103 protein-coding genes and 1 tRNA gene (1 of these 104 only partly in view) are annotated in these 111861 nt (G+C 68.1%); 52 read left to right on the top strand and 52 right to left on the bottom strand.

The annotated features are described in order from the left end of the window. Nucleotides 1-280: the 5' portion of a hypothetical protein gene (locus ACXJKJ_RS11985; RefSeq protein ID WP_457349509.1), read on the bottom strand. 275 nt of this gene lie to the left of the window's left edge; the window shows 280 of its 555 coding nt (coding positions 1-280); the start codon lies at nt 278-280; its stop codon lies beyond the left edge, outside the window. 171 nt (nt 281-451) lie between these two features. Next, nucleotides 452-874: a PaaI family thioesterase gene (locus ACXJKJ_RS11980; protein WP_457390261.1), complete on the bottom strand. Its 423-nt coding sequence runs from the start codon at nt 872-874 to the stop codon at nt 452-454. Nucleotides 875-939: 65 nt separating this feature from the next. Between ACXJKJ_RS11980 and ACXJKJ_RS11975 the strand changes: the two genes are divergently transcribed. After that, on the top strand, nt 940-1752 hold the full coding sequence (locus tag ACXJKJ_RS11975) for a class I SAM-dependent methyltransferase (RefSeq protein WP_457326250.1): 813 nt from the start codon (nt 940-942) through the stop codon (nt 1750-1752). Nucleotides 1753-1896: 144 nt separating this feature from the next. Here ACXJKJ_RS11975 and ACXJKJ_RS11970 read toward each other — a convergent pair whose 3' ends face one another. Beyond that, nucleotides 1897-4284: a UvrD-helicase domain-containing protein gene (locus tag ACXJKJ_RS11970; RefSeq protein ID WP_457390260.1), complete on the bottom strand. Its 2388-nt coding sequence runs from the start codon at nt 4282-4284 to the stop codon at nt 1897-1899. 105 nt (nt 4285-4389) lie between these two features. Here ACXJKJ_RS11970 and ACXJKJ_RS11965 point away from each other — a divergent pair, with 105 nt between their 5' ends. Further along, nucleotides 4390-5127 (top strand): DUF481 domain-containing protein, encoded by a 738-nt coding sequence (locus ACXJKJ_RS11965; RefSeq protein ID WP_457390259.1) that lies wholly within the window; start codon nt 4390-4392, stop codon nt 5125-5127. A 21-nt stretch (nt 5128-5148) separates the two neighbouring features. Here ACXJKJ_RS11965 and ACXJKJ_RS11960 read toward each other — a convergent pair whose 3' ends face one another. Further along, a complete protein-coding gene (locus ACXJKJ_RS11960) occupies nt 5149-5409 on the bottom strand; it encodes a hypothetical protein (RefSeq protein ID WP_369820586.1) in 261 nt (86 codons plus the stop codon). Nucleotides 5410-5502: 93 nt separating this feature from the next. On the opposite strand from ACXJKJ_RS11960, the gene ACXJKJ_RS11955 reads away from it, so the two are divergent. The 5 genes from ACXJKJ_RS11955 to ACXJKJ_RS11935 all read left to right on the top strand — a co-directional run bounded on the left by ACXJKJ_RS11955 (nt 5503) and on the right by ACXJKJ_RS11935 (nt 11070). Next, a complete protein-coding gene (locus ACXJKJ_RS11955; protein WP_457390258.1) occupies nt 5503-6447 on the top strand; it encodes a bifunctional helix-turn-helix transcriptional regulator/GNAT family N-acetyltransferase in 945 nt (314 codons plus the stop codon). A gap of 156 nt (nt 6448-6603) precedes the next feature. Further along, complete coding sequence (locus ACXJKJ_RS11950) at nt 6604-8973, top strand: putative bifunctional diguanylate cyclase/phosphodiesterase (RefSeq protein WP_457390257.1); 2370 nt, start codon at nt 6604-6606, stop codon at nt 8971-8973. Continuing rightward, a complete protein-coding gene (locus ACXJKJ_RS11945; protein ID WP_457390256.1) occupies nt 8877-9290 on the top strand; it encodes a YchJ family protein in 414 nt (137 codons plus the stop codon). Before ACXJKJ_RS11950 ends, ACXJKJ_RS11945 begins: the two co-directional genes overlap by 97 nt. Beyond that, the gene (locus tag ACXJKJ_RS11940) at nt 9287-9991 is read left to right on the top strand and encodes a pseudouridine synthase (protein WP_457390255.1); all 705 of its coding nucleotides are present in this window, start codon (nt 9287-9289) and stop codon (nt 9989-9991) included. Before ACXJKJ_RS11945 ends, ACXJKJ_RS11940 begins: the two co-directional genes overlap by 4 nt. Nucleotides 9992-10071: 80 nt before the next feature. Next, nucleotides 10072-11070 (top strand): zinc-dependent alcohol dehydrogenase family protein, encoded by a 999-nt coding sequence (locus tag ACXJKJ_RS11935; RefSeq protein ID WP_457390254.1) that lies wholly within the window; start codon nt 10072-10074, stop codon nt 11068-11070. Between the two features lie 31 nt (nt 11071-11101). Here the strand turns inward: ACXJKJ_RS11935 and ACXJKJ_RS11930 are convergent, their stop codons facing one another. Continuing rightward, nucleotides 11102-11848, bottom strand: coding sequence for a substrate-binding periplasmic protein (locus tag ACXJKJ_RS11930; RefSeq protein WP_457390253.1), 747 nt, complete (start codon nt 11846-11848; stop codon nt 11102-11104). A gap of 53 nt (nt 11849-11901) precedes the next feature. Beyond that, nucleotides 11902-13833, bottom strand: a complete 1932-nt coding sequence (locus tag ACXJKJ_RS11925) for a CocE/NonD family hydrolase (RefSeq protein ID WP_457390252.1) — start codon at nt 13831-13833, stop codon at nt 11902-11904. Between the two features lie 98 nt (nt 13834-13931). Here ACXJKJ_RS11925 and ACXJKJ_RS11920 point away from each other — a divergent pair, with 98 nt between their 5' ends. Beyond that, nucleotides 13932-14798 (top strand): ADP-polyphosphate phosphotransferase, encoded by an 867-nt coding sequence (locus tag ACXJKJ_RS11920; protein WP_457390251.1) that lies wholly within the window; start codon nt 13932-13934, stop codon nt 14796-14798. On the opposite strand, the gene ACXJKJ_RS11915 is transcribed toward ACXJKJ_RS11920, so the two are convergent. Then, nucleotides 14799-15872, bottom strand: a complete 1074-nt coding sequence (locus ACXJKJ_RS11915; RefSeq protein WP_457390250.1) for a WD40/YVTN/BNR-like repeat-containing protein — start codon at nt 15870-15872, stop codon at nt 14799-14801. A gap of 3 nt (nt 15873-15875) precedes the next feature. Further along, entirely contained in the window at nt 15876-16145 is a 270-nt protein-coding gene (locus tag ACXJKJ_RS11910; protein ID WP_457390248.1) for a MoaD/ThiS family protein, read from the bottom strand. An 86-nt stretch (nt 16146-16231) separates the two neighbouring features. Between ACXJKJ_RS11910 and rarD the strand changes: the two genes are divergently transcribed. Continuing rightward, complete coding sequence (gene rarD / locus ACXJKJ_RS11905; protein WP_457390247.1) at nt 16232-17113, top strand: EamA family transporter RarD; 882 nt, start codon at nt 16232-16234, stop codon at nt 17111-17113. Here rarD and ACXJKJ_RS11900 read toward each other — a convergent pair. The 5 genes from ACXJKJ_RS11900 to lysA form a co-directional block, all read right to left on the bottom strand. Further along, nucleotides 17028-18101, bottom strand: a complete 1074-nt coding sequence (locus ACXJKJ_RS11900; RefSeq protein WP_457390245.1) for a hypothetical protein — start codon at nt 18099-18101, stop codon at nt 17028-17030. The two genes, rarD and ACXJKJ_RS11900, sit on opposite strands and share 86 nt — an antisense overlap. A gap of 58 nt (nt 18102-18159) precedes the next feature. Continuing rightward, a complete protein-coding gene (ahpF, locus tag ACXJKJ_RS11895) occupies nt 18160-19716 on the bottom strand; it encodes an alkyl hydroperoxide reductase subunit F (RefSeq protein ID WP_457390244.1) in 1557 nt (518 codons plus the stop codon). A gap of 140 nt (nt 19717-19856) precedes the next feature. Next, nucleotides 19857-20420 (bottom strand): alkyl hydroperoxide reductase subunit C, encoded by a 564-nt coding sequence (ahpC, locus tag ACXJKJ_RS11890; protein ID WP_056198538.1) that lies wholly within the window; start codon nt 20418-20420, stop codon nt 19857-19859. 113 nt (nt 20421-20533) lie between these two features. Beyond that, nucleotides 20534-21664, bottom strand: coding sequence for an HD domain-containing phosphohydrolase (locus tag ACXJKJ_RS11885; RefSeq protein ID WP_457390242.1), 1131 nt, complete (start codon nt 21662-21664; stop codon nt 20534-20536). Nucleotides 21665-21712: 48 nt separating this feature from the next. Continuing rightward, nucleotides 21713-22948: a diaminopimelate decarboxylase gene (gene lysA / locus ACXJKJ_RS11880; protein WP_457390241.1), complete on the bottom strand. Its 1236-nt coding sequence runs from the start codon at nt 22946-22948 to the stop codon at nt 21713-21715. A 70-nt stretch (nt 22949-23018) separates the two neighbouring features. Here lysA and ACXJKJ_RS11875 point away from each other — a divergent pair, with 70 nt between their 5' ends. After that, on the top strand, nt 23019-23924 hold the full coding sequence (locus ACXJKJ_RS11875) for a LysR family transcriptional regulator (protein WP_457390240.1): 906 nt from the start codon (nt 23019-23021) through the stop codon (nt 23922-23924). On the opposite strand, the gene dxs is transcribed toward ACXJKJ_RS11875, so the two are convergent. From dxs to xseB, 3 genes are read right to left on the bottom strand one after another with little or no spacing between them, the layout of a single operon-like run. Then, on the bottom strand, nt 23875-25767 hold the full coding sequence (gene dxs / locus ACXJKJ_RS11870) for a 1-deoxy-D-xylulose-5-phosphate synthase (protein ID WP_457390239.1): 1893 nt from the start codon (nt 25765-25767) through the stop codon (nt 23875-23877). The genes ACXJKJ_RS11875 and dxs overlap by 50 nt on opposite strands. A gap of 11 nt (nt 25768-25778) precedes the next feature. Next, nucleotides 25779-26666 carry a polyprenyl synthetase family protein gene (locus ACXJKJ_RS11865; protein WP_457390238.1) on the bottom strand — a complete coding sequence of 296 codons (888 nt, stop codon included), beginning with the start codon at nt 26664-26666 and terminating at the stop codon, nt 25779-25781. Beyond that, a complete protein-coding gene (gene xseB / locus ACXJKJ_RS11860; protein WP_056198557.1) occupies nt 26663-26923 on the bottom strand; it encodes an exodeoxyribonuclease VII small subunit in 261 nt (86 codons plus the stop codon). The genes ACXJKJ_RS11865 and xseB overlap by 4 nt, the downstream gene beginning before the upstream one ends. A 235-nt stretch (nt 26924-27158) precedes the next feature. On the opposite strand from xseB, the gene ACXJKJ_RS11855 reads away from it, so the two are divergent. From ACXJKJ_RS11855 to trxC, 5 genes are all read left to right on the top strand, one after another. Then, nucleotides 27159-28271 (top strand): aromatic ring-hydroxylating oxygenase subunit alpha, encoded by a 1113-nt coding sequence (locus ACXJKJ_RS11855; protein ID WP_056198561.1) that lies wholly within the window; start codon nt 27159-27161, stop codon nt 28269-28271. Beyond that, entirely contained in the window at nt 28271-29173 is a 903-nt protein-coding gene (locus tag ACXJKJ_RS11850) for a DMT family transporter (RefSeq protein ID WP_235532005.1), read from the top strand. Before ACXJKJ_RS11855 ends, ACXJKJ_RS11850 begins: the two co-directional genes overlap by 1 nt. Further along, the gene (locus ACXJKJ_RS11845) at nt 29170-30006 is read left to right on the top strand and encodes a sulfurtransferase (RefSeq protein ID WP_457390237.1); all 837 of its coding nucleotides are present in this window, start codon (nt 29170-29172) and stop codon (nt 30004-30006) included. The genes ACXJKJ_RS11850 and ACXJKJ_RS11845 overlap by 4 nt, the downstream gene beginning before the upstream one ends. A gap of 90 nt (nt 30007-30096) precedes the next feature. Continuing rightward, on the top strand, nt 30097-30531 hold the full coding sequence (locus tag ACXJKJ_RS11840; RefSeq protein WP_457390236.1) for a universal stress protein: 435 nt from the start codon (nt 30097-30099) through the stop codon (nt 30529-30531). A gap of 111 nt (nt 30532-30642) precedes the next feature. Continuing rightward, nucleotides 30643-31065, top strand: a complete 423-nt coding sequence (gene trxC, locus ACXJKJ_RS11835; RefSeq protein WP_457390235.1) for a thioredoxin TrxC — start codon at nt 30643-30645, stop codon at nt 31063-31065. A 126-nt stretch (nt 31066-31191) separates the two neighbouring features. On the opposite strand, the gene ACXJKJ_RS11830 is transcribed toward trxC, so the two are convergent. The 6 genes from ACXJKJ_RS11830 to ACXJKJ_RS11805 form a co-directional block, all read right to left on the bottom strand. After that, nucleotides 31192-31566, bottom strand: a complete 375-nt coding sequence (locus ACXJKJ_RS11830) for a hypothetical protein (protein ID WP_457390234.1) — start codon at nt 31564-31566, stop codon at nt 31192-31194. Beyond that, on the bottom strand, nt 31563-45677 hold the full coding sequence (locus ACXJKJ_RS11825; protein ID WP_457390233.1) for a hypothetical protein: 14115 nt from the start codon (nt 45675-45677) through the stop codon (nt 31563-31565). Before ACXJKJ_RS11825 ends, ACXJKJ_RS11830 begins: the two co-directional genes overlap by 4 nt. Before the next feature lie 75 nt (nt 45678-45752). Further along, a complete protein-coding gene (locus ACXJKJ_RS11820) occupies nt 45753-46787 on the bottom strand; it encodes an alpha/beta hydrolase family protein (protein WP_457390232.1) in 1035 nt (344 codons plus the stop codon). A 96-nt stretch (nt 46788-46883) separates the two neighbouring features. Beyond that, nucleotides 46884-47930, bottom strand: a complete 1047-nt coding sequence (locus ACXJKJ_RS11815) for a helix-turn-helix domain-containing protein (RefSeq protein ID WP_457390231.1) — start codon at nt 47928-47930, stop codon at nt 46884-46886. Next, nucleotides 47917-48699: a ZIP family metal transporter gene (locus ACXJKJ_RS11810; RefSeq protein ID WP_056198584.1), complete on the bottom strand. Its 783-nt coding sequence runs from the start codon at nt 48697-48699 to the stop codon at nt 47917-47919. The genes ACXJKJ_RS11815 and ACXJKJ_RS11810 overlap by 14 nt, the downstream gene beginning before the upstream one ends. A gap of 69 nt (nt 48700-48768) precedes the next feature. Further along, nucleotides 48769-49629 (bottom strand): dienelactone hydrolase family protein, encoded by an 861-nt coding sequence (locus tag ACXJKJ_RS11805; RefSeq protein ID WP_457390230.1) that lies wholly within the window; start codon nt 49627-49629, stop codon nt 48769-48771. A 62-nt stretch (nt 49630-49691) separates the two neighbouring features. Here ACXJKJ_RS11805 and ACXJKJ_RS11800 point away from each other — a divergent pair, with 62 nt between their 5' ends. From ACXJKJ_RS11800 to ACXJKJ_RS11790, 3 genes are read left to right on the top strand one after another with little or no spacing between them, the layout of a single operon-like run. Next, nucleotides 49692-51182, top strand: a complete 1491-nt coding sequence (locus ACXJKJ_RS11800; RefSeq protein ID WP_056198589.1) for a Ppx/GppA phosphatase family protein — start codon at nt 49692-49694, stop codon at nt 51180-51182. Then, the gene (locus ACXJKJ_RS11795) at nt 51179-51703 is read left to right on the top strand and encodes a hypothetical protein (protein ID WP_457349456.1); all 525 of its coding nucleotides are present in this window, start codon (nt 51179-51181) and stop codon (nt 51701-51703) included. The genes ACXJKJ_RS11800 and ACXJKJ_RS11795 overlap by 4 nt, the downstream gene beginning before the upstream one ends. Nucleotides 51704-51748: 45 nt before the next feature. Beyond that, nucleotides 51749-52153 carry a GFA family protein gene (locus ACXJKJ_RS11790; RefSeq protein WP_056198595.1) on the top strand — a complete coding sequence of 135 codons (405 nt, stop codon included), beginning with the start codon at nt 51749-51751 and terminating at the stop codon, nt 52151-52153. Here the strand turns inward: ACXJKJ_RS11790 and sixA are convergent. Together sixA and ppk1 are read right to left on the bottom strand one after the other, a co-directional pair. Next, nucleotides 52150-52611, bottom strand: a complete 462-nt coding sequence (gene sixA, locus ACXJKJ_RS11785) for a phosphohistidine phosphatase SixA (RefSeq protein ID WP_457390228.1) — start codon at nt 52609-52611, stop codon at nt 52150-52152. The two genes, ACXJKJ_RS11790 and sixA, sit on opposite strands and share 4 nt — an antisense overlap. 7 nt (nt 52612-52618) lie before the next feature. Next, nucleotides 52619-54679 (bottom strand): polyphosphate kinase 1, encoded by a 2061-nt coding sequence (ppk1, locus tag ACXJKJ_RS11780; protein WP_457390227.1) that lies wholly within the window; start codon nt 54677-54679, stop codon nt 52619-52621. A 63-nt stretch (nt 54680-54742) separates the two neighbouring features. Between ppk1 and ACXJKJ_RS11775 the strand changes: the two genes are divergently transcribed. From ACXJKJ_RS11775 to ACXJKJ_RS11735, 9 genes are all read left to right on the top strand, one after another. Further along, nucleotides 54743-55618: a hypothetical protein gene (locus ACXJKJ_RS11775; RefSeq protein WP_457390226.1), complete on the top strand. Its 876-nt coding sequence runs from the start codon at nt 54743-54745 to the stop codon at nt 55616-55618. Continuing rightward, nucleotides 55615-57342, top strand: a complete 1728-nt coding sequence (gene recJ / locus ACXJKJ_RS11770) for a single-stranded-DNA-specific exonuclease RecJ (protein WP_457390225.1) — start codon at nt 55615-55617, stop codon at nt 57340-57342. Before ACXJKJ_RS11775 ends, recJ begins: the two co-directional genes overlap by 4 nt. Before the next feature lie 104 nt (nt 57343-57446). Further along, nucleotides 57447-59261 carry a bifunctional diguanylate cyclase/phosphodiesterase gene (locus ACXJKJ_RS11765; RefSeq protein ID WP_457390224.1) on the top strand — a complete coding sequence of 605 codons (1815 nt, stop codon included), beginning with the start codon at nt 57447-57449 and terminating at the stop codon, nt 59259-59261. 105 nt (nt 59262-59366) lie between these two features. Continuing rightward, nucleotides 59367-60230, top strand: coding sequence for a 3',5'-nucleoside bisphosphate phosphatase (locus ACXJKJ_RS11760; protein ID WP_457390222.1), 864 nt, complete (start codon nt 59367-59369; stop codon nt 60228-60230). A 90-nt stretch (nt 60231-60320) separates the two neighbouring features. After that, nucleotides 60321-60692, top strand: coding sequence for a BlaI/MecI/CopY family transcriptional regulator (locus ACXJKJ_RS11755; RefSeq protein ID WP_457390220.1), 372 nt, complete (start codon nt 60321-60323; stop codon nt 60690-60692). Beyond that, on the top strand, nt 60679-61884 hold the full coding sequence (locus ACXJKJ_RS11750) for a M56 family metallopeptidase (protein ID WP_457390219.1): 1206 nt from the start codon (nt 60679-60681) through the stop codon (nt 61882-61884). The genes ACXJKJ_RS11755 and ACXJKJ_RS11750 overlap by 14 nt, the downstream gene beginning before the upstream one ends. Nucleotides 61885-61932: 48 nt before the next feature. Further along, on the top strand, nt 61933-63294 hold the full coding sequence (locus ACXJKJ_RS11745) for a S41 family peptidase (protein ID WP_457390218.1): 1362 nt from the start codon (nt 61933-61935) through the stop codon (nt 63292-63294). Nucleotides 63295-63370: 76 nt separating this feature from the next. Then, nucleotides 63371-64006, top strand: a complete 636-nt coding sequence (locus ACXJKJ_RS11740) for an L-threonylcarbamoyladenylate synthase (RefSeq protein WP_056198614.1) — start codon at nt 63371-63373, stop codon at nt 64004-64006. Nucleotides 64007-64171: 165 nt separating this feature from the next. Next, on the top strand, nt 64172-64453 hold the full coding sequence (locus tag ACXJKJ_RS11735) for a hypothetical protein (protein ID WP_457390217.1): 282 nt from the start codon (nt 64172-64174) through the stop codon (nt 64451-64453). 97 nt (nt 64454-64550) lie between these two features. Here the strand turns inward: ACXJKJ_RS11735 and ACXJKJ_RS11730 are convergent, their stop codons facing one another. Both ACXJKJ_RS11730 and ppk2 read right to left on the bottom strand, forming a co-directional pair. Continuing rightward, on the bottom strand, nt 64551-64895 hold the full coding sequence (locus ACXJKJ_RS11730; RefSeq protein ID WP_056198630.1) for a glutaredoxin family protein: 345 nt from the start codon (nt 64893-64895) through the stop codon (nt 64551-64553). A 19-nt stretch (nt 64896-64914) separates the two neighbouring features. Continuing rightward, nucleotides 64915-65820: a polyphosphate kinase 2 gene (gene ppk2, locus ACXJKJ_RS11725; RefSeq protein ID WP_457390216.1), complete on the bottom strand. Its 906-nt coding sequence runs from the start codon at nt 65818-65820 to the stop codon at nt 64915-64917. A gap of 129 nt (nt 65821-65949) precedes the next feature. Between ppk2 and ACXJKJ_RS11720 the strand changes: the two genes are divergently transcribed. From ACXJKJ_RS11720 to ACXJKJ_RS11710, 3 genes are read left to right on the top strand one after another with little or no spacing between them, the layout of a single operon-like run. Further along, nucleotides 65950-66330 carry a BlaI/MecI/CopY family transcriptional regulator gene (locus ACXJKJ_RS11720; RefSeq protein WP_457390214.1) on the top strand — a complete coding sequence of 127 codons (381 nt, stop codon included), beginning with the start codon at nt 65950-65952 and terminating at the stop codon, nt 66328-66330. After that, nucleotides 66323-67564 (top strand): M56 family metallopeptidase, encoded by a 1242-nt coding sequence (locus ACXJKJ_RS11715; protein ID WP_457390213.1) that lies wholly within the window; start codon nt 66323-66325, stop codon nt 67562-67564. The genes ACXJKJ_RS11720 and ACXJKJ_RS11715 overlap by 8 nt, the downstream gene beginning before the upstream one ends. A gap of 47 nt (nt 67565-67611) precedes the next feature. Beyond that, nucleotides 67612-69627, top strand: a complete 2016-nt coding sequence (locus ACXJKJ_RS11710; RefSeq protein WP_457390212.1) for a DEAD/DEAH box helicase — start codon at nt 67612-67614, stop codon at nt 69625-69627. A 4-nt stretch (nt 69628-69631) separates the two neighbouring features. Here the strand turns inward: ACXJKJ_RS11710 and ACXJKJ_RS11705 are convergent, their stop codons facing one another. The 5 genes from ACXJKJ_RS11705 to ACXJKJ_RS11685 all read right to left on the bottom strand — a co-directional run bounded on the left by ACXJKJ_RS11705 (nt 69632) and on the right by ACXJKJ_RS11685 (nt 72074). Further along, complete coding sequence (locus ACXJKJ_RS11705) at nt 69632-69991, bottom strand: RidA family protein (RefSeq protein ID WP_056198641.1); 360 nt, start codon at nt 69989-69991, stop codon at nt 69632-69634. After that, nucleotides 69988-70656, bottom strand: coding sequence for a glycerol-3-phosphate 1-O-acyltransferase PlsY (plsY, locus tag ACXJKJ_RS11700; protein ID WP_457390211.1), 669 nt, complete (start codon nt 70654-70656; stop codon nt 69988-69990). Before plsY ends, ACXJKJ_RS11705 begins: the two co-directional genes overlap by 4 nt. Nucleotides 70657-70686: 30 nt before the next feature. Next, complete coding sequence (locus ACXJKJ_RS11695; protein WP_082532724.1) at nt 70687-70998, bottom strand: hypothetical protein; 312 nt, start codon at nt 70996-70998, stop codon at nt 70687-70689. A 77-nt stretch (nt 70999-71075) separates the two neighbouring features. Further along, the gene (locus tag ACXJKJ_RS11690; RefSeq protein ID WP_457354353.1) at nt 71076-71549 is read right to left on the bottom strand and encodes an MgtC/SapB family protein; all 474 of its coding nucleotides are present in this window, start codon (nt 71547-71549) and stop codon (nt 71076-71078) included. Between the two features lie 36 nt (nt 71550-71585). Beyond that, a complete protein-coding gene (locus ACXJKJ_RS11685; RefSeq protein WP_457390210.1) occupies nt 71586-72074 on the bottom strand; it encodes an aminoacyl-tRNA deacylase in 489 nt (162 codons plus the stop codon). A gap of 91 nt (nt 72075-72165) precedes the next feature. Here ACXJKJ_RS11685 and ACXJKJ_RS11680 point away from each other — a divergent pair, with 91 nt between their 5' ends. From ACXJKJ_RS11680 to ACXJKJ_RS11665, 4 genes are read left to right on the top strand one after another with little or no spacing between them, the layout of a single operon-like run. After that, nucleotides 72166-72714 carry a DUF2975 domain-containing protein gene (locus tag ACXJKJ_RS11680; RefSeq protein ID WP_457390209.1) on the top strand — a complete coding sequence of 183 codons (549 nt, stop codon included), beginning with the start codon at nt 72166-72168 and terminating at the stop codon, nt 72712-72714. Continuing rightward, a complete protein-coding gene (locus tag ACXJKJ_RS11675; RefSeq protein WP_056198653.1) occupies nt 72714-72941 on the top strand; it encodes a helix-turn-helix domain-containing protein in 228 nt (75 codons plus the stop codon). The genes ACXJKJ_RS11680 and ACXJKJ_RS11675 overlap by 1 nt, the downstream gene beginning before the upstream one ends. A 14-nt stretch (nt 72942-72955) precedes the next feature. Continuing rightward, nucleotides 72956-73675 (top strand): hypothetical protein, encoded by a 720-nt coding sequence (locus ACXJKJ_RS11670; protein ID WP_056198656.1) that lies wholly within the window; start codon nt 72956-72958, stop codon nt 73673-73675. 3 nt (nt 73676-73678) lie between these two features. Further along, nucleotides 73679-74335: a hypothetical protein gene (locus ACXJKJ_RS11665; protein WP_457390208.1), complete on the top strand. Its 657-nt coding sequence runs from the start codon at nt 73679-73681 to the stop codon at nt 74333-74335. Here the strand turns inward: ACXJKJ_RS11665 and ACXJKJ_RS11660 are convergent. From ACXJKJ_RS11660 to ACXJKJ_RS11650, 3 genes are all read right to left on the bottom strand, one after another. Next, nucleotides 74320-75285 (bottom strand): helix-turn-helix domain-containing protein, encoded by a 966-nt coding sequence (locus ACXJKJ_RS11660; protein WP_457390207.1) that lies wholly within the window; start codon nt 75283-75285, stop codon nt 74320-74322. The two genes, ACXJKJ_RS11665 and ACXJKJ_RS11660, sit on opposite strands and share 16 nt — an antisense overlap. A gap of 28 nt (nt 75286-75313) precedes the next feature. Then, nucleotides 75314-75607, bottom strand: a complete 294-nt coding sequence (locus ACXJKJ_RS11655; RefSeq protein ID WP_457390206.1) for a hypothetical protein — start codon at nt 75605-75607, stop codon at nt 75314-75316. A 65-nt stretch (nt 75608-75672) separates the two neighbouring features. Continuing rightward, nucleotides 75673-76137, bottom strand: a complete 465-nt coding sequence (locus ACXJKJ_RS11650; RefSeq protein WP_457390205.1) for a GyrI-like domain-containing protein — start codon at nt 76135-76137, stop codon at nt 75673-75675. A 163-nt stretch (nt 76138-76300) separates the two neighbouring features. Between ACXJKJ_RS11650 and ACXJKJ_RS11645 the strand changes: the two genes are divergently transcribed. From ACXJKJ_RS11645 to ACXJKJ_RS11635, 3 genes are all read left to right on the top strand, one after another. Then, nucleotides 76301-76801 (top strand): hypothetical protein, encoded by a 501-nt coding sequence (locus tag ACXJKJ_RS11645; protein WP_457390204.1) that lies wholly within the window; start codon nt 76301-76303, stop codon nt 76799-76801. Nucleotides 76802-76846: 45 nt separating this feature from the next. Further along, nucleotides 76847-77479 (top strand): LysE family translocator, encoded by a 633-nt coding sequence (locus tag ACXJKJ_RS11640; protein ID WP_457390203.1) that lies wholly within the window; start codon nt 76847-76849, stop codon nt 77477-77479. Between the two features lie 133 nt (nt 77480-77612). Next, nucleotides 77613-78776, top strand: a complete 1164-nt coding sequence (locus ACXJKJ_RS11635; RefSeq protein ID WP_457390202.1) for an ABC transporter substrate-binding protein — start codon at nt 77613-77615, stop codon at nt 78774-78776. Between the two features lie 21 nt (nt 78777-78797). Here ACXJKJ_RS11635 and ACXJKJ_RS11630 read toward each other — a convergent pair whose 3' ends face one another. Both ACXJKJ_RS11630 and ACXJKJ_RS11625 read right to left on the bottom strand, forming a co-directional pair. Then, nucleotides 78798-80573, bottom strand: coding sequence for an acyl-CoA synthetase (locus ACXJKJ_RS11630; RefSeq protein WP_457323664.1), 1776 nt, complete (start codon nt 80571-80573; stop codon nt 78798-78800). Nucleotides 80574-80813: 240 nt separating this feature from the next. Further along, complete coding sequence (locus ACXJKJ_RS11625) at nt 80814-81353, bottom strand: GNAT family N-acetyltransferase (protein WP_200955294.1); 540 nt, start codon at nt 81351-81353, stop codon at nt 80814-80816. A gap of 15 nt (nt 81354-81368) precedes the next feature. On the opposite strand from ACXJKJ_RS11625, the gene ACXJKJ_RS11620 reads away from it, so the two are divergent. Together ACXJKJ_RS11620 and ACXJKJ_RS11615 are read left to right on the top strand one after the other, a co-directional pair. Continuing rightward, the gene (locus ACXJKJ_RS11620; RefSeq protein WP_457390201.1) at nt 81369-82289 is read left to right on the top strand and encodes an alpha/beta fold hydrolase; all 921 of its coding nucleotides are present in this window, start codon (nt 81369-81371) and stop codon (nt 82287-82289) included. Further along, entirely contained in the window at nt 82286-83074 is a 789-nt protein-coding gene (locus ACXJKJ_RS11615; RefSeq protein ID WP_457390199.1) for a substrate-binding periplasmic protein, read from the top strand. The genes ACXJKJ_RS11620 and ACXJKJ_RS11615 overlap by 4 nt, the downstream gene beginning before the upstream one ends. Here the strand turns inward: ACXJKJ_RS11615 and ACXJKJ_RS11610 are convergent. Further along, nucleotides 83055-83306 (bottom strand): DUF4212 domain-containing protein, encoded by a 252-nt coding sequence (locus tag ACXJKJ_RS11610; RefSeq protein WP_457323661.1) that lies wholly within the window; start codon nt 83304-83306, stop codon nt 83055-83057. The two genes, ACXJKJ_RS11615 and ACXJKJ_RS11610, sit on opposite strands and share 20 nt — an antisense overlap. A 57-nt stretch (nt 83307-83363) precedes the next feature. Between ACXJKJ_RS11610 and prfB the strand changes: the two genes are divergently transcribed. From prfB to ACXJKJ_RS11595, 3 genes are all read left to right on the top strand, one after another. Next, nucleotides 83364-84468, top strand: a protein-coding gene (gene prfB, locus ACXJKJ_RS11605) for a peptide chain release factor 2 (protein ID WP_157281678.1) whose coding sequence is annotated in 2 segments (ribosomal slippage) — nt 83364-83444 and nt 83446-84468 — 1104 coding nt in all. Because the reading frame shifts where the segments join, the coding sequence is not laid out codon by codon here. 84 nt (nt 84469-84552) lie between these two features. After that, nucleotides 84553-87216 carry an aminopeptidase N gene (gene pepN, locus ACXJKJ_RS11600; protein WP_457390198.1) on the top strand — a complete coding sequence of 888 codons (2664 nt, stop codon included), beginning with the start codon at nt 84553-84555 and terminating at the stop codon, nt 87214-87216. A 3-nt stretch (nt 87217-87219) separates the two neighbouring features. Continuing rightward, the gene (locus tag ACXJKJ_RS11595) at nt 87220-88230 is read left to right on the top strand and encodes a class 1 fructose-bisphosphatase (RefSeq protein ID WP_457390197.1); all 1011 of its coding nucleotides are present in this window, start codon (nt 87220-87222) and stop codon (nt 88228-88230) included. 19 nt (nt 88231-88249) lie between these two features. Here ACXJKJ_RS11595 and ACXJKJ_RS11590 read toward each other — a convergent pair whose 3' ends face one another. Continuing rightward, complete coding sequence (locus tag ACXJKJ_RS11590; RefSeq protein WP_457390196.1) at nt 88250-89026, bottom strand: alpha/beta hydrolase; 777 nt, start codon at nt 89024-89026, stop codon at nt 88250-88252. A gap of 108 nt (nt 89027-89134) precedes the next feature. Here ACXJKJ_RS11590 and ACXJKJ_RS11585 point away from each other — a divergent pair. Beyond that, nucleotides 89135-89210: transfer RNA gene (locus tag ACXJKJ_RS11585), tRNA-Thr, on the top strand. Between the two features lie 182 nt (nt 89211-89392). Next, the gene (locus ACXJKJ_RS11580; RefSeq protein ID WP_457390195.1) at nt 89393-91288 is read left to right on the top strand and encodes an AAA family ATPase; all 1896 of its coding nucleotides are present in this window, start codon (nt 89393-89395) and stop codon (nt 91286-91288) included. Here ACXJKJ_RS11580 and ligD read toward each other — a convergent pair. Then, nucleotides 91275-93791 (bottom strand): DNA ligase D, encoded by a 2517-nt coding sequence (gene ligD, locus ACXJKJ_RS11575; protein ID WP_457390194.1) that lies wholly within the window; start codon nt 93789-93791, stop codon nt 91275-91277. The genes ACXJKJ_RS11580 and ligD overlap by 14 nt on opposite strands. Nucleotides 93792-93801: 10 nt before the next feature. Beyond that, nucleotides 93802-94725 (bottom strand): non-homologous end joining protein Ku, encoded by a 924-nt coding sequence (gene ku / locus ACXJKJ_RS11570; RefSeq protein WP_457390193.1) that lies wholly within the window; start codon nt 94723-94725, stop codon nt 93802-93804. Between the two features lie 267 nt (nt 94726-94992). Here ku and ACXJKJ_RS11565 point away from each other — a divergent pair, with 267 nt between their 5' ends. After that, nucleotides 94993-95706: a D-glycero-alpha-D-manno-heptose-1,7-bisphosphate 7-phosphatase gene (locus ACXJKJ_RS11565; protein WP_457390192.1), complete on the top strand. Its 714-nt coding sequence runs from the start codon at nt 94993-94995 to the stop codon at nt 95704-95706. A gap of 20 nt (nt 95707-95726) precedes the next feature. On the opposite strand, the gene ACXJKJ_RS11560 is transcribed toward ACXJKJ_RS11565, so the two are convergent. The 3 genes from ACXJKJ_RS11560 to ACXJKJ_RS11550 all read right to left on the bottom strand — a co-directional run bounded on the left by ACXJKJ_RS11560 (nt 95727) and on the right by ACXJKJ_RS11550 (nt 97227). Then, nucleotides 95727-96188: a hypothetical protein gene (locus tag ACXJKJ_RS11560; protein WP_457390190.1), complete on the bottom strand. Its 462-nt coding sequence runs from the start codon at nt 96186-96188 to the stop codon at nt 95727-95729. Between the two features lie 118 nt (nt 96189-96306). Continuing rightward, entirely contained in the window at nt 96307-96963 is a 657-nt protein-coding gene (locus ACXJKJ_RS11555) for an OmpA family protein (protein WP_457390189.1), read from the bottom strand. Between the two features lie 72 nt (nt 96964-97035). Continuing rightward, nucleotides 97036-97227: a CsbD family protein gene (locus tag ACXJKJ_RS11550; RefSeq protein ID WP_056198702.1), complete on the bottom strand. Its 192-nt coding sequence runs from the start codon at nt 97225-97227 to the stop codon at nt 97036-97038. Nucleotides 97228-97667: 440 nt separating this feature from the next. Between ACXJKJ_RS11550 and ACXJKJ_RS11545 the strand changes: the two genes are divergently transcribed. Continuing rightward, nucleotides 97668-98102, top strand: a complete 435-nt coding sequence (locus ACXJKJ_RS11545) for a CBS domain-containing protein (RefSeq protein ID WP_056198705.1) — start codon at nt 97668-97670, stop codon at nt 98100-98102. A gap of 89 nt (nt 98103-98191) precedes the next feature. Then, the gene (locus ACXJKJ_RS11540; protein WP_457390188.1) at nt 98192-99514 is read left to right on the top strand and encodes a PQQ-dependent sugar dehydrogenase; all 1323 of its coding nucleotides are present in this window, start codon (nt 98192-98194) and stop codon (nt 99512-99514) included. Nucleotides 99515-99674: 160 nt separating this feature from the next. On the opposite strand, the gene rpoN is transcribed toward ACXJKJ_RS11540, so the two are convergent. After that, complete coding sequence (rpoN, locus tag ACXJKJ_RS11535; protein WP_457390187.1) at nt 99675-101183, bottom strand: RNA polymerase factor sigma-54; 1509 nt, start codon at nt 101181-101183, stop codon at nt 99675-99677. A 361-nt stretch (nt 101184-101544) separates the two neighbouring features. On the opposite strand from rpoN, the gene ACXJKJ_RS11530 reads away from it, so the two are divergent. The 4 genes from ACXJKJ_RS11530 to ACXJKJ_RS11515 all read left to right on the top strand — a co-directional run bounded on the left by ACXJKJ_RS11530 (nt 101545) and on the right by ACXJKJ_RS11515 (nt 106049). Then, entirely contained in the window at nt 101545-101862 is a 318-nt protein-coding gene (locus ACXJKJ_RS11530) for a BON domain-containing protein (RefSeq protein WP_457390186.1), read from the top strand. A gap of 62 nt (nt 101863-101924) precedes the next feature. After that, nucleotides 101925-103088 carry an AI-2E family transporter gene (locus ACXJKJ_RS11525; protein WP_457390185.1) on the top strand — a complete coding sequence of 388 codons (1164 nt, stop codon included), beginning with the start codon at nt 101925-101927 and terminating at the stop codon, nt 103086-103088. A 136-nt stretch (nt 103089-103224) separates the two neighbouring features. Continuing rightward, a complete protein-coding gene (locus ACXJKJ_RS11520) occupies nt 103225-105480 on the top strand; it encodes an ATP-binding protein (protein ID WP_457390184.1) in 2256 nt (751 codons plus the stop codon). A gap of 116 nt (nt 105481-105596) precedes the next feature. Continuing rightward, nucleotides 105597-106049 (top strand): PA2169 family four-helix-bundle protein, encoded by a 453-nt coding sequence (locus ACXJKJ_RS11515; protein WP_457320671.1) that lies wholly within the window; start codon nt 105597-105599, stop codon nt 106047-106049. A gap of 13 nt (nt 106050-106062) precedes the next feature. Here ACXJKJ_RS11515 and ACXJKJ_RS11510 read toward each other — a convergent pair whose 3' ends face one another. The 7 genes from ACXJKJ_RS11510 to ACXJKJ_RS11480 all read right to left on the bottom strand — a co-directional run bounded on the left by ACXJKJ_RS11510 (nt 106063) and on the right by ACXJKJ_RS11480 (nt 110204). Continuing rightward, complete coding sequence (locus tag ACXJKJ_RS11510) at nt 106063-106575, bottom strand: hypothetical protein (protein WP_457390183.1); 513 nt, start codon at nt 106573-106575, stop codon at nt 106063-106065. A gap of 75 nt (nt 106576-106650) precedes the next feature. Beyond that, complete coding sequence (locus tag ACXJKJ_RS11505; RefSeq protein WP_457390182.1) at nt 106651-107511, bottom strand: lipocalin family protein; 861 nt, start codon at nt 107509-107511, stop codon at nt 106651-106653. Continuing rightward, nucleotides 107492-107905 carry a phage holin family protein gene (locus tag ACXJKJ_RS11500; protein ID WP_457354418.1) on the bottom strand — a complete coding sequence of 138 codons (414 nt, stop codon included), beginning with the start codon at nt 107903-107905 and terminating at the stop codon, nt 107492-107494. The genes ACXJKJ_RS11505 and ACXJKJ_RS11500 overlap by 20 nt, the downstream gene beginning before the upstream one ends. 7 nt (nt 107906-107912) lie before the next feature. Then, nucleotides 107913-108305, bottom strand: a complete 393-nt coding sequence (locus tag ACXJKJ_RS11495) for a DUF883 family protein (protein ID WP_457390181.1) — start codon at nt 108303-108305, stop codon at nt 107913-107915. Nucleotides 108306-108338: 33 nt separating this feature from the next. Then, on the bottom strand, nt 108339-108608 hold the full coding sequence (locus ACXJKJ_RS11490) for a GlsB/YeaQ/YmgE family stress response membrane protein (RefSeq protein ID WP_056198742.1): 270 nt from the start codon (nt 108606-108608) through the stop codon (nt 108339-108341). 106 nt (nt 108609-108714) lie between these two features. Next, the gene (locus tag ACXJKJ_RS11485) at nt 108715-109695 is read right to left on the bottom strand and encodes an SDR family oxidoreductase (protein ID WP_457390180.1); all 981 of its coding nucleotides are present in this window, start codon (nt 109693-109695) and stop codon (nt 108715-108717) included. Continuing rightward, nucleotides 109692-110204, bottom strand: a complete 513-nt coding sequence (locus ACXJKJ_RS11480) for a hypothetical protein (RefSeq protein WP_457390179.1) — start codon at nt 110202-110204, stop codon at nt 109692-109694. The genes ACXJKJ_RS11485 and ACXJKJ_RS11480 overlap by 4 nt, the downstream gene beginning before the upstream one ends. A 113-nt stretch (nt 110205-110317) precedes the next feature. Between ACXJKJ_RS11480 and ACXJKJ_RS11475 the strand changes: the two genes are divergently transcribed. After that, on the top strand, nt 110318-110764 hold the full coding sequence (locus ACXJKJ_RS11475) for a response regulator (protein ID WP_056198749.1): 447 nt from the start codon (nt 110318-110320) through the stop codon (nt 110762-110764). A 164-nt stretch (nt 110765-110928) separates the two neighbouring features. On the opposite strand, the gene ACXJKJ_RS11470 is transcribed toward ACXJKJ_RS11475, so the two are convergent. Continuing rightward, nucleotides 110929-111861: zinc-binding metallopeptidase family protein (locus ACXJKJ_RS11470; protein ID WP_457390178.1), on the bottom strand; the 933-nt coding region annotated here is incomplete at its 5' end.

Genomic DNA, 111861 nt, shown 5'->3' with positions numbered 1-111861 from the left:
CGTGCCAGCCAATCTTGTTCTCGCTGGCAGATGCCGCATCTAGTTCGAGAAGGAGTTGCTTGGCAACGTGCCCAGCAAGGCGATCCTCATAGCTGACATGGAGCACTCTTCGCAACGTCTCGGGCGGCGTTTTCTCTGAACTGCTGGCCCGTGCAATGAGCTTGTCAATGTCTGGGCGATAGGGCTGAAACACAAACAGATCGTATGAAGCCAGCGCCAACAGCGGTACCCCAACAAGCGCTGCCAAGGCGTAAAGGATGCGCTGGTGGAGACGGATCATGGGTTCAATGCGCCATAACGCGTTCTTGAGAGACCGCCCGCGCCGCTTAGACAGGCAAGCTGCGCCACAACACAACCTTTGTCGGTCGCTGCAAGTGCTTGGTCCATCGGAAATCTTCTCGAAAAGTTGACGCGCGAAACGGTCATTGCATTTCCAACAAAAACGGCGCTCTCAACGCTCCCGCGGGATAGCGTAGGTGCCCGTCGCATGAGCCACCGGCTCGTCCTCGCCCTCCGAGAAGATCCACACCTCGCCCACCGCGAGCGTCTTGCCCAGCTTCATCAGCCGGCAGCGCGCCACCACCCGCCGGTCGGCGCGCGGCTTGCGCAGGAAGTTGATGGACAGGTTGGTCGTCACCGCCAACGGCACGATGCCGATGCGCGCCAGGATGCCCAGATACAGGGCCACGTCGGCCAAGGTCATCATGACCGGGCCCGACACCGTGTTGCCGGGGCGCAGCTCGCGCTCGCCCACCGGATGGGCGACGACGACGCTGCCGTCCTCGTCCACCTCCTCCAGCGTGCAGCGGTTCTGCGGGAATTCGGCTTTCAGGAAGGCCACCAGCTGCGCATGTGAGGGGCGGTGTTCAGACATGGCGTTTTGCAAGCAATTGCGAGGAAACCGGCCGCCAGCCTAGCACCGCCATCAGAATGACTCGCATGAACCTCGCCGACCGGGGCTTCACTGGCTCCATCCCCCAACTCCATGAGCACTATCTGGTGCCCATGCTCTTCGATCCCTATGCCGAGGACCTGGCCGCGCGGGCAGCTGCGTTGCGCCCGGGGCGGTTGCTGGAGATCTCTGCAGGCACCGGCGTGCTGACGCGCCATCTCGTCGGCGAGCTGCCCGACAACGTCGACATTGTGGCCAGCGAACTCAACGCCACCATGCTGGACATGGCCGCCACCCGGGGCACCGAAAGGCCCGTCGAGTGGCGGTTGGCGGATGCGGCGCAGTTGCCCTTTGCCGACGAGAGCTTCGACCTCGTCGCCTGCCAGTTCGGCGTCAGCCTCTTCGCTGACCGGCCACGTGCCTTTGCCGAGATCCGCCGCGTACTCAGGGCCGACGGCGTGTTCCTCTTCAACGTCTGGGACCATCTCGACAGCAATGAGCTGGCCGAGACGATCACGCAGGCCCTGGCCCAGGCCTTCCCGGACGACCCGCCGCGCTTCCTCGCGCGCGCGCCACACGGCTGCCACGACATCCACGCGCTGCGCCAGGAGCTCAGCGACGCTGGCTTCGAGCACGAGGCGGACTTCGTCACGCTGCCGCTGCGCGCCTGCGCGGAGTCACCTTCCCAGCCCGCCCTGGGCTTCTGCCAGGGCACGCCGTTGCGCGCCGAGATCGAGAAGCGCGCGCCGGGCCGCCTGCCCGAGATGACGGCCCTCGCGGCCCGCGCCATCGCCGACCGCTTCGGCGTCGGCGCCATCGACTCGCGCATGCAGGCCCACGTGGTCATCGTGGGGCATTGAACACTTTCGGGCCGAGCGCCGGGCCGCTCCCAAGCCGGCCCGCACTGGCGATGTGGTCGCGGCTCGATGCCGCGAGCATCGCCGCCCCCTCGGGGGGCCGGTCAGCCGCACCCGCGTTCAGCGGGGTGCGGCTGGACGAGGGGCCTACTCAATCGGGGTGAGCTTCGCAACTGAAAGAGCCAGCCATTTCGTGCCATGCCGGCCGAAGTTGACCTGCGCCCGCGCATCCGTGCCCGAACCTTCCAGCGTCAGCAGCACGCCTTCGCCGAACTTGTTGTGGAAGACGCCCTTGCCCACGCGCAGGCCGCCATGCTCCTCGGACACCTTCTGCTTCATGCTGGCCGGCACAGGCGGCTCCACCCAAGCGGCCCTTTCTCCACGATTGGGCACATTGCCCGCGCCCACCATGCCCTTGAGCCCCGAGCCCCGCTGCCAGGCCTGCTGGTACTCGCGCGCAAAGCCCGAGCCGAAGCCCTGGTTGCGCGGCGTCAGCCACTTCAGCGCCTCCTCGGGCAGCTCGTCGAAGAAKCGGCTCTTGATGTGATAACGCGTCTGTCCGTGCAGCATGCGGGTCTGGCAGAAGCTCAATGACAGCTTCTTGCGCGCCCGCGTGATGGCCACGTACATGAGGCGGCGCTCTTCCTCCAACCCGTCATGGTCGGACATCGAGTTCTCGTGCGGGAACAGCCCTTCTTCCAGGCCCGTGATGAAGACCGCATCGAACTCCAGGCCCTTGGCCGAATGCASSGTCATCAGCTGCACCGCGTCTTGGCCGGCCTGGGCCTGGTTGTCACCGGCCTCCAGCGAGGCATGCGTCAGGAAGGCCACCAGCGGCGACATGATCTCGCCCGTCTCCGCGTCGGGCACCGAGCCCGGCGTGCCCGTGGACTGCACGCTCGGAGCCACTTCGTCCACCGGCAGGCCGACGGCGTTCTTGCCGAAGCCCTCCTGCATGACGAAGGCCTCGGCGGCGTTGATCAATTCATCCAGGTTCTCCAGCCGCTCGGCGCCGTCCTTGTCGGTGCGGTAGAAGTCCAGCAGGCCCGAGGTCTCCAGCACCTGCTCGATGATCTCGCGCAGCGTCATGCCTTGCGTCAGGTTGCGCGTCGAGTCGATCAGGTTGGTGAAGGCGACCAGATTGGCGCCGCCCTTGCCGGTGATGGCGCCCACGCTCTGGTAGAGGCTGCGGCCTGAGGCCTTGGCGGCGTCCTGCAGGTTCTCCAGCGTCTTGGCGCCGATGCCGCGTGTCGGGAAGTTGACGACACGCAGGAAGCTGGTGTCGTCACTCGGGTTCTCCAACAGGCGCAGATAAGCCAGCGCATGCTTGACCTCGGCGCGCTCGAAGAAGCGCAGGCCGCCGTAGACGCGGTAAGGGATGCCCGAGTTGAACAGCGCCGACTCGATGACCCGCGACTGCGCGTTGCTGCGGTAGAGGATGGCAATCTCCTGCCGGTCCATGCCGCCGCGGTGCAGGCTCTGGATCTCCTCGATGACCCACTGCGCCTCGGCGAAGTCGCTCGGCGACTCCTGCACGCGAATCGGGTCGCCCAGGCCGGCGTCGGTGCGCAGCGTCTTGCCCAGGCGCTGGCTGTTGCGGCTGATCAGCTCGTTGGCGGCGTCCAGGATGTGGCCGAAGCTGCGGTAGTTCTGCTCCAGCTTGATGACTCGTCTGACGCGGTACTCGCGTTCGAAATCGGCCATGTTGCCGACGCGGGCACCGCGAAAGGCATAGATGCTCTGGTCGTCGTCGCCCACCGCCAGGATGCTCTGGCCGTTGTCCAAGCCCGGCGGCGCGAACATCTTCAGCCAGGCGTACTGCAGCTTGTTGGTGTCCTGGAACTCGTCGACCAGGATGTGGCGAAAGCGGTGCTGATAGTGCTCGCGCACCGAGGCGTTGTCGCGCAGCAGTTCATAGCTGCGCAGCATCAGCTCGGCGAAGTCAACCACGCCCTCGCGCTGGCACTGGTCCTCGTAGTTGGCGTAGATCTCGACGAGGGTCTTGGTCTGCTCGTCACGTTGCTCCACGTCGCCGGGGCGCTGGGCCTCTTCCTTGCGGCCGGCAATGAACCAGCCGACCTGCTTGGGCACAAAGCGCTCTTCGTCGAGCTTCATCGCCTTGATGACGCGCTTCACGGCCGAGGTCGTGTCGCTGGCGTCCAGGATCTGGAAGGCCTGGGGCAGGTTGGCCAGCTTCCAGTGCGCACGCAGGAAGCGGTTGCACAGGCCGTGGAAGGTGCCTATCCACATGCCACGCACATTGAAGGGCAGCATGGTCGAGAGACGCGTCAGCATCTCCTTGGCGGCCTTGTTCGTGAAGGTCACGGCCATGATGCCGCCCGGACTGACCTGGCCGGTCTGCAGCAGCCAGGCGATGCGGGTCGTCAGCACACGGGTCTTGCCCGAGCCGGCACCGGCCAGGATCAGCGCGGGTTCCGGCGCCGCGGTCACTGCGGCGAGTTGTTCGGGGTTGAGGTTGCGCAGCAGGGGGCTGGAAGCAGCGTCGACCACGGCGTCGACAGGGGAAGAAGTCATCCCGGCATTCTAGGGAAGCCCCTCGTTACAGCCTGGCCGGCGCCCGCCGCTGACCGTGCGGGGTCGTTGGGGATACTTCTGGTTTTCCCCTAAAGCACTTTCGGAATGCCACGTCTCACTCTCGCCCTCGGCACCATCGCCCTCACCCTCGCCTCGCAGGCCACGCTGGCCCAAGACACGCCCGACGGCAAATGGCACGGCGGGCTCAGCGTCTCCGGCGCAATGGCCAGCGGCAACAGCAGCAGCCGCACATTGGCCGCCAATGCGGATGCCAGCGTCGCGACGGCCGAAGACAAGCTCAGCCTCTACGGCATCGCCAACTACGGCCGCAACAAGAACGCGGGCGTCGACACCACCACCGCCGACCTGTTGCGCCTGGGCGGCCGCTACGACTTCAACCTCGGCCCGCAGTGGTTCTCCTTTGGCGGCGCGGAAGGCGAAACCAACAAGGCCGGCGGCGTGCGCGACCGCTACAGCCTCAACGGCGGCGCGGGCTACCACCTGGTGAAGGACGATGCCAACAGCTGGGACGTCTTCAGCGGTCTCGGCTACACCGCCACCCGCCTGACGGACGGCAGCGAGGCCAATGGCGCGCAAGTGCTGTTCGGCGAAGAGTCCAGCCACAAGGTCAGCGAGACGACGACGTTGAAGCAGCGCCTCGTCTACTACCCCGGCGGCGGCGACCTCGGCAACCGCGCCACCTTCGACGCCGGGCTGGCCACGCAGATCATCGCCGGCTGGACGCTCAACGCCGGCCTGTCCAGCCGCTACACCGGCCACGTGCCCGCGGGCACCAAGAAGACGGACAACCTGCTGACGGTGGGCTTCGGCTACAAGTTCTGAACGGCGCAGCAAGCGCCGGTCTCAACGGCCTTTGCGCACCTTGCCGGCCCTGCCCGCCTTGGACCACTCGTAGGCTTCGCCGTCCGGTGTGCGCCCGCCCTCGACCGAGGACACCCCGGGCCGTCCCACGCTCTCGTCCAGCTCCGTGGAGATGCTGACGTGGCGATGCCCTGCCCTGCGCCGGTCCTCGGCCCAGGCCAGGGCCTGGGTCAGCTCCTTGCTGCTGAAGAACTGGCAGACCGGGGTCGCCTCTTCGCCCTCACCTTCCAGCCAATACACCACGATGCCCAAGCGCGTCTCCGTCTGCGTTGAAGGCCGCAGCGTAGCGGCTCGGCAATTGATTGCCAAAAGCAAGTATTTTGAAGATGATGGCCCATGACCGCCGATCAAGCCCTGGACGTCCGCGCCTTCAATCGCTTCTATACGCGCCGCATCGGCGTGCTGGCGCCGAAGCTGGACAGCGACTTCACGCTGCCGGAGGCCCGGCTGATGTGGGAACTGGCGCATCACGCGCCGATCAGCGCCTCGGCGCTCAGCAAGAGCCTGCAGCTGGACGCTGGCTATATGAGCCGGCTGCTGCGCGGATTGAAGAACCGCGGCCTGCTGGCCAGCCAGGCCCATCCCAGCGACGGCCGCCAGACGCTGCTCAAGCTCAGCCCCGCCGGCAAGCGCGCCTTCGTGCCGCTGGACCRCGAGGGCACGGCCAAGGCCCAGGCCATGCTCGCGCCGCTGTCGGCAACACAACGCCACGCGCTGCTGGGCTCGATGTCGCGCATCCAGGCCGTGCTGGAGCCCGACGCCACGGCAGCCGTTGAGCTGCGCTCCCCCCAACCAGGCGACCTGGGCTGGATCGTCGAGCGGCATGGCGCTTTCTACGCCGCCGAGTACGGCCTGGACGTGCGCTTCGAGGCGCTGGTGGCGCGCATCTGCGCCGACTTCGTCGACCGCTTCCAGCCCCAACGCGAGGCCTGCTGGATCGCCGCGCGCGGCACCGAGCGCCTGGGCTGCGTGATGCTCGTGCAGGCACGCGATGAATCTCAAGATGGGGCCACCGGCAAGCCGCGCCCCGGCGTCGCCAAGCTGCGCCTGCTGCTGCTGGAGCCCCATGCGCGGGGCCTCGGCCTGGGCAAGCTCCTGGTTCGCCAGTGCAGCGACTTCGCCCGCGCCGCCCGCTACAAGCACATCGAGTTGTGGACGCAGAGCGCATTGACCGCCGCCCGCGCCATCTACGCGGCCGAGGGCTACCGGCTGGTGCACAGCGAGCCCTTGAACAGCTTTGGCCAGGACGTCATCAGCGAGAGCTGGGAGCTGACCCTCTAGCGCCTCGCACCAGCCCTGTGCGGGCCGTTGCACACTTGCGGGGCTCCCGACCGCGGCCTCCGCCGCCGCTGTGCGGTTCTGCGCATTCCGGACCGGTCCCGTGCTGGCATGCGATTTGCGCTGTGACCGCCCATGACAAGCAATCGGGAAGTCAGCATGCCGGCCGCATCCACGCAGTTCGGGCCGCCGCGACAACTTCCCGCACCCGTTGCCGCCTGCCCTCAGCACCTGGAACAGGCCGCCGGCTTCGGCCAATGGTGGTACGACCCGCAAACCGGCGTCACCCATCTGTCACCCACGGCTGCCGAATACCTGGAGATGCCGACCCGTTCGGCCAGCGGCCTGGGCGTCTGCCTGGGCCATGTCGTCGAGGACGATCTGCCGGAATTGATCCGGCTCTGGACCGGCGCCCAGCCCCAGCACCCACTGGACATCCGCGTCATCGGCCTGGCCCGTGGCCTGCGCTGGCTGCGCGTGACGCCACTGCCCCCCGACCCGGCGCACCCTCGCTGGCGCCACGGCCTGCTGCAGGACGTGACCGCCCTCACCCACGCGGCCGTGCGCGAGCGCCTGGGCTATGCGTTGACGGAATACCTGATCGGCACCCACACGCTGGAGGATGCGATCAGCAACGTCATCCAGCTGATCTGCCGCAACCTCGGCTGGGAATGGGGCGCCTACTGGAACATGGAGGACGGCGGCGGCCGCCTGCATTGCCGGCACTTCTGGCACCAACCCGACGCCCGGCTCGAACAATTCAGCGCGGTGAGCTCGACACTGAAGATGGCGCCCGGCGAGGGCCTGGTCGGCCGTGTCTGGGCCACGGGCAGCGCCGAGTGGGTGGAGGACATGAGCACCGACCCGCGCTTCCTGCGCCGTGGCAGCGCGCAGATGTGCGGGCTGTGGTCGGGCTATGTGTTCCCGGTCACCTATGTGTCGGACAACGGCGAACGCCACCGCCCCGGCGTGCTGGAGTTCTACAGCAGCCTGGCCCGCCAGCCCGAGGCGCAGCTGCCCAAGGTCTCGGCCACCATCGGCGCGCTGATCGCCCAGACCGCCCAACGCCTGGAGACCGAGGCCGTCATCCACCGCCTGGCCCAGATCGACGAGATGACCGAGCTGGACAACCGCGCCCACTTTTACGCCCAGCTGAATCGCCATTGCGCGTTGAGCCACCGACAGGGTCGCCGCTTTGCGCTGATGTTCATCGATCTGGACCGTTTCAAGCCCATCAACGACGCCTTCGGGCACGAGGCCGGCAATGCGGTGCTGCAGGAGTTCGCGAACCGGTTGCGCACGCTCGCACCGTCGCCGGCCCGCGTCGGCCGCCTGGGCGGCGACGAGTTTGCGGTGCTGGTGCCTGACAGCGGTGACGAGCAGGCGCTGGCGGCCCTGGCCGATGCCGTGCTTGCCGCCGCCAGCCGCCCCATCAGCTACGAGGGTGTGGCGCTGACCGTGTCCGCCAGCATTGGCGTCAGCCGCTTTCCCGAGAACGGCCAGACCGGCCCCGAGCTGCTGCGCAGCGCCGACGCGGCCATGTACCGCGTCAAGCAGAACGGCCGCAACGGCAGCAATGTCTTCTCGACCAGCAGCCCCGACACCCTGGCCCAGCAGCGCGCCAAGCTGGCGCAGCGCCTGTCCATCGAGACCGAGCTGCACGAGGCGCTGCAGACCGGGCAGTTGCGCCTGGTCTACCAGCCCATCGTCGACATCGCCACCGGCGCGCTGCATGGCGTGGAGGCGCTGATCCGCTGGCACAAGCCCGATGGCACAACGGTGCCGCCGGACGTGTTCATTCCGATCGCCGAGCAGAGCGATCTCATCGTCGACATCGGCCGCTGGGTGCTGGGCCAGGCCCTGCGCGACCTGGCCTCTCTCAAGGGCACCGCACTGCAGAAGCTCAAGGTCCACGTCAACATGGCGGCGTCCGAGTTCACGAGCAGCGCCCTGCCCGAGATGCTTGGCGCCATGTCGACCGGGCTCGAAGTGCCGGCCTCGCAGGTGGTGCTGGAGCTCACCGAGGGCATGCTGATGCGCCAGCCCGAGCAGGTCAGGCGCGTCATGCACCAGCTGCGCGAGATCGGCTTCGAGATCTCGCTGGACGACTTCGGCATGGGCCATTCGTCGCTGGCCATGCTGAAAAGCCTGCCCATCAGCTCGCTGAAGATCGACCGCAGCTTCGTGCGCGACCTGGCCACGGGCGAGCGTGACCGCGCCATTGCCCAGACCATCGTCGACCTCGGCCGGCACCTGCAGCTGGAGGTCATTGCCGAGGGCATCGAGAACGCAGACCAGCTCGAAGTGCTGGGCCAATGCGGCTGCGCCTTTGGCCAGGGCTATCTGCTCGGCCGGCCCCTGCCTTTGTCAAGGCTCATCGAGTCTTTTCCCGACGGCCGCTCGGCCGCTGATACCGCCGCTAGAGTGCCGGCATGGACACCTCCATGCCCTGCCCCTGCGGTCGCCGTGCCGCCTATGCCGACTGCTGCGGCGCCCTGCACGAGGCCTTTGCGGCTGGCCAGGGCCTGACCGCAGCCACGCCCGAGGCGCTGATGCGCTCGCGCTACTCGGCCTTCGTGCTGGACTTGCGCGACTATCTGCTGGCGAGCTGGCATGCGAGCACGCGGCCTGCCGATCTGGAGGCGCCCGAGCCGGGGCTGAAATGGCTGGGCCTGGACGTGAAGCGCACCGCGATGCAGGACGCCGACCACGGCAGCGTCGAGTTCGTCGCCCGCAGCAAGCTCGGCGGCCGGGCGCATCGGCTGCATGAAGTCAGCCGCTTCGTGCGCGAGAACGGCGCATGGTTCTATCTGGACGGTGAACTGAGCGGCGACCTTAAAAATTGACTCTGACCCTGCTTTATCAGGACGAGCACCTGGTCGCCATCGACAAGCCGCCCGGCCTGCTCGTGCACCGGACCCAGCTCGCGGCCCACGAGGATGAGGCCGCGCTGCAGCTGCTGCGCGACCAGCTCGGCCGCACCGTCTGGCCCGTGCATCGCCTGGACCGCGGCACCTCGGGCGTGCTGCTATTTGCGCTGTCAACAGAGGTTGCTTCGCTGCTCGGCGCGATGTTCGAGCAGGGGCTGATGCAAAAGAGCTACCTCGCGCTTGCGCGTGGCTGGCCGCAGGAAGATGCTGGCCTCATCGATCACCCGCTGGCCCGCGACCCCGAGCTGCCCTCCACCGGGCAGACGATGCTGGCGGCGCAGACCCGCTGGCGCGTGCTGGAGCGCATCGAGTGGGCACTGGCCACCGACCCGCGCTTCCCCACCACCCGCGTCGCCCTGCTCGAAGCCGAACCGTTGCAAGGCCGCCGCCATCAGATCCGCCGCCATCTGAAGCACATCGCCCATCCCATCCTCGGCGATGCGACGCATGGCAAGGGGCCGCTCAATCGAGCTGTCGCAGCATTCCTGGGCACACAGCGGCTGTGGCTGCATGCGCGCGAGCTGACTCTGGTTCACCCGGTCACTGGATCGCCTCTGCAACTGTTGGCGCAGCCGGGCGCCACCTGGCCCGGCATTGACAGGGACTGGACAGGTTGAAGCCCCTGTCGCGTCGGCGATGCCACGACGCCCCGGGCGGGCTGAGAATCGACCGTTCCATCCAATAGCAGGAGACCGGCATGACGATCCAGGGCATCAAGGCGCAATACGAACAACGCGGGCCGGTGCCGCAGGACGTCATCGGGGCCCTGCCCTTCGAGCCGCCCGCGCCCGGCGCGGGCCAGGCTCTGGTTGCCGTGCTGGCCGCACCCATCAACCCGTCGGACGTGCTGATGCTGACCGGTGGCTACGGCATCCTGCCGCCGCTGCCGGCTGTGGGCGGCAGCGAGGGCGTGGGCCGCGTCGTGGCCGTCGGCGAGGGTGTGACTCATCTGACTGCAGGCCAGACGGTTCTGCTGCCCGCCGGCAGCGGCACCTGGGCCAGCCATCTCGTCGCCGACGCCAAGCGCCTGGTGCCCCTGCCCGCTGGCGCCGATGCGCAGCAGTTGTCCATGCTGACCGTCAACCCGGCCACGGCCTCGCTGATGCTGTCGGAGTTCGTCACGCTGCAGCCCGGCGACTGGGTCATCCAGAACGTCGCCAACTCGGGCGTGGGCGGCTATCTCACACAGCTCGCCAAGCTGCGCGGCCTGCGCACCGTCAACATCGTGCGGCGCGAGGGCGCGGCAGCGGTCGTGAAGGCGGACGGCGGCGATGTGGTGCTGGTGGATGGCGACGACCTGGCCAAGCGCGTCAAAGAGGCCGTGTCGGGCGCGCCGATCCGCCTGGGCATCGACGCCGTCGGCGGCAAGGCGACCAACCGGCTGGCAAGCTGCGTCGCCGAGGGTGGCACCGTCGTCAACTACGGGCTGATGAGCGGCGAGCCCTGCGTCGTGTCACCGCAATCCTTTGTCTTCAACGACCTGACGCTGCGCGGATTCTGGCTGGCCAAGTGGTTCCGTATTGCGTCACGCGAGGCGCAGATGGCGCTTTATGGCGAGCTGACCAAGCTGATCGCCACCGGCCAGCTGAAGGCGCGCATCCACGCGACCTATCCCGTCGAGCAGATCAAGGAGGCCATCGCTGCTGCCGCGACCGGCGAGCGCGACGGCAAGATCCTTGTCGTGCCCAGGCATTGAGTCCCCACTGAGCCACGGCGGACACCGTCCTCTAGCGCCTGGGCACCGAGCCCAGCCAGCGCGCGCGGATGCGCTGCAGCTCACCACGCGACTCCAGGCGTTGGATGGCCTGGTTGAAGGCGCGCAGATCGGCCTCGGTCAGCGACCTGCGGCTGAGCTTGTAGGTGACGGGGTCGCGCAGCAGGTGGATGGGCAGCTCGATGAGAGGCACGTCGGCGGCGCGCGCGGCAAAGGCGATGGCGACGCTGTCACCGAGCAGCACGTCGCCGCGGCCGATCTGCATCAGCTGCACGCCCTTGGCGTACTCCTCGAACCAGGTCAGCAGGCCATGGGCCTTGAAGTCGTTGATGATGGGCACCAGGGCCGGCCCGCGGTGGGTAACGAGGCGCAGGTTGGCGCGCAGCAGTTCATCCAGCGAATGCACGTCCATGCGGGCCTCGTCGGCACGCATGAACACGCCCAGCACCTCGTCGCGATAGGCGCGCGTGTACCAGGCGGCGTCAGAGCGCGGCGTCGCAGCGATCAGCACATCGAGTTCCCCCGCGAGCAGCATGGGCAGGCGGCGGTTGCGCGGCACTTCGCGCACATAGCTGACGCGGCAGCCGGCCTCCTTGGCCACGGCGGCCAGCAACTCGGTCTCCAGGCCGGTGTGATGGCCGTCGGCCATGAAGGAATAGGGCCGCCAGTCCTCAAAGGGCACGCGCAACGGCCGCGTGCAGGCCGCCTGGGCCAGCAGCGGCGTGAACAGCATCAGCGCAAGCAGCAGTCGTCGGAACATCTCGGCTCTGGTCCTTGGCGGCTAGCGACTGAGGATAGTCCCGCACGGTGGCATCAGTGCGGCTCCAGCACCCTGATGTCCAGCCCCGAGGCCTGGCCGCGCCAGCGGTAGAGCTTCTGCGTCGCGGCCTGGAAGTCCTCGGGCTTCGCGCTGCGGATGGGCACGAAGGTCTGCGGGTTGCGATCGATGAGCGGGAACCAGCTGCTCTGAACCTGCACCATGATGCGGTGGCCGCGGCGAAAGCTGTGGTTGATGTCCTGCAGCCCAACGCGCAGCTCTTCGACGCGGCCCGGCACCATGGCCTCGGGCGCCTCGAAGCTGTTACGAAAGCGCCCGCGCAATGGGTCGCCGCGCACCAGCTGCTGGTAGCCACCGAGCGGTGCCTCGGGCGGTTCGACGTCCTCGGTGCGCGGCTTGCGCTTCTTCGCGGCCTCCTCCTCCAGTTCGGCGGGGTAGACGTCGATGAGCTTGACGACCCAGTCGGCGTCGCTGCCCGTCGTCGAGGCGAACAGGCGCGCGACGATGGGGCCGACGATGGTGATGTCCTCCTCCAGCACGTCGCTGCGGAAGGTCAGCACGTCCGGCCGGGTGGCCGCAAAGCGCTGGTCGCTGACCATGTATTCCTGCGGCACGCCCAAGCTCGCATAGCCGATGTAGGGCACGGGCTTGTTGGGGTCACTGACCCAGGCATCGAAAGCGGGCTCGGTCGCGTCGGGCGGCGCAAAGCTGAGCTTGCCGCCGGGTGCGAAGTAGAGGGTGCGGGCCTGCGCCTGCCTGGGCGGCCAGGCGTCGTAGCGGCGCCAGACGTTGGTGCCGGTCTCGAAGACGGTGGCCTTCGCGATGGGTGCCTTGGGTGCGACCTCTCGCAGATGCTGCTCGAAGAAGGGCAGCAGCACCTCCTTCTGGAACTGCTCGGCGGTGGGCTGCTGGAACTGCACGCGGCCCAGCTGCCGCCCCGGCGCGCCAACCCAGCCGCCATGCACCCAGGGGCCCATGACGAGGCGGTTGTCGGTGGCGGGGCTCTGCCCAGCGATCGCGCGGAAGGTGGCCAGGGGGCCGGCCAGGTCCTCGGCGTCGAACCAGCCGCCCACCGTCAACACGGCGGCGCGGATGTTCTTCAGATGGGGTGTGATGGCGCGGGACTTCCAGAACTCGTCGTAGCGGTCATGCTCGATCTGCACGTCGAAGTAGGGGTTGGGGCCGCCATCCTTGGCCAGCCGCTGCGCCAGCGCGTCGAGGTTGCCGTGCTGCAGGTAGAACTCGTAGCCGTCCAGCGTGCCCCAGTCGAACTGCGGCCATTGCTTGGGCGGCGGCACCGGTGCCTGCTGCGGCTTGAAGCCGGTGTAGAAGCCGAAGTTGGCCGCCAGCATGAAGGCCCCACCGTGATAGCTGTCGTCGCCCTTGAAGAGGTCGGCAATGGGCGCCTGCGGCGACGCGGCCTTGATCGCCGGATGAGAGTCGATGATGGATGCCGAGGTGTAGAAGCCCGGGTAGGACACGCCCCAGAGGCCGACGCGGCCGTTGTGGCCGGGGATGCGGTCCAGCAGCCACTGCACGCTGTCGTGGGTGTCAGAGCTTTCATCGACATCAGCCACGGTCTTCTTGACGGGCTTGTGCGGCGTCATCTCGATGAACTCGCCTTCCGACATGTTGCGGCCGCGCACGTCCTGGCAGACAAAGATGTAGCCGGCCTTCAGGAACTCCTCGTTCGGCGCGAGGCCCTTGACGCCATCGCGGTCCACGCCGTAGGGCCCGCAGCCATAAGGCGTTCGCACCATCAGGAAGGGGTAGCGCCGGCTCTGGTCCTTGGGCACATAGACGGCGGTGAAGAGCTTCCTGCCGTCGCGCACCGGCACGCGGTACTCGTACTTGGTGTAGTGCTCGCGCGGCTCGTAAGCCGGCGGCTTGTTCTCCTCGTCGGCGGCTTGGACCGCCAGGCCGGTCAGGCCCAGCAGCAACAGGAAGGAGGCGCGCAACAGCAGCATCGTCGGCAACGGCGGGTTGAAGGAGGGGCGAAGTCTGACACCGACCGGATGGACGGCGGCGTTAGGCTGGCGGATCGCCAGCTGCGGGAGGCTCCGCCATGAAGATTGACACGAACACCTACCGGGTCGCGTCGGGCCAGAAGGTCAAGCTCAAGCACTGGGCCACGGCCGTCGACCCGCTGTACAGCGACAAACGCGACTACGAGCAGCGGCTTGAGGCCCAGGTCGCGCGGCTCAGCGAGTTGCAGAACCTGCTCTATGCGCACAACCGCTACTCGCTGCTGCTGATCTTCCAGGCCATGGACGCGGCGGGCAAAGACGGCGTCATCAAGCATGTGATGTCGGGCGTGAACCCGCAGGGCTGCCAGGTATTCAGCTTCAAGCACCCCAGCGCCCAGGAGCTGGATCACGACTTCCTTTGGCGCACCACGCAGTGCCTGCCCGAGCGCGGGCGCATCGGCATCTTCAACCGCTCCTATTACGAGGAGGTGTTGATCGTGCGCGTGCACCCGGAGATCCTGAAGGCCCAGTCCCTGCCCAAGGAGACGACGCGTGCGCCGGCGATCTGGTCGGATCGTTATGCCTCCATCAACAACCTGGAGCAGCACCTGCACCGCAACGGCACGCGGGTGCTGAAGTTCTTCCTGCACTTGTCCAAGGAGGAGCAGCGCCAGCGCTTCCTGGCGCGGCTGGAGGACCCGGCCAAGAACTGGAAGTTCACCGCCGACGACATGGCCGAGCGCGAGCTCTGGCCCAAATACATGCAGGCCTACGGCGAAGCGTTGGGCGCGACCAGCAGCGAAGAGGCGCCCTGGCATGTCGTGCCGGCGGACGACAAGCGCAACGCACGCCTGATCGTGTCCCAGGTCATTGTCGACACGCTCACGGCGCTGAAGATGAGCTACCCCGAGCCCACCCTCGACGCCGTCGAGCTGGCGGCGATCCGCAAGCGGCTGAAGGCGTGATCAGCCGAACTTGACGGCGTAGACGGGCGGCAGGTGGGCCGACACGGCCTGCCAGCTGTCGCCCGCATCGCCGCTGGCCCACAGGCCGCCGGTCGTCGAGCCCATCATCAGCTGTTCACCGGCGTCGTCCACGGCCAGGCCGTGGCGGAAGATCAGGTCGTAGCAGTGCTGCTGCGGCAGGCCGGCACGCAACACGTCAAAGCTCTTGCCGCCGTCGCGCGTGCGGGTCACGCACAGGGCGCCGTCGACAGGGATGCGGCGTTCGTCCTTGACGGCGGGCACGAACCAGGCCGTCTGCGGGTCGCCTGGATGCGCGGCGACGGCGAAACCGAAGCTGGACGGCTGGGCCTGCAGCTCTTCCCAGGTCGCGCCGTTGTCGCTGCTGCGGAAGATGCCGCAGTGGTGCTGGCACCAGAGCACATCAGGCTCGGCACGGCAGCGGACGATCAGGTGCGGGTCCTGCGAGTTCTCGTCGCCGGCCAGCTCGGGCGGCATGAAGTCGGCCCGCATGCCCTTGGCGCGCAGGCCCCAGCTGCTCCCGCCATCGGTGGTGCGCCAGGCGCCGCCGCAGGACACGCCCACCAGCAACTCCTCCGGCTTGGCCGGGTGGGGGCAGATGGAATGCAGGGCCGGCGCCGGGTTGCCGCCGCCCATCCACTGCAGGCGGCGCGGGTCCTGCCACAGCGCCTCGCTGAGCTGCCAGCTCTCGCCGCGGTCGCGGCTGACGAACAGGCCGCCGGGAATGCTGCCGCACCAGATGGCGTCGCCCGAGCGCTCCAGCGAGAACACCTGCTCCAGCTTCCAGGCCGGACCTTCCGCGCCTTCGGGCTGGGCCGGAAAGCTCGGCGCCGTGACCTCGCACCAGGTCTTGCCGGCGTCGTCGCTTGCCTGCAGCTTGGCGCCGAAGTGGCCCAGGTTGAGGCCGGCCAGCATGAAGCCCGAGGCGTCGGGCGGCAGCAGCATGGTGACCGGGTCGGCCACGAAGCTGAGGTTCTCGATATGCCAGGTGCCGGCACGGCGGCGCAGCTCGAAAAGGCCTTTGCGGGTCGCGGCCCAGGCGCGGTCTTGTGTCATCTCTCAACCTCCAGACAAGGCTTGCAGGACATGGACCCGACTGTTGGGCCCAAGCGGGTCGGTCAGGCCCCGCAGATCGCGGATGCGCCGGCCGTCAATGAAGATGACGACGTTGGGCCGCAGATGGCCCTGGTCGTCGAGGATGTAGCCACGCAGCCTCGGATTGATTTCGAAGGCGGCGTCCAGGCCCTCCCGCAGCACGACCGCGGGCGTGTCCACGAGAGGCGTGTCGACAAAGCGACGCAGCTGTGGCGTGAATTCGATGAGGGCCATGGGAAGACGACGAACGAGGCGGGGCCAATTCGACGTGGACACCCCCACGGCAGCACCCGGAGTAACCCTTAACGACAATGCCGGCCATGAACTCCGGCATCCTCTTCGCCCTCGGCGCCTATCTGAGCTGGGGGTTGTTCCCGCTCTACTTCCGCCAGATCGCTTCCATCCCCGCGCTGCAGATCGTGGCCCACCGCACGTTGTGGTCGCTGGCCTTCGTGGCCGTCGTGCTGCTGGTGACGCGCAATCTGTCCTGGCTGAAGGACGTCAGCGCGGCGACCTGGCGGCGCTTTGCACTGTCGGCCACGCTGATCGCCATCAACTGGCTGACCTATGTCTGGGCCGTCGGCCATGGCCATGTCATCGACGCCAGCCTGGGCTACTTCATCAACCCGCTGGTCAACGTCGCGCTGGGCTTTGCGGTGCTGCACGAACGGCCGCGGCCCATCCAGTGGCTGGCCGTGGGGTTGGCGGCCTTTGGCGTGCTGTGGCTGACGGTGGCAGGCGGCAAGCTGCCCTGGGTGGCCCTGGTGCTGGCGGTGAGCTTTGGCCTCTACGGCCTGATGCGCAAGACGGCCGCCCTGGGCGCCATCGAAGGCCTGACGCTGGAGACGCTGATCCTCGCGCCGCTGGCCGCGGCCGGGCTGATCTGGTGGTCGCAGGACGGCAGCATGGCCGGACAGACGGCGGTGGACTGGGCCTGGCTGATCGGCACCGGGCCCGTGACGGCCGGCAGCCTGCTGCTGTTCGCGGCAGGTGCACGGCGCCTGCCGCTGGCAACGCTGGGCGTCGTTCAGTATGTGTCGCCGTCGCTGCAGTTCCTGCTGGGCGTGTTCCTGTTCCATGAGCCGATGGACGCGAGCCGGCTGATCGCCTTTGGCTTCATCTGGGCGGCGTTGGCGCTGTACTCGCTGGACGGCTTGCGGCTGGCGTGGCGTCGTCCTCGCGCCGATACCACTCCCGCGTGAGTGCGTTGAGGCGGCTGCGGTCCAGCTGCCAGATGCCCAGAGGGCCGTGCACGATATCCAGTTCATGGACGGAGCCGGGCTCGAACTGGGCCCAGTACTCGCGCACATGGTTCAGCGTGACCTCGGGCGGACCGGGCTCGACGGGTTCGAGGTGAGCGCCGGAAACCAGCCGGTAGGGCGTCGCAAGGGCGCCGCCGGAGAGCCATTGATCCAGCCGCATCGCGGTACCCGGCGCAGCGATCGCCAACCCACAGACCATCAGGCCGCTGAGCGCCCAGGCCTCCCGGGCAGGCACTTTGCGCCGCGCCAGCAGCAGATAGATAAACAAGCCCAGCGGCACGGCAACCAATCCAAGGAAGAACAGACTGCGTGGCTGCAACAGTTGATGCTCCGTGATCGTGAGGTCGACGAGTGCGGCGACCATCAGCACCAGAGAGCTCAGGGTGGCGGCAAGTGCCCCCGGATGCTTTTCTAGCGCAAAGTCCGCCAAAGCCGAGGCATCGAGTGGCTGCTGAGGCAACAAGTTGCGCATGATGTCGGCAGTGGCCTCTCGGGAGGCCACCGCGTTCATGCCGGTGTCGGCCGAGGCCATGATCGAGTCGGAACCGTTGCCCAGTTCCAACCAGTGCAGGTTGGCGGACCGTATCCCGACGTTGCCCCGCCATCGGACAGCATCCGGCGTCTTGGTCACCAGTTGCTCCAGCCGCCCGCCGTCGGGTTGCACCGCCACGATGCGCAGCAAATCGCCTTGGTCAATCAGCAGGCCCTTGGCCTCGAAGCCAAATATCCGCATGCGCCGCGCGAAGTAGGCGGGGCGTGCCAGATTGACGCGAAACCAGCGCTGCTGGGGCGCGAGTTTCGGCAGCACTTCATCCAGCAACCTGTTCTGCAGGTTCTTCAGGCGCCGCTCACGAAGGAACAGCGCAAGAAGAATTCCCGGCAGCACGCAAAGCAACACCGCCTGAGCGATCAGCAGTCCTTCCTTCATCTGCACTCCCTGTGCGCCGCTTGGCGGGCGCTGGGGAGGCAGTCTAGGCGGACCGGCGTCAGCTGCGCATCAGGAAGTCGAAGGCACCCAGGGCCGCCTTCGCACCATCACCGGCCGCGATGATGATCTGCTTGAAGGGCACGGTCGTCACATCACCGGCGGCGAACACGCCGGGCAGCGAGGTGGCGCCCTTGGCGTCCACGATGATCTCGCCGTGCTTGCTGAGCTCCAGCGTGCCGCGCAGCCACTCGGTGTTGGGCACCAGGCCGATCTGCACGAAGCAGCCTTCCACGTCGACACGCTTGCTCTCGCCGCTGATGCGGTCGGTGTAGTTCAGGCCGTCGAGCTTGCCGTTGCTGCCACCCGTGAACTCGGTTGTCTGCGCGTTCACGATGATGGTGACGTTGGGCAGGCTCTGGAGCTTCTTGACCAACACCGCATCGGCGCGCAGTTCGGCGCCGAACTCGACCAGCGTCACGTGCTTGACGATGCCGGCCAGATCGATGGCCGCCTCGACGCCGGAGTTGCCGCCGCCGATGACCGCAACCGGCTTGCCCTTGAACAGCGGGCCATCGCAGTGCGGGCAATAGGCCACACCCTTGTTCTTGTACTCGGCCTCGCCGGGCACGCCGACGTTGCGCCAGCGCGCGCCGGTGGACAGGATGACGGTCTTGCCCTTGAGCTTGGCGCCGTTGGCCAGCTCGACCTCGACGAAGCCACCGGGTTGCGCAGCCGGCGTCAGCTTCTCGGCGCGCTGCAGGTTGTGGATGTCGACCTGGTAGTCCTTGACGTGGCCTTCCAGCGCGGCGGCGAACTTGGGCCCGTCGGTCACCGACACGGAGATGTAGTTCTCGATGCCCAGCGTGTCGTTGACCTGGCCGCCGAAACGCTCGGCGGCGACGCCGGTGCGGATGCCCTTGCGCGCCGCGTACACGGCCGCTGCGGCGCCTGCCGGGCCGCCGCCAATGATGAGCATGTCGTAGGGCTCCTCGGCATCCAGCTTCTTCGCGTCGCGCACGGCGGCACCGGTGTCGAGCTTGGCGACGATCTCCTCGAGCGACATGCGGCCCGAGGCAAAAGGCTGGCCGTTCAGCCACACGGCCGGCACGGCCATGATGTCGCGCGCCTCGACCTCGCTCTGGAACAGGCCACCGTCGATGACGGTGGTGCGGATGCGCGGGTTGACGATGGCCATCAGCGACAGCGCCTGCACGACGTCCGGGCAGTTGTGGCAGGTCAGGCTCATGTAGATCTCGAAGTCGAGATCCAGGTCCAGCGCCTTGACGGCGTCGATCTGCGCCTGCTCGACCTTCGGGGGATGACCGCCGGTCCAGAGCAGCGCGAGCACCAACGACGTGAACTCATGGCCCAGCGGGATGGCGGCAAAGCGCAGCGATTGCTCTGTGCCCGTGCGGCGCAGCAGGAATGACGGCGTGCGGGTGTCGACGCCATCGGTACGCAGCGTGATCTTGTCGTGCATGCCAGCGATCTCTTCGAGCAGCTCGCGCATCTCGTCGCTGGACTTGGAGTTGTCCAGCGAGGCAATGATCTCGAAGGGAACCTTGACGTGGTCCAGGTAGCCCTGGAGCTGGGTCTTGAGTGCGGCGTCCAACATGGTGGTGTCCTTTCAGTGAGGCGTGGCGGGGCGGGCCACTGCTGAAAGGGTCCCCGATGCCGGAGGCCCTTTCAGCAGAACCTGTCTGGTTCTGCAGAAGGCAGGAACCCTCCCGGGTTCCTGACGAACAGCATGGCTGTTTAGATCTTGCCGACGAGATCCAGGCTCGGGGCGATCGTGGCAGCGCCTTCCTTCCACTTGGCCGGGCAGACCTGGCCGGGGTGGGCGGCGGTGTACTGGGCAGCCTTCAGCTTGCGCAGCGTTTCCGACACGTCACGGGCGATCTCGTTGGAGTGGATCTCSGCGGTCTTGATGACGCCGTCCGGGTTGATGACGAAGGTGCCGCGCAGTGCCAGGCCTTCTTCGGGGATGTGCACGCCGAAGGCATTGGTCAGCGTGTGGGTCGGGTCGCCSACCAGCGGGAACTTGGCCTTGCCGACGGCCGGCGAGGTCTCGTGCCACACCTTGTGCGAGAAGTGGGTGTCGGTCGTGACGATGTAGACCTCGGCGCCCATCTTCTGGAACTCGGCGTAGCTGTCGGCCGCGTCTTCGACTTCGGTCGGGCAGTTGAACGTGAAAGCGGCCGGCATGAAGATCAGCACGGACCACTTGCCCTTCAGGGTTTCGTCGCTAACGGTGATGAACTTGCCGTTGTGGAAGGCTTCGGTCTTGAAAGGCTGGACTTGGGTGTTGATCAGGGACATTCGAAAGCTCCGTGGGGGCTGGTTGATGGGATGGGAAGAACTATATCGGCTTAAGGTTTTCAGTTGAAAACATTAATCAAATCGGCACTATTGAGCCAGCCTATCGACTGACCTCAGGCTTCGTAGCGGCGGTCGTAGAGCTGGTGCGGGCTGAGCTTCACGCGCAGCACCTGCGCGGCCACCAGACCCGTGATCGCATGCTCGGCCACCGCCGTGTCACGCCTGACGGGAGAGCCTAAGGCATCCCCATGACGATTCATAACGGCGCTGACGATGGGAGTGTTGCCTGATGTACCGCGGCGCACCGCCACCGCGATCTCGCCGCTGGCGAGCTTGACCAGGGTGCCGGGCGGGAACATGCCGACCTCCTTGACCAGCAGCGCTGCAAAGGGATGGCCATTGCTGCCGGTGTAGAGCGACTTGGCCGCCTGCGGTGCCGGCATGCCTGCGCGGCCGCCGCGGCTGGCAAGCTTGGCCAGGAAGATGTCGACGAGGCGCAGCAGCTGGGCCGCCTCGTCGGGCTCGGCCAAGCCTTGCGGATAGCCACCGCCGCCCGGCTGCTCATGGTGCTGGGCCACCGCAGCCAGCCATTGCGCATCGTCCAGGCCGGCGTTGCRCAGCCAGGCCACGGCTTCGTCAGGATGGCGGTCGATGGCCGCGCGCTGGGGTGGTGCCAGCTTACCGCCACGCGAGGCCAGGCGCCCCTGCAGGTCGATGATGGAGAGATTCATCGTCAGCGCGGCGCCGACGAGGCTCTTCTGGCGCTCCGGCGTCCATGAGAGGCGGCGCGCCAGCAGCGCGGCGACAGCGGCCGTGTGCAGCAAATGGGCCAGGCCGTAGACCTCGTGGCGGCTGTGGTCGTGCTGGACGACGACGAAGAGCAACTGGTCCGGAAAGCGCTCGGCCCACACGATGAGCTGGGCGGCGCATTCCTTGACGCGTGGCAGGAAGAGGGTTTCCTGCGGCGTGCGCAGCAGCACGGACAACCGCGTCTGCAGCGCGTCCCAGCGCCCGAAGAAGTCCTCGCTGCCCGCACCGCCATCGCTGCTACGCGCCGAGGCGTCGCGCACTTCCTCCATGTCGACGAACACGCCGCGGTTCAGCAGCGCCTCGCGCATCTGCTCGTTGGGCACCGGCTGGCCCTTGGCCAGCAGCAGCTTGCCCTCGGCATCACGCACCCCGAAAGGCAGGGGCGCCCCGGCCTTGATGTGACCGGCAACCTGCTGGATGGGGACGAGTTTCATGGCCGGATGATCTCCGGACTTGCACGCGCCGCCGCAGCGGAGAAACGCTCAGGTTTCCAGCGCCAGCAGCTCCTCGACAGTCTGGCGACGGCGGATCAGGCGGCTGCTGTCGCCGTCGACCAGCACCTCGGCTGCCAGCGGCCGACTGTTGTAGTTGCTGGACATGGAGGCGCCATAGGCACCCGCGTCGTGGATGACGAGCAGGTCACCGACGACGGCGAGAGGCAGGTCGCGCGTCAGCACCTCGCCGCCGGGGCCTTGCGTGAACACATCGCCGGACTCGCACAGCGGGCCGGCCACGACGGTGGGCTGCTCGGGGCCGCTGGCGCCGAGCAGGCTCATGGCATGGAAGGCGCCGTACATGGCCGGGCGCATCAGCTCGTTGAAGCCCGCGTCGACAAGGACGAAGCGGTTGGCGCCCGAGTTCTTGACTGCCCTCACCTCGGCCAGAAGCACGGCGCTTTCGGCGACGAGGTAGCGGCCAGGCTCGATCTCCAGCTTCAGCGCGTGACCCACCAGCGCCTCGGCCTCGCGGCGTGCGGCGTCCCACAGGCCGAAGTAGTGAGCCACGTCGATGCGCGCATCGCCATCGCGGTAGGGAATCGACAGGCCACCGCCGGCCGAGATCGCGTGCAGGTCATGCCCGGCCGCGACCGTTTCGCGCACCAGGCCGACCATGGCCTGGCCGACCTGGGCCAGATGCTCGTAGTCCACGCCCGAACCAATGTGCATGTGCAGGCCGACCAGCTTGAGCCCATGGCGGCGGATGGCCGCCAGCGCGGCGCCCAGATCGGCATGCCAGATGCCGTGCTTGCTGTGCTCGCCGCCGGTGTTGGTCTTGTGGCTGTGGCCATGGCCGAAGCCCGGGTTGATGCGCAGCCAGACAGCATGGCCGGGCGAAGCGGCGCCGAGCTGATCGAGCATGTCGATGGAGCCGGCGTTCACAGGGATGCGGTGCTCGACAACCGTTGCCAGCGTGGCGTGGTCCAACAGGTCGGCGGTGAAGACGATCTCGTCACCACCAGCTTCGTAGCCTGCCGCCAGCGCGCGCAGGATCTCGCCGCGCGACACCGAGTCGACCTTGACGCCAGCCTCGCGCAGCAGCTTCAGGATGTGGATGTTGGAGCAGGCCTTCTGCGCAAAGCGCACGACGTCGAAGCGCTTCAGCGACGCGGCGCGCTCGCGGATGGTGGCGGCGTCATAGACCCACAGCGGCGTGCCGTGCTCGGCGGCGAGAGCTTGCAGGCGGGCGGGGTTCAGGGCGGCAGGAAGGGGCTTGGTCATGGATCGAAGCATGCCCGCGGCGACCCATTCAATCAAATTGAAATTTGTGCAGCGACAATTCAGTCCTGATATGGATATTCAGCACCGCCACATCGAAGTCTTCCGCGCTGTCATGACGGCGGGCAGCGTCACCGGCGCCGCGGCGCTGCTGCACACCTCGCAACCGACGCTGAGTCGCGATCTCGCCCGACTGGAGCAGTTGCTGGGCTACGCCCTGTTCGAGCGCGAGCGCGGCCGCCTCAAGGCCACGGCGAGGGCACGTGCACTGTTCGATGAGGTCGAACGCAGCTTCCAGGGCCTGGCGCGCGTCATCGAGCGGGCCGAGGCGCTGGGGCGCTCGGAGGATGCGGAATTGAGTCTGCTGAGTCTTCCAGCGCTGAGCCACGCGCTATTGCCGGCGGCACTTCAGCACTTGCTCGCCGCCCACCCGTCGGCACGCGTGTCCATCACGCCGGCCGAGCCGCCGCTGCTGGACGCATGGATCAGCGAACAGCGCTTCGACCTCGGTTTGGCCGAACAGGCGACACCCCTGCCTGGCGTGCGCGTCGAGCCGGTGCTGGAGGCGGACGAAGTGGCCGTGCTGCCGGCCGACCACGCGCTCGCCTCGCGCAAGCGGCTGGCGCTGAAGGATTTCGAGGGCCAGGACTTCATCAGCCTGGCCGAGGACGATCCCTACCGGCGCGAGATCGATGCACGCTTCGACGCGGCTGGCATCCAGCGCCGCTTGCGCGTGCAGACGCACAGCGCCGTGGCCGTCTGCGAACTGGTCCGAGCCGGGTTGGGTGTGGCCATCGTCAACCCGTTGACCGCAGCGGCGTGTGCAGGATCAGACCTGCTGGTGCGGCCGCTGACGGTGTCGATTCCCTACCGCGTCAGCGCCCTGATCCCATTGCACCGCCCAGCACAACCGCTGGTCGATGCCTTGCTCAGCGCGCTGCGGCGCGCACGACCGTCGGCTTCGTCCCGAAGCGCTTGACGATGCTGGCCTCGATGCCGGCGGCGTCCAGGCCACACAGGCTCATCAGCTTGGCCGGGTCGCCGTGCTCGACGAACTCGTCGGGCAGGCCGAGCTGCAGCACCGGCACGCCGAGGCCGGCGGCGTTCAACGCCTCGACGACGGCGCTTCCGGCGCCGCCCATGATGCAGCCATCCTCGACGGTGACGATGACGTCATGCGTGCGCGCCAGTTCGGCAACAAGCTCAGCATCCAGCGGCTTGACGAAGCGCATGTTGGCGACCGTCGCGTCCAGGCGCTCGGCCACTTCCAACGCGGGATAGAGCAGCGTGCCAAAGGCCAGGATCGCGATGCGCTGGCCCTGCCGACGCACTTCACCCTTGCCCCAGGCCTGGGCCGTCATGGCTTTGACAGGCACGACGCCAACGCCCGCGCCGCGCGGGTAGCGCACCGTCACCGGCCCGTTGTGCATGAAGCCGGTGTACAGCGCCTGGCGGCATTCGTCTTCATCGGCCGGCGTCAGCACGGCCATGTTCGGAATGCAGCGCGTGTAGGCAATGTCGTAGTTGCCGGCATGCGTGGCGCCGTCGGCGCCCACCAGGCCGGCGCGGTCCAGCGCGAACAGCACGGGCAGGTTCTGGATGGCGACGTCATGGATCAGCTGGTCATAGGCGCGCTGCAGGAAGGTCGAATAGATCGCGACGACCGGCTTGATACCTTCGCAGGCCAGGCCGGCGGCGAAGGTGACCGAGTGCTGCTCGGCGATGCCGACGTCGTGATAGCGCTGCGGGAAGCGCTTGTGGAACTCCACCATGCCCGAACCCTCGCGCATCGCGGGCGTGATGGCCACCAGACGCGGGTCGGCTTCGGCCATGTCGCACAGCCAGTCGCCGAAGACCTGCGTGAAGGTCGTCTTGGGCGGCGTGGCCGGCTTGACGAAGCCCACCGCCGGGTCGAACTTGCCGGAGGCCGCGTGGTACTTGACCGGGTCGTTCTCGGCCAGCTTGTAGCCGGCGCCCTTCTTGGTGACGATGTGCAGGAACTGCGGGCCCTTCTTCTCGCGCAGGTTCTCCAGCGTCGGGATCAGCGAGTCCAGGTCGTGGCCGTCGATGGGGCCGACGTAGTTGAAGCCGAACTCCTCGAAGATGGTGCCCGGCACGACCATGCCCTTGGTGTGCTCCTCGAACTTGCGCGCGAACTCGTAGAGCGGCGTGTTCTTCAACACGCTCTTGGCGCTTTCGCGGGCGGCGGCGTAGAAGCTGCCGCTCATCAGGCGCGCGAGGTATTTGTTCAGCGCACCGACCGGCGGGCTGATGGACATGTCGTTGTCGTTCAGGATGACGAGCAGGTCGCCCATCAGGCCACCATGGGCCACGCCGGCGTTGTTCAGCGCCTCGAAGGCCATGCCGGCCGTCATCGAGCCGTCGCCGATGATGGCCACGGCCCGGCGGTCCTCGCCCCTGAGCTTGAAGGCCATGGCCATGCCGTGGGCCGCGGAGATGCTGGTCGACGAATGGCCGGTGCCAAAGGTGTCGTACTCGCTCTCGTCACGGCGCGGGAAGCCGCTGATGCCACCGATCTGGCGCAGGCCCGGCATGCGGTCACGCCGGCCGGTCAGCACCTTGTGCGGATAGGTCTGGTGGCCTACGTCCCACACCAGCCGGTCGTCCGGCGTGTTGAAGACGTAGTGCAGGGCCACGGTCAGCTCGACCGTGCCAAGGTTGGAGCCGAGGTGGCCGCCGGTCTTGGAGACGCTCTCCAGCACGAAGGCGCGCACCTCGTCGGCCAGCTTGCGCAGTTCGGTGCGCGGCAGGCGGCGCAGGTCGGCCGGGCTGTCGATGCCTTTGAGCAGCGTGTATTCCATGGCGGTCCTCTTTAGTTGTCCCGCTCTACAACGGAGTCGGCCAGCAGGCTGAGGTGGCTCACATCGGCCAGGCCGCTGGCGGCCAGGGCCGCCTTGGCTTCGGCGCGCAGCGCTTGAGCCAGGGCGCGTGCCGCGTTCAGGCCGAGCACGCTGACGTAGGTCGGCTTGTTGGCATCCTGGTCCTTGCCGGCGGTCTTGCCCAGCACCTCGGAATCCTGGGTCACGTCGAGGATGTCGTCGACAACCTGGAAGGCCAGGCCCAAGGCCGCGCCATAGTTGGACAGCGACTGGGTCGCCTGCGTCGACACCGACCCGCAGGCCGCGCCCATCAGAACGCTGGCCTGCAGCAGCACACCGGTCTTGCGGCGGTGCATGTCGCGCAGCGTGGTTTCGTCCAGTCGCTTGCCGATGCTGGCCAGGTCGATGGCCTGGCCGCCGGCCATGCCGTCATGGCCGGCCGAGCGGGCCAGCAGCGAGCACAACCGCGCCTGCAGGGCGGGAGCAATGCCCGTGTCCGGCGTCAGCACCTCGAAGGCGAGGGCCTGCATCGCGTCGCCCGCCAGCATGGCCTGGGCTTCGCCGAAGGCGACGTGCGTCGTCGGCTTGCCGCGGCGCAKGRCGTCGTYGTCCATGSMSGGCAKGTCGTCATGSACCAGCGAATAGGCGTGGATGAGCTCGACCGAGCAGGCTGCGCGCATGGCCGCAAAGCTGTCGCCGCCCACGGCCGCGCAGCTCGCCAGCACCAACAGCGGGCGCAGGCGCTTGCCACCGCCCAGCACCGCATAGCGCATCGCCTCGCCGAGGCCTGCGGGCGCGGCAGCGGGCACGAGATCATCCAGCGCCGCTTCGAAGGCGTTCAAAGACGCCTGCACCCAGCGGTCAAAGTCCTGTGCATTCAAGATTCGGGGCCCTCCCAGGCCTTCAGTTCGGCGCCGTCCAGCAGCTTGACCTGCTGTTCCACCGCCTGCAGCCGCCCGCGGCACAGAGCCAGCAACTCGGCGCCCCGCTTGTAGCTGTGCAGAAGTTGGTCCAGCGGCAGCTGTTGCCCCTCCATGGCCGCCACCATGCGCTCCAGCTCGTCGAGCGCCTGCTCGTAGCTGAGGTCGGCATCGCCGTCGCTCGAGGCGGCCTTGGTGCGGGGAGAGGACTTGGTCATTTCAAAACGCGAAACAGCAATTGTAGTCAGCGGGCTTCCTCAGCTTGGTGCCTGCGGACGTAACCGTCGGACGGAGGACGCGGGCATGCGTAGAATCCCGAACCTCTCGCTCGAGCGCGCACGCGCGTGCCTTCGGGCTCCCCTTTTCACACCTAGCAACCTGGCCGACTCGGCAGCCCCGAGATGCGCCGGAGGGACGCAGCACCTCTACCCGCCTGAAAGACCCGCCTGGATCATGTCCGACCTGAGTCTTCCCGTCTCGGCGCTCAAACGCAGCCAGACCCAGCTCCCGGTGAGCGCCTATTTCGACCCCGATCTGTTCCAGCGCGAGCAGGCCAGCATCTTCCAGCGAGGGCCCCGCTACGTCGGCCATGCACTGGCCGTCCCCGAAATCGGTGACCACTACGCCCTGCCGCAGGAGGGCGAGGGCCGGGCATTGGTGCGCTCAAGCCAGGGGATAGAGCTGATCTCCAACGTCTGCCGCCACCGCCAGGCGCTGATGCTCAAGGGTCGCGGCAACACCCAGGCCAACATCGTCTGCCCGCTGCACCGCTGGACATATTCACATCAGGGCGAGTTGATCGGTGCGCCGCACTTTGCCGAAGACCCCTGCCTGAACCTGAACCGCTACCCGCTGCGGGAATGGAACGGCCTGCTGTTCGAGGACAACGGCCATGACGTCGCCGCCGAGCTGAGCAAGCTGGGCCCGCGGGCGCAACTGGACTTCAGCGGCTACGTGCTCGACAAGGTCCAGGTTCACGAGTGCAACTACAACTGGAAGACCTTCATCGAGGTCTACCTTGAGGACTACCACGTCGGCCCCTTCCACCCGGGCCTGGGCGGCTTCGTCAGCTGCGACGACCTGGCCTGGGAGTTCGGCAAGCATCACTCGGTGCAGACCGTCGGCGTGCACAAGGACCTGGAGCGCCCCGGCTCGCCCGTGTACCAGCGCTGGCACGACCAACTGCTGAAGTTCCGCGAGGGCCGCCCGCCCGAGGCCGGCGCGATCTGGCTGACCTACTACCCGCACATCATGGTGGAGTGGTACCCGCATGTGCTGGTCGTGTCGACGCTGCACCCGGTGTCGCCGCAGAAGACCGTCAACCTCGTCGAGTTCTACTACCCCGAGGAGATCGCCGCTTTCGAGCGCGATTTCGTCGAGGCCCACCAGGCCGCCTACATGGAAACCTGCGTGGAGGACGACGAGATTGCCGAGCGCATGGATGCCGGCCGCAAGGCGCTGATGATGCGCGGCGACAACGAGACCGGCCCCTATCAAAGCCCGATGGAAGACGGCATGCAGCACTTCCATGAATGGTTCCGGAACGAGATCGGCGCGCCTCTCTGATGCCCGCCTCGGTGCTCATGGTCGCGGCGACGCTGCTGTTCGCCACCATGGGCGTCTGCGTCAAGCTGGCCAGCGAGTTCTATGCGGCCAGCGAGATCGTCATGTACCGCGGCCTGGTCGGCTCCGTGATGATGGCCCTGCTGTCGCACCGCCAGGGCTTGAGCCTCAAGACCCGCCTGCCCGGCATGCATCTGTGGCGCAGCATCTCCGGCGTCACCTCGCTGTGCCTGTGGTTCTACGCCATCAGCCACCTGCCGCTGGCCACGGCCATGACGCTGAACTACATGTCCTCGGTCTGGATGGCCCTCTTCCTGCTCGGCGGCGCCGTGCTGATGGGCGCCCAGCGCCTGGACTGGCGGCTGATGGCCTCCGTGCTGCTGGGCTTCGTCGGCGTCGCGTTGATCCTGCGCCCGACGCTGGATCAGCAGCAGCTCTGGTACGGCCTGGCCGGCCTGCTGTCGGGCATGATCGCCGCGATGGCCTATCTGCAGGTCACGGCCCTGGGCCGCGTCGGCGAGCCCGAGTTGCGCATCGTCTTCTACTTCTCGGTCGGCGGCTGCGTGGCCGGCGCCGTCATCACGGCCGTCACCCAGGGCGGCCTGCAGAGCCACACGCTGTGGGGCGCCTTCCTGCTCCTCGCCGTCGGCGTGCTGGCCACCACCGCCCAGGTCTGCCTGACGCGCGCCTACTCCATCGGCCGCCCGCTGGTGAACGCCTGCCTGCAATACCTGGGCATCGTGTTCTCTTTCATCTACGGCATGCTGCTGTTCAAGGACCCACTGACCTGGCACGCCACCTTCGGCATGCTGCTCATCATCGGCGCCGGCCTTGCGGCGACGCTGCTGCGCTCCAAGGTCGCCCCGCCGCCAAAAGACAGCCAGTTCAACCCTGCTGAGTCATGAGCCACACCACGCTGATCACCCCCGCCGAGCTGCGCGCGCTGCTTCAGTCCCCCGAGCCGCCGCTGATCCTCGAAAGCAGCTTCGACCTCGCCGATACCGACGCCGGCGAGCGCGCCTACGCGGCCGGCCACATCCCCGGCGCCTTCTACCTGCACCTGGACCGCAACCTCTGCGGCGACAAGACCGGCCCCGACGGGTCCTTCCGTGGCCGCCACCCGCTGCCAGAGCGCGAGGATTTCGCCGCGCTGATGCGCCGCCTGGGCCTGAGCGCCGGCCGCCAGGTTGTCGCCTATGACCGCCAGGGCGGCCCCTACGCCGCCCACATCTGGTGGATGCTGCGCTGGCTGGGCCACGCCGAGGTGGCCGTGCTGGACGGCGCCTGGGACGGCGAAATGACGGCGGATGTCCCAACTGCCACGCCGACCGACTGGCAACCCGGCCAGCCGCTGGTCGGCCAGATCGACGCAGCGACGCTGCTCAAGAAGCTCGGCAACGTCCGCCTCATCGACGCCCGCGCCGCCGAGCGCTTCCGTGGCGAGGTCGAGCCGCTGGACAAGGCCGCCGGCCACATTCCCGGCGCCAGCAACCGCTTTTTCAAGGACAACCTCGGCGCCGACGGCCGCTTCAAGCCTGCGGCCCAACTGCGTGCCGAGTTCCAGGCCTTGCTGGCGCCGCATGGTGCCGCCACCGTCGTGCAGCAATGCGGTTCGGGCGTCACCGCCTGTCACAACCTGTTGGCCATGGCCCACGCCGGCTTGGGCGACAGCCTGCTCTACCCCGGTTCCTGGAGCGAATGGTCGTCCGACCCGGCTCGCCCTATCGCTAAAGGTTAGGCAAGGGGATGAGCAAAGCGTTGATCTCCGACAAGCATTTCGGCGCCTGATCGGCCACACTGTGGTTCTTCGCAACGACTGGAGGACCGAATGTTCAAGCGCATCCTCGTCCCCACTGACGGCTCCGACATCACCGCCCACGCGGTGGACACCGCCATCCAGCTCGCCAAGATTCACGGCGCCCAGCTGTTGACGCTCAGCGTCATGGAGCCCTTCCCCTACAGCGCCGTCTCCGAGATCCAGCCCGTGCCGCCGCAGGAGTTCATCGACGCGCAACTGCGTGTCGCCACCCAGCGCGTCGAGGCCGTCAGCGCGGCGGCAGCGGCACAGGGCCTGTCCTGCCGCGGGCACACCACCGAGGCCCTGCACGCCTGGGAGGCCATCGTCGACCACGCCAAGGCCGAGAACGTGGACCTCATCGTCATGGCCTCGCACGGCCGCAAGGGCTTCGCGGCCCTGCTGCTGGGCAGCGAGACGCAGAAGGTGTTGTCGCATATCGAAACGCCGGTGCTGATCGTCAAATAAGCGTCAAGTGAACGTCAAGTGCCCTTGAGGCTCCGCTGTCAGGCGAGGCCTACGCGGGCATGCGGCAACGCGCACACCGCCACACCAAGTCCCGTGGACTAAATTCACCCCATGCTGCTCGTCTGCCCCCAGTGCGGAACCCGCAACCGCGTACCCGACGAACGCCTCGCCGACGATCCCACCTGCGGGCATTGCGGCGGGCCCGTTGCGCCGCGCAAGCCCGTGGCCCTGGGCGATGCGGACCTCGGCCCCTACCTCCAGGGCACGGAGGCTCCGGTGCTGGTGGACTTCTGGGCGGCTTGGTGCGGACCCTGCCGCTCCTATGCGCCGCACTTCGAGCAACTCGCCGCCAACCGGCCGGACATCCGCTTCGTCAAGGTGGACAGCGACGCGGCACAACGCAGCAGCGCCAGCCTGCAGATCCGCAGCATCCCGACGACCGTGTTGTTCGTTGGCGGCCGCGAGGTTGCGCGGCAGAGCGGTGCGATGACGGCTGCGCAACTGGACGCTTGGGTGGACAACGCCCTGCCCTGACGTCACAGCGCTCGGCTGAGCCCTGGGATCTGCGGATTTTCTCCATTGCCTTGGTACGGGTGGCGTTCTGCAGGTCTAACTTTTGTAGCAGGGCTGCGCCAGGCTTTCGCCAACGGCATTACAGGACTAGAGACTCGCCCCCTTTGGGTCCGAGCCTCCAGCGGCCGCCTCGGTTACGTTCTCGGCAACGATTCGAAGCACCGGTCTATCGGCCCAAGCATCAATAAAGTTGAACACTGCAAAGGTGGCTGCGCCATCCTCGTCTGCCGCCTCGCAACATTCTTCAAGATACGCGCCATCCATTTCTACTGTGCCGTGGCTTAGCGCCCTGTGGTGAGGGCTCAACGCGAAGCAACTGATCGAACCATGGAAGATGAGCCTGTGTCGACAGTCCTGCCAGTCCACGTATCGCACTTCCACAGAGCTGACGTCCAAACGCACGTCCTCAATGCTCGCGTCATCCAGACGAAGCGTCGCGAAATTGATGGGGTCTGTTTTCATGGGTGATATCCGGGAAATGTTTCTTCTGCCAAGAAGCCGGTACCTGAACCGAGCGTGTAGCCATCTGGTAGCGCCTTTACGACCAAGCCTTGGGTCTTCGCTTGATTCCAAGACAGGCCAGGCGGCTTAATCTCGACATGGTAGTGCTCGCCGTGATGGCGCGGATGGAAAGCCGGGTCTCCTGGCTGGAGGCCTTCGGGATGACTTTCGAATCGAATTCTCGTCTGCGAGTTTGGCTCCCAGACAATTCGAGTGGTCCCATCGGGTGTGAGACTAATCTTCTTCGGCGGCACTCCCAGAATCGAGGTCATCTCGTGGGGTTTAGAAGGGAATCTGCCGAACTTGATACCAACAGCACCTGCTTGGCTGAGGCGCCCCATCCCAGCACCACGCACGTCTGTGATGGTGAAGCCGTAGTCACCAATCCCGACGCCACGCGCAGCAGCAAAGTTCAGCCCAAGTCCCAATCCACTGCTCGTGGCCTGGCGCAGGTCGCCGTTCATGAGCGCCGTGGTTGTGTCTCTGGCCCCGGTGTATGAGTGATAGACCATGCCCAGCGGCGAGACATTGAAGACGTTCGCCCCGGTGGACTTCAAGCCGTCCCACGTGCCTGCGTTAGGTGCGCTTAAGCTGCTCAACGAGGTCAGCGGTTGGAAGTCGCCAGTGACCGAGCCATGCAGGAATTTCAGGCCAGCTTGAACCGTGTCCGCCAACGGCAGGACGGTCATGTCGGCTAGGCCGAACAGCCCTGCAGTCGCCAGGTCGCCGACTCCCGATGCGATATCGAAGACCGCTTGAGGCAGGCGCACCACGCCCGGGCCGTCATCCGCCAGATACTTCAATACTTCAGGGCGGTCTAGCGTCAGACGGTCGCCGCCGGTGCCAGTGCTGCCGCCGGCAGCCGCTGCAGCTTTCACGGCTGAACTCGTGCTCGACTGCAACGCTTTCAACTCCCGAATGTTTCGCTCGAGTTGCAGCACCTGCAGTTGGGTGGCGTCCTTGCGGGCGTCAGCCAGCTCAATACCGGGATCACTCAGCACGCTGTCGAAGTACCTCTGCGATGCACCGAAGTCGTATCCGCCAATCACGCGAGACGTATCACTGCTGGCCGTCGCAGTTTCATAGCGATTCAGCCCGGCTGTTTCCGCGCCGGATTGGTCTGGTACCTTGCTCCAATCCACGCCGCCGAAGCTAGCGAGGCTGCTCCCGATTGCATTGCCAAGCGCGCCCTGCGCCACGCCGCGGTAGCTCCACCCATTGACCTGTACCGAGCCGATCATCGAGGTGTAGCGGCTCGGATCCGCGGCGATCTCCGCCTGATTGAGCAAGCTGCGGTTATTGGCTGCAGTGATCGCCCCGATAGCGGCCTGCACGTCGTTACCCAGGTTCGGGCTCCTGCTCAACTGGTCCAGGATCTGGCGCTGCTTAGCGAGGTTGCCATCTGCGATGGCCTGACGCCCCTCCTCCTTCAATCTGTCGTCCTTGCGCTGCTGACTATCCCTTTGCCACAGCTCGTTCTGCAAGGCGACGGCGTTGTAGTCCGGCTGGTAGTTGTAGTTCCCCGCGGAGGTGTTGCGCATGGCCGTATTGATGTAGCCCTGGATCATGGCCCCGAAGTTGTTGTAGAAGCTCGTGATCCCCGCGATGTTGGCCGCCGTCCAGTTCGGGTCCACCGCCCCGATGGCCTCACCAGCGTTGTAGGGCCGCCAGGTGCTGGCGTTGTGGTGGATGTTGGTGACCTTGTTGGGGACGAGCAGCACCTGGCCCGCGAACAAGGCGTTGTCGCCCAGCATGCCGTTGGCCTCGGCGATGAGATACCACAGGCTGGAGTCGCCCCACAGCGCTTGCGCCACCGAGCGCAGCGTTTCGCCGCTTTGGCGCACGGTATAGCTGCTGGCGGCATTGGCCGGGTAGCTGTCGTTGATCGGCTCGTAGTTCTGGTCGAAGTCCGCCCCCGCTCCGGCGTAGGGCATGGGCCCGGGGGTCATGTAGCGCCCGCGGCGCTGGTCGGCGGTTTCCTGGCGGTGGTTGCGCACAAGCTGCTCGGCGTAGCTGATGCGCAGCCGGTCCTCCAGGCTGTTGCCCACGTCGCCGATGCGGTGGCCGTCGGCGTAGTAGAAGTAGTGCGCCAGCGAGCCGCTGGTGCGCTGCAGCACCTGGCCGTTGGCGTTGCTGACGTAGCTCTTGGTGCCGGTGCTGTCGGCGTTGCTCTTGAGGTGACCGTTGGCGTCGTAGCCCAGGGTGCTCTGGGTTTGCTGGTTGCCCAGGGACTTGGTGATGGTTTTCTGCTGGGCGGTGTCCCAGTAGGTGTAGGTGTAGGTGGTGGCGGTGGTGGCCGACGGGGTGGTCTGCCCAGGCTGGGCTTGAGGGGTCTGGGTGACGAGGCCGAGCTGGCCGGCGCCGGGCTGGTCCCAGGGGCTGAGGTCGTCGGCGGCGCTGGTGGGGGTGCTGGTCTTCTTGTAGTAGGTGTAGTAGACGGTGTAGTTCTTGCTCGTGTCGCTGAGGTTGCGGGTGTCGCCCACGAAGCTCTGGGTGCGTAGCCGGTTGTCGGCGTCGTAGGTGCTGGCGGTGTTGGTGTGGTTGACGAGGTCGCTGAGCAGCGTGGTGCGGCCAACGTCGTCGAGCTGGCGGGTGGCGATGAGACTGCCGTTTTGTGAGGTGGCCTGCAGGTAGCCGTCCTGGCTGTAGGCGTAGACCTCGCTGACGTCGTGGGGGTCGCCTTGGTGCAGGTACCCGGTGTAGCCCGTGTAGGCGGTGTAGACGGCCAGGGCGCGCTGGCTGTTCTTGTCGTAGCCGATGAGGGTGCCCTCGGTGCCCCGCTTGATGACGACGCCGGTATCACCCAGGCTGGTGCCGCGCGCGGTGGTGGCCACCCCGGCGCTGGTCTCCAGCCGCCCCTTGCTGACGACGAAGCGGTTGAGCTTGTCGTAGGCGTACCAGTAGTCCTGCGTGCCGCCGCCCAGTAGCCCGGCCAGGCCGTCCCAGTAGGTGGCGGTGATGCGCCGGCGGTTGCCGACGGCGTCGAACTCGTAGGCCACGTCGAAGAAGTTGGCGTCGCGCACCCGCGAGATGCGGTTGAGCTCGTCGTAGGTGATGGTGGCGTTCTGGTAGGCGGTCGTCTTGCTGCCGTTGACGAGGCTGAAAGTGCCTTCAGCGACCCGGTTCCCGGCGTTGTCGTAGGCGTACTCGCTGGTGATGCCTTGCGTGTTGTCGGTGAAGGAGCGGATGTAGCCGTTGGCGTAGTAGGTGTAGTCGACGCTCTGGCTGTTGCTCTGGCCCGTGTGCACGGTGCTGGTCTGCTTGACGAGCTGGGCGGCGCTGTTGAAGGTGTAGGTGAACTGCGCGCCGCTGAGGTCCTGGTGCCAGGTGGTGTGGCCGAAGTAGTCGACCTTGTCGATGAGGCTGCGCCCGTCGGCCTGCAGCGTGGTGCGCACGTAGCCGCCGGTGGTGGTGGCCGCACCGCCGGCACCGGCCAGGCTGGCGATGCCGCTGGCGCCGGCCTGGCGCAGCTCGTAGGTGTAGCCCGTGACGAAGCCGTTGCCGGAGACGGTCTGCACGACGCGCTGCAGGGCGTCGTAGTCGGTGCGGGTGGTGATGCTGAGCGCGTTGGTGGCTGTCAGGCGCTGGCCGAGTTCGTCGTAGGCGTAGTTGTCACTGAGGTCGCGGCCGGTGGCGAGGGTGTCGCTGGTGGCGTTGGCCAGGCGCTGCACGCCCTTGCGGGTGACGGTGGTGAGCAGGCTGCGCTTGTCGTAGCTGCGTTCGGTGACGGCGCCCTCGGCGTCGGTGACCTTGCGGGCGTCGCCGAAGATGTCGTACTGGCTCGTGCGGATGCCGCCACCGGTGGCGTTGTAGGTATCGGCGTTGCCGCCGGCTGCATCGAACTCGCTGATGACCTGGGCATCGTCGCCGCGGCTGCCGGCCAGGTATTGCACGCGGCTCAAGTTGCCATTGGCATCCAGCATGGTGGTGTGCCGGCCCAGCAGGTCGTAGCCGAACCGGGTCTCGGGGCGGGCCCGGTAGCGGTAGCCGTTTTCTGCGGTGACGAAGGTCTCGGGGTCGAGCTTGGCGATGAGCTGACCCAGGGTGTTGTATTGCAGCGTGGTCTTGGCGCTGGCGAGTTGGTCGGCCGTGAGCTGACCGGCCGTGAGGGCCGCTTGGCCCTTGCTCTTGCGGTCGTCGTTGATGGCCGCAAGCATCCGCTCGGCCACGCGTTCGTCGCGCTCTTCCACCACGTCGCCGAAGGCGTTGAAGGATTGGAAGCGTTTGATGGTGACTTTCGGCTCGTTGGCCAGAACGGCGACCAACTGCTGCACTTGCGAACGTCCATCGGACGTGAAGACGATACGGCCCGACTGAACGATGGGGTTGCCGACTTCGTCGGTGAGGAGGCTTCCCGAAGGAGTCAAGGCACGCAGCACGTAATCGTAGGTCTGACCATTCGAAATACCTGCATTGCGCGCATCGATCGCGAACGATGTATACCCACTCTCGGAACTTGAAGGCGGGTGATAGGTGCCATTCGCCGTGAACCACCGCCCATTTATCAAAACTTGCGCTCGTGAAACCTGACGGCCCTTGATGTTGAAGTCAACCGGCAGTGCCGTAGGGTCGGCTGAATCTGATGTGACGATGGTTCCGTCATTATGGAACTTGATGCTCACCGCGCCCGAGCCACTCGGCATGGTGTATTTAAGCGTCAACAGCCTTGGGGAGGGCGCCCCACCCTGCGGGCGGTAATTCCAAAGAGTGAATTCAGTCGCCGCATCAGGGAACGTGATGGCTGTTGAACTTTCTAGGACTGCACCTGTCGCGTCGTCAATCAGGCTGTAAGGAAGATATCGCCAGTGGCTGCTTGGCTGCCCGGAAAGCAAAGGGTCTGGCGCCAAGAATATTGCGCCCGGCTGACGATCTGTGTCGAGCGGGGGGTCGTATTGCCAAGTGATGTTGCCATCTATGTCTATTGAAAACGTTCCACGGCCGAATGCATATATCTTCGAGGAAGGATAGCTGCCGCCTGGAGCGCTTCTATTAATAGAATATCTGAAGGACTGAATTCCCTTCCCTTTGTACTGGCTCAGATCATATGTTGAGGCGGTATTTCCCGAGATCCAACTAAACCACCCGTACTCACCTAAATTTTGCGATCCAACAGCAAAGCTAAATGAATCCCATAGTTGAAGCGGAGCGCTGAAATGCGAAATATTGAATTTCGGAACCGCCCCGCTGGTTGCAGTGAACGAATCTGCTCTGGGATAGATGGACGCATGCTGGACCTTGGTAGACGCTGGCTCCCAAGCCGGCACCCACTGCTCGTTGTAAAGGCTACCCATCGTCACCGCGTTCTTGAGCACATCGATCTGCGGATCAATGGTCTGGGTGATGAGGTTCCTGGAGTTGTAGATCGAGACGCGCGAGTACAGTGGCAAGAAGGCGGTGTCGGCGGCGTTGCGCTTGCCGGAGGTGACCTGCTGCAGGGTGAGGCTGCGCAGGTCGATGGCCACGTCCAGCCCGGCCACCTTGTAGGTCGCATCGCCATTGCCGCGAATCTCGCGGGTCATGTTGCCGTTGGCGTCATAGACGTAGAACTTGATCGCCCCGTCGCCCGAATTCGTCTTCACGACCTTGCCCAGCGTGGAGTATTCGGCGAACTCCTCCCAGCCGTCGCCGATGCCCTTGGCGCTGAACTCGCCGAAGGCGTTGTAGCGGGTCTTGCGGGTCTCGGCCGCGGCGACCTTGTCGCTCTCCCAGTGCTTTTCCACGACGATGCGCCCGGCCGCGTCGAACTCGTAGCTGGTGATGATGTCGCGCAGCTTGGGGGCGCTGGCGGTACTGTCCGAGCGGCGCACGTCCTTGTTCACGCGCCGGGCGAGGTTGCCGTTGGCGTCGTAGGCATAGGTCGTGATGGCGCCGGCGGCGTCCGTCGTCTGCACGAGCAGGCCGTTGGCGTCGTAGCCGCTGAGCGTGATGCGGTCGTCCGTCTCGACGTTGGTGTCCTTGCCGCGCTGGATGCGGCGCTTGACCTGCCCCAGGCCGTCGTACTCGGTGTCGGTGGTCGGGCGGACGTTGGCGTTCAGGTAGTCCACATACCCCGGCGCCTCGCGGTGTGTCTCGCGGTTCAGGCCGTCGTAGCTGATGTCGGTCTGCTCCCAGGTCAGGGTCGTGCCGACCTCCGTGGCCAGCGCCTGGGTCTGCGTGACGGCGCCCAGGCCGTTGTACTGGTAGCGGGTGATGGCGGTCGTCGTGTTCTGCGTGCGGGTGCCGCTGGCGTCGACGGTGTCCTGCGCCACGTTCAAGAGGCGCTGCTCGGTGACGCGGCCCAGCCGGTCCAGGCTGACCTCGGTGATGCGGTTTTGCTCACCCACAGGTACGTTCTGCCCGGCGATGACGGGGATGAGCTGCGCCGGGTCGTTGGTAGCGCCGGCGCTGGCCAGCTTGTCGGCCTGGCGGGCGTAGCCGCCCGGCAGCATCGCGGCGTAGCGGGTTTGTTTGGTGGCGACGTTGCCTGCGTGGCCGTACTCCCACGCGATGGCCGCGCCGCCGGCGTCGATGGACAGGGTCCGCCGGCCGTTGCCGTCGAAGTACTCGAAGCTGGAATTGCCGCGGCCATCCTTGCGCTCGGTGAGGTTGCCCACCGCGTCGTAGAAGAAGCTCTGCAGCACCGTGTTCTTCGGCGTCAGGCCGCTGATGACGAAGGCGGCCGTGCCGTCACCGCTGCTCCAGGCGTAGAGGTTGTCGAGCGAGGTCTGCGTCTTGCGGTTGAGCGCGTCGTACAGGGTGCGCAGCGTGCGGTCGTTGGCGGTGTCGGCGGTGACTGCGGGCGCGCTGCCCACCGGGTCGAGGGTCACGCCGTCGGCGATGCGCGTGGCGTAGACGGTCTGCACGACCTGGTTGCCCGCGGCGTCGTAGCTGGCGCGCGAGGCGACGCGGTCGGCGCTGATCTCCAGCGTCTTTTGGTCGAGCGCGTCGTACCAGGCCACGGAGCGCCTGCCGCCATTGACGGTGGTGCCGTCGGCCTGGAGCTGGCCGTGGCTGACCTGCTCGATGAGGTTGCCGCGGGCGTCGTAGCGCATCGCGTCGGCCGGCGTGACGGTGCTGGTGCTGCCGTCGGCGGCGGTGGCCGTGTAGCCCATGCCGATGCGCCGGACCAGGCGGTCGTTGGCGTCGTAGGCCATCCGCGTGGTGCGCTGTTCGGGCAGGCCCTTGGCTTCGATGCTGGTGATGCGGTTGCCGCGGCTGTCGTACTGGTATTCGTTGACGACGTCCTTGAGCGCGCCGGTGCCGTCCTTGGCCTGCACGGGCAGGGTTTCGGTGAGCAGGCGCCCGAGGCGGTCGTAGGTGTAGGCGACGGTGGCGCCGAGCTTGTTCTTGACGCTCAGGCGCTGGCCGAAGGCGTCCAGCGCATCGGTACCCTCGACGTAGTTCTCGGCGTCGGTCTCCTGGAGCAGGCGGCCGTTGCGGTCGTAGGTGCGGCTCGTGAGGGCGTCTGCCGTGGCGTTGGTGAGCACGTAGGCACCATTGGCCTGCGCCGCGGTGGCCAGAACGACGGCTTGGCCGCCCGAGAGCGTGCCTTGCACTTTGGCGTCCACGCGCAGGCTGCTGGTGAGGTTGCCGAAGGCGTCGTAGCCATAGGCAGTGAGGTAGCGCTGTGCATCGACGGATTGCAGCAGGCGCCCGGTCTTGTCGTAGACCTGGTAGCGCTTGAAGCCGCGCGCATCGGTGATGACGCTGGCGCGGCCGAAGGCGTCGTAGTCCGTCGCGGTGACGCCGCCCAGCGCGTCGGTGACTGTCGTGACGCGGCCGGCGGCGTCGTAGCCGTAGTCGGTGGTGTAGAGCTTGCGCAGCGCGGTTTGCGCCGCGGCCTTGGCATCGGCGGCCAGGGTGGAGAGGTCAGCGGCGTAGCCCAGCCGCACGCGCTCGGCCTGCTCCCAGGCGCCGGTGCCTTCGGCCAGCGCGACGCCGCGGGGGTCGATCTCGTGCCACAAGCGGCCTTGGGCGTCGTACTCGTAGCGCGTGGTGCTGGCCAGTGCCGTGCCGTCGGCGCGCGTGATCGAGATGCGTTGGCCGGCGCCGTTGTAGCCGTAGCGCGTCGTGCTGGCTTGCCCCACCACGTTGCCAGCCAGGACCTCGGTCTCCAGCCGGCCGGCGGCGTCGTAGGTGAACTGGGTCTGCACGCCATTGCCGTCGGTCTCGAGACTCAGGCGCCCGGCGCGATCAAGCTCACGGACCACGCTGGTCGCCGCACCCAGCCCCGGAAGCGCAGCCGTCAACGTGTTCAGCACGGGGGCAAAGGCAGCAGGCGTGTAGCTGCCGCTGCCACTCAGGCGGCTGGCATAGCGCAGTGCCGTCGTGCGGGCGTTGGCGTCGTCGTAGCGCGTCTCGGTGACATAGCCTTCGGCGTCTACCGCAAAGCGCTGGCGGCCCGCTGCGTCGTAGGCAAATTGAGTGACGCGGCCTTTGAGGGGTGGCACCTCCTCCATGTTGTCGATGTAGCTGACCGTCTGGCCTGGCGGCAAGTTGGACGCACGCAAGACGGCAAACTCAACCCGAACGGACTGCCAGTCCGTCGTCGGCTCGACAATCGTTGCCACCAAGCCACTGGCGCGCGACGTGCCTTTTTCATAGACAAAGACGCGCGCGCCGGTGGCGGTTGACTCCATCTCGATGCTGTACGTCTTGCCCGGAACGTAGACCCCGATGTCCACCTCCACAAACGTTCCGGCGGGTAGCTGTCGGCACTGGGTATAGACGTGGCCGTTGTTCTTGAAAATCAGGGCCGCTCGGCTCATACCACCAGCCCCATCCTTGAGCATGATGTGCGTCGTCTGCTGGAGGTGAACCGGCTGATAGTCGAGTTTGAGTACAGACCCCACCGGCATCTGCTTTGGGCTGGTCATGAGCGCATAGCCGCCGTTCGGCAAGGGCTCGCTGACCAGCTTGAGCCGCCCGGCTTCCCATATGCCGACGGAGCCCCCTAGCCCGTCCATGTCCCTGTTGAACTCGCGTTTGGTCGGCGAATAGATCGCCGCGAGGTCAGCCTCGCTTGGCACGGTGCCGACGCTCCAGGTCCAGGGCTGCTCGTGCTCCACGCTCGCCACGATCCGGCCTGCCGCGTCGTAGCGCCGCTCGCTCACGAAGCCTTCTGCATTGACGACGAACCGCTGATTGCCAACCTTGTCGTAGGCGTAGCGGGTGACGTGATCCTTGGCATCGACCTTGACCAGCTTTCCATAGATCGCGGAGCCCGACATGCCCACACTGACCCCGGTGATGATCTGCTCGTACCGGCGTTCCGACACGACCCGATTGGCGCCGTCGTACTTGCGTTCCGTGACCTGCCCCAGGGCGTCGACGCTGTAGATCAAACGGCCATCGCCGTCGTAGGAATTGATGCTGAGCTGCTCGGCCGGGCCGGCGCTCAATATGTCCAGAGCAGTACGCAGTTCGTCGTAGGTCTTGCTGGCCCAGCCCGCCGCCAGCGTTGTGGCATAGGCCCGGATGGCCGTGACACGGCCTTCACCGTCGTAGTCATATCGCGTGGCGGCACCAAGGGCGTCGACGCCGTAGCGCAGGCGATCGGCGTTGTCGTAGCTGTAGCGGGCCGTGACATTGTTCTGCGAGTCACGCTTCAACAGCAGGCGCCCGGCCGCGTCGTACTCGTAGCTGGTCTTGAGTTTCAGCCCGTCGGGGTCGACGGTCTCTGACGTGCGTCGGCCCAGGATGTCGTATGCATAGGCCACCTTGCGGGCGGCGGTCGTACCGGCTCCGTCGATGACAGTGAGCACGCGGCTCTGGGCGTCGTAGCCGTAGCTGGTCTTGAGCTTGAGCCCGCCGGTCACGTCGTCGACGATGACGTCGGCAAGTTCACCCCTGGCGTTGTAGACCTGCGTTGTGACGGTGCCGCGAGGGTCGGTGATCTTGAGCTTGCGCCCCTGGCCGTCGTACTCGTAGCGGGTCTGCAGGTTCAGCCCCACACCGTTGACCAGCGGGTCCACCGTCTGTATCAGCACGCGGTTGGCGGCGTCGAAGCTGTAGCTCGTCGTGCTGGCGGCCCCGTCATTGATCGGGGCACCGCCGGCGTTGGCCTTCAGTCCCTGAACGACCTGGACGAGGTTGTCGTTGGCGTCGTAGCCGTTCTGCGTGACGTTGCCCAGCGCATCCGTCACGGTAAGCAAGTTACCGTGGGCGTCGTAGGCGTAGGTGGTGGTCGCCCCGGCGCCGTCGGTGACTTTGTAGACCTGCCCGTGGCGGTTGTACTCGGTGACGGTTTGGATACCTGCCGTCTTTACCGTCAGCTTGCGATTGACGGCGTCGTGGGTATAGGTGACGGTGCTGATGGCGCGATCGACACGGGTGACCGTTCGATCCAGCGCGTCGTACGTGGTCGATGTGGTGCCGGCCGGCCCGGCGATCGTGATCTTGCGCCCGGCACCACTGTCGCGCAGATAGGTGTACTGAGTGATCCGGTTGAGTTCGTCGGTGGTGTTGTAGAGCCGGCCGAGGGCGTCGAAGGTTGCGCCCGTGATCACGGCGCTTGCCAGCCCCGGGCCGCTGCGTTCGGTTCGAGTGGCGTTGCCACGCCGGTCATAGCCATAGTCCAGCGTCAGGCGGCRCGCGTTGGCGGTGCCCACAGGATCGATGTCGCGGATCTCTTTGCTGAGCTGGCCGAAGGCGTTGTAGCTGTAGTCGGCCTTGTTGCCCAGCGCATCAATGGCCTGCTGGATGAGGCCGCGCTGGTTGAAGGTCACCGCACTGCGGTTGTCCAGGCCGGCGTTGTTCAGCGCGGCAATCGCGCTTGACAGCGAGATGTCAGCTGCAGGCGCACGGCTCACAACCGCTGTGTCAGCTTTGCCACCTACCAGACCGGTGGCGTCGGCCACCGAGAGTCGCTGGCTGTGCGTGACCGTGGCCTGCACTTCACTGAAGTTGCTGTAGATCGTCTCCGTGACCTCGCCACCCTTGATCGGGTCGCGCAGGATGGCGTAGACCTGACGGCCTTGCGCGTCGTAGTAGAAGAAGGTCTTGTTGCCGCGCGCATCGGTCACGCTGGTTCGGCGGCCTGCCGCGTCGTAGGTGGAAGTGGTGCTTGTGGCATCGCCTTCGATCTGCGTGCTCTGCACGCGGCCCCAGTCGTCGTAGCTGATGTTCTGCTTGCGCTCCTCGCCCGAGCCCTTGGCCAGCGTGGTGGATTTGAGGCGTTGAAGGCTGTCGTAGTCGTAGAAGGTGACGGTGCCGTCCGCTGCCGTCTCCTGCTCCAGCAAACCCCGGTTGTTGTACGTCTTGCTGGTGGACAGGGGCAACTTGGGACTGCTCAACGAGGTCCGCAAGGCATCAGTGAGGTCGCCGGTCTTGAACAACTTCAAGCTTGCCGGGCTCCCGCTGATCACAGGCTTGATGGCCTGGGTGAGATAACTGATGCCTCCCGCGGGCCGGCCTGCGGTATCGAACTTGTACTCCGTGAGGTAACCCTCGGCATTGACTTGGGCGATTTGGCGGCCCGCTGTGTCATAGACCCACTGAGTGAACTCGTCGTCACTCAATGGCGCGAGGGCTTGCAAGTCGGCCAGCGAAGGATTGGCACGCTGTGCATCGCTCAGAAGGGCGGAGCGACGCAGCTGCGAGAGCGTGTTGCCCGCCGCGTCGTACTTCCAGACGGTGAGGCCGCCGTCGCCGTCTACCCGCGCGGCAAGGCGCCCCGTGGCGTCGTACAGGTTGCGTGTCGTGCGGTCCCGCGCGGCGTCTGCCGTGGGCGCTGACATGGACGGACCACTGGTGCGCGTGGTGCCCTGGGTTGCATCCAGGCGCGTGACGGCCACGGCGGTGGCATAGCGGGTCTGGGCCGTCAGCGCCGAGGTGCCGTCGTACTTGTTCTCGGTCAGGTAGCCGTCGGCGTCCAGCGTGCCGGCCAGCCGGCCGGCGGCGTCGTAGTAGAAGGTCGTGACGCGGTCATTCGTTGCATCGCCCGCGGGACGGACGTCTGCCACCGTCTTGGCGGTGGGTTGGCCCTGGGCGTCGCTCAAGCTGGCCCGCGTGGCTTCGCTCACCAGCGTGGCGTAGGCCACCGTCTGGGTCAGCCGCCCCGCGCCGTCGTAGAGGTATTCGGTGAGCTGGCCGTTGGCGGCGATGTCGGCGCTCTTGCGGCCGCTGACGTCGTACAGGGTGTGGCTGGAGACGCTGGTGGCGTCCTGCACGCGGCGCAGCTGGCCCGCCGCGTCGTAGAAGTACTTGGTGGCGCCCAGCGCCGTCTGGCTGACGGCGCCGAGCACGTCGCTGGACACGAGGCGGCCCATCGTGTCGAAGATCTGTACCGTGGTCAGGCCGTTGTCCAGCTTGACGGAGGTCTTGCGATCCGAATCAGCGTAGGTATAGAGCGTGATCGCGGCGTTAGCGTCCACGCTCTTGGTCACGCGGTTCAGCCCGTCGTACAGATAGGTGGTGCCGTTGTTGTTGATGTCCTTGCTGGAGAGCAGCCGGCCAAAAGCGTCGTAGCTGGTGAATGTCTTGATCGCCCCGCCCGGCGTGGCAACGCCGTTGGACAGGGCCATCGTCGTGTAGCGGCGCTGCTCCTTCACCTGGCCGCGCAGGTCGTAGTCGAACTCGACGATCTGGCGATCCAGGCTCTGCGCCTGGGGACCGTTCACCCAGCTCTCGAGCGAAGTGAAGCTGGGATTGGGGTCGCTGAAAACAGCAGCTGTGTACTGCACCTGGCGTGCGAGCAGCCCCCAGCCGTTGTAGACGTAGCGTGTCACTTCGCCCTGCAGGCCCAGCACATAGGCCAGGCGCCGCTTGGCGATTTGCGTCGTGTCGTAGATGTACTGGGTGGTGCGCGCACCGCTGGCCTTGAGCGGGCCGGCGACGCCGTCCGGGTCGGCAACGGTGTAGGTCGTCTCTGTGGCGAGCAGGCCCGTGCTGGTGTAGGTGCGCTCCAGCACGTTGCCCGCCGCATCGGTCCGGCGTGCCAGCTTGCCGGCGCCGGCGTACTCGTAGGTCGTGACTTCGCTCTTGGCGTTGGTGCTGGTCAGCACGTCGCCGTTGTCATAGGTGTAGCTTTGCTTGAAGCTTGCACCGCCGAGCAGTGCGCCGCTGATCTCTTCCAGCTGGCCGCTGTTGACGCCGCTGAGGTATTTGAGCGTGGTGACCTGGCCCAGGGCATCGGTCACCGTGGTGGTGCGGTTGGTGGTGTCGTAGACGAAGCCGGTCTTGCGGTTCTGATCGTCCGTGATGGACTTGACGCGGCTGTCGGGCCAGTAGTCGATGGTCTGTGTGTTGCCATCCTTTTGAGTGAGGGTCTGCAGCCGGCCGTTGGTGTCGTAGCCGTAGCTGACCGTGTAGGTGCTGCTGTCGGTGGTGTCTTCGGGCGTCAGGTCGGTGGTGACCAGGCTGAGCCGTCCACCGGTGTAGCCGTAGCTGGTGACGCTGCGCGTCTGTTGCGCGCCCTGCGCATCCTTGTAGCTGGTGGTGATCTTGGACAGCTGCGTGCCGGTGTAGTTCAGCGTCACCACTTCGTCGGCCGTTGAGCTGCCAGCCTTGAAGGTGGACAGGCTGCTAATCAGGCCGCCGCCGTCGTAGTCAACCTTGACCAGGTTGCCTTGGGCGTCGCTGACCTGTGAGAGCCGGTAGATCTCCCCGTCGACATTGGCGTAGGTTTCTGCCGTGCCGGTGTCGCCATCGGTCCAGGTCCAGACACCGGCGCCGTAGCTCAGGCTGTCGAACTGGCCCGAGCCCTCGGCCGTGAGGTACTTGCCGGTGGCGGTGTCGAAGGAGTACGACGCCTCATGGCCGTCCGCATCGGTGCGCTTGATGCTGCTGCCGGCGGTGTTGACGGTGCCCACGCGCCCCGACACGCGCCGGTAGTAGCCGACGCGCCAGCCATCCCCGTTATCGCCGTCCCAGCCGCCCTGGCTGTTGTAGGTACGGAGCAGGTCGACGTCCGGACCGACGCCCACCAGGTATTCGTCGCGGTCCTGGATGACGAGGTTGCCGTTGGCTGCATTGACGGTGATCTGTTCGCCGGCACGCCCCGTGGCGGCCTGTCCCATCCCGCCCGCCCCGCCCAACACGTCCTTGGACGTGTTGACCAAACCGTTACCACTGCCGGTGACCACTGAAACCATGTCTCTCTCCCAAGGATCGGTATTACTTAGGTAATCCAGGGATGAGTCCGGTTGTTTAGCTTCCGTTTCAAATAGTCACACTTCGGTGCCAAGCAAATGTCTGCGAAAGAAGCCCACCGTTCGGCCCAACCACAACGCAGTCGTCACCGATCGATCAAACCCCGGCGGGTCACACAGCAGGTCGCATTCCAGGCGGCCAAGGCCGTCGGGCGTCGGCGGCGGTGCAAGCAAGGCGCCATGGCCGGCGCCCGGTAGCGCAGCGAGCAGTTCGCAGCTCTGGCAGGCGGCGATCAATGGGTCGCTGTGAAAACGCGGCAGCAGCCAGCGGTCGCCGTCGGCGGTGATCAGACCCAGCGGCACGCGCGGCTTGGCGAGGGTCGCCAGATCGAAGTCGGCTGCCGCCGGCACGCCGGCCACGACGGCGGCGATGCGCGGGTCGTTGTGGACCTGCGGCGTCGCGTCACGGAACTTCCAGTCGAGCACGTGCCGGGCCACCCAGAGCTTGAGGCCATCCAGCGCACCGCCGGTCAGCCGCGTGGCCAGGCCGATGCAGCTGTAGAAGTCTTCCGCGAGGTCCTTCTCGCAATGGGCGCGAAAGCGCTCGGGCGACCAGGCGCCGCCGGCCAGGCTGAGCATGGTGTGGCCACCGGCCGACATGCCGAAGCCGCCGACGCGGTCCAGCTTCAGGCCGGCAAAGCGTGGGTCGGCGGCAACGCGGTCGATGGCATGGCTGATCTCGGCGGGGCGCTGTTTCCAGCTGTCGGGGCCGGGGCGGCCGGGGTCAGTCCAGTTGTCGCCGCGGTGCAGGGGCAGCACGACCGTGAAGCCGGCCTCGACCAGGGCCTTGGCCAGGGTGGTGTGCACCCACGGGCCGCCGCCCGAGCCGTGCGAGATGGCGATGAGGCGGCCATTGCCGGGGGCCGGTGGCGCGTCGGGTGCCAGCATCAGCTGCAGGTCGCCGCGCGTTTCAGGCCGGCCGGCGGCGGCGGTGGGATAGAACAGCGTGACGGCGCCGCCGTCATCGTCGGCGGGCAGAGTCAGTGTGCCGACGGTGGCGGCGTGCGCGGAGGCACTCAGCGCCAGGCTGGTGAGCAGGAAGCGGAAGAACATGGCTGGCTCCTCGGAAGTTGAGAAGCCCTCAGCCTCGGCCACCCTGCCCGCTATGTCTGGCCGAAACCCGCGCTTTGCAGGTTTCGGCGCTGCTTTTTAAGAATCGGCCAGCGCTTTCTGGCGGAATTCGGTGGGCGTCAGGCCGGTATCGGCCTTGAAGGCGCGGTTGAAGGGGCCGATGGAGCCGAAACCGACGTCCAGCGCAATGGTCAGCACCGGAAGGCCGCGCTCGGCCGGATCGGCCAGGCGGCGCTTGGCCTCAAGCAGGCGCAGGCCGTTGACGAAGGCATTGAAGTTGCGGTGGCCCAGGCCCTGGTTGATGACGCGGCGCAGCCGGTACTCCGGCGTGCCGAGCTGCTCGGCCAGGCTGGCCAGGCTCAAACCCTCCTGAGCGTAGCCGCGACCCTCACCCATCAACTTGGCCAGCGCGGCGGCGACGGCCTGGTCCTGCGGGTCCTCGGCTGTAGGCGCGGATGGCGGCGGTGCCGCGACGTCCTCGTCCCACAGGCCCGACACGCGCGGCCGCAACAGTTGCCAGGCGACGAGGCTGGTCAGCGTCAGCATCATGGCCACGTCGCCAAGCGCGGCGGCGCCGCTCAACGTGCCGTTCGGTGAGCCGATGCGCAGGGCCACCATGACGACGGCATAACTTGCGCCGCCGCCGACGACGAGGCCGCGCAGGCGCCGGCGCTTTTCGACGAGGTCCGCCCGCCATGGCCCGGCCACGGCGGCCAGGCCCAGTGCCGCGAAAGCGATGGGCAAGGCCCGCAACAGCACGAAGGTGGGCCACCAACCCCACCACAGACAGATCGTCGCGCCGAACAGCGCAACGGCGGCCCACAGCACGCCATGCCAGGCGCGCAGACGAAAGCCGTCCTCGAAGACAGCGCGCGCGAACAGCCAGAACAGCACGGCGGAACCGAGCGAGATGCCGATGCCAGGCGCCTGGACGGCGCAGCGCAGCTCGTGTTCAACCCAGGGCGAGGCRGAAACCGCCTGCACGGCGGAGGACAGCGACAGCGCGATGCCYGTGCGCACGAGATCGGCGTGCCGTGCATGCCGCCAATGCGGCAGCAGCACCAGCACCACGAGGATCAGCACGGCAACCAGCGCGCCGCGCAGCCCTGCGTCAATGAGTGCCATGCAGCAGCTGGGACACCGCGAAGGCCACGCCCAGGCCCACGCCCAGCCACGCGACCTGGGCAAAGGTTTCGCGCCAGGCCAGGCGCTGCTGCAGCTGGGGCAGCAGGTCGGCCACCGAGATGTAGATGAAGCTGCTGGACGCCAGCACCAGCAGATAGGGCAGCACACCCTCAAAGCCGCCGATCAGGAAGTAGCCCAGCACGCCGCCGACGACCGCCGCCATGCCCGAGATCGCGTTGAACAGCAGCGCCTTGCCGCGGCTGAAGCCGGCGTTGAGCAGCACGATGTAGTCGCCCACCTCCTGCGGGATCTCGTGGGCGACGATGGCCAGCGCCGTGGCGAAGCCCAGCCGCGTGTCGGCGAGGAAGGCGGCCGCGATGATGGCGCCGTCGCAGAAGTTGTGGATGCTGTCGCCCACCAGCACGGTCAGGCCGCCGCGGCCGGCCTGCTCGGCGTCGAAGTGGTGGTGGTGATGGTGGCCGTCGCCCTCGTGATGGTGGACGTGGCGGTAAAGCTCCACCTTCTCCAGCAGCCAGAAGAACAGCAGGCCGCCCAGCAGCACGGCGAACAGCACCTGCGGTTTGGCCGTGTGGCTCTCGAAGGCCTCGGGCAGCACGTTCAGCAGCGACGTGCCCAGCAGGATGCCGGCCGACAGGCTGACGAGGCTCTTGACGAGGCGGGTCAGCACGCCGACGGTCAGGCTCGCGGCAACGAGCACCGACAGCAGCCCGCCCGCGAAGGTGGCGAGCACGATGTAGAGAAGGGTCATGGAATCAGGCAAAAGCAACGGGCCACAGCCATGGACTGCGGCCCGAGGGCGGTCAGCGTAGCAGACGGGTCAAGCCACACCACATTTCTTGAACCAGGCCAATGCCCACGCCCAGGCGTCGTCGGCCGCGGCCTTGCGGTAGCTGGGGCGGTAGTCGGCATAGAAGCCGTGCGGCGTGTCGGGGTAGACGACGAACTCGCATTTCGTGTTGCCCGCCGCCTTGAGCGCGGCTTCGAGCTGGGTCAGCGTCTCGACCGGGATGCCGCCATCGGCCGCGCCGTACAGCGCCAGCACCGGCGCCTTGATGCTCCCGGCACGCTCGATGACGGTCTTGTCGCCAGCGTTGTAGTTGCGTGCCACCGGGCCGTACCAGGCGGCCGCGGCCGTCAGCCTGGGGTTGTGGGCGGCATAGGACCAGGTCGTGCGCCCACCCCAGCAAAAGCCGGTGATGGCCAGCTTGGCGGGATCACCGCCGTTCGCAGCCGCCCAGGCGACCGTGGCGTCCAGGTCGCCATTGACCTGGGCATCGCCCGCCTTGCTGACCACCTCACTGATCAGCTTGGGAATGTCGGTGTAGGCGCCGGCATTGCCGTGGCGTGCGAACAGCTCGGGCGCGATGGCCAGGTAGCCCTGCTTGGCCAGCCGCCGGCAGACGTCCGCGATGTGCTCGTGYACGCCGAAGATCTCGCAGGCCACCAGCACGACCGGCAGGTTCTTCCGGCCGGCAGGCGCCGCCCGATAGGCCGGCATCTGAAAGTCGCCCACGGGGATGCTGACCGGGCCCGCCTCCAGGCCCGCCGTGTCGGTGGAGATCGTCTGGGCCGTCACCGGCAGCACGGCCGCTGCGAAGCCACTGCCCACCGTCGTCTGCACAAAGCTGCGGCGGCTGAAGTCGCGGGACGGCGCGAGGCTGTCGATCTCGTCTTTCAAGGTGGGGGCTCCAGGGTGAGATACGAAGGGAGCGTCAAATTTTGCCCCGACAATCCGCCGCCATGACGACGCGCCCTGATCCAGCCGGCCGAATCTGGGCCTCCATCGACATCGGCTCCAACAGCTTCCGCCTGGAGTTGGCCCGGTTGTCGGGCGAGCGCTACCAGCGCGTCAGCTACATCAAGGAGGCCGTGCGCCTGGGCGCCGGCCTGGACGCACAGGGCATGCTGACCGAAGAGGCCATGCAGCGCGGCCTGAATTGCCTGCAGGGCTTCGGCGAGCAGCTCGTCGGCATCGCGCCCGAACGCATCCGCGCCGTTGCGACGCAGACCCTGCGCGAGGCGCGCAACCGCAACGCCTTCCTGGCCCGCGCCCAGGCCGTGCTTGGCCATCCCATCGAGGTCATTGCCGGCCGCGAGGAAGCGCGGCTGATCTTTGCCGGCGTCGCCCGGCTGCAGCCCTCCGACAAGCCCCGCCTGGTCATCGACATCGGCGGCCGCTCCACCGAGATGATCCTGGGCCGCGGCCGCAAGCCGCTGCTGGCCGAGTCCTTCGGCGTTGGCAGCGTCGGGCTGTCGGTGCGCTTCTTCGCCGACGGCCGCTACACGGCCGAGGCCTTCCGCGCCGCCCAGGTGGCTGCCGGCGCCGAGCTGGAAGAAGCGCTGACGCTGTTCCGCCCCGAGCTCTGGCAGGAAGCCCTGGGTTCCTCGGGTACGGTTGGCGCGGTGTCGCAGATCCTGGCAGCCAGCGGCAAGACCGACGGCCGCATCACGCCGGACGCGCTGCGCTGGTGCATCGCCCAATGCCTGGCGGCCGGCTCGCAGGACAAGCTGCAACTGCCTGGGCTCAAGGACGACCGCCGTCCTGTCGTCGCCGGTGGCCTGTGCATCCTCTACACGCTGCTGAACCAGTTCGGCATCGAGGAGCTGCTGCCCACCAAGGGCGCGCTGCGCCAGGGCGTCATTTTCGATCTGGTAGAGCGCCTGCAGCCCAGCGGCGCGCGCGACCCGCGGGCGGACTCCGTCGCCGAGCTGCAGGAGCGCTTTGCCGTGGACATGGCGCAGGCCGAGCGTGTGGCCAGCCAGGCCGAGCTGTTCTACCACCAGCTCACGCTCAAGCCCGCGCCTGAGCTGCTGCGCGAGTTGAGCTGGGCCGCGGCCCTGCATGAAGTTGGCATGCTGGTCTCCCACCACGACCACCACCGCCACAGCGCCTATGTCATCGCCCATGTCGACGCGGCGGGCTTCTCAACCAACCAGTTGCAGCGRCTGGCGGGCCTGGCCCTGGGCCAGCGCGGTGGCCTGCGCAAGCTGGAAGCGCAGCTGAGCGATCCCAGCTTGCTGGACCAGCTCATTGCGCTGCGTCTGGCCGTCATCCTCTGCCATGCCCGCACGGAGGCACCAGGCAGCCCCGGACTGGCGCGCGACGGCAAGCGGCTCACGCTGCAACTGCCCAAGGGCGGGTCGGCCGGCCAAGCGCGCACGCGCTTCCTGCTGAAGGAAGAGGCCGAGACCTGGGCCCGCAGCGGGCTGCTCGAACTCGTCGTGGCGTGAGCTCGCGTCGCCGGCTGCTCGCCTGCCTCGCGGCGCTCTGCGTCGCGCTGCCCGCCTGGGGCGAAGACGCCGGCAAATCGACCGCGATCGAAATCGACTCGTCGGACGATCCCACCGAAAGCGTCGTCTGGCTGGCCTATGGCGTCGGTCTGGCCAACTGGGCCAGCCAGAGCGGTGCGCTGGCACAGGCACCGCTGGGCATCCTGGAACCCAGCTTCGAAGGTGAGATGACCGCGCGCCGGACGCTGCTCGTCATCTGGCGGGAGCTGCTGCAAAAGGCGCCCAAGTCCAACGCCTACATGGACACGCTGATGCGCATCGACGCTGCCGGCTATCTGCCGGAGTACGTCTGGACCGTGCACTGGCGCGGCAGCTGGAAACAGCCCCCGGCCAAGCTGCGCATCGCCGAGTTCTATGCCTGGCAGCGCCAGGAACTGATGGGCCATGTGCCGCGCACGGGCTCGCGCGTGCGCGTCGTCCTCACTCCGCCAGCGGCACCAGCCTCTGCTGCCAGCCGCTGACAGCACGACTGAGCGAACATGCCGGCTCCACACCCGGAGACCGCCATGCTCAAGACCTATACCGGCAGCTGCCATTGCAAGGCCGTGCGCTTCGAAGTCGACCTCGACCTCGCCGCCGGCACCGGCCGCTGCAACTGCTCGATCTGCTTCAAGACGCGCAACTGGAGCGCCAGTGTCAAGCCCGACGCCTTCCGGCTGCTGGCCGGCGAGGACGCGCAGAGCGACTACCAGTTCGGCTCGAACAGCGTGCACAACCTGTTCTGCAAGACCTGCGGCGTGCGCTCCTATGGTCACGGCTACATCGAACAGGTCGGCGGCGCCTTCGTGTCGGTCAAGGTGAATTGCCTCGATGATGTGCCGGCCGAGGAGCTGGTCGCGGCGCCGGTGCAGTACTACGACGGCCTGCACAACAACTGGTGGAACAAGCCCGAAGAGGTTCGACACCTCTAAAGCGCATCGGGCCCCTGGACGGCGTGCAGCGTCACCTCGGGTTCGCCGTCGCGCTGGCGCCAGCGCAGCCACCACACGGCGCCCTTCTTGACGGCCCATTCCTGGTCCACGCCGGCCAGCAAATGGGCAGCCAATAGGCCCAGCGTCGGCTGGTGGCCGCAGATCAGCACCGGCTCAACCGACTTGGGCCAGCGCGAGGCCTCGATGAGGGCCGAGATCGGCGCATCGGGCGCGATGGGCGGCACGATGCGCACCTCGCGGCCCAGGGCCTCGGCCGTCTGCCGGCAGCGCAGCGCAGGGCTGACGAGCACGCGTGTCGTTGCGGCCAGGCGATGGTTGAGCCAGGCCGCCATGCGCCGGGCCTGGCGCTCGCCCTTGGGGGTCAGCGCGCGCTGCAGGTCATCCTGGCCAGGGGCGATGACTTCGGCTTCGGCGTGGCGCCACAGGATCAGGTCCATGGCGGGTCTACCCTTCTGAATAGCGCCGCATCAGGGCCTGCTGGGCGCTGACGCCGCTGTCGCTGATGCGCGCCGAGCGGCCATCCGGGCCGAGCTGCCAGGCGTCCATGGTGTCGTGCAGATAGGGCTGCAGCGCCTCGTCGACGATGCGCTGGCGCAGGCGCGCGTCCTGCACCGGCCAGGCCACCTCGATGCGGCGGAACATGTTGCGGCTCATCCAGTCGGCGCTGGACAGGAAGAGCGCCTCGCCAGGGTCAGCCTCGGTGCCCTCTGCCCAGCGGAAATACAGCACCCGCGTGTGTTCCAGGAAGCGCCCGACGACGGAGCGCACGACGATGTTGTCGCTGATGCCCGGCAGGCCCGGCGGCAGCATGCAGGCGCCGCGCACGATGAGGTCGACCTTGGCGCCGGCCTGGGCCGTGCGCAGCAGGCCGTGGATGAGCTCGGCATCGGTCAGCGCGTTGATCTTCACGACGACGCGCGCGCCCTTGTAGCCGGCCAGGGCCGCGGCCTCCACCTGCGCCAGCAGCTCCAGCATGCGGCTGTGCATGTTGAAGGGCGCCAGCAGCATGCGTCGCAGCGCCTTGAATTTGCCAAGGGACGCGAGCTGGCGAAACACCGAATCGGCATCGGCCGTCAGGTCGGCATCGGCCGTCAGCAGGCCGAGGTCGGTGTAAAGCCGCGCCGTCTTGGGGTTGTAGTTGCCGGTGGAGATGTGGCCGTAGCGGCGCAGCTTGCCGTTCTCGCGCCGCGTGATCAGCAGCAACTTGGCGTGGGTCTTGTAGCCGACGATGCCGTAGACGACCTGGGCGCCGACGGCCTCCAGCCGCTCGGCCCAGTTGATGTTGGCTTCCTCGTCGAAGCGCGCCTTCAGCTCCACGACGGCCATGACCTCCTTGCCACGCCGCGCCGCCTCGATCAGCAGGTCCATCAGCTCCGACTTGGCGCCCGTGCGGTAGATGGTCTGCTTGATGGCCAGCACCTCGGGGTCGACCACCGCCTCGCGCAGCATCTGCACGACGGGGTCGAAGCTCTCAAAGGGATGGTGCAGCAGCACATCGCCCTTCTTGAGCTTCTCGAAGATGGACTTGTGGCGCGGCAGCCGGCCGGTCGGCCAGGCCGGTTCAAAGGGCGTGAAGCGCAGCGGCGGCGCGTCGGTCTGGTCGATCAGCTCGTTCAGCCGCACCAGGTTGACGGGGCCGTTGACGCGGTAGAGCGCCGCATTCGGCAGGCCGAACTGCTCGAGCAGGAATTCCGACAGCTCGGCCGGGCAGGTGTTGACCACCTCCAGCCGCACCGCGCGGCCGAAATGGCGCGTCGTCAGCCCGGAGCGCAGCGCGTGGCGCAGATTGGCGATCTCCTCCTCATCCACTTCCAGGTCGGAATCGCGTGTGACGCGGAACTGCGAGAAGGCCTCGACCTTGCGGCCGGGAAAGAGATCTTCCAGGTGGGCGCGGATGACGCTGGTCAGCAGCACGAAGGCCTGGCGGCCGTCGCTCAGGTTGGCCGGCAGCTTGATGACGCGCGGCAGCACGCGCGGCACCTTGACGATGGCGATGCGGTTGTCGCGGCCGAAGGCGTCCTTGCCCGACAGCCTCATGATGAAGTGCAGCGACTTGTTGGCCACCTGCGGGAAGGGGTGGGCCGGGTCCAGCCCCACCGGCACCAGCAGCGGCCTGACCTCGCGCTCGAAATACTTGGCCACCCAGTGCCGCTGCGGCTCGTCGCGGTCGGCGTGGTTGAGCACGACGATGCGCCGCTTGCGCAGCAGCGGCGTGAGCTGCTCGTTGAAGATCAGGTATTGCTCGTCGATCAGCGTGTGCGCCGCGCGGCCGACGCGGTCGACGTCCTGGCCCGTCACGGCGCTGAGCGGATCGCGCACGGCCTCCAGCATGTCGGCGAAGCGCACCTCGAAGAACTCGTCCAGGTTGCTCGACACGATGCAGACATAGCGCAGCCGCTCCAGCAGCGGCACATCTTCACGCTGGGCCTGGGCAAGGACGCGACGATTGAATTCAAGAATGGCCTGCTCACGGTTGAGCAGCTTCAGCGGGGTCGGGTCGGTCATGAAGAAAAGTGTATGAAGCTTGTGTGACAACGGCTTGAAATGCCCCCGGGATAATCCAGGCCCATGCACCTGATGATCCCCCATGCCAGCGCGCTGGACGAAGCCGCGCGGCATGCCTTCGGCACCCTGCCCCTGCCCAACCTGGCTGCGCAGCTGAACCGGCTCACTCCGGCCGAGACCTGGGGGAGCGACGAGCTATCGCCGCAGCCGCCGCATCACATCGCGCTGGCAGCGCTGCGCCAGCAAGCCGAGCCAAGCGCCGCGGCCTGGGCCGTCGAGGCCGGGCCCGAACTGGCCTGGGCGCTGATGAGCCCCGTGCACCTGGCCGTCGGCAGCGATGGCGTCGATGTGCTGCCGCCCGCGGCGCTGCGGCTGTCCGAATCCGACGCGGCGCGCTTCACGGCGCTGCTGCGCGAACTCTGGCCCGAGTCCGAAGGCTGGCAATGGCGGCTGATGGACGCCACGCACTGGGCCATCGGCCACACCACAGCGCTGGATGACCTGCGCGCTGCCAGCATCGAGCGCGCCGGCGGCCGGCCCATCGAGCCCTGGCTGCCGCAAAGCCGCGTGCTGCGCCGCTGGCAGAACGAGGCCCAGATGCTGCTGCATGAGCACGCACTGAACCTCGAGCGGGAAGCACGCGGCGAGCATCCCGTCAACTCGGTCTGGATCGGCGACATTGGCCGCAGCAACGGCAAGGCCGCCGACGTGACGGTCGATGCCCGCCTGACCGAGCCGCTGCTCAACGGCGACCTCGCGGCCTGGGCCGAGGCCTGGCAGCGCCTGGACGCCGGGCCGCTGGCACAGCCCCTGACCAGCCTGACACTGTGCGGCGAACGATTCGCGCGTCGTTTCACGACCCAGCCGCTGTCCTTCATCGACAGGCTGAAGCGGCGCTGGCAGACGCCCGATGTGAGCGCCGTGTTGGAGGCGCTATGACTTCACCTCGTCTTGTCGAACGCGACGTGCCGCCGCGCACGGCCTGGGCGCTCGAGCAGGCCGGCGTCGCACCCCTGATGGCCCGCCTGCTCGCGGCCCGCGGCGTGCGCGAGGCGGGCGAGCTGGACGAGAGCCTGGCCCAGTTGCTGCCGCCCACAGACCTGAAAGGCCTGCTGGAGGCCGGCCGGCTGCTGGCCGACGCCATCCAAGGCGGCGAGCGCCTCGTCATCGTGGCCGACTACGACTGCGACGGCGCCACCGCCTGCGCCGTCATGCTGCGCGGCCTGCGCCTGCTCGGCGCGCAGCCCGAGCAGCTCGGCTATGTCGTGCCGGACCGCGCCGTGCACGGCTACGGGCTGACGCCCACCATCGTCGACCTGGCGATGGCGCAGCAGCCCTCCCTGCTCGTGACGGTGGACAACGGCATCGCCAGCCTCGCCGGCGTGGCGCACGCCCGCGCCCAGGGGCTGAAGGTGCTGGTCACCGACCATCACCTGCCAGCCCTGGTCGATGGCGTCGTCGTCGTCCCGGACGCCTCGGCAATCGTCAACCCCAACCAGCCGGGCTGCAACTTCGCGAGCAAGTCGCTGGCCGGCGTCGGTGTGGCCTTCTATGTGCTGATGGGCCTGCGCGCTGAACTCCGCTCCCGCGGCGCTTTCACTGAAGTGCCGCGCCTGGACGGCCTGCTCGACCTCGTGGCTCTCGGCACCGTCGCCGACGTCGTCAAGCTCGACGCCAACAACCGCCGCCTCGTTGCGCAAGGCCTCAAGCGCATGCGCGCCGGCCGTGCGCAGCCGGGCGTCATGGCGCTCTTCAGCGCGTCCAAGCGCGACGCCAGCAAAGCCCAGGGCTTCGATCTCGGCTTTGCGCTCGGGCCCCGCATCAACGCGGCCGGCCGCCTCGCCGACATGACGCTGGGCATCGAGACGCTGACCACCGACGACCCCGAACGCGCGCTGCAACTGGCGACCCAGCTCGACGCCATCAACCGCGAGCGCCGTGAGATCGAGAGCGGCATGCGCGAGATGGCCGAGGCGCGGCTGGATGCCCTCGTCGAGGCGCTGCAAGGCGCCCTGCCCCCGGCCGTGGCGCTGTTCGATGCCGACTTCCACGAGGGTGTCGTTGGCATCGTCGCCTCGCGCATCAAGGACCGCGTGCACCGCCCCACCTTCGTCTTCGCGCGCGGCGCCGACGGCAACCTCAAGGGGTCGGGCCGCTCCATTCCGGGTTTCCATCTGCGCGATGCGCTGGACCTCGTCAGCAAGCGTGAGCCCGAGTTGTTGGCCAAGTTCGGCGGCCATGCGATGGCGGCCGGCGCGACGCTGGCGGTCGACGATGTGAACCGCTTCGCGCTGGCCTTCGCGCGCGTGGCCGAGGAATGGCTCAACGAGCAGGACCTGACCCGCACGCTGCGCCATGACGGCTCGCTCGCGCCCGATGCCGCCACGGCCGAGACCGCACGCCTGCTGGACGCCCAGGTCTGGGGCCAGGGCTTCGAGGCGCCGGTGTTCTGTGATCGCTTCGAGCTGATCTCGCAGCGCCTCGTTGGCGAGAAGCATCTGAAGCTGCGCCTGCGCCGCGGCGGCCAGCTCATCGACGCCATCTGGTTCAACCACGTCGACATGCTGCCCGAGCGCGTCACGCTGGCCTACCGGCTTAGCCTGGACGAATGGCAGGGCCAGCAGCGCGTTCAGTACGTCGTCGAGGCGTGTGCTGACACCTGAGATGTGACGAAGTTGGCAGCGTCGCGCGCCCTGCCACCCCAAGTCACCGGACTGTCACCGGAGCTTTCAAGAATCCGCCCGGCCAGCCAGCCCGGAGCCTCCTCATGCGCGCCACCGCGCCCGATCCCCTTGCCGATGCTCTCGATCGCCTGATCGAGCAGCGCAGTTTTGACATTCACTTCCAGCCCCTGGTCGCCATCGACAGGGCTGACATCTTTGGTTTCGAGGCGCTGACCCGCGCGCCTGCCGACGGCCCGCTGCATTCGCCCCTGGTGCTGTTCGAGGCCGCCGCCCGGCTGGGCCGCCTCGTCGAGCTGGAACACCTCATCATTCGCCGCGCCATCCAGCGCTTCAAGGCCCTGGGGCTGCCGGGCCAGCTCTTCCTGAACGTGACAGCCGACACCCTGCTCGGCGCGCGTGAGCATGCCGGCCTGCTGGCGGCCGAGCTGGCCGAACTCGGCCTGCCGACCTCGCGCGTCGTCATCGAGCTGACCGAAACCCGCCCCATCGAGGACCTGGCCCAGCTCGACGATGCGCTGCAGGTGCTGCGCGAACTCGGATTTCGTGTGGCGCTGGATGACCTCGGCGAGGGCTTCGCCTCGCTGCGCCGCTGGATGGAGATGCGGCCGGACTTCGTCAAGATCGACCGCCACTTCATCGACGGCATCGCCCAGGAGCCGCTGAAGCAGCAGTTCGTGCGCTCCATCGTCGAGATGGCCGTGACCAGCGGCTGCGAGGTCGTCGCCGAAGGGCTGGAGCAGGAGCCCGACCTCGACGTGCTGCGCCGCCTGGGCCTGTCCATCTGCCAGGGCTATCTGTTCGCCCGCCCGAGCGCGACGCCGCGCGCCAGCCTGAGCGCCCAATGGAGCGGCCGACTGGCCGCTGACGCCCAGCCGCGCCTGCTGCAGAACGACCTCGCGTTGCCGCTGACCCAGGGCGCCATCACCAGTGCCGCCCAGCTGGCGCGTCGCGGCCTGACGGTCACGCCCGAGACCAACTGCCGCAGCATCGTCGACCTCTTCCACCGTGACGAGCAACTGCTCGCCATCCCCGTGCTGGACGCCCAGCAGCGGCCGATTGGCGTGCTGCGCTCCCTGCATGTGCTCAAGCGCAGCACCGAGCGTTATTTCATGGACATCTTCGACAAGCGCAGCTGCGTCGAGCTGATGGACGCCAATCCGCTGGTGTTTGACGTCAGCACGCCGCTGCGCGCAATGAGCGACGCCATGGCCAACCTCGACGAGCGCTTGCTGGTCGACGGCTTCATCGTCACGCGCGACGGCTGCTACCTCGGCTCGGGCCGCAGCTCCGACCTGCTCAAAGCCGTGTCCGACCTGCAGGTGCATTCGGCGCGCTACGCCAACCCGCTGACGCTGCTGCCTGGCAATGTACCCATCGACAACCACCTGGACCGCCTCATCGAGGCGGCCGAGACTTTTGCCGCGGTGGTGTGGGACATCGACCACTTCAAGCCCTTCAACGACGTCTACGGCTACCGCATCGGCGACGACATCATCCGCCTGGCCGCCCGCGTGCTGACCCAGGCGGCCGATCCGCAGCTGGACTTCGTCGGCCACATCGGCGGCGACGATTTCGTCATGGTGCTGGGCAGCACCGACTGGGAGGACAGGCTCACCCGCGTCTGCCAGGCCTTCGATGCCGGCGTGCGCAGCTTCTTCTCCGCCGAACACCTGACCGCTGGTGGCTACATCACGCTGAACCGGCAGAACCAGCCCAGCTTCCACCCGCTGCCCACCATCTCGGCCGGCGCGGTACTGCATCTGCCCGGCAGTTTCGACAGCGCCCACGCGCTGAGCGCCGCCCTGGCCGAACCCAAGCGCGTCGCCAAAGGGCGCGCCGGCGGCAGCCGCTTTTTTGTCGACCGCCGCACGCCGCAGCGCGCCCTGCTCGCGGCCTGAGCTTTTTCCGCCACCAGCAACTTGCGCTTGCGCTCACGTCAGGGTCAGGGCCACCGGAAGGCCGCTTGAGCAGGAGGGGTGAGAAGCGCTTCCTACAATGGCGCGGTGAACCTCGACCCCACCCTGAACGCCGACCTGCACTGCCATTCCGTGATTTCGGATGGSACGYTGACGCCCGAGGCCCTGGCCGAACGAGCCAAGGCGGGCGGCGTGGCGCTGTGGTCGCTGACCGACCAYGACGAGATCGGCGGCCAGACCCGCGCCATCGCCGCGGCACGGGCGAACGGCCYGGCCTACCTGACCGGCACCGAGATCTCGGTCAGCTTCGCCGGCCGCGTCGTGCACATCGTCGGCCTGGGCTTCGACCATGAGGCGCCCGAAATCATCGAGGGGTTGCGCGCCACCCGCGGCGGCCGCGAACCGCGCGCCCGGGATATGGCTGCCGGCCTGGCCGAGGTGGGCATCCACGGCGCCTTCGAGGGCGCGCTGAAGTACGTCGGCAACCCTGACCTGATCTCGCGCACCCATTTCGCGCGCTTCCTCGTCGAGGCCGGCCATTGCAGCGACATTCCCGAGGTCTTCCGCCGCTTCCTGACCGAGGGCAAGCCCGGTTTCGTGCCGCACAAGTGGGCGGCGCTGAAAGACGCAGTAGGCTGGATCACCCGCGCCGGCGGCGTCGCCGTCATCGCCCATCCGGGCCGCTATGGCTTCACGCCGACGGAAGAGTACGCATTGATCACCGAGTTCATGGCCCACGGCGGGCGCGGCATCGAGGTGGTCACCGGCAGCCACACGCCGGCGGAGTTCGTTCAATACGCCGATACAGCCATCGAGTTCGGCCTGCTGGCCTCGCGCGGCTCGGACTTCCACTGCCCCGAGGAAAGCCGCATCGACCTGGGCACGCTGCCCGCACTGCAGGGCCGGCTGACGCCGGTCTGGGCCGAGCTAGCCGATCGAATCCACCAATAACCCTAGCGGTTCGCGAAACCGCGGGTTTGCCTCGATAGGCCTCATCGACAACAGCCGTTGACAATTGTTCGTCAACAAACGTTGTCGTTCATGAGCACCATCTCCGACGCCGAATCGCAAATCATGCGCGCCCTCTGGGAGCGCCACCCCCTCAGTGCCGAGGACATCCTCGCTGCCCTTCCCGTCGAGGACGGCTGGCAGCTGGGTACCGTCAAGACCCTGCTGAACCGCATGCTCAACAAGGGCGCCGTGCAGGCCCAGCGCGACGGGCGCCGCTACCTCTACAAGCCGCTGGCGGCCCGCGAGGACTGGGAACAAGGCGAGTCCCTCAACCTGCTGGACCGCGTCTTCGGCGGGCGGCTGTCGCCCCTCGTGGCGCACTTTTCCGCCCAGCGCAAGCTGAGCCGCGAGGACGCCGAGGCGTTGCGCCGCCTGCTGCAGGAACACGATGATGCTGCCTGAGGCCTGGATCGCCACGCTTTGGGAAGCCCACACGGGCTTCACGCTCGGCCTGCTCGCCGTGCTGTTGCTGCGCAAGCCCTGGCGCCGGCTCGCGGGCGCCCATGCGGCCTGTGCGCTGTGGCTGCTACCGCCGTGGCTGGCCCTGGTGGCACTGCTGCCGTCGTCGGCTGGCCTGCCGGTGCTGGCGCTGCCAACGCTGGCCGTGCCGCCGCCCACCCCCGTCTCCGCGCTGATCGGGCTGCCCGCCGCACCCTCAGACGGCTGGCGGATCGGTTGGCTGGACCTGTGGCTGGCCGGCGTCTTCACGGTGGCCTTGGTGCAGACCGCCAGGCATCGCCGCTACCAGCGGCATCTGCTGGGGCGCGACCGCAGGTCCTGGCTGGCGCCGCCGGGCGATTCCCCGGGCCTGCTCGGCCTCTGGCGCCCTCGGCTGGTGCTGCCCTTGGACTTCCGCCAGCGCTTCGGCGCCGACGAGAGGCGCTGGATCGTGGCCCACGAGGCCGCCCACGCCCGCCGCTTCGACAACCCGGCCCGCCTATTGGCCGCCGTGCTGGCCGGCCTGGCCTGGTTCAACCCGCTGGCCTGGGTCGCCGTCACCCTGCTGCGCCACGACCAGGAACTGGCCTGCGATGCCGCCGTCATGAGGCGCTACCCCGGCAGCTGGCGCCGCTACGGCCTGGCCATGCTCAAGCTCGACGGTGCGGCCAGCCTGCCGCCCGCGGCCTCGGCCTGGGGATCCCCTCACCCGTTGAAGCAGCGGATCACGCTGCTCAAGCAATCCGCCCCCGGCGCCGGGGCTCGCCGCGCGGCCCGCCTGGCCTTGGTGCTGTGCGCCGTGACGGGCTTTGGCGCCGTCCAGGCGCTGAACGACGCCATCGTCATCCTCCCCAAGCCCAAAATCTATCGCACGGGGCTTTCGGACCTGACGCCCGTGGGCATGAAAGCAAAGCTGTTCGAGGCCTGCCCGCAGATGCCGCAGCCTCCCGACACCCCATGGCAAGGGCTATCCAAGGGCCAGCACATGGTGGACGTGCAGTTCAAGGTCGGCCAGGACGGCCGTGCACAAGCCGTGAAGGTGCTCGCCAACCCGCTGCTGGCCGAATGGGGCCGGCAAACGATAGAGGGCTACGGCTGCAAGCCGGAGTGGGCCGGCGCAGAGCTGGAACAGCTGTTCGAGCTGATCATCGACTGACACAACGCGCTGCGCCGATGGCGCAGCAGCCAAGGGAGAAAGCACAACATGAAGATTCATTGCCTTGCGATCCTGCTGGCAGCGGGCATGGCGGTCGGAACGGCCGGGACTGCGCAGCCGGCGACGGGTCAGGTCCCGAGCGCTATGCCGTCAAGGCAGGGCCTCGATGCGGCGACCAGGCGGGGCGTCGTCGACGAAGTCGCCAAGCTCATGACCGATGAGTACGCATTCCCGGACGTGGGGCGTCGCGCGGCGAGCGCCATCTCCCAGAAGCTCGCGGCGGGCGACTACGACACTGTCACGGACGCAGGCGACTTTGCCCGGCGTTTGACTGAGGACCTGAACGCCGTCGCACAGGACAAACACCTGCGGGTGCGCGGAGATGGGCGTGGCCCCGGTTCCGCCGAGCGGCGCGCGAAGCCGCAACGCAGCGAGGGCGGCTTCACCCGCGCGGACGTGCTCGACCAGAACATCGGCTACGTCGACCTCAGTGGCTTCCTGCCGAAAGCCCAGTTCAAGCCGGTGGCGGACAAGGCCATGCAGTTGCTGGCGGGCACCGATGCCTTGATCATCGATCTGCGCGGCAACGGCGGCGGCGACCCGGCCGCTGTGGCCTATTTGGTGAGCTTCTTCCTGGATCCGAAGACTCCGGTCCATGTCAACGACCTGCTGTGGCGCAAGCCTGGAACTGACGACTACCGGCGCGATGTGTTCCGGACCGAGGCGACCCCGTCCAGTTATCTCGCCAGGCCCGTCGTCATCCTCACCGGGCCGGGCACCTTCTCGGGCGGGGAGGAGTTCGCGTACGACATGCAGAACCTCAAACGCGCGACGCTGGTGGGGGAAATCACGGGCGGCGGTGCCAACCCGGGCGGTCCTCGATCTCTGCCCGCGGATCTGTCCATGTTCCTGCCCACCGGCCGGGCGGTGAATCCGATCACGCAAACCAGCTGGGAAGGTCGGGGCGTCGCGCCCGACATTCCTGCGGCGTCGGCCATGGCCTTCGCCGCCGCTTACCAGACCGCGCGCAAGGCCGCAGGAAGGAACCCGCCCCTTGGCGCGGCCCCGTCCGGCCCCGATGAAGTGATGAGCCGTCCCCTGTTCAGGCCGCGATCGACGGCCCAGCCCGGCAGCGAGGCGGCACTCAGGCGCAGCGCGGCAGAGCTTCGGGCGGGCGCGCCACGCTACGACCTGCTGAGTCCGCAACTGGCAGAGTTGACACGCCATCAACTGCCGGAGCTCCAGGCCGAGGTCGCCGCGCTGGGGCCGTTGCAGAGCGTGGCCTTTGTCGAGGTGGGACCGATGGGAGAGAGCGTTTACGACGTGAAGTTCGCGAAGGGGCAATGGCGCTGGGGCATCCTGCTCGACGACGAGGGCAAGACCATCATGGCCTTCTTCCATCCGAAATAGGCTGCTGACACCTGTTCCCTTTCCATCTGAACCCGCGATCGCAAGCTAACCGGGCCAGCGGACGCAAAATGCCCGCATGGCCCAGCTCTTCGAAGTCCACCCCGACAACCCCCAGCCGCGCTTCCTGCGCCAGTGCGCGCAGATGCTGCAGGCCGGCGGCATCGGTGCCGTGCCGACCGACTCCAGCTATGCCTTCGTCTGCCACCTCAACGACAAGGGCGCAGCCGAGGCGCTGCGTCGCGTGCGCGGCGTGGATGACAAGCACCACCTGACGCTGCTGTGCCGCGACCTGTCGGAGCTGGCCACCTACGCGATGGTGGACAACCGCCAGTACCGGCTCCTCAAGCTCGCCACGCCCGGCGCCTACACCTTCATCCTGCCGGCCACCAAGGAAGTGCCGCGCCGGCTCTCCCACCCGAGCCGGCGCACCATCGGCCTGCGGGTGCCAGAGCACAAGGTCCTCCAGGAGCTGCTGGCCCTGTTCGGCGAACCGCTGCTGTCGACGACGCTGATTCCGCCCGGCGAGACCGAGCCGATGAATGACGCCGCTGACGTCTGCGCCCGGCTGGACCGCCAACTGCAATTCGTGCTGGACGCCGGCGCCTGCCCGGCCCAGCCGACCACGGTGCTGGACCTGAGCCAGGGCGACGAGCCGGTGCTGGTGCGTCAGGGGCGCGGCGAGTTGGGCCGGCTGGGCCTGCAACTGGACTGATGCCGTTGCGCGGGATTTCCCCGCAGTTCATCCGCCGCGCCTGCATTTCATCCGGCGGCTCTCGCGCTTGATCGCAGCGGCCTGGAAGGGCGCGGGCTCATTGCCGAAACTGACTCCATCGAACAAGCAATCACGCGGTTCGAAACCCACCGAACGGAGTCCATCATGAGCCTGCAAACTGCCTTCACCGCCACCGTCCTTGCCTTCTCCGCCATTGCCGCCCAGGCCGCCCCGCAGCCCACCGTCAAGCTGGAACGCGTTGTCGTCACCGGCAAGGCCGTCCGCGCTGAAACTCAAGTGATCGCCCAGCTGCCGCGCGTCGTCGTGACCGGCCACGCCCAGCGTGAAGTGGCTCAACTGCCTCGCGTCGTGGTCATCGGCTTCAGCGAAGCCACGCTGGCCCGCCAGACCCTGGCTGCCGCCAAGACCACCGCAAAGCGCGGCTGAGCCGGGCGCCGTCTGAACATGCGAATGACGTCCTTTCCCACCACCGTCGAGCCGAGTCGCCAGTACTGCTGAGCCAGTACTGCCGACTCGGCTCGACCTATTCCAGAATCTCCTTCAGCCGTGCCCGGTCAAAGCCGATGACGCGCTGGCCGCGCACGACCAGGGTCGGCGTGCCGACGGCGCCCAGGGCCTGGTAGTCGCTCAGGCACTGGGCATCGCGCTCGATGAAGCACTCGCTGAAGGGCACGCCCTCCTGAGTCATCCAGCGCCGCGCCGCCAGGCAATAGGGGCAGGTCTCGGACGAGATCATGCGGATATCGCCCGGCCTGGCGCGCTGCTTCAGCAGTTCGCCGTCCTGCGCTGCAACATGCCCGCGCCAGGCCCAGGAGGCCAGCGCGGTCAGCGCAACGACGACGAGCAGCGAAAGCGGGGGCCACTTCATGGCCCCATGCTAGACCGGCTCAATAAACCTCGGGAACGAGGATGTCGTCCGGCACGGGGTTGCGCAGGTAGTCCTCGCGGCGTTCGCGCGCGGGCAGATCGATGTCGGCGTGCGGCACCTCCTGGTAGGGCATCTGGCCCAGCAGGTGATGGATGCAGTTCAGCCGCGCGCGCTTCTTGTCATCCGCCGGCACGACCCACCAGGGCGATTCGGGGATGTGGGTGCGCTCCAGCATCACCTCCTTGGCCGAGGTGTAGGCCTCCCAGCGCCGGCGCGACTCCAGGTCCATGGGGCTCAACTTCCACTGCTTGAGCGGGTCGTGGATGCGGCCCAGGAAGCGCACGCGCTGCTCGTCGTCGCTGATCGAGAACCAGTACTTGATCAGCTGGATGCCCGAGCGCTGCAGCATGCGCTCGAACTCGGGCGCCGAGCGGAAGAACTCCTCGTACTGCTCGTCGGTGCAGAAGCCCATCACGCGCTCGACACCGGCGCGGTTGTACCAACTGCGGTCGAACAGCACGATCTCGCCGGCCGCCGGCAGGTGCGACACATAGCGCTGGAAGTACCACTGCGTGCGCTCGCGGTCGTTGGGCGCCGGCAGCGCGGCCACTCGGCACACGCGCGGGTTCAGCCGCTGCGTGATGCGCTTGATGACGCCCCCCTTGCCCGCCGCGTCGCGGCCCTCGAACAGGATGACGACCTTGTGGCCCGTGTGCTGCACCCAGTCCTGCAGCTTGACCAGTTCGCTCTGCAGGCGGAACAGCTCGCGGAAGTAACGCCGCCGCTCGATGACTTCACCGGCCGGCGCGTCGCTGGCCATCACACCGTGTTCTCGGTCCTCGAGCTCAAGCTCCAGTTCCTCGTCGAAATCGTCCTGCAGGTCGCGGTGAATGCGCTTCACCAGTTCGTCTTCGATGTGGCTCACGAGGGCTCCCGGCCGCAACGGCGGCTGTAGGCCGCGAGCCTAGGCGGGCGATATGGCGCGACTGTGACAAGGAGCTTGACGACATCGTTTACACACGTAATCATTCGCCATCGTTTACGCTCGTAATCAATGACCAGGCCACCCACCCCCATCAGCGACGCCGAAGCCCAGGTCATGCGCCTGCTTTGGCAGCGCGCTCCCCAGGCCGCCGACGAGATCGCCGCGGTGCTCGGGCCCCGGCAAGGCTGGCAGCTTGCCACCGTGAAGACGCTGCTGAACCGGCTGCTGAGCAAGGGCGCCGTGACGGCTGAACGCGACGGCCGGCGCTTTCTGTACGCGCCTGCCGTACCCGAGGACGCCTGGGTGGCCGACACCGGCCTGTCGCTGATCGACCGGCTGTTCGGCGGGCGCCTGGCGCCGCTGGTGGCGCAGTTCGCGTCGGAACGCAAGCTCAAGCCCGAGGACGTCGAGGCGTTGAAGGCGTTGTTGAAGGAGCAGGGGCATGAATGAACGACTGCTGGCGTTGCTGTTGCAGCAAGCCCTGCTGCTGAGCCTGGGCGTGGTGGCGATGGCGGCGTTGCGACCGCTGCTGCTGAAGCGTCTGGGCGCAGGCAGCGCCTACGCGGCTTGGCTGCTGGTGCCGGCGCTGTTGCTGACGCTGCTGCTGCCCCGGCCGGCTCAGGAGCCGCTGCGCGTGGTGCTGCAGGCCACGGGCAGCGCCCAGACGCTGGCCGCGCCTGCGCTGCCAGCGCCGCCGCCGGATCACGCGGCAACCTGGTTGGCGCTGTGGCTAGGCGGCGCATCGCTTTTCGCCGCGACCCAGTTCTGGCGGCAATGGCGGCTGACGCGCCTGGGCCAACAACTGCCGGCCGGCAGCAGCCCCGCCCTCGTCGGCCTGCTGCGGCCGCGCGTCGCGCTGCCCGTCGATTTCGAACAGCGCTTCTCGCCTGCCGAGCGCGAGCTGATCCTGGCCCACGAGCAGGTGCATCGCGACCGACTGGACAACCTCTGGAACCTGCTCGCCTGCGCGCTGACGGCGCTGCACTGGTGGAACCCGCTGGCCTGGTGGGCCGCGCGCCGTATGCAGGCGGACCAGGAACTGGCTTGCGATGCCGCCGTGCTGGCGGCCCGGCCCGGCGCGCAGGCCGACTACACGCGGGCCCTGCTCACGGCCCACGATCTCACGCCCCACGGCGCGCCGCTGGCCAGCCGCTGGGGCAGCTCCCACCCCCTCGTCGAAAGGATCGCGATGCTGAACCGCCCCCTACCCCTGAACCGCCGCCGCGCGCTGCTGCTCGCAGCCGGCGTGGCCGCCGTCTCCACTCTGGCCTATGCGGCGGAAAGCCCACCTCCCGCAGCCGGCGCCGGCTTCATCGAGCTGCAGCTGAAGGTGGAGCGCAGCCAGGGTGGCGACAAGTCGACCGTCGAGGCACGCGTCATCGGCCGCGACGGCGAGCGTGTGATGCTGCGGCTCGAAGCCATGGCCGGCGACGAGCCAGGTTGGGTGAAGGAGCCGCTATCGATCACGCTGTGGCCGAAAAAGGCCGGCGACTCGGCGCTCATCAAGACTCAGATCAGCCATGGCGAGCCGGGCGTGGAACTCGGCCACCCCAGCGTGATGTCGGCCTGGGGTCAGAAGGCCCGCATCGAGATGACCCGCGCCGGCTCGGACGAAAAGTTCGCACTGGAGCTGACCCCCACGGCCTTGCCCGCCAACTTCCAGCCGCCGAAAAACACCTTCTGAGCGAGGAGGCCGCTACAGTGCCGCCTCCCCGAATCCGCCCCCCTGCAATGAGCCTCGCCGACCTCCGCGCGGCGCTGAACGCCGAGCTTTCGGCCACGCCCGAGTACTACGACTTCAAGGTGCTGCACAGCGAGCGCGACGGCGTGCTGTGGCGGGTGACGCTGGAGCCGGGCTATGTGTTCGCCGAGGGCCAGCGGCCGGGTGTGGCCTCGGCGCAGGCGCTGCTGGACGACAGCCTGGACGGCGCCTCTGCGTGGTGGGGCGCGCCGAGCAAAGGCGGCGCCAGCGTGCTGGCCGTGCTGGCCGAGGACGACCAGCTCGTGCTGCAGAACGCCAGCGGCCCGCCGCCGCCGGCCGGGCACCTGCTCCGCCTCTACCCGACGCGCTTCCTGAACGCCGTGGCCGATGCGTGGTGGGACACGCCCTGGGCCGAACAGGCGCTGGCCTGCCTGCCCGACCTGTCGAACCCACAACCTCTGCACGGCGGCACGGCATTGACCGGCGAGCCCTTCCGCTGGATGCGCCCGGCGCAACGCGCAGCGCTGGCGCTGGCGGGCCACAGCAGCGGCTTTCTGTGGGGGCCACCGGGCACGGGCAAAACGACGACGCTGGGCGTGCTGCTGGCCGAGTACCTGGACCGCCACCCGCACGCCCGCGTGCTGCTGCTGTCCACCACCAACCAGGCCGTGGACCAGGCCACGCTGGCCGTCGACAAGGCCTTGCACAAGGGCCGCCGCGAGCACCTGCGCGCCGAAGTGCAGCGCCTGGGCACACGCTTCAACGCCGCGGCCTACGAAGGCCGCGAGCACCTGATTCCGACGCAGGACCGCGATCTCATCACCCGCCTGGCCCGTGCCGAAGGCCAGCGGCCATCAGCCCGTGATGCGCTCGCGCTCAAGGCCTGGGCCGACCGCGTCGCCGCACTGCGCGACGAGCTGCGCGCCGCTTCGCTGAAGGTACTGCTACGCTGCCGCCTGGCCAGCATGACGACGACGCGCGCAGCCTTCACGCTGAAGACGCTGCGCGAGCTGCAGCCCGATGGCGAACCGCCCTTCGACCTGCTGGTGTTCGACGAAGCCAGCCAGGTGAGCCTGGCGCATGCCCTCGTGCTGATGCCGCTGGGCCGCGCCCGGCTGTTTGCGGGTGACCCCCAGCAGCTGTCGCCCGTGCTGCGCAGCGACGACCGTCTGGCCCGGCGCTGGCTGGGCCGCTCGGCGTTTACGGAGATGCCGCGCGGGCCGTCCGTCGCGCTGCTGGACGAACAGTCGCGCATGGCGCCGCCGATCGGCGAGCTGGTCAGCCAGCTGTTCTACGACGGCGCGCTGCGCGTGGCGGCAGACGCCGAGGCTTCGGCCAGCTGGCAGGCTGCTCGCCAACGCAGTTTGGGCGACATCGGCGCCAACGTGCATGTGCATGTCCACCATCTGAAGACGGATGGCGGCTGGTCGGCCGCGGAGCGCGGGCCGGTGCGGCGCGAGTCGGCCGAAGCCATTGCAGAGTTGGTGGAGCGTGCGCTGGCCAGCGGCTCATGGCAGGCCGAGGAGCTGATCGTGCTGACGCCGTTCCGTGCGCAGCGGGCACTGATCCGTCAGCGGCTGCGCGCGCGCGGCCTGCCCGAGGCGCTGCGGGTCAGCACCGTGCACCGCGCCCAGGGCAGCGAGGCGCCGGTGGTGCTGTTCGACCCCGCGGATGGCGCCCAGCCCTTCCTGCACGGCGACGAGGCACAGCGCCTGCTCAACGTCGCGCTGAGCCGGGCGCAGGCCAAGCTGGTGCTGTTCGTGTCGCCCGCCGATGCGGCCAGCCCGCTGCTGGCGCCGCTGGTGCAGCGGCTGCGCCTGGCCGGCGACACCCGGGACGCCCTGCCTCTGCAGGAACTGGCGCGCGAGCCGGGCTTTCCCGCCAATGCGCTGGGGCGGCGCGTGGCCGCCGGGCGGCAGGTGGGCGAGGTGGCGCGCATCAGCGCCGACGGGCGTCAGTTCTGGCTGATCAACGCACGCACCGGGGCGGAGCAGCTGATCGACGCGGAGTTCTGGCGCCGGCGCGCACAGGGCGCACCGGCGTAGCCCTTCAGACCGCCGCCGTGATGACGATCTCCACCTTCCACTCCGGCCGCGCCAGGCCGGCGATGACGGTGGCGCGCGGCGGCGTGTGGCCGGCCGACACCCAGGCGTCCCAGGCGGCGTTCATGCCGGGGAAGTCGGCGCGGTCAGCCAGGTAGATCTGGGCGCGCAGGATGCGGCTCTTGTCGGTACCGGCGCGCTCCAGCAGCTTGTCGATGGCGGCCAGCACCTGGGCCGTCTGGCCGGTGGCGTCGGCGCTGGCGTCCTCGGGCACCTGGCCGGCCAGATAGGCGACGCCGTTGTACACGGCCATCTCCGACAGGCGGGCGCCGATGTCGAAACGTTCAACGGGGGTGGAGGCGGTCATGCTTTCTTCCGGTGCTTGGTGGATTTGACGGGATGCGATGCCGGCACAGCTTTCTCTGCCTTGTGCCCGAGCTTGCTCTCGGTGCCGGCCAGCAATTTCTTGATGTTGGCCGAGTGGCGCCACACCAGCAGCAAGCCCATGATGATCAGGGCCAGCGCGGCCGGGCCGGCTTCCCAAATGAGCAACTGATACATCGGCGCGAAGGCGGCCGACACGATGGCGGCCAGGGACGAATAGCGGCTGAACCAGGCAATGATGAGCCAGGTCGCCAGCGTCGCAACCCCTAGCAGGGGGTTGAGCCCGAAGATGACGCCGGCCGCCGTGGCCACACCCTTGCCGCCCTGGAACCTGAAGAACACCGGCCACAGATGGCCAAGGAAGGCCGTCAGGCCCACCAGCGCCGCCGTGCCCTCGCCAAGGCCGTACCTGGGGCCCCAGCTCAGCACGGCCAGCACGGGGAGATAACCCTTGAGCGCATCGAACACCAGCGTCAGGATGGCCGCGGCCTTGTTGCCCGAGCGCAGCACGTTGGTGGCGCCAGGGTTGCCCGAGCCATAGGAGCGCGGGTCCGACAGGCCCATGGCGCGGCTGACGATGACGGCAAAGGACAGCGAGCCGACAAGGTAGCCGACGAGGGCGGCCAGCAGGGGGAGGACGGTTTGCATGGGGCGGCATTGTCGTGCAGCCCGGCCGTGTCAATGCTGCCGGGCCCGCCACCAGACCTGCAGCCGCCGCCCCTGCTCCAGCAGGAACAGGATGAAGCGCCCCACCGGCTTGCGCAGGAACGGCAGGTCCTCCGCCAGCAACAGCAGTCCCAGCGGCAACCATTCGATGCCGATGATGGGCAGAAACCAGAACACCGACGCGGCGATGCACAGCAGGCCAGCCGGGATGCGCACCCACACCGCCCGGGGGCTGTGCAACCAAGCCAGGCAGCGCGCGGCACGCCTGGGCAGCAGGGCCTCCAGCTGGGAGTACGCCAGGTCCAGCGTCTCGCGACCGTTCATGGCGGAGGTTCGCGTCGACATCGAAGGCAGTTTCGCGAGCGCCCGCCAGGCATCCCGTAGGACGAGACCGCGAACGCTCAGCGCCTGCCCCGGCCGACCAGCCGCGGCAGCACCGCAAGAACCGCCAGGGCCAGCAGCGCGCTGATCAGCGCCGTCGTCTCCCGGCCCAGGCCGCAGGCCACGCCGATCGCTGCCGTCATCCAGATGCCGGCCGCCGTCGTCAGGCCCTGGGTGTCTTCCTCGGTGCGGTGCTTGATGATGGCCCCGGCGCCGAGGAAGCCGATGCCGGTGACGATGCCCTGGATGACCCGGCTCATGTCGGCCACGGACATGCCGCCGAGCTGCGGCACCAGCACGAACAAGGCAGCGCCCATGGCCACCAGCATGTGTGTGCGGATGCCGGCCGCCTTGCCCTTTTGCTCGCGCTCATAACCGAGCACACCACCCAGCAGCGCCGCGAGCAGCAGCCGCGTCGTGAGGCGGGTGACCTGCTCCACATCGGGCGCATCAGAGAACTCGGACTGCAGGGTCTGGAGGACGGTGGCCCACATGGCCGCCTGCCTGGCAAGCCGCGCGCCCGCGCCGGTTCAGTTCGCGCAGGTCACCGGCCGCGCATCCAGCAGCTCGGTCAGGACCTTTGGCTCGATGCCGACGAGGTAGCCGCGCCGGCCGCCGTTGATGCAGATCTTCGGCAACACCAGGATCGAAGCCTCGACAAACACCGGCATGGCCTTGCGCACGCCGAACGGCGAGGTGCCGCCGACCTGGTAGCCGCTGTGGCGCTGCGCCACTTCGGGCTTGCAGGGCTCGACCTTCTTGCAGGGGATCTGCCGTGCCAGCTCCTTCAGGCTGACCGTGCAGTCGCCATGCATCAACACGATCAGCGGCTCGGCCTTCTCGTCCTGCATGACCAGGGTCTTCACGACGGCGTGCTCCTCGACGCCCAGCTGCTTGGACGACTCGGCCGTGCCGCCGTGCTCGACGTAGTCGTAGACGTGCTCGGTGAAGGCGACGCCGGCACGCTTCAGCGCCTGGGTTGCCGGGGTTTCGCTGACATGGGCGGTCTTCTTGCTCATCCCTTCATTCTCGGGGACTGGGACAACTTACTCCATCACAGCAAGCAATTATTGTTTTACAGTAAGTTTTTCGTGTTTGCCCCAGGCCACCATGCCCGACTCCTTTTCCGCCGACGGCCTGCGCCGCATCCGCCGCCTGGCCTGGGTCGTGCGGCTGCTCTGCCTGTTCGGCGTCGTCGTCATCGGTACGCTGCCCTTCATCTTCTGGGCCGAGGCCGATTGGGTGGCTGACGTGGCGGCGCGCACCTGGAACCTCAGTCGCATACAGCTCGACATGGGCACGCGGCTGTGGGGCCTTGCAGCCTCCATGCTGCCCACGCTGGCAAGCCTGTTCGCGCTGTGGCAGATGTGGTCGCTGTTCGGCTGCTTCGCCCAGGGCGAGTTGCTGGCGCGCCGGCCGGCCCAGCATCTGCGCCGCCTCGGCCTGGGCTTGTGCGCCCTGGCAGCCGCCCAGCCGCTGGGCCAGACGCTGGCCATCCTCGCGCTGACCTGGGGCAACCCCAAGGGCGAGCGCCAGCTGTGGTTCGGCCTGTCGGGTGATCACTATCTCGCCTTGCTCTTCGGCCTGCTGCTGCTGGCCCTGGCCCAAGTGCTGCACGAAGCCGCGCGAGTCGCCGACGAGAACGCCGAGTTCGTCTGATGCCCATCGTCGTCACCCTCGACGTCATGCTCGCGCGCCGCAAGATGCGCTCGCGCGAGCTGGCGGAGCGCGTGGGCATCACCGAGGCGAACCTGTCCCTGCTCAAGAGCGGCAAGGTGCGCGGCGTGCGCTTCGACACGCTGGCGCGCATCTGCGACGCCCTGCAATGCCAGCCGGGCGATCTGCTCGCCTGGGAACCCGGCCCCGAGCCGCCCGAAGAACCCTGACCTGCTTCCTGCCCATGCGCTTTCTGATCCCTTGCCTGCTGCTCGCAGCCTGCGCCGCCCACGCGCAGACCGAAGTCCTGCCGCCCGTCCAGACCGACCTCAAGCGCGACAAGAGCGTGCTGCCCTATGCGCGCATCAACGAGCTGCTGACCAAGCTGAGCAAGCACGGCGAGGGGCTGTTCCGCATGGACTTCAAGGTCGACGCCGAGAAGACCAAACTGCCTCTGCCTGAGCTACGCATGGTGGTGCGAAGCGACGAGGCCGACCACCCGATCCCGGTCGACGGCGAGGGCCGCTTCGACCTGCCCCTGCTGCCCGAGGCCGAGGCCAGGACGGCCGACTTCGCGACCAACGCGCCCAAGGGCCAGATGGCCGTGCGCGGCACCATCGAGCTGACCGTTCCGCCCGAACAGCTGACGATGGCCAAGGTGCGCCAGACCTTGCGCGTCGCGCGCACATTGCGCGAGGAACTGCTGCCTTGGTACTTGCGYTGGCTGTTCCCGCGCATCGAAGCCGTGCGCGTGTGCTCGGCCACGCCCACCTGGGAGCTGGAGTGGCGTGAGAGTGGCCAACTGCTCGGCTTGCCGCTGCCTCAGGCAGTGGGCGAGCGCGACCCAGACGCCAAGCCCGGCGAGAAGGGCCGCCCCTGCACATTGCTGACCGGCCAGGAGAGCTGGCCCGACGCGGCCCGGCTGCTGCCACCGGCCAGCAGCAAGCTCAGCGTCAAGCTGTAAGGCATGAACCACCGCTGGATCGCGCGCGGCCTGGTTGGCGGGCTGCACCTGGCCTTGCTGGCCGCGCTGTGGCTGCACCGGCCGCCACCGCTGCACCACCCCGGCGAGCGGCGCGTGACGACGGTGCGCCTGCTGGCGCCACGCCTGCAGCAGGCGCCGCCGCCTGCGCCGTCCATCGCCCCAGTGCCGCGCAAGCCGGAGCCCGAGCTTCCCGACATCGCGCCCCTGCCCTTCAGGACCGAGGCGCCTGGCGCCGCCATCCCTGCGYCCACCGCGCCGGCCGAAACCGTTCCTGCCACCACGGCACCGGCCGAGCCGCCACGCACGGCGCTGCGCTTGACTCTGCCGCCCGGCTATGCCGCGTCGTCAGCCGCCGCACGCAACCCGGCGCTGAGCGACCCGCGCAGCAACACGGCGCGGCCGACGTTCGAGGACCGCATCGCTGACGCCACCGGCGGGGCAGGCGCCTGGGTCGAGGAAAGCACCGGCGAGAACCGCTCCCAGGCTGTCGGCGCACTCGGGGACCGCCGCACCGTCATGCGCCGCGGCAACACCTGCGTCGAAATCTTCCGCTCACGCATTGCCGACATGGACCAGTTCAACGGCAGCGTCGCCCCGCGGGCGATCGGCATGGTCGGCAAGCCCTACAAGTGCAAGTGAGCGGCATCGCGCAGCACCCGTCCGCTGGTGCCGCCGCGCCGCTTGAGCTGGCGAAACAGCGTCTGGCGTGAGCCCAGGCCGCTGCGCGCTGCGACCTCGTCCAGCGACAGCGCCGGGTCCTGCAGCAACCGCAACGCATGCTCGGTGCGCTGCCGCGCGAGCCAGGCCATGGGCGTGCAGCCCTGCAGCGCGCGGAAGCAACGCACGAAGTGGTATTTGGAAAGCCGCGCCACCGCGGCGATGGCGTCCAACGTCAGCGGCTCGGCATGGCAACTCAGCATGAAATCGGTCGCGTGGTCCAGGCGGGCGAGCAGCTCGGCATGCTGGCTTCGGCTCAACGCCGCCAGATGACCGCCACGGGAACGCCAGCCGGGCTCGGCTTCCAACATGCGCCACAACAGCGACTGCATGCGCTCCTCCAGCCAGGCTTCATCGCCGGCATCACCAAGCATCGCGCCCCGGCCGGCGAAGAGAGCGTCGCGCAGCTGGGTCAGCTCCTTATTCACTGCGCCATCAGCTGGGCGCAGATGCTCGGCAAACCCCGCTGCCAGCCGCCCGCCCTCGCCGTCGGCCGAGAGCGCCTCGTGCACGGTCTGGCGCGCCGCATGGGCGACCTCTGCGGCCATGCCGGGCCGGAAAAATACGCCAAAACTCAGCACCGGCTCGCAGCTGCGGATGCGCGCACCGTAGTGGCCGCCCTGGTTCAGGATCAGGCAGTGCTGCGCGTCGACACGCAGCCGCCGGCCCGGCAGCAGATAGTCCTCGCCTTCACCGCCCCAGGCCCGCTTGATGGACAGCGTCTGCGTGTGCGGCGGGAACTCGACGTCACGAGACCACCCCATGACGACGGCGTTCTCATGCCCCCAATGCTGCGCGAACCACTGCCGGAAGCCCGCGTTCGCGGCCGTCAGCGGCCGCGGCGCCAGGTCGGGCAGCTCGCGCAGGATCATGTGCGCGAGTCTAGGAGACTCGCCCGGCTTACCGCGGCCCGCTCGCTGCAGACGCAGCCGCGGTGCCGTCGCCGCCGCTGGGCTGCATGGGCCCTTGGCGCGCACCGCCCCCGTCCTGCCCGGCCGTCATCGCGCCCACGGCGGGCGGCGCCTGTGGGTGGTCGGAGGCGCCGCGCAGATCGGTGCTGGGCGCCACCTTGGGCAGCGGCTCGGCCGGAGGCGCAGGGGGCGGCGGCACCTCACGCCGGCAGGCGCCCAGCAAGGCCAGCACCAGCAAGGCCGGCAGCGCGAAGTTCAGGCGACGGATCGGCGGGGCGGGCATGGTTTGCTCCTTGGCTGAAAGCATGGCGACGCGGCCGCCGGGGCAATCCTCGTGCCCTGCCCCTTTCAACCCCCTTTGGCCTTGGGCGCCACCGGCACAAAGACCTCGACCGGCGATCCGGGTTCGTCAGGACAGAAGTCAGGGCCATAGCGCTCGAACAACGGGCCGGCGGCTTGGACGTATGCCGAAGCCGGCAGTTGGCGCTCGAAGATGTCGCCGAAGCCCTCTCCCAGCTTTGAAAACGGAAAGCTGAAAAACGCGTAGCGCCCGGCTGGCAACGTCAGCTTCGTCATGCCCGCCGGCACGGCGGCCGACGGCTCGACGGCCACGCAGGCGAGGTAGTCGAAGCCGGCGTTAGACTGGTTGTGCATGACGCCGTAGGTGGTCTTGGCCTCGGTGGCCGGCGTGATCTCGGGGATGCGGGCCACGAAGCGCGGCCACAGGGCCGGGATATCGGGCGACATCGGCGTCGTGCGGATCTGCAGGCCCACGACGGTGACGGCGGGTCGGTCAATGATCTGGAGTGGCATGGCGGTCCTCGAAGTTGCGAAACAGGGCACCCGCGGGAGTGCCCACGCTACGACGAACGGTGGGCGTCGTTTTCGACAAGCCGGTGTCGAGCAGCAATTTCTGCAACACCGCCACCTGCGCTGCACGCCTAGGCTGGCGACTTCATCACTGCCCACACCCGCCATGCGCCAGCTCCTTGCCGCTGCCCTGTTTGCCGCCCTGCTCTCGCCCGCCCAGGCCGCCACGCCGGCCGAGCTGTTTGATTTCTGGGTCGGCGACTGGATCGTCACCTGGCAGAACGCCAACGGCAGCCCGGGCCAGGCTCGCAACCGTGTCGGCAAGATCCTCGACGGCCAGGTCATCGAGGAGAACTTCGAAGGCGACCCGGCCACCGCGCCGCGGCTGCTGGGCCGCTCGCTGTCGGTACTCGACAAGGCCGGCGTCTGGCGCCAGGCCTGGGCCGACAACCAGGGCGGCTTCTTCGCGCTGACCGGCGGCAGCATCGGCGAGACCCGCTTCTTCGCGACCGATTTCAAGCCCGTGGGCGAGCAGCTCAAGGGCCAGCGCATGCGCTTCTACGACATCAAGCCCGACAGCTTCAACTGGGACTGGGAAGGCAGCAATGACGGCGGCAAGACCTGGGCACTGCTCTGGCGATTGCACTACCAGCGCGCACGGTCTTGAGGCCTTGCATAGACTGGCCGGATCGCCGCTCCATTCGCACGTTCTATGCCCTTCTCGACCTGGCTGCTGTTCTGCGGCGTCGCCCTGCTCGCCACCTTCTCACCTGGCCCCGGCGTGCTGCTGGCGATCTCCAATGCGATGGCCGTGGGGCCGCGGCACACGATGTTCAGCTCGCTGGGCAACGCAGCGGGGCTCTTCATCGTGTCGGGTGCGGCGACGGCAGGCATGGGCGCGCTGCTGGCGGTGTCCGCCTCGGCCTTCCTCGTCGTCAAATTCATCGGCGCCGGCTACCTGATCTATCTCGGCGTCAGGCAGTGGCGCAGCGCGCCGATGCGACTGGACGCCACAACGTCTATCAACCAGCCGACGACGCCGGCCAGGCTATTCCTGCAAGGCATGGGCGTGGCCGTCACCAACCCCAAGGCCATCCTGTTCTTCACAGCGCTGTTCCCCCAGTTCCTGACGCCCGGCCATTCATTGCTGCTGCAGACCCTGCTGCTGACCCTGACCTTCACCGTGCTGGCCCTGGTGTCACACGCGACCTATGTGGGCCTGTTCCGCTCGCTGCGCCGCTTCCTGACCGAGGCACGGCATCTGCGGCTGTTCAACCGCATCTCGGGCGGGCTCTTCGTGCTGCTGGGCCTGAGCCTGCTGAGATTGCGCAACCGCGCCGCCTGAACTGGCTCGTCTTCGCGGCCTGGAAGGGCATTCATTAAATCGATTCAGTTGACAACCAATTGATCGAAACCGGCTTTATCGGCTGATTTCGAATCAATAGAGTGCCGTCATCGACCATCCGCAAGGAGTTCCGATGAAAGCACGCGCCATCCCCCACCCCGACTCCGAGGTTGTCCGCCCGGCCGCCGGCACTGCCCTCGCGCGCAAGCTGGCATGGCTGGCGCTGGCCGTGTCGTTGGCGCCTGCCGCATCCCTGCCGGCACAAGCCCAGGCTGCGGCGCCCGCCACCGTCGGCGTCGAGCGCGACGGCGCCGGCCACACGCTGCAAGACCTTTACCAGGCCGCCTTGAAGGAAGGCGGCGCGCTGACGGTATACGCCGGCGGTGACGAGGTCACGCAGGGCTTTGGCATCAAGGCGGCCTTCGAGCGCCAGTTTCCCGGCATGAAGCTGAACCTCGTCGTCGACCTCAGCAAGTACCACGATGCACGCATCGAGGAGGAACTGCTGCGCAAGGACCTGAAGGTCGACGTCGCCCACCTGCAGACGCTGCACGATTTCGACGACTGGGCTGCGCGCGGCTTGCTGCTGCCGTACAAGCCGACGGGCTGGGACCACGTCCCGGCAGCCTACAAGGATCCGCAGGCGCGCTTCACGGGCCTGTTCATGCTGACCTTCGCGAACAGCTACAACAAGACCACGGTCACGGCAGAGAACGCGCCGCGCGACTATGCCGATTTCCTGAAGCCGGAGTTCAAGAACCGAATCGTCATCACCTACCCGCACGACGACGATGCGGTGCTGTACGTGTTCGACAAGATCGTCCAGAAGTACGGCATCGGCTTCATCGAGAAGCTGCAGGCCAACGGCGTGCAGTGGGTGCGCGGCACGCAGACGCCGCGCGACGCCGTCGAAGCCGGCAAGTACGCCGTGTCAACCGGGACGTCAGGCAACCTCGTGCCGGTGGAGTCGTCCAGCCTCCGCTTTGTGCTGCCGACCCGCGATCCCTTCCTGACCTGGGCGCAGACCGGCGCGATCTTCAAGGATGCGAAGCATCCCGCCGCAGCGAAGCTGTACGTCAGCTGGACGCTGTCGCTGCCGGTGGCCTCGAACCCGCAGCGGTTCCCGATCCGCGACGATGTCGCGCCGCCAACCGGCTACCAGTCGATCGACAAATACAACACCAGCCCCGAGGACTTCCGCGCCTTCATGCGTGACCGTGCGCGGGTCGAGCGGCTCAAAAGCCTGTTCGAACGCCTGATCGGGCCGGTGCAAGGCATTTCACCCCTGAAGGACTGAACCCCGGCGGCGCCGGCAGCGCTACGGCGACGCCGTGCCGGCCGTGGCCCGTTCCTGCTCGCGCAGCCGCAGCACGCGCCGCTGCACCTTCCCCGTCGTCGTCATCGGCAGCGCGGCGATGAACTCGATTTCCTTGGGGTACTCGTAGGGCGCCAGGCGCGCCTTCACATGGGCCTGCAGGGCCTCCACCAGCGCGGTGCTGCCAGCATGGCCCTCGGCCAGCACGACATAGGCCTTCACCAGCGCGCCGCGCTCCGCATCCGGCTTGGGCACGACGGCCGCATTCGCCACGGCCGCATGCTTGAGCAGGCAGTTCTCGATCTCGCCGGGGCCGATGCGATAGCCCGCCGCCTTGAAGACGTCGTCCGCCCGGCCTTCGTACCAGAGCGTGCCGTCCCGGTCGCTGCGGGCGAGGTCGCCAGTGCGGCACCAGTCACCCGTGAACTTGGCCTTCGTCGCGGCCTCGTTGTTCCAGTAGCCAAGGAAGAAGACGGGGTCGGGCGCGCCATGGCGGTCGCGCGCGTTCACGGCCACCTCACCGGTCTCGCCGGGCGCGCATTCCCGGCCCTCGTCATCGATGACCGCCACGCGGTGGCCCGGGTAGGCCCGGCCCATGCTGCCGGGTTTGGCCGGCCACAGGGCCTGGCAATTGCCGACGACGTAATTCATCTCCGTCTGGCCGAACATCTCGTTGACGGGCACACCCAGCGCATCGCGGCACCAGTTGAACACCGCGTCGCCAACGGCCTCGCCGGCGCTCATCAGTGCGCGCAGCTTCAGCGCATGGCGCTTCGGGCGAGGCTCGGCCTTCATCATGGCCTTGAGCGCCGTCGGGAACAGGAAGGCATGCGTGACGCCGTAGGCCGCCATCAGCTCGAAGGCCTTGGCAGCCGAGAAACGGCCTTGCCAGGCGACGATGGGGCGGCCGAAGTAGAGCGTAGGCAGCAAGGCGTCCATCAGGCCGCCGGTCCAGGCCCAGTCGGCAGGGCTCCAGAAGACGGCGTCCGTCTTCTGGAGCCCTTTGCTGGGCCGAGGCCCTTCATTGCCGCCCCCCATCTCCCGCTCCCTCTTCCCCAGGGAAGAGGGCCTGATCGTCTCAGTGACATCGGGAAATGGATCGAAACCGAACCAGTTCTGGCTGGCGACAAAGCCAGCCAGGTTGCCGATCAACGCCCGCTGTGGGATCAGTGCACCCTTGGGGTTGCCGGTGGTGCCGCTGGTGTAGATCAGGATGGCCGGGTCGTCGGCCTGAGTGGCCACTGGCTTGAAGCGCGCCTCCTCGGCCTGCAGGGCCTGCATCCACGGCAGCTCGTCGCAATCCACCGGGCATTCGCCCACGACCAGGATGCGGCGCAGCGCCGGGCAGCGCGCCTTGACCTCGCGCAGGGCCGGCAGGGCTTCGCAGGCGGCAATGGCGAGCACGGCACCGCTGTCCTGCAGCCGGTACTCCAGCGCCTCGGCGCCGAAAAGCATGGACAGTGGCATGGCGACCGCGCCAATCTGCTGGATCGCGATGTGGGCGACGGCCGTCTCGAAGCGCTGCGGCAGCACGATGGCCACACGATGGCCGCGGCGTACACCCTGGTCCAGCAGCGCGTTGGACAGCCGGTTGGCGGCCCGCTGCAATTGCGCGTAGCTGTAGTGGGCTCGGCAGCCGCTTTCGCTGTCGAAATAAATGGCCGTGGCGTTGGGCGTGTCGCGCGCCCAGCGCCCGCAGCAGGCCTCGGCGATGTTGAAGTCCTGGGGCACCTGCCAGCGAAAGGCGCCGTGCAGCTGCTCGTATCGGTCTTCCGCCATGGGCCACCCCCGGTTGGGACAAGGGGGCGAATGCTAGCCAGCCCGGCAATGCCCGGGCTAATGGATTGCACTGAGCAGGGAGCCCCTCGCCTGGTCTTGCCCGCTGGACGCGGCACGCCCAGTCGGTCCCCCAGGGGGACGGCGATGCTTGCCGGATCGACCGGCAAGCACATCGCCAGAGGGGCCGGCTAGGGAGCGGCCCGGCGCTCGGCCCCTAAAAGACGGACCGGCAGTGTCTGTTCAGAGGCCCAACCAGGCGGACGGCGACCACATGCTCGGCCGGTCGCCGTCGGCATAGCGCTCCAGCGCGTCGCCGGTCAGGCGGCAGATGCGCCACTCCGGCATGACGTCGGCGCCCAGGCCTTCATAGAAGCGGATGGCGTCCTCATTCCAGTCCAGCACCGTCCAGTCGAAACGGCCATAGCCGCGCTCGCAGGCTGTCTGGGCCAGCTCGATGATCAGCGCCTTGCCCAGGCCGCTGCGGCGGTGGGCTGGGCGCACATACAGATCTTCCAGATAGAGGCCGGGCTTGGCCAGGAAGGTCGAGAAGTTGGTATAGAACAGCGCAAAGGCGACCACCTCACCGTCCACCATGCCAACCAGGCACTCGGCCGCGGGAGCATCGCCAAACAGATGCGGCTCGAGCTTCTCTGGCGTGACTTGCAACAGATGGGTCAGGTTCTCGAACTCGGCGAGCTCGCTGATCAACTGGACGATGGCTTTCAGATCGCGCGGCTCGGCGGCGCGGATGTCGTGGCGGGGTGCGGGCATGGTGGCCATTGTCAGCGCACTGCCGTGTCCTACAGTGCGGATATGCCCGATGTCTATTCCCCGCGCCGCGCCCACCGCAGCGAATTTCTGATCCTGCGCGGCCTGCGCCATCACATCCTGCGCTGGGGTCAGCCCTTGCCGGGCCGCCCGCCCCTGGTCATGGTGCATGGGTGGATGGACGTCGGCGCGTCCTTCCAGTTCGTCGTCGACGCCCTGCAGCAGGAGCGCGAGATCATTGCGCTGGACTGGCGCGGCTTCGGCCTCAGCGCGACGACGGGTGCCGACAGTTACTGGTTCCCGGACTACCTCGGCGACCTCGACGCCCTGCTCGATGCGCTGAGCCCGGGCGCGCCGGTGGACCTGCTGGGCCACAGCATGGGCGGCAATGTGGCCATGAGCTATGCCGGGGTTCGCCCGCAGCGCATCCGTCGCCTCGTCAATCTCGAAGGCTTTGGCATGCCCGACATCTCGCCCGCCGCCGCGCCCGAGCGGCTGGCCAAATGGCTGGACGAGCTGAAGGACCCGCCCTCGCTGCGGCCCTATGCGACGCTGGCCGACGTGGCCGAGCGGTTGATGAAGAACAACCCCCGCCTGCCGGCGACCAAGGCCGCCTGGCTGGCCCAGCACTGGTCGCGTGAAACGCCCGAGGGCTTCCAGCTCAATGCCGACCCGGCCCACAAGCTGGCCAACCCCATGCTCTACCGCAAGGCCGAGGTGCTGGCCTGCTGGCAGCGCATCACCGCGCCCACGCTGTGGGTCGAGGGCAGCGACGACCAGCTGACGCGCTTCTGGGGCACTCGCTACCCGCGTGAAGACTTCGAGGCCCGCCTGGCCCTGGTGCCACAGCTGGAGAAGGCCGTGCTGCCGGACGCCGGCCACATGCTGCACCACGACCAACCCGAAGCGTTGGCCGCCGTGCTTGAGCCCTTCCTGTCGAAGACATGAGGCAGCCTGCCATCGGGTTGCTGCTCGCGCTGGCTGCCGCAGGCGCGCAGGCGGGCTGCTCGCGAGAACTCAGCGTCGGCATCTCCGACCTCGGCTATTCAGCCTTCCTGCGCGACGGCCATATCCAAGGCGTCGTGCCCGATCTGCTGGACGAGCTGGCCCGGCGCAGTGGCTGCAAGCTGACCCTGCGCTACGCGCCTCGTGCGCGCGTGCTGCTGGACTTCGAGCACGGCAGCATCGACGTGCTGACCTCGGCCATGCGCGCCGCCGACCGCGACCGGGTCGGGCACTTCCTGCCCTATGCCTTCACGGAACTGGATCTGATCGTCGCGTCGGAGCGCGGGCCGCGCTCGCTGGAGGCCTTTGTCGGCCGGCCCGACCTCAAGCTCGGTATCGTCCGAGGCGTGCGCGTAGGTGAGGTGCTGGAGGAACGGATCGCACCGCTGCTGGCCTCGCGACAGGCCGAGTATTCGCCCGACTTCAACAACCTGGCGGCCAAGCTGACGGCCGGGCGCATCCAGGCAGCCATCATTCCCAACATGATCCATGCCAAGCTCAAGCGGGATGGCGCACTGCCGGCGCACAGCATCGTCGTCGACCTGCCGGAGGCCGGCACCGAACCCATCGGCCTTTACCTGAACCGCACCACCGTCACCGAGGACGACGTTCAGCTGCTGCAGGCCCAGATCACCCTGCTGAGGCGCGAAGGCTGGATCCAGCAGCTCTACGCGCGCTACGTCGGCGAGGCCGAAGCCCGGCGCCTGTTCAGGACCGAGGCTCGCTGAACTCGGCCTCCAACTTGTCCATCTGTCTCGCGTAGACGATGACGATGGCGCAAAAGCCCAGCAGCGCACCCTGCGAGGCCAGCCAGAAGGCCAGCGGCCAGCCGAACACCTCGACGCTGAGTTCGCGCGCAAAGAACACAGGCACAAAACCGACGATTGCCCACGCCAGCAGCAACCACACCGTCAGGCGGCGGGTGCGGCGCCAATAGTCGTCGCGCAGCGGAGCTGTCATGGCGGCCATTCTCACCCATGAGAAAATCCGCGTTTCGCCAAGAACCAAGCGACCGTCATGGACATCGAACACATCAACCAAATCGGCAACAACCTGGCCGACCTCACAGCGCGTACCGACGCGCTAAGGGGGTATCTTTGACTTCGACCGCAAAGCACTGCGACTGAACGAGGTCAACGCCTCCCTCGAGAATCCCAACGTCTGGAACGACCAGAAGCGCGCCCAGGAACTGGGCAAGGAAAAGCGCACGCTGGAGGCCGTCGTCGACACGATCACGACGCTGACCAGCTCGCTGGCGGACAACACCGAGCTGTTCGAGATGAGCCGCGAGGAAGGCGACGAAGCCGGCATGCTGGCCATCGAACAGGACGCCGCCGCGCTGCAGGCCAAGGTCGAGGAACTCGAGTTCCGCCGCATGTTCAACAACCCGGCCGACCCGCTGAACTGCTTCATCGACATCCAGGCCGGCGCCGGCGGCACCGAAGCCTGCGACTGGGCCGGCATGCTGCTGCGCCAGTACCTGAAGTACTGCGAGCGCAAGGGCTTCAAGGCGACGCTGGAAGACGAGACGCCCGGCGACGTGGCAGGCCTCAAGAGCGCGACCATCAAGGTTGAGGGCGAGTACGCCTTCGGCCTGCTGCGCACCGAGACCGGCGTGCACCGCCTGGTGCGCAAGAGCCCGTTCGACAGCTCCGGCGGCCGCCACACCTCGTTCGCGTCGCTGTTTGTCTACCCCGAGGTGGATGACAGCATCGAGATCGACATCAACCCGGCCGACGTGCGCACCGACACCTTCCGCGCCTCGGGCGCTGGTGGCCAGCACATCAACAAGACCGACTCGGCCGTGCGCCTGACGCACATCCCGACCGGCATCGTCGTGCAGTGCCAGGACGGCCGCAGCCAGCACAGCAACCGCGACGTCGCCTGGAAGCGCCTGCGCTCGCGCCTGTACGACCATGAGATGCGCAAGCGCCAGGAAGAACAGCAGAAGCTGGAAGACACCAAGACCGACGTCGGCTGGGGCCACCAGATCCGCTCCTATGTGCTGGACCAGAGCCGCATCAAGGACCTGCGCACCAACTACGAAACGTCTGCCACGCAGAAGGTGCTGGACGGCGATCTCGACCCGTTCATCACGGAGTCGCTGAAACAGGGCGTTTGATGCCCTCCCTGAAGCACTGCGCGCCCGCGTTCCGGCTGGCGCGCAGCGCTTCGACTGAACTGACCGATTTCCAAGGAAGCCCCAATGCGTGAAGGCAATGCCACCCTGATCCAACGCCTGGACTACCAGCAACCGGCGTTCTGGATCCGCAAGGTCGACCTGACCTTCGATCTCGACCCGGCCAAGACCCTGGTCACCAGCAAGATGCAGATCGAGCGCAACCGCGCCGTGCCCCACGGCCCGCTGCGTTTGCACGGCGAGGAACTGAACCTGCTGCGCGTGCTGATCGACGGCGCGAGCGTCTCCTTCCGCCAGGAAGGTAACGAGCTCATCATCGAAGGCGCACCCGACGCCGACTTCGCGCTCGAGATCCGCAACACCACTTGCCCAGACAAGAACACGGCCCTCTCCGGCCTGTACACCTCGGGCGGCAGCTTCTTCACACAATGCGAGGCCGAGGGCTTCCGCCGCATCACCTATTTCCTGGACCGCCCCGACGTGATGGCCGTCTACACGGTCACGCTGCGCGCTAACGCCACCCTCTACCCGGTGCTGCTGTCCAACGGCAATCTGGTCGACAGCGGCACGCTCGACAACGGCCGCCACTTCGCCGTCTGGGCCGACCCCTTCCCCAAGCCCAGCTATCTGTTCGCCGTCGTCGCCGGCGACCTGGTGGCGCGCGAGCAGCGCATCCGCACCCGCGCCGGCAAGGACCACCTGCTGCAGGTCTACGTGCGCCGCGGCGACCTGGAGAAGACCGAGCATGCGATGAACTCGCTGATCGCCTCCATCGTCTGGGACGAGGCCCGCTTCGGCCTGCCGCTGGACCTGGAGCGCTTCATGGTGGTCGGCGTGTCCGACTTCAACATGGGCGCGATGGAGAACAAGGGCCTGAACATCTTCAACACCAGCGCCCTGCTCGCCTCGCCCGCCACCGCAACGGATGCGGACTTCAACCGCATCGAGTCCATCGTCGCCCACGAGTATTTCCACAACTGGACCGGCAACCGCGTCACTTGCCGCGACTGGTTCCAGCTGTCGCTCAAGGAAGGCCTGACCGTCTTCCGCGACCAGGAGTTCTCGATGGACATGGCCGGCACGCCGTCGGCCCGTGCCGTCTGCCGCATCCAGGACGTGCGCCAGCTGCGAGCCGCGCAGTTCCCCGAGGACAGCGGCGCCATGGCCCACCCGGTGCGCCCGGACAGCTACRGCGAGATCAACAACTTCTACACGGCCACCGTCTACGAGAAGGGCGCCGAGGTCGTGCGCATGTACCAGACGCTGGTCGGCCGCAAGGGCTTCGAGGCGGGCATGAAGCTCTACTTCGAGCGCCACGACGGCCAGGCCGTGACCTGCGACGACTTCGCGCAGGCGATTGCCGACGCCAACCCCGGCTCGGGCCTCGCTACGCGCCTGGACACTTTCAAGCGCTGGTACTCGCAGGCCGGCACGCCGCGCGTGACCGCCCGCGGCGAGCATGACGCCGCCGCCCGCACCTTCACGCTGCGCTTCACGCAGACCACACCCGCCACGCCGGGCCAGGGCGACAAGCAGCCCCAGGTGATCCCCATCGTCATGGGTCTGCTGGACCGCCACGGCGCCGCCCTGCCCGTGAACGCCCAGGGCGACACCGAGGGCGTGGTGGTACTGGACCAGGCCGAGCAGACCTTCATCTTCGAGAACATCGACAGCGAGCCCGTGCCCTCGCTGATGCGCGGCTTCTCGGCGCCGGTGGTGCTGGAGGACGGCCTGTCCGACGCCGGCCTGATCGTGCTGATGCGCCACGACAGCGACCCTTTCAACCGCTGGGAAGCCGGCCAGCGCCTGGCGCTGAACCGCATCCTGCATTCGCTGCGCGCGGGCCAGCCGCTGGTGCTGAGCCCCGTCTTCATCGACGCGATGCGGGTCCTGCTCAACCATCCCGAGCTGGACCCGGCCTTCAAGGAACTGGCCCTGACCCTGCCTGGCGAGGCCTATATCGCCGAGCAGCTCGACGTCGTCGACCCACAGGCCATCCACGCTGCCGTCATGGCCGCGCAAACCCAGCTCGCCGCCGCCCTGCGCGACGACTGGGCCGCGGCCTTCGAGGCCAACCAGATCAGCGGTGGTTACACGCCCGACCCGGTCTCGTCCGGCAAGCGGGCGCTGGCCAACCTGGCCCTGTCCATGCTCGTGCTGGATGCGCAGGCCACGGGCGACACCGTCTGGCCGGGCAAGGCCTACCAGCGCTTCAAGGACGCGTCCAACATGACCGAGCGTCTCGGCGCGCTGGCCGCCCTGGTGAACGCAAACGCCGAGCTGGCCGCACCGGCCCTGCAGCGCTTCCACGCGCTGTTCAAGGACGATGCGCTGGTGGTCGACAAGTGGTTCTCGCTCCAGGCGCGCGCGCCCGAGGCCGATGGCCGTGTGTTCGCGCGTGCCAAGGCGCTGACCAAGCATGCCGACTTCACACTCAAGAACCCGAACCGCGCGCGCAGCCTGTTGGCCTCGCTGTACATGTTCAACCCGGCTGCGTTCCACCGCGCCGACGCGGCCGGCTATGTGTTCTGGGCCGAACAGGTGCTCGCCATCGACGCCATCAACCCGCAATTGGCCAGCCGCCTCGCCCGCGCGATGGACCGTTGGGCCGTGCTGGCCGAGCCCTACCGCAGCGCCGCCCGCGAGGCCGTCGCGCGCGTTGCCGCCAAGCCTGATCTGTCGAGCGACGTGCGCGAGATCGTCGAACKCGCGCTGGCCTCGGGAGGCTGATCGATGTCTCGTCAAACCAGCCTGACCCAATACCTCGTCGAGCAGCAGCGCGAGCACGGCCACATCCCGCAGGAACTGCGCCTCTTGATCGAGGTCGTCGCGCGCGCCTGCAAGCGCATCGCCATCGCCGTCAACAAGGGGGCGCTGGGTGACGTGCTGGGCACCGCCGGCAGCGAGAACGTGCAGGGCGAGGTGCAGAAGAAGCTCGACATCATCGCCAACGAGGTGCTGATCGAGGCCAATGAATGGGGCGGCCACCTCGCGGCCATGGCCAGCGAGGAGATGGACGGCATCTACGTCGTGCCGAATCGCTACCCCCAGGGTGAATACCTGCTGCTGTTCGACCCGCTGGACGGCTCCAGCAACATCGACGTCAACGTGTCCATCGGCACCATCTTCAGCGTGCTGCGCAAGGTGGGGCATTCGCGCGGCGTGAGCGAGGAAGACTTCCTGCAGCCCGGCAAGCAGCAGGCGGCGGCCGGCTACTGCGTCTATGGTCCGCAGAGCATGCTGGTGCTGACGGTGGGCGACGGCGTGGCTGTCTTCACGCTGGATCGCGAGACCGGCTCCTGGGTTCTGACGCAGGACCAGGTCAGGATTCCGGAAGACACCAAGGAATTCGCGATCAACATGTCCAACCTGCGCCACTGGGCGCCGCCGGTGCGCCGCTACATCGACGAGTGCCTGGCCGGCTCCACGGGGCCTCGTGGCAAGGACTTCAACATGCGYTGGGTGGCCWSSATGGTGGCCGACGTGCACCGCATCMTSACCCGCGGCGGTGTCTTCATGTACCCCTGGGACCAGCGCGAACCCGACAAGCCCGGCAAGCTGCGCCTGCTGTACGAGGCCAACCCGATGGCCTTCCTCGTCGAGCAGGCCGGTGGCGTGGCCACCACCGGCAGCGAACGCATCATGGACCTGAAGCCGACCAAGCTGCACGAACGCGTGGCCGTGGCCCTGGGCTCCAAGAACGAGGTCGAGCGTATCGCGGCCTATCATCTCGACGCGTCCTGAGAAGCGTACCAAGAAGCGTCTATGGCATAGGCCGGTCCATCCAGCCTGTGATGAGCTGGACGGCCTCGGCCTCCATGCCGATGAAGCCGTGCCAGTGGAGGGCCTCGCAGGCGTCGCCCGTCGGGTCGGCGCCGCCGTCGACCACGACCAGCTTCTTCACTGGCGCAGCCGTCAGCCCGCGCGGGATGTAGCCCACGTCATGAGGCAGGGTCTGCCGGCACTGGTCCTTGGCGTGGTGCAGCACCAGCACCGGCACGCGGATGGCCGACAACTCCTGGCGCGGCACGGCGCCCGGCTTGTCCCAGGCGACAATGCTGGACGTCAACACCAGGCCGGCGATCTCCCCCTGCAATCGGATGGCCGCCGCCGTGGCCGACACCGTTCCACGGCTGGTGCCGACCAACCAGACCGGCAATGGCGACTTCTGCCTGACGGCCTTCAGCACTTCGCGGATGTCGGTCATGTGGGCATCCGAGATGCGCTCGCTGTAGCCCAGATCGGGCGTGTCGCTCGGCTTGCCGAAGATGGCGACGTTGTAGCCGCGCGCGGCGAACTCCCCGGCGGAGCGGACCAGGAAATTGCGGCTCATCGGCCGCCCCGCTTCGATGCGACCGAAGCCCCCGCTGCCGCCAGGAAACAGCAGCACCGTCGCCCGCGCACCTTCGGCGGCCTGCCAGAACACCGGCGTGACGACGCCCTCGCGGGTGGCGACATCGAAGCGCCCATCCTCGGCCTGGGTCAGCGCCGTGGCGCCCAGCATCCACGCCCCCAGCAGCAGAATCCTGATTTTTTTCATGCGCCGGAGTTTGCGTCCTGCCGCCCGAAAAGCAAGCCGATCTTGGCGGCTCACAGCAGTTGCGCTATGATCTCGGGCTTCGCTGATCCCGCCTGCGGGACGCGTGAGGCCGGCATAGCTCAGTTGGTAGAGCAGCGCATTCGTAATGCGAAGGTCGGGGGTTCGACTCCTCTTGCCGGCACCAGAACAAGAAGAAGCACCAAGGGCCTGATCTCGCGATCAGGCCCTTTTTGCGTTCTGGGCAGTTTTCCGCACTTGGAACAGCTGTTGCAAACGACCTCAGCCCAACCTCGATAACGCACGCGCGGCGCGGGCACCGGGCCGTTAGTCTGCATGGATTGCAGTTCCCGAAGTCGCCCGAACACCATGGACAGCGCCAGCAACACCCCCACGCCGGGCTTGCGTCAGAAACTCATCATTGCCGCCATCGTCGTCACGGCGCTGCTGGCCTTGTTCGGCCTGTCGACCTTGCACGAGCGCACGACCAGCGAGGTGCAGGCCCGCAAGAACGCGACCGCCCTCGCCTTCGAGAAGGCGCCCGAACAATGGCTGGCCCACCCGCGTGAAGCTTCCGAGTTCGAGCGCACCCTGCAGGCCAAGGACGTTGCGGCCGTCGGTGTCAGCGGCGGCCTGGTGCTCTACACCGACCGCGCCGGCCATCAATTCAGCACGCGGCTCATCGACTGCGGCCTGGGCTGCAAGAACGAGATCGGCTCACGCCTGGGCGAACTCAGCGTGGCCCAAGGCTTTGCGCTGACCGACATCGACGTCGACGCGCGTACCGGCGGCCAGCGCCTGTTCCAGTCCCTGGAACGGGCCGGGAGCGCGCTGGCGCCGCTGCTCGTCATGCTGCTGATCGCCGGCCCGCTGGTCTATCTGCAGCTGCGCGGCCCCTTGAGCCAGCGTACCCGCCTGGCCGACAAGCCCAAGACCCGCTTCGACGACGTCATCGGCGCCGAAGAGGCCAAGAAGGCGTTGCGCCGCGTGGCAGCCTTCATGAAGGATCCCAAGCAATACGCCGCCGTGGGCGCCAAGGCGCCGCGCGGCGTGCTGCTTGACGGCCCGCCGGGCACCGGCAAGACGCTGCTGGCCAAGGCCCTGGCCGGCGAATGCGGCGCCAGCTTCATCAGCGTCGACGGCTCTTACTTCAGCTCCATGTTCTATGGCGCCGGTATCGGCAAGGTGAAGGAGCTCTTCAAGAAGGCCCGCGACGCAGCGCCCTGCATCGTCTTCATCGACGAGATCGACGGCATCGGCCGGCGCAGCAACGGCAAGGAAGCCGGCGGGGGTGGCGGCGAGCAGGAGCAGAACCGCATCATCAACCGCCTGCTGGTGGAGATGGACGGCTTCTCCTCGCTGGAGAACGTCGTCATCGTCGGTGCCACCAACCACATCGACAACATCGACGAGGCCATGCGCCGGCCTGGCCGCTTCGACCTCATCGTGCGCACGGCCATGCCCACGGTGCCCGAACGCCAGCAGCTGTTCGGCCTCTACCTGGGCCAGATCAAGGCATCGACCGGCATGGACCTGCCGTCCATCGCCCGCACCGCGGCCGGCATGTCGCCGGCGGACATCGCCAACTGCGTCAACCGCGCTGCCGCCTACGCCGCTGAAGCGGGTGAAGCCCATGTCAGCGAGGAGCGCGTCTACCAGTCGCTGGAGACGCACCAGCTCGGCGGCGAGGTGAGCAACAGCAAGGACATCATCACGCCCGAGACGCTGCGCCGCATCGCCTTCCATGAATCCGGCCATGCGCTGGTGGCCCATGTGCTGGAGGCCGGCAGTGTCGAGCGCGTCAGCATCGAGCCGCGCGGCCCGGCCCTGGGCGTGACCTATGTGACCCGCACCCACGAGGAGCCGCTGTACGGCGAACGCGAGCTGCGCTCCCGCCTGGCGATGATGCTGGCGGGCCGCGAGGCCGAGCTGATCGCCTTCGGCAACACCTCCTCCGGCGCGGCCGACGACCTCAAGCGCGCGTCCGAGCTCGCCACCAACATGATCGGCTCCATGGGCTTTGGCAAGACCTTCGGCTTGCTCAGCATGGCCGGCGTGCCGAAGGAACTCATCGGCCCCGACGTACAGAAGTCGCTGCTGGACGAGGCCCGCGCCCTGCTCGAGAGTGCCCAGGCCGAATGCCGCAGCGTGCTGGAGGACAAGCGTGACCGCCTGGACGCATTGACCGAGTTGCTGCTCGGGCAGGAGACCGTCAGCGGCGCACCGCTGAAGCGCGTGCTGGCGGGCGAGCCTACGGCAGCTTGAGCCGCTTTCTCGCCGTGGCCAGCGTCTGCCGCGACTTGGCGTAGTCGCGCCACGGGTCCTCCTTCTCGAAGGACAGGTACTCGCGCGCCGTCGTGATGGTCCACTGCGCGCCGCTCTTCAGTGAGCCGAGCTGCTCCCAGCTGACGGGCATGGAGACGCCCAATCCCGGCCGAGCCCGCGCAGAGAACGCCGTCGCAGTCGTCTGGCTGAAGCCGTTCCTCAGGTAGTCGATGAAGATCTTGCCGACGCGGTTGCGGCTGCCGCTCTTGGCGACGAAGCGTTGTGGGATGGTCTCGGCCATGTGGGCCACGACCGCTTGCGAGAAATCCTTGACGGTGTCGTAGTCCAGCTTGGGCGCCAGCGGCACCACCACATGCAGGCCCTTGCCACCGCTGGTCTTGAGCCACGCCTTCAGGCCCAGCTCCTCGAGCATGGTGTGCGTGAGGGCGGCCGCCTCCTGCAGATGCGCCCAGCTGACGCCCTCGCCCGGGTCCAGGTCGAACACGATCCGGTCCGGCAGGTCGATGCGCCCGACCTTGGAGTTCCAGGTGTGGAACTCGACGACATTGAGCTGGGCGGCGTTGATGAGCCCTTCGACGCTGTCGACGGACATCAGCGCCTCGTGTTCCGGCCACAGCGCCGGATCGAGGGTCGCGATGCCCGGGATCTCCTTGTCGGAATGCTTCTGGAAGAACAGCTGCCCGCTGATGCCCTGCGGTGCACGCACCAGGGAGACGGGGCGGTTCTTCAGGTGCGGCAGGATGCGGTCTGCGACGCTCTCGTAGTAGTGCACCAGGTCGATCTTGCGCAGCCCGGTCGAGGTGTCGATGACCCGGTCGGGGTGGCTGATCTTGACGCTCGTCCTGGGCGAAGGCCGTACCGCCGCGGCCTGCTCGCGCTGGATCGCCTTGGGCGCCTTGTCGGCGCGCACACCAACGAATCTCGCATGCCGGATATGGCCATCGGGCGTCCACTCGCCGAAGGCCACTTCCACCACCATCTCCGGCCGCACCCAGCGCTCGCTACCCCGGGCGCGGCGCGACCAGCGGCCCGGCTCGACGGCCGCCGGGGCGATGGCCGGCGTCTTCGTCTGCAGCTTGCTCAACTGCCGGTGCAGTTCGCGCCCCTGCGCCGAGGCCCAGCCGGTGCCGACCGAGCCGGCGGAGCGCAACTTGCCGTCCTGGTGATAGCCCAGCATCAGGGCTCCAACTTCCTGGGGCGAGTTCGTGCGGTCGGTGAAGCCGATGACGACGAATTCCTGGCGGCGCTGGCATTTCAGCTTGAGCCAGCTGTCACTGCGCCGGGAGACATAGGGCGAGTCGGCCTTCTTCAGCATCACGCCTTCCAGGCCCAGCTGGCAGGCCGCGGCGAGCACCTGCGACGGCGCCGCCGGCAGCTCATCGCTGAAGCGAACGCGGGCCGAGGTGCGGCCTTCGAGCAGCTCTTTGAGCACCGCGCGCCGGCTGCGCAGCGGCACTTCGCGCAGGTCGGTGTCGCCGAGGAAGGGCAGGTCGAACAGGAACATGGCGATGTCCTGCGTGTGCGCGTTGTCGATGGCGTTCTGCAGCCGGTTGAAGTCCGGCACGCCATGCTCGTTCAACACGACGATCTCACCGTCCAGCCAGGCCTGATCGATGCCGAGCTTCTCAAGTTCATCGACAAGCGGCGCCAGCTTCGCGGTCCAGTCATTGCCATTGCGCGTGATCAGCGCGACCTTGCCCTTGCTGATGCGCACGCCCATGCGATAGCCGTCGAACTTGTTCTCTATCACCCAGTCGCCGTCTGCGGGCGCAGCGGCAATCAGCGTTGCCAGCTGCAGCTCGAGCGTCTTCGGGAACGGCGCCTTCCTTGCGCGGGACAGATCGGGGCCGGCCGTCTGCGGCTGTGCGCGCACCCGCGGTTCACGTTCCTCCACGGGGCCCAGGGGTTTTTCCACGACGCTGTCCGGCAGGGCGCTGATGACGTCGTATTCGGCCGTCGGCCGCGCCCAGGCATCGCCGCGCTTCTTGAACAGGATCCACTGGTCCTGCTTCTTCTCGCCCGGCTTGGAGATGCGCACCAGCTCCCACAGCCCGGCCAGCTTCTCGCCATGCAATTCGAAGATCAGCTTGCCCTTGGCCAGGCCCTCGCGCGGGTCGCCGACCGGCGTCCAGCTGCCGCGGTCCCAGATGATGACGGTACCGGCGCCGTAATGCCCCTTGGGAATCTCGCCCTCGAAGCTGTTGTAGCTGACCGGGTGGTCCTCGACATGGATGGCCATTTGCTTCTTGGCGGGGTCGAAACTCGGCCCCTTGGGCACGGCCCAGCTGACCATGACGCCGTCCAGTTCGAGCCTGAAGTCGTAGTGCAGGTGCGAGGCCCAGTGCTTCTGGATGACGAAGCCCAAGGCCTTGGATTTGCGGCGTCCCAGCCTCCCCTTGGGCTCGGCGGTGCCGCTGAAGTCGCGCTTGGCGTTGTAGCGCGCCAGCGGCGCCTCGGCGGTGGCGGGGCGGGGCTTGCTCATGGGTCAGGCGCTACTTGCGCGCCCGCAGCCGTTTGGGGGCTGCGGCCTCGGGTTCGGCGGCATCGCGCGTGGCCGCCTTGCGCGCCGGCATTGGCGTGACCTTGGCAGACGTCTTGCCGCCGGCCTTCACGGCGGGCTTCCCAGCAGGCTTGCTGCCGAGGCTGGCGCGCAGTGCGTCCATCAGGTCGATGACCTGGCCRCCGCCTGTCGGCCCATGCTCCTCGCGCGTGGAAGCGACGATCTTGCGGCCCTTGACCTTCTCTTCGATGGCAGCCAGCACCCGGTCCTTCTCCTCGTCGTGGAACAGCGCCGGCTCGAAGCTGTCCGCCGCGATCTGGTCCACCAGCTGCAGGGCCAGCTGCAGCTCCGGCTTGGAGATGCTGGCCTTGGGGATGTCGAGGTCGGCCAGCGAGCGCACCTCGGCGGCATAGCGCAGCTGTTGCAGGATCAGCCCGTCGTCATTGGCGCGCACCTGCACCACGTACTGCCTGGCCTTCCACGACCACTTGGCCAGCGCGCAGCGGCCTGAGCGGCGCAAGGCTTCGGCAAGCAGGGCGTAGGGCTTGTCGCCGCGCTTGTCCGGCGCGAGCAGATAGCTCTTGTCGTAGAACAGCGGGTCGATGGAAGCCAGCGGCACGAAACTGACGATCTCGATGACATGGCTGCTGCCCTCTTCCAGCGCCTTGAGCTCCTCCGGCGTGAAGAGCACAAACTGGTTGTCCTCGACCTCATAGCCCTTGACCATATCCTTGCGCTCGACAACCTTCTTCGTGCGCTCGTTGACGTATTGCTGCTTGAGACGCGCGCCGTCCTTGGCCAGCAGGTTGAAGCGGATGTCAGCGCCCGCCTCGGTGGCCGAGAACAGGCGCACGGGCACGTTGACCAGGCCGAAACTCAGGGTCAGGGAAGCGATAGAGCGGGCGGATGTGGCCATGGAATCTCCTGTGTCCCGACAAGCTACGCCGGCCGGCCTGCGGCGGGTCAGGGAACAGCGCCGCATCGCTGTGTAGGACGCCGGGACGCGTCGCGTCGCCAGGGCAAGCAGGCTCATGTTGCCGCCGTCATGAAGCGCTGCGCAGCGTCGTTCCGGGGCGGGCACGCCGATTGCCGGGAGCGGTGCCGCACCTTCTTCAGCCCGGACCCCCGACATGAGCGACTGCCGTTTCCCGACCTCCGCCCTTGCCGAGCCCGAGGTGCGCCCATGAGCTATGCACCCTATGCCTTGAGCGGTCTGACATTGCGCGACCTGCAGCAGCCGGCGCCGGCCCGCGCGCCACTCAGGCCCTGCCTCTTCGTCGACAAGGACGGCACCCTCGTCGAGGGCGCACCCCACAACGCCGACCCGCTGCTGCTGCGCTTCATGCCCGGCGCAGGCGAAGCCCTGGCCAGGCTGCAACGCGCGGGGCTGGCCCTGGTCATCGTCACCAACCAGAGCGGCCTGGCGCGCGGCCGCTTCACCAGGGCGGAGTTCGCGCGCCTGCAGCAGGCGCTGCTGCAACGGCTGCAGCAGGAGTTCGGCGTGCGCATCGAGGGCGTGGAAGTCTGCCCCCACGCACCCGACGACGAAGGCCGCCCGGCCTGCCTGTGCCACATACCGGCACCCGGCATGCTGATCCGCGCCGCCCACCGCCACGGCCTGGACATGGCGCGCTCCTGGATGGTGGGCGACAGGCTGGATGACGTCGAGGCCGGCCACCGCGCAGGCTGCCAGGGCCTGCTCTTCGACAGTGGCGGCGAGACCGTCTGGCGTCGCTCACCCCTGCGGGAGCCCGACGCGCGCTTCTTCGACTGGCCCGCGCTGGCCGACTATGTCGAGAAGCTCGCTACCGCCCGCCTGCCCTCTTTCGCGTCAACCCCGGGCAGCGTCATGCAGCCGCAGGCGACGCCTGATGTGGCCTGGCATCGGCCCGACTGAGCCGGTGCGAACCAGAACGCTCAGGCCGCCTGCGGGCGCAAGGCATGGCGCGTGATGTGGGCGATCGGAACGCCGACATAGAAGATGTGCGACAGCAGGCCGCTGACGATGCTCCATCCGTGCGGAAGCTGCCAGCCGTTGACCGCGGACAGCGGGACGACGACGTAGACCATCGCCACCCAGGTGAGCAGGCCGTAGACGCTGCCCCACAGCCAGGGGCGCGCCGTCAGCGCGCCCAACCGCAACGCCGCAGCCATGTAAACCGCAGCCATCGCCGTGGTCAGGCAGAAGTGGAACAGCAGCCCCAACCCTGCCATCGCCACGCCGCCCTGCAAGGCGGAGGCACCCAGCAGCCCGCTGGCGATGTATTTCAGGATGCCTTCGACGGTGGCGCCCTGCGCTGCATAGCTCGCGAACGCCGCCACGATGTCCAGGGCACCGGCCACCAGGCCGGCAACAACGACGGCAACGCTCTTGCGCATGGATCTTCCAATCGGTCGAAATGCGCGAAGGGTGGTCGATTTGCCGCCCGAGGATGCCTAGCACCAACCCTCATTGATCAACCGCGGTGCGCCCACTACGGGCTGGTGGCTCCTGGCTCTAGCCCTGTTCAGCCAGGAAGATCTCCACGCGGCGGTTCGCGGCACGGCCGGCCTCGGTGTCGTTGCCGGCCACCGGCTCGTGCGAGCCGCGCCCCGCCACGTTGACTCTCGAACTCGACACGCCGCGGGCCGACAGATAGTCGCGCACGGCCGCGGCGCGTTCGCGCGACAGCGGCTCGTTGATGGCATCGCTGCCGGTGCTGTCGGTATGGCCGACGACAGTCACACGCACACCCGGGTCCAGGTTGCGCCCGATCTCGTCGAGCACCGGGCGCATCTGCGGTTTGATGTCGGCACGGCCGGTGTCGAAGGACACGTCGCTGGGCACGTTGAGCTTGAGGCGGTTGTCATCAGTGCGCGCGACCTCGACGCCGGTACCCTGACTCGCCTGGGCCAGGGCGGCGCGCTTGTCCTCCATGCGCTTGGACCACAGGTTGCCGGCAACCGCGCCGACAGCGCCGCCAATGACGGCCCCACGCCCGGCGCTGCCGCCGGTCACCGAACCAATGATGGCGCCGGCCACGGCGCCAGCCCCGGCACCCTTGGCGGTGCCCTGTTCACGCTCGCTCATCGACGAGCAGCCAGCGGCCAGCAGGGCCGCCACGATAAGGGTGGCCGTCGCGCCGTGGCGCAACGGAATCTTGGAAGAACGCATGGTGTACCTCTCGACAGAAAAAGCRCCGCCGGACCCTGAGGTCCGGCGGCGGGGGCATGGCGTGCGGCGCAATCAGATCTTGCGCTGGTCGCGGGCGTCCTTGACGACCTCGCGGGCATCGCCCACGGCCTTTTGGACCTTGCCCTCGACCTGGGTCGCGGCGCCCTTGACCTGCTGCTCGGTGCTGCCAATGGCCTCGCCCAGCTTGCGTTGCGCCTTGCCCGCGATGTCCTTGACGCTGCCCTTGACTTGATCGGTGTTCATGGTGTGCTCCTTTGTGACGACCCCCGTGACGACTTGCCTAGGGGACTGGCGTCAGACTAACGAGCCAGGCAGTGCACCCGGGCCGGCCTGGGCCGGGTCGGCGGGTGGGTCCAGTCCTACGTCGCGGCTCAGCAAAGCCGGCGGGCCGCCCCATGGCGCGCCCGCTGACAACATCGACCAGGTCGGCTGCCGCTCTTCCTACGCGCCTGTCGCGCCTCGTCCGCTGTCCCACCGCTGCCGTTGCAGCGAAGCTTTGCCTACCCCACCTCACCGGAGATCATCATGGGCAAATATCTTCTCGCGTGGCTGCTCGGCGTGCCGGGCATCGTGCTGCTGCTGGTCTATCTCTTCTTCCATTGACCGACCGACCGCGGCAACGCGGGCTCGCCTGCGCCGGGCCCGCGGTCTTGCCCGCTGTCCGCCTCACCCAGGAGACCCTCATGTCGACCATCGCCGAAATCATGTCCACCCAGGTGCGCACCATCCAGCCGCAGGAAAGCCTGCGCCGCGCGGCGCAGTGCATGCAGGAACTGGATGTCGGCGCCCTGCCCGTCTGCGACGGTGAACGCCTGCTCGGCATGCTGACCGATCGCGACATCACGGTGCGCGGCATCGCCGACGGCCTCAATCCCGACCAGGCTTGCGTGTCCGACATCATGAGCCCCGAGGTCCAGACCTGCACCGCCGATCAGGATGCCGAGGACGCCAAGCGCCTGATGGGCGCCCGCCAGCTGCGCCGCCTGCCGGTGGTCGACAAGAACGGGCGCCTGATCGGCATCGTGTCGCTGGGCGACCTGGCGGTGCGCGAGTCCGGTCACATCGACCGCGCCCTGCGCGAGATCTCCGCGCCTGGCGACGCCACGGCACCGCACTGAGGGAAGTTCAGGCCAGCGGCACGGCCGCGGCCATCTGCGCCGCAAATCCGCCGGGCATCTGTCGGGCATCTGGCTTGCCAGACCTGCGTATGAACACACGCTGCCTATTGCTGCTGGCCGCGGCCCTCACGGCTTGTGGCGAGAGCGCCCGCCTGCCTCAGGGTGCTGACGTCGGCCCCCGGCCCACCCTGGTCGAACCGGTGCAGACCCTGGTGCCAACCGCCCACGTCGCCTCGACCCGCCCTTGGGCAGCCGGCGAGGCGCCGATCGCCGCGCCAGGCCTGCAGGCCCAAGCCTTCGCCAGCGGGCTGGAGCACCCACGCTGGCTGCATGTGCTGCCCAACGGCGACGTGCTCGTGGCCGAGACGAACGCGCCGCCACGGCCGGACGAAGGCAAGGGGTTCAAGGGCTGGGTGATGAAGAAGCTGATGGCCAAGGCCGGTTCAGCCACGCCCAGCGCCAACCGCGTCACGCTGCTGCGCGACGTCGACGGCGACGGCCGCGCCGAGGTCAGGACGGTCTTCCTGCAGGACCTGAACTCGCCCTTCGGCATGGCCCTGGTCGGTGACCGCTTCTACGTGGCCAACACCGATGCGGTTTGGGAATACAGCTACATGCCTGGTCAGACGAGCCTGAGCGGCCCCGGCCGCAAGCTGACCGACCTGCCCGCCGGCACGCGCAACCACCACTGGACCAAGAGCCTCATCGCCAGCCCCGACGGCAGCAAGCTCTACGCGACGGTCGGCTCCAACAGCAATGTSGCCGAGCAYGGCATCGAGGCCGAGGAAGGTCGCGCCGCCATCTGGGAGATCGACCGCAGCAGCGGCGCCAAACGCCTCTTCGCCRCCGGCCTGCGCAATCCCAACGGCATGGCCTGGATGGCCGCGCCCGGCGGCGCACCGATGCTGTGGACCGTGGCCAATGAACGCGACGAGCTCGGCAGCGACCTGGTGCCCGACTACCTGACCTCGGTGCGCGATGGCGGTTTTTACGGCTGGCCCTACAGCTGGTACGGCGCCCACGTGGACAGCCGCGCCCAGCCGCCACGACCTGATCTCGTCGCCAAAGCCCTCGTGCCCGACTATGCGCTGGGCGCTCACGTCGCCGCGCTGGGCCTGACTGCCGCAGGAACCAGCCCCGTGCCCAAGCTGCTTCCCGGTGGCTCGTCCGAAGGCGTCTTCGTCGGCCTGCACGGCTCCTGGAACCGCAAGCCCTTCGCGGGCTACAAGGTCGTCTACATCCCCTTTGCAAACGGGCATCCGCAGGGCCTGCCCGTGGACGTGCTGACGGGGTTTCTGAGCGCAGATGGCGAGGCGCGCGGCCGCCCGGTCGGCGTGGCCGTCGATGCTCGCGGCGCGCTGCTGGTAGCCGATGACGTGGGCAATGCCATCTGGCGCGTGGCGCCGCGCTAAGTCATCTCAGCAGGTGCATTCGGGCCGAGCGCCGGGCCGCTCCCAAGCCGGCCCGCTTAGGCGATGTGCGCGCCGGTCAACCCGGCACGCATCGCCGTCCCCTTGGGGGACCGGCTGGGCACGCCCGAGTTCAGCAGGGCGAGACCGGACGAGGGGCGTGTCAAGCCACGCGTCGACGGCGGTCCACCGCCTCGATCTTCAGCATCTGGCGGTACTTGGTGACGGTGCGCCGCGCCACCACCAGGCCCTGCTGGGCCAGTTGACGCGTGATCTCGGCATCCGACAGCGGCGCATCCGGACTCTCGGCCTCGATGATGTCCTTGATGAGGCCGCGGATCGCCGTGCCGGAGCAGGCGCTGCCATTGGCACTGATCATGGCGCGGCTGAAGAAGTACTTCAGCTCCAGCACGCCCACCGGCGTGGCCATGTATTTGTTGTTGGTCACACGCGAGACGGTGCTTTCGTGGATGCCCACTTCCTCGGCGATCTCGCGCAGGCCCAGCGGCTTCATCGCCATGGCACCGTAGTCCAGGAAGTTGTGCTGGCGCCTGACGATGGCCTCGGCCACGTCCAGGATGGTCGAGAAGCGCTGCTCGACATTGCGCAGCGTCCAGCGCGCCTCCTGCAGGTGGGCACCGAGCTCGGCGTTGGCCGCCGTGCGGTGGCGCTGGAAGAGCTGGGCATAGACCTGGTTCAGCCTGACGCGGGGCACGATGGCCGGGTTGAGCTGCACGGTCCAATGGCCCCGCACCTTCTTCACGATCACGTCGGGCACGACATACGGCACCTGCGTGGAGCCGAAGCGCCAGCCCGGCCGCGGGTCCAGGCGGCGGATGCGGTCGCAGACCGCCTCGACGCGCGCCGGCGACTCGCCCAACTGGCGCGCCAGCGAAGCCACGTCGCGCGCCGCGAGCGCCGGCAGGTGGTTGGTGACGATGTCCTGGGCCAGGGCCCGCGTGTCGGCGCAGTCGATGCCGGGCAGCTGCAGCAGCAGGCACTCGCCGACGTCGCGCGCCGCCACGCCCGCCGGGTCCAGCGACTGCACAAGCCTCAGCGCGAACTGCATCTCCTGCAGCTCGGGCGCAGGCTCCAGACCGGCGACGTCGATCAGCTCCTCCAGCGGCGTGCGCAGATAGCCGTCGTCGTCCAACGACTCGACGATGGTGCGCGCCAGTGCAAGGTCACGATCGGACAGCGGCAGCACGTTCAGTTGTCCGTGCAGATGCGTCGCCAGCGAGGTCTCGACGGCCATCATGTCGAGCGCGCTGAGTTCGCCGTCCTCGGCGCGGCGCTGCCCGGCACTGTCGGTCGCCCACAGGTCCCGGTCACTGCCATCCTCGGGCCCGCCGCTGGTGTCGGGATCGTTGGCCGCAGCGGGCAGCTCGGTGCCGGCATCGGCCGAAACACCCTCCTCCATCAGGCTGGAAAGGGCCGACGGTTGCTCCATCGGGCCGGCCTCGGCGCCGGTAGCCAGCGGCAGCGCCGTGCTGCCCTCCCCGTCACCGGCCTCGCCCTCCTCGGCCTCGAGGAAAGGGTTGCGGCCCAGGGTGTCTCTGAGCATCGCAGCAAAGTCGAGCGAGGACATCTGCAGCAGACGCACTGCATGCTGGAGTCGGGGGGACAGGGTCTGGGTCTGCCGGTGGTCGGCACGGAGGTCCATGGAGGGCACGGGTGCTCCTGTTGGCAACGTCGCTTTTGCCGCGCCGTGCGTGGACGGCGCGCGGGAACTTCAGTCAATGCAACCTCCGTGCCGGCGAGCGTTGCTTGTCGCATCCCGAAACAGTTTGGCTCCGCCCCCAGGGAATAGCGGCGCATGGCAAGCGTGAAGCCCATGGAACGCCCCGCCCGCGGCGCCGCGCCGCTGCAAGATTTACCGGGGCGGCCTCCCCGAACGGGCAATTTCGGCAAAGCGTGCCGCCTGATACGGCATGTTCGACGCCGGCCGCTGCAGCCCTTTTCGCCTTTCAACCCAGCGCAGGCACAGCCCTTGCCCTTGGCCGGGCGCGAGATCCCTCGCAATAGGAGAACGCATGAAGAAGATCCTCATCGTCTCGATGGTCGCGCTGGCCACCCTCGGCACCGGCGGCTGCGCGGTCACCAGCGGCCAGAGCACCGTGGGCCAGTATGTCGACGATGCCACCGTCGCGACCCGCGTGAAGGCACGCTTCGCCGAAGACAGCCAGGTCAGCGCCATGCGCATCCAGGTCGAGGCACTCAAGGGCACCGTGCAGCTCGCCGGCTTCGCCACTTCGCAGGCCGAGAAAGATCGCGCCGGTCAGCTCGCCCGCAGCACGCCCGACGTGAAGGAAGTGCGCAACAACATCATCGTGCGCCCGCCGGAGAAGTGAGCACCATGCAGACCCCAGCCACGGCGGCCGCCAGGGTGACTCCACACTAGGTCGGGGACCCCATGACGGCGCCCGACCCGCGACTCGAGCCGTCCCAACCGCCGCGCAGCACTTGGGCTCTGCGCGGCATTTTTTTTGTCGCCCTGGTTTTCGCCGTGCGCGAGGCCCGGCCGCTGCTGGCGCCGGTGCTGATCGCCGTCATGCTGACCTTCGCTCTGGCGCCTGCCGTGCGCTGGCTCCACAGCCGCGGCGTGCCGCCCTCCATCGGCGCACTGCTGCTGGTGCTGGCACTGCTGCTGTCCACCGTGTCCGTGGCCAGCAGCCTGGCGCGCCCGGCCGCCAGTTGGTGGCAGGCCGCGCCCACCACCGTCGCCCAGCTGCTGGAGCAGTTGGAGAAGCTGCGGGCCGCCATTCCGGGCTTGAGCCCACCGCAGCCCGCCACGCGGCTCGGCCGGGTGGCGGCGACACCGGCATCGGACCCTTTGAAGGAAAGGCTGGCTACCGAAGGCGTGGCCTTGACCGGCCTGGTGCTGACACGGGGCCTGTCCTTCCTGCTGGCAGCCGCGGCCACGGTCATCCTGACCTATTTCCTGCTCGCTTCCGAGCAATGGTTGCTGTCCCGCAGCATCGAGGCCTTGCCGCGCCGGCGCACCCGCGCGCTGCTGCTGGGTGGCGTGCGCGCAGCCCAGCGCGACATCAGCCACTACCTCGCCGCCGTCGGCATCATCAACGCGGTCGTGGGCGTCATCCTGGCCCTGGTGCTGTGGCTGCTGGGCCTGCCCAACCCGACGCTGTGGGGCTGCATCGCCGCGCTGCTGTGCTTCATTCCCTACCTCGGCCCGATGGCGCTGATGGTGCTGCTGCTGCTCGCCGGCATCGCGACCTTCGAGACCGGGCCGGAGATCTTCGGCCCCACGCTGTCCTTCATGGCCATCCATGCGGTGGAAAGCAACATCGTCAGCCCGGTCATCGTCGGGCGCCGGCTGTCGCTGAGCACTGTGTCGGTCTTCCTGTCGGTGCTGTTCTGGGGTTGGCTGTGGGGCATCGTCGGCGCCCTCATCGCCGTGCCCCTGCTGATCGGGCTGCGCAGCGTGTGCCAGCGCCGGCGGGGCCTGGCGCTGCTGCGGCGCTTCCTGGAGGGCGACCGGCACGCGCCGTCGCCGTCGCTGGGCTCGCTGCTGCGCGGGCCGCCATCGAAATCCCGCTCACGCAAGCACTACACCTAGGGGCGGTGGCTCAGCCGCACGCAGTCGGGCACGCCAATTGCCGAGGCGGCCTGATACTTCTTCGTGGCCGGGGCGGGCCACAGCGCTATGGTTGCGTCCGTGCAATCCGCTCACGCCTGCCGCACCTGGACCCGCCATGCCGGTCACCATTCGTTCCCGTTTGCTGTTGCTCGTGCTGTCGGTGCTGCTGCCCGGCATGCTGGGCGTCGCCTGGCTCATTGCCAGCATCTACGAGACCGAACGCGACGCGCATGAGCGCACGTTGCGCGACACGACCCGCGCGCTGTCCCTGCTGGTCGACGGCGAGCTGTCGCGCCGCGCGGCCATCGCCCAGGTGCTGGCGCAGTCACCCGCGCTGGACGGCCCCGGGCCGCTGCGCGAGGAGAGCCGCCTGGCCTTCGAGCGCCTGGCCCGGCGCGCCATGCAGGGGCTGAGCGGCTGGGTTGAGCTGAGGGCACCGGGCAAGCTGCTGCTGAGCACCCGGCCGGGCGACGGCGCCAGCGCCGAATCCAGCGCGCCTGAGGCGCTGAGTGCCACCCCCGTCATGCTGCCGCTGCAACCCGTTGCGCCCACTCCCACGGGCGTGCCCCCGGAGCCGCATGCCGCCTGGGTGGAGCCGGTGACCCGCGACGGCCGCCTGGTCTACAACCTGGTCGTCACGGTGCGGCCCTCGGAGCTGCAGCGCGTCCTGCAGGCGCAGTCGCCGCATCCGGGCTGGATAGGCGCTGTCATGGACAGCAGCGGCCGCCTCGTGGCCCGGCTGCCCGGCGGCGCGGCCTATGTCGGCCGCGAGGGCCGCGCCGACCTGCGTCAGCGCATGGCGGCGGCGCGCGAAGGCGGCTTCGAATCGATCTCGCTGGACGGCCGCGCCACGGCGGGCTACTTCAGCACCTCGGCCCTCGGCTGGAGTTATGTCAGCGCCATGCCGCGCGAGGAATTCGCCGGCCGCGTGCCCCAGGCCGTGCAACGCGTGGCGGTGGGCGCGCTGGCACTGCTGGCCCTGGCCATGGCCGGCGCCATCTGGGTGTCCCGCCGCATCGAGCGGCCGATAGGCGCTCTCAAGCGCCTCGCCCAGGACCTGCAGGCCGGCCGGCCGGTGCAGGCCGCCCCGACCGGCATGGCCGAGTGCGACGAGGTGGCCGAGGCCCTGGCCAGCGCGGCGCGCGACATGGAGACCAGCCGCGCCGAGCTGGAACTCAGCGTGGCCCAGGCCGTGGAGCGCACGCGCCATGTCGAGCAGCGGGGCGCCCAGAGCCAGCGCGTCGTCGCCCTGGGCCGGCTCACCGGCGGCGTGGCGCACGAGTTCAACAACCTGCTGGGCGTCATCAGCAACAGCATGCACCTGATGCAGCGCCACCCCAGCGCCGCCGAGCTGCAGGGGCCGCTGCGCGCCACGCAGCGCTCGGTCGACAAGGGCAGCGCGCTGACCCAGCATCTGCTGCGCTTTTCCGGCCGCCGGCCGGTGCGGGTGCAGACTCTGTCGCTAGCCCGCTACCTGCCCGAGGTGCAGGAGCTGATGCGCAGCGTGCTCGGGCGGCGCATCGAGATCCAGGTGCAGGTGGCGGCCAACGTCTGGCCGGTGCGGGTGGACGCCAACGAGCTGGATCTGGCCCTCGTCAACCTGGCGTTGAACGCCCACGACGCGATGCCGACGGGCGGCGAGCTGCGGTTGCGGGCCAGCAATGCCGAGGCGCACGACAAGGAAGGCCTGCCGCCGGGGGACTATGTGCTGCTGACCGTGGGGGACGACGGCATGGGGCTGGAGCCGTCCCTGGTCGAGCATGCCTTCGAGCCCTTCTTCACGACCAAGGGCGTAGGCCAGGGCAGCGGCCTGGGCCTGAGCCAGGTCCATGGTTTCGCGACCCAGGCCGGCGGCACCGCGCGCCTGGCCAGCACGCCGGGCGTGGGTACCACGGTGTCGCTGCTGCTGCCGGTGGCGAGCAACGCCCAGGACAACCAGATGCCGGCCTTTGCCGACACGGCCCCGCAGAGCATTGCCGGCGCCACGGTGCTGCTGGTCGAGGATGACGAGGCCCTGGGCGACGTGACGGCGGCACTGCTGATGGCCCATGGTGCCCGCGTGTTGCGCGCCGCCGAGGTGGGCGCCGCCCTGCGCCTGCTGGACGACGGGGCCGGGGCGGATGTGGTGCTGAGCGACGTCGTCATGCCCGGCGCCATGGACGGGGTCGCGCTGGCGCGCCGGCTGCGCGAGCACCGCCCGCGCCTGCCGGTGGTGCTGATCACCGGCTTCAACAACTCGGCCATTGGCGAAGGCGAGTTCATCACCCTGCACAAGCCCTGCGCGCCGGCCGAGCTGCTGGCCGCGCTGCAGGCGGCCCTTGCGGCGGCACGCATCGCCCACCCGCCGCCCACGGCCGGCCACACGCCGTAACGACAACTCAGCCACCGCGGCAGGCGCAGGCATGCCAAATGCCGATGCCAGGGCTGGACGCACGGTATGCCTGCGGGCGGCCGGCGCGTCTTCATCGAACCCTGAAAGGATCTGCCATGAGCAACGACGACATCATCGACACACTGAACGACCTGATCGAAACCTGCAAGGACGGTGAATACGGTTTCCACGCCTCCGCGGAATACCTGAAGGACCCGGCAATCAAGCAGTCCTTTGAGCGCCGCGCCGAGGAGTGCCGCCAGGCTGCCACCGAACTGCAGTCGCAGGTCGTGCGCCTGGGCGGCAAGGCCGAGGACAGCGGCACCGCCGCCGGTGCAATGCACCGCGGCTGGGTGGCCGTGAAGGGCACGCTGGCCGGCTACACCGACAAGGCCATCCTCGAGGAGACCGAGCGCGGTGAGGACAGCGCGATGAGCGCCTATCGCAAGGCGCTGGAAGAGGCCCTGCCGCCCGATGTGCGCATGCTCGTGGAGCGCCAGTACGAAGGCGTGAAGCGCAACCACCTGCAGGTGCGCACGCTGCGCGACCAGGCTCGCGCCGCCGTCTGAGCGTGCAGCCGCCCTAGCTTCGGCCGGGGCGGTGCGAGGATTCGGCATCGGCATCGCCGGGCCGCTCCTCGCTGTCGGTTTGCGCCGGCGCGGCCTTGGTGGCGCGCTGGCGAGGCTTGGCAGGGGTGTTGACCAGGCTGGCCTCACCCTCCTGCTCCTCCTCTTCATCTTCATCGTCCTCGTCGTCCTCGCTTTGCGGCGCTTCGTCGATGGCCGTGAGCAACGCTTCGGTGTCATCGGCTTCGCCCGGCGTGAAGACGCGGTCCACGCCGATGTCGGCGCCGTCGCGCACCCCCGTCTCGCCTTCGCTGGACGGCAGCGATTCGCCCAGCGGCAAGGGCGCCGCCTGATCGTCGCGCAGGGCCACGTCGACGGGCAGGCCGGGGTCGGTACCGTCGTCTTCACCGTCCATGCCCGCCACGTCGCTGCCGCTGTCCGAGCTGTCGCTGGGCCCCAGGCTCGCCTTATCGCGGCCGGCGGGCTCGGCCGCGGCGGAATCGATACCTAGCAGGCTGCTGCGTGCCATGAAAACCTCCGGCTGTGAAACGCGGGACGGCCCCGCACCCATCGCAGGCAAGGCGTGTGCCGCCGTGCCCGGGGATCAGCCAGCGTCGTAAAAGCGCAGCTTTTCCACCGCGAAGCCGCGATCCCGCGCGAGCTGCACCAGCGTCTGGCGGCGCTCCGCGACCAGCGTCGGTCGGCGTGACAGCAACCACAGCGCGTCCCGCCCGGTGCTGCCAATCAGCGCCTCGTCATAAGTCGGATCGACATGCAGCACGCCATGCTCGAGCCAGGCCAGCGGCAGCCAGCGCAACGCCTCGGGCCAGTGGCTGATCCTGAGCCGGGCGCCTTGGCCGCCTGGCACCGGCTCCACCAAGGCCTCGCTGCCGTGGGTGCCATTGCCGTCGACCCGGCGTTCCAGCAGATCCAGCCGCCCGTCGTCGCGCGGCAGCAGGCCGAACTCCGGCGGCTGCAACGCCGGCGCACCGTGCGCTTTCAACTCGCCAACCACGAACCAGCGGCCGCTGAGCTGCGCCAGGTCGACCTCGGCAACGGTGGCCAGTGGCTCGGCCCGATGCGTGYCGAGCAAGGTCTCGACCAGGGGCAGCCCCAGCGTCACGAAGCTGCTCGCCGCAGCGGGGCTGACGCGGCCGCGCCAGCGCTCGGGCAGCAGCGGCCAGGCCAGGCCAAGCAGGCGCAGCCAGGGAACGTTCCGCAACGCGCTGGCGGGGCGCGCCGTTGCGGGCTCGGCGTGAGGGCGTCGGCGCAGCGCCAGCAGCGCGGCAATGCCGAGCAGCGCGCCACCCACCGGCAGCAGCAGCTTCCTGGGTTGCAAGCGGTGGCGCAGCTGGCCCGTGAGACCTTCGACACCCGCGTGCAGCCTGGCCTCGCGCGCCATCAGCCGGTGCTCGACATCCAGGATGCGGGCATCGATATCGGGTTCAGGCAGCGGCGCGTTCATCGCTGGCCTCATTGGGTTGCGGGTCGGGAGCCAGCATCAGGTGGCGCCGCGTTGCGGGCAGGCGCAACCTGGGCAGCAGGCTGCGCACGCGTTGCAGCGCCAGCACGATGGCCAGCCCGTTGACGGCGATGGCCAGCAGCAGGGCCACCTCCAGCGGCAGCCCGGCCGCGACCAGCAGGCGGATGACGCCGGCCCACAGCACCAGCCAGGCCGTCACACCGAGGATGGCCACGGCCACCATCAGTGCAACGATCTGGGCCAGCGCCTGGACCGCGCGTTGCAGCTCCAGCGACAGCAACTCGACCCGGTCGCTGACCAGGCCAGGCAACTCGCGCCACAGCGACTGCAGTTGCTCCAGCAGTGGGGCGGGCTGGTCTTGCGGTGAGTCGGCCAAGGCCGCCTCAGCGGGCGAGCCGGGCAACCAGCACGCCGACGGCCAGGGCCGTCGCGATGGCGGCCAGCGGATGCTCGCGCACGGTGCTGCGCAGGCTCTCCGCCCATTCATCGCCCAGGTCGCGCGCATCGCTGGCGCGCTGGCTCAGCGATTCGCTAGCGGCCTGCACGCCGTCCTGCAAGCGCTGCACGGCGGGGGCGGCTGTCTCGGCCACGCGGTCGATGGCGCTGTGCGCACCCTGCACGACGCGGTTCAGCACGTCGTGACCGACGGCTGCGCCCTTGTCGATGGCCTCACCGGCCTTCGCGGCCGTGTCGTTGACGACGGCTGCGGCAGGCGCGGGCGTGGCGGGCGAGACCGACGAGGTCGGGAAGGGCGTATTGGCAGTGGTGGTGGCCATGGTGGTCCTTGGGGTTGGAAAGCGGGTGACGGTTCAGCGCAGGGTGCCGCGGCGGATCAGGTTGACGATCGCCAGCAGCACGACCGCGCCCAGCAGGGACACGACGAGAGCACCCAGGCTGAGAGCGTCTTGATTGATGCTCGGGATGCCCACCATGGGCGAGATCAGCCAGCCGCCAATGGCTGCGCCGACGATGCCAACCAAGACATTGAGGATGACGCCCTGTTCGCCGTCGGTGCGCATCAGCAGGCTGGCAATCCAGCCGATGATGCCCCCGGAGATGAGCCAGACAATCAGATTCATGATGTGCTCCTGGTCGAGGTGAAGTCACCGGCATCAGGCAAACGGGGTGCCGCTCGCGCGTTGCGCGCGGTGGAAGAACTTGCAGCAGGGCTTGCCAGCCGCGTGCTCAGATGGCGCCGACGCTGCCGGTCACGGGCAGCACGATGCCGGTGATGTAGCCGGCGCAGACCGGCGCGGCGAGGAAGACATAGGCCGGCGACAGCTCCTCCGGCTGGGCCGCACGCTTCAGATCGGTCTGCTTGCCGAACTCGGCCACCTTGTCGGCGGGCGAATCGGCCGGATTCAGTGGCGTCCACACCGGCCCCGGCGCGACGGCATTGACGCGGATGCCGCGCTCGATGAGGTTGCTGGCCAGCGACTTGGTCAGCGCATGGATGGCGCCCTTGGTGGCCGAGTAGTCGATGAGCTTGGCGCTGCCCCGCAGGCCGGTCGTCGAGCCGGTGTTGATGATGGAGCCGCCTGCCTTCAGATGCGGCAGCACCGCGCGGGCCATGCGCAGATAGCCACCGATGTTGGTGTCCAGCGTCTCCATGATGCGTTCGTCGTCGAGATCCTCCAGCGAGGAGGCGTGCTCCTGAAAGGCGGCGTTGTTGACGAGCACGTCGATCTTGCCGAAGCGCTCCATGACCTGGTCGACGGCGTCCTCACACCAGCGGCTGTCCTTCACGTCGCCCTGCAGCAGCAGGCATTGGCGGCCCTCGGCCTCGATGCAGCGGCGAGTCTCTTCGGCATCCTCGGTGGAGGAGTGGTAGGCCACAGCCACATCGGCGCCCTCGCGCGCGAACAACACCGCCACGGCGCGACCGATGCCGGAGTCGGCGCCCGTGATGAGGGCGACGAAGTCCTGCAGCTTGGCGCTGCCGCGGTAGTCGGGTGCCAGGAAGCGCGGCGCGAGTTCGAGGTCGGCCTCCCGTCCGGGCTTTTGCAGATGCTGGGCCGGCAGGGTTTCGGGCTGCTTGCGGGCGCCAGCCTGCATGGCGCCGCTCTCTTCTTCCTTCTTGCCCTGCTTGGCTTGCCCGGCATCGGCCTGGTCCTGGCGCTTCTGGATGGCGCGCTGGGTCTGGAGGGTCTTGTCGACTGTCGTCATCGTGGGTCCTTCTTCAACTGGGCCGCTTCGGTTTCCTTGCCCGAGGGCGTCTGCGCGTCCAGGCCGCGGTCGGGCGATTCGGCGACCTGGGCGATGTTGCCGGGCCGCTCGATGAGCTCTTCGATGATGAAGTGGCCATAGTGCTGGGCGCGCTCGGCGCCGCAGCCCTGGGCGGCCCGGGCCACCTGGATGGCCTGGTCGTCATTGGCGACACGGACAACCAGCCAGTGGTAGCCCTTGGCGGCGAGCGCGCGGTGGGCGAGCACGAGATTCATCTCCTGTCCCACCGAGGCGAGCGGGCTGGCGTGGGCGATGTCCTCGTCGATCTGCCTGAGCATCTCCTGGTCGCTGTAGTGGCGCACCGCGCCGTCAGGCAGGCCGAAGTCGGCCATGGCCTGGCCGGCGCGGGCGGCCTGGCCCGCCTCGGGGAATGAAATGACGACGTGGCCGACCGGCTTGAAGACGCCGAAGCTGCGCGGCGCGTCGGTGGTGGCGGCGGAAGTGGACATAGATGGGCCCTGGTTGGCGAGAGCCCGTCAGTGGCAAGGGCGGTGSCCGGCTTGCATCGCGGCGCCGGGCACGCGGATTGCCACCAGGCCTGAGCTTTCATTCCGGAGGACCCATGCCCAGCCCAGCCCGCCGACCCGTTCTCTATGTCGAGGACCACCCGGTCAATGCGCTGTTGATGGCCGCGATTCTGGAAAGACGGCCTCAGCTGGAGCTCCTCGTCGCCACCACGGGCGAAGAGGCGCTTTGCATGGCGGCCGGCCTGCACCCCGCCCTGCTGCTGCTCGACCTGGGCCTGCCCGATTGCCACGGCAGTCGGTTGCTCGGCCTGCTGCGGGCGCTGCCTGGCTGCGAGTCGGTGCCAGCCGTGGCCGTGACGGCCGACGTCAACTTCCCGGTCGAGGACTGGGGCTTCTGCGAACTGTGGCCCAAGCCGCTGAATGTCGACGAGGTGCTGGCTCGCCTGGATGCGCGGGTGGGTACCCATCCCTCGCCGCCGCCGCAGTTGCCTGAGCTGCACACCCGGCCGGCACCGGTCGCACTGGCGCCGCACTGGCGCTGAGAGCTGCCGCGGGCACTGCCATGCCCGCATGACGCAACCGTCTTCACGGCCCGCGGACGGCACGCGAGCTCCGCGCCGCGGCCGCAACTAAGGCCTGGCAGCGGCCCCGCGCCGGGGCCGCTGCCCGGGCGCGAAAAATGCGCACAGCAGTGGGCGGCCCAACCTCATGACCGAGCACCTTGCACGACGCGGTGCACCAGGTGCAGCTTGCGCACCGCCTGCGCCGACAGCACGAAGGGATAGAAGTCGGCCACGCCCATGCTGCGTGACAGCTCGTTGAGCACGCCGGTCAGTTCCATCCAGCTGTTGATGAGCTGCAGAAAACMGGCATCCGCCACCAGGTTGGCGTCGAAGCGCTCGTAGTTCAACTCCACGCGCTCGCCATCCAGGCCGAAGCTGCGGGCCGTGTCCAGCGTGTCGACCAGGTGCAGGTAGTGCGCCCAGGTCTCGGCCCAATCCTCCCAGGGGTGGGCGCTGGCGTAGGCGCTGACGAAACGCTGGCCCCAGTCGGGGGGCGCGCCGTTGGCGTAGTGGCGCTGGAGCGCCTGGCCATAGTCCTCGCGCTCGTCGCCGAAGAGCTCGCGCCAGGCGGGCAGCCAGTCCGTCGGCTCGACGAGGCGCTGCCAGTAGTAGTGGCCGGTCTCGTGGCGCAGATGGCCCAGCAGCGTGCGGTAGGGCTCGCCGAGCTGGTGGCGCCGGGCCTCGCGGCGCGCGTCGTCGGCCTCGGACACGTCCAGCGTGATGACGCCGTCGGCATGGCCGGTGATGACGGCCGGGCCTTCGGGTGGCGCCAGCAGCAGGTCAAAGGCCAGGCCCTCCTCGGCATCCTCGGCGCGCGACAGCACCGGCAGGCCCAGGCCGATCAACGACGACACCAGGCGGCGCTTGGCCGCTTCGATGCGCCCCCACCAAAGGCCGGCTTCGGGCTGGGACAGGTCCGGCACGGTACGCGTCAGCCGGCAACAGCGGCACAGCGTCAAGCCGGCCATCACTTCCGTGACGTCCAGCAGCCAGTTGCATGCGGCCGCGCTGTCCAGGTTGCCGCAGCGCGCGTAGCGGGGCGCGCGGCGTGCCGGCACGCCGGCCTCGCGCCAGCC

It is taken from the genome of Roseateles sp. P5_E1, from assembly GCF_054049335.1.
Note: the sequence above shows the minus strand (reverse complement) of the source record. Positions and strands in the feature narration are given on the sequence as shown.

What these genes read in the sequence shown, in the direction of transcription:
- ACXJKJ_RS11645 (WP_457390204.1), top strand. Translation starts at nt 76,301, where the DNA reads ATGCGCCAGCTCCTTGCCGCTGCCCTGTTTGCCGCCCTGCTCTCGCCC.
- ACXJKJ_RS11660 (WP_457390207.1), bottom strand. Translation starts at nt 75,285, where the DNA reads ATGATCCTGCGCGAGCTGCCCGACCTGGCGCCGCGGCCGCTGACGGCC.
- ACXJKJ_RS11950 (WP_457390257.1), top strand. Translation starts at nt 6,604, where the DNA reads ATGCCGGCCGCATCCACGCAGTTCGGGCCGCCGCGACAACTTCCCGCA.
- ACXJKJ_RS11875 (WP_457390240.1), top strand. Translation starts at nt 23,019, where the DNA reads ATGGATATTCAGCACCGCCACATCGAAGTCTTCCGCGCTGTCATGACG.
- rarD (WP_457390247.1), top strand. Translation starts at nt 16,232, where the DNA reads ATGAACTCCGGCATCCTCTTCGCCCTCGGCGCCTATCTGAGCTGGGGG.
- recJ (WP_457390225.1), top strand. Translation starts at nt 55,615, where the DNA reads ATGACTTCACCTCGTCTTGTCGAACGCGACGTGCCGCCGCGCACGGCC.
- ACXJKJ_RS11850 (WP_235532005.1), top strand. Translation starts at nt 28,271, where the DNA reads ATGCCCGCCTCGGTGCTCATGGTCGCGGCGACGCTGCTGTTCGCCACC.
- ACXJKJ_RS11495 (WP_457390181.1), bottom strand. Translation starts at nt 108,305, where the DNA reads ATGGCCACCACCACTGCCAATACGCCCTTCCCGACCTCGTCGGTCTCG.
- ACXJKJ_RS11560 (WP_457390190.1), bottom strand. Translation starts at nt 96,188, where the DNA reads ATGCGCAAGAGCGTTGCCGTCGTTGTTGCCGGCCTGGTGGCCGGTGCC.
- ACXJKJ_RS11965 (WP_457390259.1), top strand. Translation starts at nt 4,390, where the DNA reads ATGCCACGTCTCACTCTCGCCCTCGGCACCATCGCCCTCACCCTCGCC.
- ACXJKJ_RS11550 (WP_056198702.1), bottom strand. Translation starts at nt 97,227, where the DNA reads ATGAACACCGATCAAGTCAAGGGCAGCGTCAAGGACATCGCGGGCAAG.
- ACXJKJ_RS11730 (WP_056198630.1), bottom strand. Translation starts at nt 64,895, where the DNA reads ATGAAGTGGCCCCCGCTTTCGCTGCTCGTCGTCGTTGCGCTGACCGCG.
- ACXJKJ_RS11920 (WP_457390251.1), top strand. Translation starts at nt 13,932, where the DNA reads ATGAAGATTGACACGAACACCTACCGGGTCGCGTCGGGCCAGAAGGTC.
- trxC (WP_457390235.1), top strand. Translation starts at nt 30,643, where the DNA reads ATGCTGCTCGTCTGCCCCCAGTGCGGAACCCGCAACCGCGTACCCGAC.
- ACXJKJ_RS11840 (WP_457390236.1), top strand. Translation starts at nt 30,097, where the DNA reads ATGTTCAAGCGCATCCTCGTCCCCACTGACGGCTCCGACATCACCGCC.
- ACXJKJ_RS11710 (WP_457390212.1), top strand. Translation starts at nt 67,612, where the DNA reads ATGAGCCTCGCCGACCTCCGCGCGGCGCTGAACGCCGAGCTTTCGGCC.
- ACXJKJ_RS11555 (WP_457390189.1), bottom strand. Translation starts at nt 96,963, where the DNA reads ATGCGTTCTTCCAAGATTCCGTTGCGCCACGGCGCGACGGCCACCCTT.
- ACXJKJ_RS11510 (WP_457390183.1), bottom strand. Translation starts at nt 106,575, where the DNA reads ATGGCACGCAGCAGCCTGCTAGGTATCGATTCCGCCGCGGCCGAGCCC.
- ACXJKJ_RS11580 (WP_457390195.1), top strand. Translation starts at nt 89,393, where the DNA reads ATGGACAGCGCCAGCAACACCCCCACGCCGGGCTTGCGTCAGAAACTC.
- ACXJKJ_RS11565 (WP_457390192.1), top strand. Translation starts at nt 94,993, where the DNA reads ATGAGCTATGCACCCTATGCCTTGAGCGGTCTGACATTGCGCGACCTG.
- ACXJKJ_RS11635 (WP_457390202.1), top strand. Translation starts at nt 77,613, where the DNA reads ATGAAAGCACGCGCCATCCCCCACCCCGACTCCGAGGTTGTCCGCCCG.
- ACXJKJ_RS11490 (WP_056198742.1), bottom strand. Translation starts at nt 108,608, where the DNA reads ATGAATCTGATTGTCTGGCTCATCTCCGGGGGCATCATCGGCTGGATT.
- ACXJKJ_RS11915 (WP_457390250.1), bottom strand. Translation starts at nt 15,872, where the DNA reads ATGACACAAGACCGCGCCTGGGCCGCGACCCGCAAAGGCCTTTTCGAG.
- ACXJKJ_RS11475 (WP_056198749.1), top strand. Translation starts at nt 110,318, where the DNA reads ATGCCCAGCCCAGCCCGCCGACCCGTTCTCTATGTCGAGGACCACCCG.
- ACXJKJ_RS11755 (WP_457390220.1), top strand. Translation starts at nt 60,321, where the DNA reads ATGAGCACCATCTCCGACGCCGAATCGCAAATCATGCGCGCCCTCTGG.
- ACXJKJ_RS11705 (WP_056198641.1), bottom strand. Translation starts at nt 69,991, where the DNA reads ATGACCGCCTCCACCCCCGTTGAACGTTTCGACATCGGCGCCCGCCTG.
- ACXJKJ_RS11935 (WP_457390254.1), top strand. Translation starts at nt 10,072, where the DNA reads ATGACGATCCAGGGCATCAAGGCGCAATACGAACAACGCGGGCCGGTG.
- ahpF (WP_457390244.1), bottom strand. Translation starts at nt 19,716, where the DNA reads ATGTTGGACGCCGCACTCAAGACCCAGCTCCAGGGCTACCTGGACCAC.
- ACXJKJ_RS11695 (WP_082532724.1), bottom strand. Translation starts at nt 70,998, where the DNA reads ATGAACGGTCGCGAGACGCTGGACCTGGCGTACTCCCAGCTGGAGGCC.
- ACXJKJ_RS11545 (WP_056198705.1), top strand. Translation starts at nt 97,668, where the DNA reads ATGTCGACCATCGCCGAAATCATGTCCACCCAGGTGCGCACCATCCAG.
- ACXJKJ_RS11910 (WP_457390248.1), bottom strand. Translation starts at nt 16,145, where the DNA reads ATGGCCCTCATCGAATTCACGCCACAGCTGCGTCGCTTTGTCGACACG.
- ACXJKJ_RS11680 (WP_457390209.1), top strand. Translation starts at nt 72,166, where the DNA reads ATGCCCGACTCCTTTTCCGCCGACGGCCTGCGCCGCATCCGCCGCCTG.
- ppk1 (WP_457390227.1), bottom strand. Translation starts at nt 54,679, where the DNA reads ATGACCGACCCGACCCCGCTGAAGCTGCTCAACCGTGAGCAGGCCATT.
- plsY (WP_457390211.1), bottom strand. Translation starts at nt 70,656, where the DNA reads ATGCAAACCGTCCTCCCCCTGCTGGCCGCCCTCGTCGGCTACCTTGTC.
- ACXJKJ_RS11480 (WP_457390179.1), bottom strand. Translation starts at nt 110,204, where the DNA reads ATGTCCACTTCCGCCGCCACCACCGACGCGCCGCGCAGCTTCGGCGTC.
- ACXJKJ_RS11485 (WP_457390180.1), bottom strand. Translation starts at nt 109,695, where the DNA reads ATGACGACAGTCGACAAGACCCTCCAGACCCAGCGCGCCATCCAGAAG.
- xseB (WP_056198557.1), bottom strand. Translation starts at nt 26,923, where the DNA reads ATGACCAAGTCCTCTCCCCGCACCAAGGCCGCCTCGAGCGACGGCGAT.
- ACXJKJ_RS11930 (WP_457390253.1), bottom strand. Translation starts at nt 11,848, where the DNA reads ATGTTCCGACGACTGCTGCTTGCGCTGATGCTGTTCACGCCGCTGCTG.
- ACXJKJ_RS11900 (WP_457390245.1), bottom strand. Translation starts at nt 18,101, where the DNA reads ATGAAGGAAGGACTGCTGATCGCTCAGGCGGTGTTGCTTTGCGTGCTG.
- ACXJKJ_RS11845 (WP_457390237.1), top strand. Translation starts at nt 29,170, where the DNA reads ATGAGCCACACCACGCTGATCACCCCCGCCGAGCTGCGCGCGCTGCTT.
- ACXJKJ_RS11765 (WP_457390224.1), top strand. Translation starts at nt 57,447, where the DNA reads ATGCGCGCCACCGCGCCCGATCCCCTTGCCGATGCTCTCGATCGCCTG.
- ACXJKJ_RS11610 (WP_457323661.1), bottom strand. Translation starts at nt 83,306, where the DNA reads ATGACAGCTCCGCTGCGCGACGACTATTGGCGCCGCACCCGCCGCCTG.
- ACXJKJ_RS11740 (WP_056198614.1), top strand. Translation starts at nt 63,371, where the DNA reads ATGGCCCAGCTCTTCGAAGTCCACCCCGACAACCCCCAGCCGCGCTTC.
- ACXJKJ_RS11675 (WP_056198653.1), top strand. Translation starts at nt 72,714, where the DNA reads ATGCCCATCGTCGTCACCCTCGACGTCATGCTCGCGCGCCGCAAGATG.
- ACXJKJ_RS11945 (WP_457390256.1), top strand. Translation starts at nt 8,877, where the DNA reads ATGGACACCTCCATGCCCTGCCCCTGCGGTCGCCGTGCCGCCTATGCC.
- ACXJKJ_RS11925 (WP_457390252.1), bottom strand. Translation starts at nt 13,833, where the DNA reads ATGCTGCTGTTGCGCGCCTCCTTCCTGTTGCTGCTGGGCCTGACCGGC.
- ACXJKJ_RS11615 (WP_457390199.1), top strand. Translation starts at nt 82,286, where the DNA reads ATGAGGCAGCCTGCCATCGGGTTGCTGCTCGCGCTGGCTGCCGCAGGC.
- ACXJKJ_RS11525 (WP_457390185.1), top strand. Translation starts at nt 101,925, where the DNA reads ATGACGGCGCCCGACCCGCGACTCGAGCCGTCCCAACCGCCGCGCAGC.
- ACXJKJ_RS11690 (WP_457354353.1), bottom strand. Translation starts at nt 71,549, where the DNA reads ATGTGGGCCACCGTCCTCCAGACCCTGCAGTCCGAGTTCTCTGATGCG.
- ACXJKJ_RS11830 (WP_457390234.1), bottom strand. Translation starts at nt 31,566, where the DNA reads ATGAAAACAGACCCCATCAATTTCGCGACGCTTCGTCTGGATGACGCG.
- ACXJKJ_RS11530 (WP_457390186.1), top strand. Translation starts at nt 101,545, where the DNA reads ATGAAGAAGATCCTCATCGTCTCGATGGTCGCGCTGGCCACCCTCGGC.
- ACXJKJ_RS11640 (WP_457390203.1), top strand. Translation starts at nt 76,847, where the DNA reads ATGCCCTTCTCGACCTGGCTGCTGTTCTGCGGCGTCGCCCTGCTCGCC.
- ACXJKJ_RS11980 (WP_457390261.1), bottom strand. Translation starts at nt 874, where the DNA reads ATGTCTGAACACCGCCCCTCACATGCGCAGCTGGTGGCCTTCCTGAAA.
- sixA (WP_457390228.1), bottom strand. Translation starts at nt 52,611, where the DNA reads ATGGACCTGATCCTGTGGCGCCACGCCGAAGCCGAAGTCATCGCCCCT.
- ACXJKJ_RS11625 (WP_200955294.1), bottom strand. Translation starts at nt 81,353, where the DNA reads ATGGCCACCATGCCCGCACCCCGCCACGACATCCGCGCCGCCGAGCCG.
- ACXJKJ_RS11775 (WP_457390226.1), top strand. Translation starts at nt 54,743, where the DNA reads ATGCACCTGATGATCCCCCATGCCAGCGCGCTGGACGAAGCCGCGCGG.
- ACXJKJ_RS11650 (WP_457390205.1), bottom strand. Translation starts at nt 76,137, where the DNA reads ATGCCACTCCAGATCATTGACCGACCCGCCGTCACCGTCGTGGGCCTG.
- ACXJKJ_RS11855 (WP_056198561.1), top strand. Translation starts at nt 27,159, where the DNA reads ATGTCCGACCTGAGTCTTCCCGTCTCGGCGCTCAAACGCAGCCAGACC.
- ACXJKJ_RS11715 (WP_457390213.1), top strand. Translation starts at nt 66,323, where the DNA reads ATGAATGAACGACTGCTGGCGTTGCTGTTGCAGCAAGCCCTGCTGCTG.
- ACXJKJ_RS11820 (WP_457390232.1), bottom strand. Translation starts at nt 46,787, where the DNA reads ATGTTCTTCCGCTTCCTGCTCACCAGCCTGGCGCTGAGTGCCTCCGCG.
- ACXJKJ_RS11720 (WP_457390214.1), top strand. Translation starts at nt 65,950, where the DNA reads ATGACCAGGCCACCCACCCCCATCAGCGACGCCGAAGCCCAGGTCATG.
- ACXJKJ_RS11735 (WP_457390217.1), top strand. Translation starts at nt 64,172, where the DNA reads ATGAGCCTGCAAACTGCCTTCACCGCCACCGTCCTTGCCTTCTCCGCC.
- ACXJKJ_RS11520 (WP_457390184.1), top strand. Translation starts at nt 103,225, where the DNA reads ATGCCGGTCACCATTCGTTCCCGTTTGCTGTTGCTCGTGCTGTCGGTG.
- ACXJKJ_RS11630 (WP_457323664.1), bottom strand. Translation starts at nt 80,573, where the DNA reads ATGGCGGAAGACCGATACGAGCAGCTGCACGGCGCCTTTCGCTGGCAG.
- ACXJKJ_RS11655 (WP_457390206.1), bottom strand. Translation starts at nt 75,607, where the DNA reads ATGCCCGCCCCGCCGATCCGTCGCCTGAACTTCGCGCTGCCGGCCTTG.
- ACXJKJ_RS11750 (WP_457390219.1), top strand. Translation starts at nt 60,679, where the DNA reads ATGATGCTGCCTGAGGCCTGGATCGCCACGCTTTGGGAAGCCCACACG.
- lysA (WP_457390241.1), bottom strand. Translation starts at nt 22,948, where the DNA reads ATGACCAAGCCCCTTCCTGCCGCCCTGAACCCCGCCCGCCTGCAAGCT.
- dxs (WP_457390239.1), bottom strand. Translation starts at nt 25,767, where the DNA reads ATGGAATACACGCTGCTCAAAGGCATCGACAGCCCGGCCGACCTGCGC.
- ACXJKJ_RS11590 (WP_457390196.1), bottom strand. Translation starts at nt 89,026, where the DNA reads ATGAAAAAAATCAGGATTCTGCTGCTGGGGGCGTGGATGCTGGGCGCC.
- ACXJKJ_RS11790 (WP_056198595.1), top strand. Translation starts at nt 51,749, where the DNA reads ATGCTCAAGACCTATACCGGCAGCTGCCATTGCAAGGCCGTGCGCTTC.
- ACXJKJ_RS11810 (WP_056198584.1), bottom strand. Translation starts at nt 48,699, where the DNA reads ATGACCCTTCTCTACATCGTGCTCGCCACCTTCGCGGGCGGGCTGCTG.
- ACXJKJ_RS11685 (WP_457390210.1), bottom strand. Translation starts at nt 72,074, where the DNA reads ATGAGCAAGAAGACCGCCCATGTCAGCGAAACCCCGGCAACCCAGGCG.
- ligD (WP_457390194.1), bottom strand. Translation starts at nt 93,791, where the DNA reads ATGAGCAAGCCCCGCCCCGCCACCGCCGAGGCGCCGCTGGCGCGCTAC.
- ACXJKJ_RS11745 (WP_457390218.1), top strand. Translation starts at nt 61,933, where the DNA reads ATGAAGATTCATTGCCTTGCGATCCTGCTGGCAGCGGGCATGGCGGTC.
- ACXJKJ_RS11515 (WP_457320671.1), top strand. Translation starts at nt 105,597, where the DNA reads ATGAGCAACGACGACATCATCGACACACTGAACGACCTGATCGAAACC.
- ACXJKJ_RS11975 (WP_457326250.1), top strand. Translation starts at nt 940, where the DNA reads ATGAACCTCGCCGACCGGGGCTTCACTGGCTCCATCCCCCAACTCCAT.